Annotated in this window: 80 protein-coding genes and 1 pseudogene (2 of these 81 running past the window's edge); 25 read left to right on the top strand and 56 right to left on the bottom strand. The window is 53.1% G+C overall.

Going from position 1 to position 115,343, the window contains the following annotated elements; genetic code table 11:
* On the bottom strand, nt 1-199 hold the beginning of the coding sequence (locus tag BM155_RS11865; RefSeq protein ID WP_074903302.1) for an IclR family transcriptional regulator. Its footprint begins 554 nt before the window's first position; the window shows 199 of its 753 coding nt (coding positions 1-199); its start codon is at nt 197-199; the stop codon falls past the left edge of the window.
* A gap of 193 nt (nt 200-392) precedes the next feature.
* Here BM155_RS11865 and BM155_RS11860 point away from each other — a divergent pair, with 193 nt between their 5' ends.
* The 5 genes from BM155_RS11860 (at nt 393) to BM155_RS11840 (ending at nt 6,272) form a co-directional block, all read left to right on the top strand.
* Nucleotides 393-1,559, top strand: a complete 1,167-nt coding sequence (locus tag BM155_RS11860; protein WP_067154039.1) for an ABC transporter substrate-binding protein — start codon at nt 393-395, stop codon at nt 1,557-1,559.
* Nucleotides 1,560-1,562: 3 nt separating this feature from the next.
* Nucleotides 1,563-2,717, top strand: a complete 1,155-nt coding sequence (locus BM155_RS11855; protein WP_074903300.1) for a CaiB/BaiF CoA transferase family protein — start codon at nt 1,563-1,565, stop codon at nt 2,715-2,717.
* Complete coding sequence (locus BM155_RS11850; protein WP_074903298.1) at nt 2,714-3,901, top strand: CaiB/BaiF CoA transferase family protein; 1,188 nt, start codon at nt 2,714-2,716, stop codon at nt 3,899-3,901. Before BM155_RS11855 ends, BM155_RS11850 begins: the two co-directional genes overlap by 4 nt.
* The gene (locus BM155_RS11845; protein ID WP_074903295.1) at nt 3,879-4,673 is read left to right on the top strand and encodes an enoyl-CoA hydratase/isomerase family protein; all 795 of its coding nucleotides are present in this window, start codon (nt 3,879-3,881) and stop codon (nt 4,671-4,673) included. The genes BM155_RS11850 and BM155_RS11845 overlap by 23 nt, the downstream gene beginning before the upstream one ends.
* Before the next feature lie 153 nt (nt 4,674-4,826).
* On the top strand, nt 4,827-6,272 hold the full coding sequence (locus BM155_RS11840; RefSeq protein WP_074903293.1) for an aldehyde dehydrogenase family protein: 1,446 nt from the start codon (nt 4,827-4,829) through the stop codon (nt 6,270-6,272).
* A gap of 248 nt (nt 6,273-6,520) precedes the next feature.
* Here the strand turns inward: BM155_RS11840 and BM155_RS11835 are convergent, their stop codons facing one another.
* From BM155_RS11835 to BM155_RS11760, 16 genes are all read right to left on the bottom strand, one after another.
* A complete protein-coding gene (locus tag BM155_RS11835; RefSeq protein ID WP_074903369.1) occupies nt 6,521-7,960 on the bottom strand; it encodes a sulfatase in 1,440 nt (479 codons plus the stop codon).
* 39 nt (nt 7,961-7,999) lie between these two features.
* The gene (locus tag BM155_RS11830; RefSeq protein WP_083421173.1) at nt 8,000-9,577 is read right to left on the bottom strand and encodes a sulfatase-like hydrolase/transferase; all 1,578 of its coding nucleotides are present in this window, start codon (nt 9,575-9,577) and stop codon (nt 8,000-8,002) included.
* A gap of 12 nt (nt 9,578-9,589) precedes the next feature.
* Nucleotides 9,590-11,047 carry a family 16 glycosylhydrolase gene (locus BM155_RS11825; RefSeq protein WP_074903291.1) on the bottom strand — a complete coding sequence of 486 codons (1,458 nt, stop codon included), beginning with the start codon at nt 11,045-11,047 and terminating at the stop codon, nt 9,590-9,592.
* Nucleotides 11,048-11,342: 295 nt separating this feature from the next.
* A complete protein-coding gene (locus tag BM155_RS11820) occupies nt 11,343-12,083 on the bottom strand; it encodes a FadR/GntR family transcriptional regulator (protein WP_067157809.1) in 741 nt (246 codons plus the stop codon).
* Between the two features lie 143 nt (nt 12,084-12,226).
* Entirely contained in the window at nt 12,227-12,964 is a 738-nt protein-coding gene (locus BM155_RS11815) for a FadR/GntR family transcriptional regulator (RefSeq protein ID WP_067154058.1), read from the bottom strand.
* 60 nt (nt 12,965-13,024) lie between these two features.
* Nucleotides 13,025-14,005: a DUF4862 family protein gene (locus BM155_RS11810; protein ID WP_074903289.1), complete on the bottom strand. Its 981-nt coding sequence runs from the start codon at nt 14,003-14,005 to the stop codon at nt 13,025-13,027.
* 212 nt (nt 14,006-14,217) lie between these two features.
* Nucleotides 14,218-14,871, bottom strand: a complete 654-nt coding sequence (locus BM155_RS11805; protein ID WP_217641524.1) for a 2-dehydro-3-deoxy-6-phosphogalactonate aldolase — start codon at nt 14,869-14,871, stop codon at nt 14,218-14,220.
* On the bottom strand, nt 14,868-15,989 hold the full coding sequence (locus BM155_RS11800) for a 2-dehydro-3-deoxygalactonokinase (RefSeq protein ID WP_139223245.1): 1,122 nt from the start codon (nt 15,987-15,989) through the stop codon (nt 14,868-14,870). Before BM155_RS11800 ends, BM155_RS11805 begins: the two co-directional genes overlap by 4 nt.
* Before the next feature lie 145 nt (nt 15,990-16,134).
* Nucleotides 16,135-17,298, bottom strand: a complete 1,164-nt coding sequence (locus BM155_RS11795) for a mandelate racemase/muconate lactonizing enzyme family protein (RefSeq protein ID WP_067154067.1) — start codon at nt 17,296-17,298, stop codon at nt 16,135-16,137.
* 14 nt (nt 17,299-17,312) lie between these two features.
* A complete protein-coding gene (locus BM155_RS11790) occupies nt 17,313-18,746 on the bottom strand; it encodes an NAD-dependent succinate-semialdehyde dehydrogenase (RefSeq protein WP_067154070.1) in 1,434 nt (477 codons plus the stop codon).
* A gap of 334 nt (nt 18,747-19,080) precedes the next feature.
* Nucleotides 19,081-19,860, bottom strand: coding sequence for an SDR family oxidoreductase (locus BM155_RS11785; protein WP_074903285.1), 780 nt, complete (start codon nt 19,858-19,860; stop codon nt 19,081-19,083).
* Nucleotides 19,861-20,007: 147 nt separating this feature from the next.
* On the bottom strand, nt 20,008-21,699 hold the full coding sequence (locus BM155_RS11780) for an MFS transporter (RefSeq protein ID WP_254773182.1): 1,692 nt from the start codon (nt 21,697-21,699) through the stop codon (nt 20,008-20,010).
* Nucleotides 21,700-21,974: 275 nt separating this feature from the next.
* Nucleotides 21,975-22,877: an SMP-30/gluconolactonase/LRE family protein gene (locus tag BM155_RS11775; protein WP_217641521.1), complete on the bottom strand. Its 903-nt coding sequence runs from the start codon at nt 22,875-22,877 to the stop codon at nt 21,975-21,977.
* 139 nt (nt 22,878-23,016) lie between these two features.
* Complete coding sequence (locus tag BM155_RS11770; protein ID WP_254773181.1) at nt 23,017-24,180, bottom strand: mandelate racemase/muconate lactonizing enzyme family protein; 1,164 nt, start codon at nt 24,178-24,180, stop codon at nt 23,017-23,019.
* A 16-nt stretch (nt 24,181-24,196) separates the two neighbouring features.
* On the bottom strand, nt 24,197-25,540 hold the full coding sequence (locus BM155_RS11765; protein WP_254773180.1) for a sulfatase: 1,344 nt from the start codon (nt 25,538-25,540) through the stop codon (nt 24,197-24,199).
* 254 nt (nt 25,541-25,794) lie between these two features.
* Nucleotides 25,795-28,323, bottom strand: a complete 2,529-nt coding sequence (locus tag BM155_RS11760) for a TonB-dependent receptor (protein WP_139223244.1) — start codon at nt 28,321-28,323, stop codon at nt 25,795-25,797.
* A gap of 706 nt (nt 28,324-29,029) precedes the next feature.
* Here BM155_RS11760 and BM155_RS11755 point away from each other — a divergent pair.
* The 4 genes from BM155_RS11755 (at nt 29,030) to BM155_RS11740 (ending at nt 36,315) form a co-directional block, all read left to right on the top strand.
* A complete protein-coding gene (locus BM155_RS11755) occupies nt 29,030-31,132 on the top strand; it encodes a tetratricopeptide repeat protein (RefSeq protein ID WP_217641519.1) in 2,103 nt (700 codons plus the stop codon).
* 352 nt (nt 31,133-31,484) lie between these two features.
* Nucleotides 31,485-33,371: an Ig-like domain-containing protein gene (locus tag BM155_RS11750; RefSeq protein ID WP_074903274.1), complete on the top strand. Its 1,887-nt coding sequence runs from the start codon at nt 31,485-31,487 to the stop codon at nt 33,369-33,371.
* Between the two features lie 274 nt (nt 33,372-33,645).
* The gene (locus BM155_RS11745; protein WP_139223243.1) at nt 33,646-34,689 is read left to right on the top strand and encodes an aldose epimerase family protein; all 1,044 of its coding nucleotides are present in this window, start codon (nt 33,646-33,648) and stop codon (nt 34,687-34,689) included.
* A 213-nt stretch (nt 34,690-34,902) separates the two neighbouring features.
* Nucleotides 34,903-36,315: a sulfatase gene (locus tag BM155_RS11740; protein ID WP_074903270.1), complete on the top strand. Its 1,413-nt coding sequence runs from the start codon at nt 34,903-34,905 to the stop codon at nt 36,313-36,315.
* Nucleotides 36,316-36,533: 218 nt separating this feature from the next.
* Here the strand turns inward: BM155_RS11740 and BM155_RS11735 are convergent, their stop codons facing one another.
* Genes BM155_RS11735 through BM155_RS11710 form a run of 6 tightly spaced genes read right to left on the bottom strand, consistent with a single transcriptional unit; the run spans nt 36,534 to nt 45,544 of the window.
* The gene (locus BM155_RS11735; RefSeq protein WP_074903268.1) at nt 36,534-38,018 is read right to left on the bottom strand and encodes a sulfatase family protein; all 1,485 of its coding nucleotides are present in this window, start codon (nt 38,016-38,018) and stop codon (nt 36,534-36,536) included.
* Nucleotides 38,019-38,066: 48 nt separating this feature from the next.
* A complete protein-coding gene (locus tag BM155_RS11730) occupies nt 38,067-40,397 on the bottom strand; it encodes an agarase (protein ID WP_139223242.1) in 2,331 nt (776 codons plus the stop codon).
* 50 nt (nt 40,398-40,447) lie between these two features.
* Nucleotides 40,448-41,728: an MFS transporter gene (locus BM155_RS11725; protein WP_074903266.1), complete on the bottom strand. Its 1,281-nt coding sequence runs from the start codon at nt 41,726-41,728 to the stop codon at nt 40,448-40,450.
* A 47-nt stretch (nt 41,729-41,775) separates the two neighbouring features.
* Nucleotides 41,776-43,062 (bottom strand): phosphopyruvate hydratase, encoded by a 1,287-nt coding sequence (eno, locus tag BM155_RS11720; protein ID WP_074903264.1) that lies wholly within the window; start codon nt 43,060-43,062, stop codon nt 41,776-41,778.
* The gene (locus BM155_RS11715) at nt 43,059-44,057 is read right to left on the bottom strand and encodes a phosphotransferase family protein (protein WP_074903262.1); all 999 of its coding nucleotides are present in this window, start codon (nt 44,055-44,057) and stop codon (nt 43,059-43,061) included. The genes eno and BM155_RS11715 overlap by 4 nt, the downstream gene beginning before the upstream one ends.
* A 2-nt stretch (nt 44,058-44,059) precedes the next feature.
* A complete protein-coding gene (locus BM155_RS11710; RefSeq protein WP_074903261.1) occupies nt 44,060-45,544 on the bottom strand; it encodes an aldehyde dehydrogenase family protein in 1,485 nt (494 codons plus the stop codon).
* Between the two features lie 259 nt (nt 45,545-45,803).
* On the opposite strand from BM155_RS11710, the gene BM155_RS11705 reads away from it, so the two are divergent.
* Nucleotides 45,804-48,221: an agarase gene (locus BM155_RS11705; protein WP_074903259.1), complete on the top strand. Its 2,418-nt coding sequence runs from the start codon at nt 45,804-45,806 to the stop codon at nt 48,219-48,221.
* Between the two features lie 564 nt (nt 48,222-48,785).
* Nucleotides 48,786-52,313 (top strand): beta-agarase AgaO, encoded by a 3,528-nt coding sequence (agaO, locus tag BM155_RS11700; protein WP_083421171.1) that lies wholly within the window; start codon nt 48,786-48,788, stop codon nt 52,311-52,313.
* Between the two features lie 180 nt (nt 52,314-52,493).
* On the opposite strand, the gene BM155_RS11695 is transcribed toward agaO, so the two are convergent.
* Nucleotides 52,494-52,859, bottom strand: coding sequence for a hypothetical protein (locus BM155_RS11695; protein ID WP_139223241.1), 366 nt, complete (start codon nt 52,857-52,859; stop codon nt 52,494-52,496).
* Between the two features lie 467 nt (nt 52,860-53,326).
* On the opposite strand from BM155_RS11695, the gene BM155_RS11690 reads away from it, so the two are divergent.
* Entirely contained in the window at nt 53,327-55,036 is a 1,710-nt protein-coding gene (locus BM155_RS11690) for a hypothetical protein (RefSeq protein WP_074903257.1), read from the top strand.
* Between the two features lie 77 nt (nt 55,037-55,113).
* Here the strand turns inward: BM155_RS11690 and BM155_RS11685 are convergent, their stop codons facing one another.
* Complete coding sequence (locus BM155_RS11685) at nt 55,114-58,623, bottom strand: TonB-dependent receptor (RefSeq protein ID WP_067154097.1); 3,510 nt, start codon at nt 58,621-58,623, stop codon at nt 55,114-55,116.
* 437 nt (nt 58,624-59,060) lie between these two features.
* On the opposite strand from BM155_RS11685, the gene BM155_RS11680 reads away from it, so the two are divergent.
* A complete protein-coding gene (locus BM155_RS11680) occupies nt 59,061-60,032 on the top strand; it encodes a sugar kinase (protein WP_074903255.1) in 972 nt (323 codons plus the stop codon).
* Nucleotides 60,033-60,171: 139 nt separating this feature from the next.
* Here the strand turns inward: BM155_RS11680 and BM155_RS11675 are convergent, their stop codons facing one another.
* The 3 genes from BM155_RS11675 to BM155_RS11665 all read right to left on the bottom strand — a co-directional run bounded on the left by BM155_RS11675 (nt 60,172) and on the right by BM155_RS11665 (nt 65,338).
* The gene (locus BM155_RS11675; protein WP_067154101.1) at nt 60,172-60,891 is read right to left on the bottom strand and encodes a SapC family protein; all 720 of its coding nucleotides are present in this window, start codon (nt 60,889-60,891) and stop codon (nt 60,172-60,174) included.
* A 17-nt stretch (nt 60,892-60,908) separates the two neighbouring features.
* On the bottom strand, nt 60,909-62,462 hold the full coding sequence (locus BM155_RS11670; RefSeq protein ID WP_074903252.1) for a tryptophan halogenase family protein: 1,554 nt from the start codon (nt 62,460-62,462) through the stop codon (nt 60,909-60,911).
* Between the two features lie 89 nt (nt 62,463-62,551).
* Nucleotides 62,552-65,338 carry a TonB-dependent receptor gene (locus BM155_RS11665; protein WP_083421170.1) on the bottom strand — a complete coding sequence of 929 codons (2,787 nt, stop codon included), beginning with the start codon at nt 65,336-65,338 and terminating at the stop codon, nt 62,552-62,554.
* Between the two features lie 259 nt (nt 65,339-65,597).
* Here BM155_RS11665 and agaA point away from each other — a divergent pair, with 259 nt between their 5' ends.
* Complete coding sequence (agaA, locus tag BM155_RS11660) at nt 65,598-66,899, top strand: beta-agarase AgaA (protein WP_074903249.1); 1,302 nt, start codon at nt 65,598-65,600, stop codon at nt 66,897-66,899.
* 964 nt (nt 66,900-67,863) lie between these two features.
* On the opposite strand, the gene BM155_RS11655 is transcribed toward agaA, so the two are convergent.
* Together BM155_RS11655 and BM155_RS11650 are read right to left on the bottom strand one after the other, a co-directional pair.
* Nucleotides 67,864-68,328: a hypothetical protein gene (locus tag BM155_RS11655; protein ID WP_074903246.1), complete on the bottom strand. Its 465-nt coding sequence runs from the start codon at nt 68,326-68,328 to the stop codon at nt 67,864-67,866.
* 291 nt (nt 68,329-68,619) lie between these two features.
* Nucleotides 68,620-69,546, bottom strand: a complete 927-nt coding sequence (locus tag BM155_RS11650) for a LysR family transcriptional regulator (RefSeq protein WP_074903244.1) — start codon at nt 69,544-69,546, stop codon at nt 68,620-68,622.
* Nucleotides 69,547-69,668: 122 nt separating this feature from the next.
* Between BM155_RS11650 and BM155_RS11645 the strand changes: the two genes are divergently transcribed.
* Nucleotides 69,669-70,391, top strand: coding sequence for an SDR family oxidoreductase (locus BM155_RS11645; protein ID WP_067154116.1), 723 nt, complete (start codon nt 69,669-69,671; stop codon nt 70,389-70,391).
* A 183-nt stretch (nt 70,392-70,574) separates the two neighbouring features.
* On the opposite strand, the gene BM155_RS11640 is transcribed toward BM155_RS11645, so the two are convergent.
* From BM155_RS11640 to BM155_RS17110, 5 genes are all read right to left on the bottom strand, one after another.
* The gene (locus BM155_RS11640) at nt 70,575-71,207 is read right to left on the bottom strand and encodes a DUF1294 domain-containing protein (RefSeq protein ID WP_067154119.1); all 633 of its coding nucleotides are present in this window, start codon (nt 71,205-71,207) and stop codon (nt 70,575-70,577) included.
* Nucleotides 71,208-71,388: 181 nt separating this feature from the next.
* The gene (locus BM155_RS16805; protein ID WP_082817481.1) at nt 71,389-71,721 is read right to left on the bottom strand and encodes an excalibur calcium-binding domain-containing protein; all 333 of its coding nucleotides are present in this window, start codon (nt 71,719-71,721) and stop codon (nt 71,389-71,391) included.
* Between the two features lie 715 nt (nt 71,722-72,436).
* Nucleotides 72,437-73,045, bottom strand: a complete 609-nt coding sequence (locus BM155_RS11630) for a DUF2314 domain-containing protein (RefSeq protein ID WP_074903242.1) — start codon at nt 73,043-73,045, stop codon at nt 72,437-72,439.
* Between the two features lie 127 nt (nt 73,046-73,172).
* A complete protein-coding gene (gene ybiA / locus BM155_RS11625) occupies nt 73,173-73,724 on the bottom strand; it encodes a riboflavin biosynthesis intermediates N-glycosidase (RefSeq protein ID WP_074903240.1) in 552 nt (183 codons plus the stop codon).
* 135 nt (nt 73,725-73,859) lie between these two features.
* Complete coding sequence (locus BM155_RS17110) at nt 73,860-74,168, bottom strand: hypothetical protein (RefSeq protein WP_139223240.1); 309 nt, start codon at nt 74,166-74,168, stop codon at nt 73,860-73,862.
* 127 nt (nt 74,169-74,295) lie between these two features.
* On the opposite strand from BM155_RS17110, the pseudogene BM155_RS17820 reads away from it, so the two are divergent.
* Nucleotides 74,296-74,472: pseudogene (locus tag BM155_RS17820) on the top strand (transposase); the annotation flags it as partial.
* 166 nt (nt 74,473-74,638) lie between these two features.
* Here BM155_RS17820 and BM155_RS11615 read toward each other — a convergent pair.
* From BM155_RS11615 to alr, 7 genes are all read right to left on the bottom strand, one after another.
* Entirely contained in the window at nt 74,639-76,027 is a 1,389-nt protein-coding gene (locus BM155_RS11615; RefSeq protein ID WP_074903236.1) for a Na+/H+ antiporter NhaC family protein, read from the bottom strand.
* Between the two features lie 90 nt (nt 76,028-76,117).
* Nucleotides 76,118-77,173, bottom strand: a complete 1,056-nt coding sequence (locus BM155_RS11610) for a S66 peptidase family protein (RefSeq protein ID WP_074903233.1) — start codon at nt 77,171-77,173, stop codon at nt 76,118-76,120.
* Between the two features lie 22 nt (nt 77,174-77,195).
* Nucleotides 77,196-78,809 carry a serine hydrolase gene (locus BM155_RS11605; RefSeq protein WP_074903230.1) on the bottom strand — a complete coding sequence of 538 codons (1,614 nt, stop codon included), beginning with the start codon at nt 78,807-78,809 and terminating at the stop codon, nt 77,196-77,198.
* Nucleotides 78,810-79,283: 474 nt separating this feature from the next.
* Entirely contained in the window at nt 79,284-80,072 is a 789-nt protein-coding gene (locus BM155_RS11600) for a MurR/RpiR family transcriptional regulator (RefSeq protein WP_067154142.1), read from the bottom strand.
* Between the two features lie 34 nt (nt 80,073-80,106).
* The gene (locus tag BM155_RS11595; RefSeq protein ID WP_067154143.1) at nt 80,107-81,201 is read right to left on the bottom strand and encodes a dipeptide epimerase; all 1,095 of its coding nucleotides are present in this window, start codon (nt 81,199-81,201) and stop codon (nt 80,107-80,109) included.
* A gap of 12 nt (nt 81,202-81,213) precedes the next feature.
* Nucleotides 81,214-82,614, bottom strand: coding sequence for an NlpC/P60 family protein (locus BM155_RS11590; protein ID WP_074903228.1), 1,401 nt, complete (start codon nt 82,612-82,614; stop codon nt 81,214-81,216).
* Nucleotides 82,615-82,952: 338 nt separating this feature from the next.
* Nucleotides 82,953-84,113, bottom strand: a complete 1,161-nt coding sequence (alr, locus tag BM155_RS11580) for an alanine racemase (RefSeq protein ID WP_074903226.1) — start codon at nt 84,111-84,113, stop codon at nt 82,953-82,955.
* Nucleotides 84,114-84,750: 637 nt separating this feature from the next.
* Between alr and mutS the strand changes: the two genes are divergently transcribed.
* Nucleotides 84,751-87,381, top strand: coding sequence for a DNA mismatch repair protein MutS (gene mutS, locus BM155_RS11575; protein ID WP_083421169.1), 2,631 nt, complete (start codon nt 84,751-84,753; stop codon nt 87,379-87,381).
* 163 nt (nt 87,382-87,544) lie between these two features.
* The gene (gene fdxA, locus BM155_RS11570; RefSeq protein WP_067154147.1) at nt 87,545-87,868 is read left to right on the top strand and encodes a ferredoxin FdxA; all 324 of its coding nucleotides are present in this window, start codon (nt 87,545-87,547) and stop codon (nt 87,866-87,868) included.
* Nucleotides 87,869-87,934: 66 nt separating this feature from the next.
* On the opposite strand, the gene BM155_RS11565 is transcribed toward fdxA, so the two are convergent.
* On the bottom strand, nt 87,935-88,468 hold the full coding sequence (locus BM155_RS11565; RefSeq protein ID WP_067154149.1) for a carboxymuconolactone decarboxylase family protein: 534 nt from the start codon (nt 88,466-88,468) through the stop codon (nt 87,935-87,937).
* A 76-nt stretch (nt 88,469-88,544) separates the two neighbouring features.
* Between BM155_RS11565 and dinB the strand changes: the two genes are divergently transcribed.
* From dinB to BM155_RS11545, 4 genes are all read left to right on the top strand, one after another.
* A complete protein-coding gene (gene dinB, locus BM155_RS11560) occupies nt 88,545-89,627 on the top strand; it encodes a DNA polymerase IV (protein ID WP_067154151.1) in 1,083 nt (360 codons plus the stop codon).
* A gap of 124 nt (nt 89,628-89,751) precedes the next feature.
* On the top strand, nt 89,752-90,045 hold the full coding sequence (locus tag BM155_RS11555; protein ID WP_074903223.1) for a DUF6116 family protein: 294 nt from the start codon (nt 89,752-89,754) through the stop codon (nt 90,043-90,045).
* 58 nt (nt 90,046-90,103) lie between these two features.
* Entirely contained in the window at nt 90,104-90,640 is a 537-nt protein-coding gene (locus tag BM155_RS11550; RefSeq protein WP_074903220.1) for an RNA polymerase sigma factor, read from the top strand.
* On the top strand, nt 90,637-91,086 hold the full coding sequence (locus tag BM155_RS11545; protein WP_074903217.1) for a hypothetical protein: 450 nt from the start codon (nt 90,637-90,639) through the stop codon (nt 91,084-91,086). The genes BM155_RS11550 and BM155_RS11545 overlap by 4 nt, the downstream gene beginning before the upstream one ends.
* Here the strand turns inward: BM155_RS11545 and BM155_RS11540 are convergent.
* The 6 genes from BM155_RS11540 to BM155_RS11515 form a co-directional block, all read right to left on the bottom strand.
* Entirely contained in the window at nt 91,076-92,053 is a 978-nt protein-coding gene (locus BM155_RS11540) for an NADPH:quinone oxidoreductase family protein (RefSeq protein WP_067154158.1), read from the bottom strand. The genes BM155_RS11545 and BM155_RS11540 overlap by 11 nt on opposite strands.
* A 259-nt stretch (nt 92,054-92,312) precedes the next feature.
* Nucleotides 92,313-93,098 carry an SDR family NAD(P)-dependent oxidoreductase gene (locus BM155_RS11535; RefSeq protein WP_074903215.1) on the bottom strand — a complete coding sequence of 262 codons (786 nt, stop codon included), beginning with the start codon at nt 93,096-93,098 and terminating at the stop codon, nt 92,313-92,315.
* On the bottom strand, nt 93,098-93,874 hold the full coding sequence (locus BM155_RS11530) for an SDR family oxidoreductase (protein WP_067154163.1): 777 nt from the start codon (nt 93,872-93,874) through the stop codon (nt 93,098-93,100). Before BM155_RS11530 ends, BM155_RS11535 begins: the two co-directional genes overlap by 1 nt.
* Before the next feature lie 56 nt (nt 93,875-93,930).
* Complete coding sequence (locus tag BM155_RS11525) at nt 93,931-94,986, bottom strand: phosphotransferase (protein WP_074903212.1); 1,056 nt, start codon at nt 94,984-94,986, stop codon at nt 93,931-93,933.
* 14 nt (nt 94,987-95,000) lie between these two features.
* The gene (locus tag BM155_RS11520) at nt 95,001-96,212 is read right to left on the bottom strand and encodes an acyl-CoA dehydrogenase family protein (RefSeq protein WP_074903210.1); all 1,212 of its coding nucleotides are present in this window, start codon (nt 96,210-96,212) and stop codon (nt 95,001-95,003) included.
* A gap of 8 nt (nt 96,213-96,220) precedes the next feature.
* Nucleotides 96,221-96,892: a histidine phosphatase family protein gene (locus tag BM155_RS11515; RefSeq protein ID WP_074903208.1), complete on the bottom strand. Its 672-nt coding sequence runs from the start codon at nt 96,890-96,892 to the stop codon at nt 96,221-96,223.
* A gap of 105 nt (nt 96,893-96,997) precedes the next feature.
* Between BM155_RS11515 and BM155_RS11510 the strand changes: the two genes are divergently transcribed.
* The 3 genes from BM155_RS11510 (at nt 96,998) to BM155_RS11500 (ending at nt 105,495) form a co-directional block, all read left to right on the top strand.
* Nucleotides 96,998-97,891, top strand: coding sequence for a LysR family transcriptional regulator (locus BM155_RS11510; protein WP_074903355.1), 894 nt, complete (start codon nt 96,998-97,000; stop codon nt 97,889-97,891).
* 211 nt (nt 97,892-98,102) lie between these two features.
* Entirely contained in the window at nt 98,103-100,133 is a 2,031-nt protein-coding gene (locus tag BM155_RS11505) for an NADPH-dependent 2,4-dienoyl-CoA reductase (RefSeq protein ID WP_067154176.1), read from the top strand.
* A 592-nt stretch (nt 100,134-100,725) separates the two neighbouring features.
* Nucleotides 100,726-105,495: a CapA family protein gene (locus BM155_RS11500; RefSeq protein WP_074903206.1), complete on the top strand. Its 4,770-nt coding sequence runs from the start codon at nt 100,726-100,728 to the stop codon at nt 105,493-105,495.
* Nucleotides 105,496-105,628: 133 nt separating this feature from the next.
* On the opposite strand, the gene BM155_RS11495 is transcribed toward BM155_RS11500, so the two are convergent.
* From BM155_RS11495 to BM155_RS11465, 7 genes are all read right to left on the bottom strand, one after another.
* Nucleotides 105,629-106,294 carry a TIGR02466 family protein gene (locus BM155_RS11495; protein ID WP_254773178.1) on the bottom strand — a complete coding sequence of 222 codons (666 nt, stop codon included), beginning with the start codon at nt 106,292-106,294 and terminating at the stop codon, nt 105,629-105,631.
* Nucleotides 106,295-106,367: 73 nt separating this feature from the next.
* Entirely contained in the window at nt 106,368-108,347 is a 1,980-nt protein-coding gene (locus tag BM155_RS11490; RefSeq protein ID WP_074903204.1) for an acylphosphatase, read from the bottom strand.
* On the bottom strand, nt 108,337-109,269 hold the full coding sequence (locus BM155_RS11485) for a transglutaminase-like domain-containing protein (protein WP_074903202.1): 933 nt from the start codon (nt 109,267-109,269) through the stop codon (nt 108,337-108,339). The genes BM155_RS11490 and BM155_RS11485 overlap by 11 nt, the downstream gene beginning before the upstream one ends.
* 56 nt (nt 109,270-109,325) lie before the next feature.
* Nucleotides 109,326-110,579 (bottom strand): HlyD family type I secretion periplasmic adaptor subunit, encoded by a 1,254-nt coding sequence (locus BM155_RS11480; protein ID WP_082817486.1) that lies wholly within the window; start codon nt 110,577-110,579, stop codon nt 109,326-109,328.
* A complete protein-coding gene (locus tag BM155_RS11475; protein WP_074903200.1) occupies nt 110,579-112,780 on the bottom strand; it encodes a type I secretion system permease/ATPase in 2,202 nt (733 codons plus the stop codon). The genes BM155_RS11480 and BM155_RS11475 overlap by 1 nt, the downstream gene beginning before the upstream one ends.
* Nucleotides 112,777-114,186 (bottom strand): TolC family outer membrane protein, encoded by a 1,410-nt coding sequence (locus BM155_RS11470; RefSeq protein WP_254773177.1) that lies wholly within the window; start codon nt 114,184-114,186, stop codon nt 112,777-112,779. The genes BM155_RS11475 and BM155_RS11470 overlap by 4 nt, the downstream gene beginning before the upstream one ends.
* A 352-nt stretch (nt 114,187-114,538) precedes the next feature.
* Nucleotides 114,539-115,343: the 3' portion of a BapA/Bap/LapF family prefix-like domain-containing protein gene (locus BM155_RS11465; protein ID WP_139223238.1), read on the bottom strand. It continues 1,856 nt past the right edge of the window; the window shows 805 of its 2,661 coding nt (coding positions 1,857-2,661); its start codon lies off the right edge, out of view — the gene reads right to left on this strand; the stop codon is at nt 114,539-114,541.

Raw genomic sequence — 115,343 nt, 5'->3', positions numbered from 1 at the left:
TGCCGGAAACATCATCCCGCAGCAGATAACCCCGCGCCTCGAGTCCCACCAACACCCTGTATATCTCACTGCTCGTACGGCCAATGCCCTGTGCAATCTCCGACTGCGACAGTGGCAGCGACTCCGCCGCCAGAAACTCCAGGATTTCCAGTGCCTTGTCCAACGCAGGCACCGCATATTTTTTGATCTTGCTGGGCAAAGCTCCCCCCCAATTCCACGCCCTGCCGGCAAACCGGCGCTCAGCTCGCGCAAAAGCGCATTTAAGCACAGGTTGACAGCGCCGAAAAACGATTTTTATACTTGAATCAATAATTCATATATAAAAAATATCCTGATGAGCCGTCAAACTGCGGAGCAAACCAATGCCCGCCACTGCTTCCCAAGAGAGACTTATGAGCAGCTCCGATAGCAAGAAAATCACCCTGCACGGCATGACCTGGGACCACACGCGCGGCTATACCCCTTTGGTAGCGGCAGCGCAGCGATTTGAAGAACTGAATCCCAATATCAGCATTCGCTGGGACAAGCGCTCACTACAGGCGTTTGCCGATCATCCTATCGATGACCTGGCCGCCCGCTACGACCTGCTGGTGATCGACCACCCCTGGACGGGCTTTGCGGCCAAGGAAAAAGTCATCCTGCCGCTGGACGAACATCTGCCGCGGGAATTTCTCCAAGACCAGGCAGACAATGCGGTGGGTGAATCCCACAACTCTTACCACTACGACGGACAACAGTGGGCACTGGCATTGGATGCCGCCACTCCCGTTGCCTCTCTGCGTCCCGATCTGCTGCAAAAAGCCGGCGTCGACGAGCCGAAAACCTGGGAAGACCTGATGTCCCTGGCGGAGCGTGGGCTGGTCGCGGTACCCAGTATTCCCCAGGACACCCTCATGAATTTCTACATGCTGTGTTCCGCGATGGGCGAAGACCCGTGCACAAGAGAAGAAGAAGTGGTGAGCAATTCAGTAGGAGTCGAAGCGCTGGCCATGCTGAAAGCACTATCAGATCAGCTGGATAGGCGCTGTTTTGACTGGAATCCGATCAAAGTTTACGAGGCGATGACCTTAACTGACGACTTCGCCTACTGCCCCTTCGCCTACGGATACGCCAACTACGCCCAACCGGGCTACGCGCGCAAAACCCTGGAGTTTCGCGATACCGTGACCGCAGGGCCCAATGGTGAACATCTGAAAACCACCCTGGGTGGCACCGGACTCGCCATCTCCGCCCACACGCGTCACCCGGAAATAGCCGCACAATTTGTTGCGTTTACCGGAGATCCGGACTTCCAGGCCTCCTTTTATATCCAGTATGGAGGACAGCCGGGCCATCGTCGCGCCTGGATCAACGAAACCGCCAACCGAATGACCAACAACTATTTTGTCAATACGCTGCCGACGCTGGATCGCGCCTTCCTGCGCCCGCGCTATCATGGGCATATGTATTTCCAAGACAACGCCGGTGCCCCCATTCGCGACTACCTCATGCACGGCGGAGATGCACAGGCACTGCTTCAAGATCTCAATAAACTCTATATAAAGTCACGGCAAGGTTGATTAATGCTGTTACCACTTAAAGGAATCACTGTCCTTGAATTCAGCCAATACCTGGCAGGCCCCTATGCGGGCCTGCGTTTGGCGGATCTCGGCGCGCGGGTGATAAAAATAGAGCGTCCCGGCAGTGGCGACGCCTGCAGAAAACTGACCACTAAAGATCTGACCGTCGATGGCGACAGCCTGCTCTTTCATACCATAAACCGGAATAAAGAGTCTTTCTGCGCAAACCTGAAAGACAGTGAAGATCTCGCCACAGTACGCAAACTGATTCAAAAGGCAGATGTCCTGACACACAATTTCCGCCCCGGCGTGATGGAAAAAATCGGGTTGGACTACCAGGGTGTCCAATCCATAAACCCGCGCATTATATACGGCGAAGTCAGTGGCTACGGAGACAAAGGCCCCTGGGCGCATAAACCCGGTCAAGACCTCCTCGCACAAGCCGTCTCCGGAATTGGCTGGCTAAGTGGCAATAAAAATCAGGACCCGGTTCCCCTAGGACTGGCCATCGCGGACATGCTATGCGGCACCCATCTTGCCCAAGGCATTCTCTCGGCACTGATCCGGCGCAAGAAAAAAAATATCGGAGCCAAAGTGCAAGTCAGCCTGCTTGAAAGCATGATTGATCTGCAGTTTGAAGGCCTTACAACTTACCTCAACAATGGCCGCCAAATGCCCAGCCGCAGCGAAATTGCCAATGCACACGCACTGCTCGGAGCTCCTTACGGTATATATCAGACCCGGGATCACTGGATCGCTATTTCGATGGGCGAACCCGGGCAACTGTCCGAAGCCCTGGCACTGCCCGAGCTTAATGTATCCATAAGTGAAGCCTTTGTTAAACGCGACCAGATAAAAAAGAAACTGGCAGAGCACCTGAAAACAAACACCACCGCCCACTGGCTAGAGCGAATGAACAGCCATCACCTGTGGGCCTCAGAAGTTCTGAACTACGACCAGCTCCTGCAACACCCCGCGTTTAAAGCACTGTCAATCCCACTGACAGTGAGCCGCGAAAGTAACAACGGCACTGGAAATCCCGTCAACGTCACCACAACCCGGTGTCCGATTCGCATCAATGGAAGAACACTGTCAAGTCCCAGGGCGGCCCCGACACTGGGCGCCGATACAGCAAGCATTCTAGAGGAATTGCAATGAGTTTCCCGAGTAAACCCTTGGACGGCTGTCTGGTTCTGGACTTTTCCCAGTACCTCTCGGGCCCATCCGCCGCACTCAGACTGGCTGACTTGGGGGCGAGAGTCATAAAAATCGAACGACCGGACGGAGGCGATGACTGCCGCAAACTGTACCTGTCCGACTGCACTATTGAAGGCGAATCCACACTATTTCACGCCATTAATAGGGACAAAGAAAGTTTCTGTGCCGACCTGAAAGACGCCGCACAGCGGCAGAATATCCACGCACTCATACGCAAAGCGGACGTCATTATCAGCAACTTTCGCCCCGGCGTTATGGACCGGCTGGAATTGAACTACGACTCCGTTAAAGCCATCAATCCGCGTATCGTCTATGGGGAAATCACCGGCTACGGAAAAGAAGGGCCGTGGAAAAACCGACCGGGGCAAGACCTGCTTCTGCAAGCGCTATCCGGTATCACATGGCTTTCCGGCAGCGCAAACGATGGCCCCGTTGCCATGGGAGTACCCGTTGCGGATATCTTCACTGGCGCGCTCTTGGTACAGGGCATTCTCGCCGCGCTTTTTGCCCGCGAACTTTCCGGAGAAGGCGCTTATGTAGAAATCAGTATGCTGGAAGCCATGCTCGACTTCCAGTTTGAACCCCTGACCATACTGCTCCACGACCCAAGCCAGAAAATCGAGCGCGCAAAAGTAAATGGCGCCCATACGCTGGTTGCTGGTGCTTATGGTTTTTACCGAACCAGTGACGGCTACATTGCACTCTCCATGGGGCAGATAAAGGACCTGGCCAGGCTACTGGACTGTCCCGCATTACTGCCGTACACCAACCCCTCAATAGCCTACAGTGAACGCGACGCGATAAAGGCAATTCTCGCAGATCACCTGCCGACGCAACCAACCGCCTACTGGCTATCAAAGCTGGAACCCGAAGATATCTGGTGTGCCGAGGTTCTCAACTGGGACCAACTCTTGGATCACCAGGGATTTATTCAGCTCGATATGTTGCAGTCTCTACCAATGCAGAAGGGCACTGAAATCATCACAAGTCGTTGTCCAATTCGCATCGATGACGAACGGCTCTGGGGCAGCAAACCAGCGCCTAAACTCGGGCAAAACCAAGCAGCCATTCAAAACGAGATCAATAATAACGGGGCCTACAATGAGAGAGAACAGAACGCATAACGCTATATCGATACAGACATCACCCACTGGAGTGGCGCGTATCACCCTGAACCTTCCGCCCGCGAACGCATATTATGAAGCGTTTTTACGCGAAATTGGCGATGCTGTAGATACCCTGGAAAAAAATGACGCAATACGGGTTGTAATTATCGAAAGCGCCCTTGAAAAATTTTTCTGTGCGGGAGCCGACATCAAGGTATTTGCAAACAACACAGTGCAGGAAAATCTTGCCCTTGTCTCACAGGCAAGAACCAATGCGTTAGAGATCGAGAACAGCAGTAAAATTTATATCGCTCAGATCGCAGGCCACTGCTTGGGAGGCGGACTGGAAATCGCATTGGCGTGTGACTTTATATTCGCATCGGAGGGCGATTACCGCTTCGGTTTACCGGAAATCAAGCTAGGCCTGATCCCTGGAAACGGCGGTACACAAAGGCTTTTGCGCCGCATCGGATTCCGAGCCGCACTAGAAATACTGCTTACCGGTGATACTTTCGGTGTGGCGCAAGCAAACGAACTTGGCCTGCTGGACGGCCTCTACAGCCGTACGGGATTGCGCGAAGGCACACAGAACTTTGCCGAAGAGCTGGCACAAGGTCCTGGTCGCGCATCCACCGCAATTAAACGCGCATTGCGGGAAGGGTGCTCGCTGCCACTGGATCGGGCCTTGGCTCTGGAATCCGAACTGGCGGATTCACTCTATGAAACAGCGGACGCCAAGGAAGGGCTCAGTGCCTTTCTGGAGAAGCGCAAACCGGTGTTCAATCAGTAAGTGATTCTACCTTAAGGATCTCACTGCCGAAAGACACACGGATTATCCAACCCGTGTCCAGGCTAAGCCATTGGCAGTGACCAGAGCCCCCGATGGAAACACCATCCTACTTTAGCAAATACCACTAACAGAACGATAAAAAGTGAGGGAAAAATGACTACCGGAGAAATGAGCTATCAATGCTATATCGATGGAAAATGGATAGATAGCGAACAACATATCGCCGTGGAAAACCCGGCGACCGGAGAAATCTTCGCCAGGGTTCCCGATTGCACCACTGAACACGCGGATGAGGCCTTGGCCTCTTCACAGCAGGCCTTGCAAAGCTGGAAAATGCTCCCCGCAATCGAACGAGGCCGACACATCTTCCGCTTAATTGAAACTCTAAAGCCAAAACGAGACCATTTTGCCCGGCTCTTAGTGCTAGAACAGGGAAAAACCCTGAACGAAGCCTATGGTGAATTTGACGATACACTGACGTATCTCACCTACTCCGCAGAAGCGGCACGAAGACTGGAAGGAAAGATATTTCCGTCCGATAACGCCGGAGAGCAACTTTGGATACAAAAAGTGCCCTATGGCGTTACCATCGGCCTGTGTGCTTTCAACTATCCACTTGCCTTGATTGGACGCAAAGTCGGCCCCGCACTGGTTACCGGAAATACAATAATTGTGAAACCTCACGAAGCAACTCCGGTTACTGCAATGGAATTCGCCAAAGCCGTAGAGGAAGCCGGAATCCCGCAAGGCGTCATCAATGTCATTAGCGGCAGCGGAATTGCGGTCGGAGAGCACCTGGTCAAAAGCCCTATCACCCAGCTTGTCACTCTAACTGGCAGTATACGCGCGGGCCAGGCAATCTGCCGTGCGGTGGCGGAAAACATCACTGCTGTTTCCCTGGAGTTGGGGGGAAAAGCATCCTTTATCGTTCTCGAAGATGCAGATATCGACAAAGCCGCCGATGCTGTAGTTACCTCCCGTTATGCCAACTGCGGCCAGGTCTGTATTTGTGCAGAGCTTGTTCTGGTCCACGAAAAAGTCGCAGAAGAGTTTACCCGCAAAGTTGTAGAGAAAGTGAAGCAGCTCAAAGTCGGCGACCCAATGGACAACCCGGATATGGGGCCATCCGTCACCGCACAGAATCTTAACCGGGTAGAAACCATTGTGCGTGACACCATAGAATCCGGAGCCAAACTTGCGTGCGGCGGCGAGCGCCCCCAGGGTGCTCAATTTGAGAAAGGAAACTGGTATCTACCCACCGTACTCACTGAGGTCACACCGGATATGGCAGCCGCCCGGGAGGAGATATTTGGCCCGGTATTACCAATCGTCAAAATTAAATCCTACGATGATGCAGTGGCAATCAACAATCGCCGTGAAGACGGACTCAGCTGCTACTTATGGACGAACGACTACCGCACCATTATGGACGGAATTTCGCGCCTGGAAGTTGGCACTGTCTTTGTGAATAAACAGATTGTGGGCTATATCCAGGGCTACCACTCTGGGCATAAGCGCAGCGGTATCGGTGGCGAAGATGGGGTTTACGGTATCGAAGGATATCTTCAAAAACGCACGGTTTACCTTGACAGTAATTGAGCTGTCTCGACCTATGTGTCTATAGGGCGGCAGACAGATGCCGCCTTAGGAACAACGCCCCGCCTCCCATCGCAGAATCTATATCCCACCAAAGATATGTATATTTCAAAAACCGCCCCAATACATGTTCACCCTTCCATCCCTGATAGAAATATCCTGTATATTCATCAGAGGCTACTTACCAGATACAAAAAAGCCGCCTTTTATTTGGCGGCAAGTTTAACTCTTCAGGCGAAGCAGTGCCGGCACTAATCAATAGAAAATGTTTTGTCAAATCGAGGCATGCCTGCCTGACGCCAACCTGCCCCTTCTTCAGAGATATGAAACCAGCGTGGCTGTGCGTTATCCCAAGACCACTTTTCCATTTCTCTTACCATATCCCGAAGCAGGACAGGATAATTTTTAGACAGATCTTTTTTCTCACCCACATCCTCGGCAATATTAAACAGCTTCCATTTTTCCTGCCCGTATTTAACCGCCTTCCATTGATTACGTCGCACTGCGGCATTGCTATAGCCGGTATAGTGACGCAACGCAAATATCAATTCATCTTTATGTGGGTCAGATCCAGACTGAATTGATGGCCATATATTTTTTCCATCTAATTTCTTTTCCGATGGAATTTCCGCGCCCGCCAAAGCAGCAAAGGTTGGGTAGAAATCCAATGCCTTGACGGGATATTTGAAACGACTCCCCGGGGTTATCTTTCCAGGCCAGTACATCAACATCGGAGAACGAAATCCACCCTCATAGACGCTTCCCTTCCCTTCTCTCAGTGGGAAATTGCTCGCTCCTTGCGTTAACTTGCCGCCATTATCGCTCAGAAAAATAATAAGTGTATTGTCCAGTTGATCGGTTTTGCTCAATGCGTCGACCAGTCTCCCAACTCCGCGATCCAGTGCATAGACCATCCCAGCGTATGTTTTTCTCTTCTTGTCTTTAATATGAGAAAATTTCTCCATATCTTCCCGCTTCGCCTCCAGCGGCACATGGGGAGCATTGTACGCCAAGTAAAGGAAGAAAGGATTTTCTTTGCCCGCCGCCTTTTCCACAAATCTTACCGCCTCTCTGGAAAGCGCATCGGTTATATACTCGCTTTCGTCGACCGCTTTGCCATTGTACTCCAGAGGCAATAGATAGTGATCAATATTGGTCACCCCCTGCGCCAGCTGATCAGCATAGGCTTTCTTAAACTCCTCAGGAAAATATTTATGACCTCCCCCCAGGAACCCGTAGAACTCATCGAACCCGCGACGATTTGGATGATACTCCGGAGCTTCGCCTAGATGCCACTTCCCCACTGCACCCGTGTAGTACCCATTTTCATTAAGTAGCTTACTAATAAACTTTTCCTCTGTAGGCACGCCAACGAAGGAACCGCGTACCGGAAGATTAAACTGCGCGCCTATTTTGTGCGGGTAGCGCCCCGTCATAAGCCCTGCCCGGCTGGGCCCGCAAAACGGATGCGCTGTATATGCCGCGTCAAAAACCATGCCCTCACTGGCGAGCTTATCAAGATTCGGGGTGAAAATGTCTTTAGATCCATTAAAACCCACATCGGCATAGCCCAGATCATCCGCCAAAATAACAACAATATTTGGCCTGTCGCTATCTTCTGGGGAAAGCGCTGTGACACTTAGCGAGACAAGAAAAATTGATATAAATCCTATAAACTTTTTTATTGTCATTTTTAATACTATATAAAAAGAAAACAACTTGACTATTATTTAGTTCATCACAGAGTTTTCTCTGCCTTCCAATTCGGAATAGTGATTCATTTGCGCATTAAACTTCTCCAACATTGGGTCCTGACTGGCTTCCAGCTGTTCGCGCATGAGGGACACCATGTGCAGAAGTTTTTTGCGGTATTTTGGATTGTCTACCTGGTTGTTGATTTCAACCGGATCCTTGCTCAGATCATACAGCTCATCGCGGATATCTCCGGGATTCCAGACAAACTTCAGTTCCGGCGTGCGCAGGGCGCGTATTCCAAACCAGGCTCCGTTGTACCATTCATAGGCATATAGAGCGATATCTTTGCGGCCTTTCTCCGCATTATCTCCCTGCTCAATCAAAGGATTCAGGGATCGACCGTCTTGTACTCCGTCATCGGGCAGCGCCATAATTTCAGCCAGGGTCGGAGCAATATCGAGCATGGATACTTGACGAAGAACGGATTTCGGCTCTACTTCCGGATTCCGTATCATCAATGGCATTCGCATCAGCTCATCGTAGGCATAAGGCCCTTTGTCATATAAGCCATGCTCACCCAACATGCTCCCCTGATCACCGAGGAATACAATATGCAGGTCGTCGTAGACGCCCACCTCTTTAGCGGTGTCCAGCACCTCACCGACAGCCCGATCAATCATGGCCATGGCGCCATAATAATAGGTGCGCATTTTCAACCAATCTTTATCGGTCATATGGCCTACATCATGCCAGGGCCAGAACGCATCCTCCTGTGACATTGGCTTATTGACCCGTTTAGCGAGGTGATTCGCTGGCAATTCCAGTTTTTCCGGATCAAACATGCTCGCATATGGTTCCGGCACTCGATATGGAGGATGGGGCTGGTCAAAACTGATAACACCGAAAAACGGACGTTCTTCCTTCGCGGCTATGCGCAGCATTTCCCGAGCGGCACGGACTTTCGCGTAAGTGGGCGTATCTTCATAGGAACCTGGCAGCGTCTGATAGTACTCAACCTTCTCTTGAAAGTAGTCCACTTGCCCCCTATCTGTGTTTAGACGGTAAGCATTATAGCGATCGATATTTGCTGCGATGCCATAGGGTGTAAGTGGACGCATAGCGCGCGACCATTTTGACTCCTTCACTTCGGCAACATAATCCGCTCCGCGGAGCTTGACACCCTGTGGCCCCAGATGCCATTTGCCCACATAACCAACAAAGTACCCGGCCTTTTTAGCACGTCCAATTAGCCCCTGCTCCGACAGAGACAGTTCGGAAAGGCGCGAGTGATACAAGCCGACGTTGTCATCAAGTCCAGTCCTATGCCCCCACCGCCCGGTAAATAATGCCGCCCGGGACGGAGAACATAATCCTGTCGTGGTCATGGCATTGTCGAATCGGACACTCTGCTCCGCCAGTTGATCAATGTTGGGCGTGGCCACCGGACCTCCGCGGTAAGAAAAAGTATCAAAGCGCATATCGTCAAACATTAAAATAAGGACATTTTCACGCTTCACATTTTCTTTTTCTCTGGCTTCCTGCACTGCCAAAGCATTTTTTGATATGGCGATACAAGTAATCGCCATTATCAGAATTGCGCGTAACCTGATCATTTTATGCCTCTTTTATTCTTTTTCGATGGCAATATCATCGATATACAGAACTCCGCTCCCGTTTTCCTGATCAGTAATGGAAATTTTCATAAAGTCTCCGCTGAGACTTTGCGGGTAATCAAATTCCTTATAAACCTTGATCCACTCTCCGCGCGCTAAACTCTGCAGATCAAATTCAGCAATGGGCGTATCCGTGCTGTTAAGTGATATAGATACCTTATCGGCAGTAGAATAGGGCTCCACCCAAATTTTTGCCGATAGCCGGTAATTTCCTTTTAATAGGTTGACAGAGTTTTCCGGTGCGATTGCTGTAGCCTTTGTGTTTTTTCCGCCCGTGTACTTCAAGCTCCAGGTACCTTTGGCAAATCTTTCGTTGCGCACCCGTTGCAGGCTCTGTGCAGACTGCTCATCTATAAGCCAGAACTTTTGATACTTATTGTTTTCCGAATTCTCCGGAACTAGATTTAACGGGCGGTTTTCTTGCTCATACAGAATTGGGCCTTCGAAGCCAAAGAACGCCCGGTCCAACAAATTGGACTCAGGTTTTTGCCATACACGAACATAGTCTATTTCATAGGTCGCCGGTAACTGATCTTCGGTCGGTAAGCCTTGCCATACAAATATTTCTGAGTCCAGCCATATCTCCATTGGATTCGTTAGCACCCAGTGTTCACCGACTTCTTCCTGAGTCACCTCGTGCACCAACTTTCCATCCAAATAAAACTTTAAGTAGTCCTCTCCCCATTCCGCACCATATACGTGGAACTCCTCTGCCACATTAAAGGACAAATCCGTTTTATGGCCGAATTTTCGTGTCGGCCGTACTGCGGGCGGTTGCCAGTCATGCACAGAGGCTTTCAAGGTATTGCCTTTGATATCGACATCCCCTTTCAGGGTCGGCCGGCCCATTTGTTCGTATATATCGAGTTCCTGCTGATAACCAATGGCCCAGAAAGAGCTGGTCATCGCCGCATCGGCGGCTTTTGATCGCACTTCCATATAGCCGTTCAGAAAACGCTTTTTACTTACCACGGCACCGGTTGTCACGGGGACCTTCTGCCCTTCGTGAACACCGTAGAAATTTCCCTCGTGCCCTTCGCCAACGGCAAAGCTATAGTCCGGCTCCCAGCGGGAAGTAATCTTCAGCATTCCGCCTTCAACATAGACATTGTGAGGCGCAAACTGCGAAGGTGCGCGCCCTTTCCAGATGTAGTAATCGCCGTTCTCGCCTTGCACGAACCACTTACTGCGGTCGAGTGAATCACCGCTGAATTCGTCACTGATATCCTGATTGAGTACCCAGTTACCGGTATTGGTCGGGTCCGATGCTGGAAGAAGCAGTTGCTTTCGCTGTGGTTCCATTGTTGCGGATTCCGGTGCTGTTGGCCGGCTGGCACCGTCGCACCCTGTGGCCATCAGTACACCCGCAGCGAGTACACTAAGTGGCAGTAGTTTGATTTGCTTGCTCACTTGGTCTTTCCCTCAGCCTCATCACTATTGTCACGCGCTGGTGAAGCACAGCGCTGATTATTTTTTGATTGAACACGCTCATGCCGACAAACCGACAGCGCCACCTCACAAGATAGAAATAATATAAACATATGATGTTTAAAGGCAAGACATGATTTTGCCGCTTACAGAGATTTTTAGAGGATGGAGTTAGCGAGGAGGGGGGATAGGTGTGTCGAAAAGAGAAAAACAGTAAGAAAACGCCGTGTTGGAGTTACAGCAACACGGCGCTGTCCGGTACCCGGATTGGCAACTGCTATGTGCAGGACGCCATTTCTCTGTAAAGGCGCTCAGCAGCGTCTTCCAATAGCTTGCTGGTAAGCTGCTCCGCCAAATCGCCGTCGCGGGCGGCAATCGCTTCCAGCACTTCACGGTGAAAAGGCACAGACTGGAGATTGCTTTCCCTGGTCTGGTTAGTGATTTTGATGCTGACCAACAGCGCCGAGTAGATGACACCTTCTATGGCAGTGAGTATATCGTTGTGCGCGGCACTGAGTATGGCCTTGTGGAACAGCGCATCGGCGACCACAAAACCTTCCGACGAACCGACGGACGCTTCCATCTGATCGCAGGCGGCGCGTATCGTGGCGATGTCTTCCTCTGTACCGCGCTCCGCGGCCCAGCGGGCAGCCTTCGGTTCAAAGGCAATCCGAATTTCCAGCAGTTGCTTCAGGAATTCGTGATTGGGCGGCGCAGACAAGTGCCACGCGAGCACATCGTCATCCAACAGAATCCAATCCGTTCTGGGGCGTACCCGTGTCCCAATTCCGCGCCGCACATCCAGCATTCCCTTGCTGACCAGAATCTTGACCGCATCCCGTATAACCACCCGGCTGACTTTAAAACGCTCCGCCAGCGCATTTTCTTCATCGAGAAGCGTACCGGTTTCAATGGCACCGGCAACGATACGGCGTCCCAGTTCGCGGGCCACCTGTACGGAAAGGCTCGGCGACATAGACGCCGAACGTTTTAGATCGTAGTAGACAAGTTCGCTCATGACATGCATCTAAACATAGCATCTTCAACTTGCCAAGCGTTTATTCCACCCGGGTTCAAACGGCAATTTCCCCAGCGGTATCAACGACCACCACCTTTGGGCAATCCTCCGCGGAATCAAATAAAAAACGGACAACAGCGCAATCAAGTTTCAATTGTTTCCAGGCGGAGACGGCAACTCGCGTCATTCAAGAGCTTTTCAGTGAGCGTCTCCGCCATATCCCCGTCGCCAGCCGCTATCGCTTCATACACTTCCCGATGAAACGTAACCGAGGCGCCGTTTTCCCGCGGATCTTTGTTAGTGACCCGGATACTGACCAGGAGCGCGGAGTAGATCACCCCTTCCATGGCGGTAAGAATACTGTTCCGCGCAGCCTTGATAATGGCACGGTGAAACATGGAGTCGGCGATCACAAAATCCTCCGCGGCGCCCCCCTCCTCAGCCATACGCGTACAGGCTGCCTCAATTTCAGCCAAATCCTCCGCTGTCGCACGCTCAGCAGCCCAACGCGCGGCCTTGGGCTCGAACGCCAGGCGAATTTCCATCAACTGTTTCAGAAACGCAGGATTTGGCGGTGCGGAGAGATGCCAGGCGAGTACATCATCGTCGAGCAGTATCCACTGGCTGCGCGGACGGACCCTGGTACCAATGCCGCGGCGCACATCCAACAGACCTTTGCCCACCAGAATTTTTACCGCATCGCGGATCACCACACGGCTGACCCGGTAGCGCTCGGCCAGCGCGTTCTCGTCATCAAGCAGGCGCCCGGGCTCTATAGCACCGGACACAATCCTTCGCCCCAGCTCTCTGGCCACCTGCACAGAGAGGCTTGGGGACATGGTCGGGGCACGCTTCAGGTCGTAAAAAATTAGCTCACTCACGGCACCAATTTAAACATAATATGTTTAAACCCACAATTGAAAATGCCTTTCCCGGGACCGTCAGATCACACCGCTCAGCTCCCGCTCCGTGCACATATCCAGCGCGGCCAGAGCATCGCGATTGTATGCTACCCGCTCTTCCGCATTTAGCTCCCGCGGACGCACCCCTATCTTGATCCCCAGAAAGTCCAGTCGGCGCCAGTCCGCCACTTCCAGGCTCTTCGCTATCTGCTCGGCGGTAAGCAGAGACGTCTCTGCAAAATGCCCTTCTGCAAAAACAGGGGCCGGCGGCATATGTGTGTCGCACCACGCACCATAGGGCGTTTCCTCCGGAGAAACCCCGGAGAACATGAGGCCGCGCAGAAGTCCGGCTTCCCTTGCCTGGCGCAGATGCGACAGAGGGCCCTCCACACTGCGGGCTTCGAGAGCGGAACGCCCCCAATTGATAGACAGGCCGATATCACAACCGCAGCGTTGGTTGACGGACTGTACGGCTTGTATCTCCTCTTCCAAGGTCAGAAATCCCTTCTCAGCCGCTGCGCCTTCAATGTGAGCATCGCAGTGCTCAATGACCAACTGCGCACCGTCCCAGTCCCAGGACTGGATCTCCTCCAGGGACGCGATCAATGAGGCTGTGGAAGAGGCCGCACGAGCCCGGTTCGGACTGGTGTGCAATTGAATAAAATCCACCGCCTTGCGCCCCAGTGACTGATTCAGTTTCAGCACCGCCTCGCGCATCTGTCGATAAAAAGCGATACCTTCTGCCCGGCCGATCGCATCGTCGGAAGCGATGCCAAAAGCAGCGTGATCGCCAAGGCGCAGCATAATTCCGGGGACACCGGTGAACACGAAATCCCATCCGGGATCAATGTTCTCTAAAAACCACTGATCATCATGAGGATGAAGATGGCCGGTAAACGGGTGCTCGATCCCGCGAATATTACCCAGTTGCTTAATGCCGTTGAGATACCGGGCCTGCAGCTCCGGCTGCCAGGTTTCGGTGACCGGCGCCGTCGCATAGGCCGCAAGAATATATTTCATAAATCCAGAGCTCCTGAAGCAGGTTGCTGTCGGTAAAAGGCAGACCGCAATAAGACCTCTGATGAATTCGCTCCTGGAGTTTCCAGCAGGGCCACTTCCGGGCGGCGCGTTCCAATGGTGGATTGTCCCCGCCGTACTCAGCCAGTCGGACAACCTTCCCGTCTGGCATCAATGTATCTAAAGCACCAAAAAGCGACGTAATCAGAGGTGCCCTATTTTACGCTCCGCACATACTCCCGGTATATCCCCACATAGCGTTCAGCGTTCTCGCACACTTGAGCGCAATCCATTCCCGCCCGGTACAAACCCGAGCCCAACCCAAAACCGGAGATCCCCGCATCCAGGTACTCTGGCATTGCCGCTGGTGCTATGCCACCCACCGCAAGCACCGGCAGATCCGGCATTACTGCGGCAATCACTTTAAAGCCTTCAGGCCCCAAACTACTGGCCGGAAAAATCTTCAAAGCGTCTGCGCCGGCGTCGGCGGCAGCCAAGGCTTCCGTAGGAGTGCAGAATCCCGGTACCGACACCAGACCCAGACGCTTGGTTTCCCGTATTACCGCCACATTGGTATTCGGAGAGATAATCACCCTCCCGCCCACATCGGCAACGGCCCGCACTTCCTCCACTGTTAGTACGGTACCCGCACCTACCAACACTTCCTTACCAACAGTCTGCGCCAGCATCCGAATACTCGAGTAGGGATCTGGGGAGTTAAGCGGAACTTCGATCACCTGAAAGCCGGCACTCCGCACGGCTTCACCAATGCCGATGACTTCATCCGGCGTCACTCCCCGCAAAATCGCGACCATTGGCAAGTCCGCAATATAGGTGGCAAATTCAGAGGCTAATGTTTTCACACTCACGGTTGCACTCCTTTAGTGCAGGTATCAATCATTCCCGCCTGTGTCGCAATAGCAAACAAACCATTGCGCACTGTATCGCTACCATCCAAACATCGACAATGAATGCCGCGTCGCTCCAGGGCAAAACGGTAAAGCTCGGTTAAATTACCGCCCCCCACAAGGGTGACGCGGGCAGGCATTCCGATACTGTTTACCACGGTATGAATCTCAGTGCCGATTAACAAACCGGATAGGTAACTGCGCACTTCCTCCGGTGCGAGTGTCAGGCTGCTGTTCGTAACAGCGGAAATCACAGCGCTGCGCGCACTGAACAATGTATGCAATAAATCCGGGTACGCGCTTGCGGTATCAACGCCACGCTCAAACACATGACGGCTAAAAGTGTCGGTAGGTGACACTGGAGACTCCTGGGGGATAGCACGCCCGATGATACTTTTTTCAACCAAAAGGCTGAAAAGTTCACCCGTCATAAAAGTGGTGAAATCACTGATACCGGTTTCTGATTTGTCACGCCCCCCTTCAAGCTTTGAAAGACGCACCCATTTCGAGTGGGTACCCGGCAGGCAATAGATGGGAAATTCCGTGCAGGCGGGGTCCGTCTCTTCATCTTTCAACGACATACGCACGGCGCCGAGGAGCTGAACTTCTTCACCGCGCATCACATCGGGCAAGCCGTTAAAAGAGACACCTCTGATTCCCGGCACTATAGCCATTGGCAGTCCGACGCTATTGTCGACCTTACACAACTTTCTCCCCAGCTCAGACAAGGGCAAAGGGCAATCCACATACCCCGCATCCCTCCACCCCTGTGCGCTTCCTACCATACCGGCCATCAATACCGGCATAGGTCTCTCCTGCAGCCAGGCAGTGATCTGCCCCAGCAAAAAGGTTTCAAATTCAGACGGTGCTAGTGTCAGCATACCCTGGGGCTGCAAACGCTCGGCAAGCACCCGCCCCTCCCGATCCAGTAGAAAGGCGCGAAAGTTTGAGCTGCCCCAATCGACCGCAATAATCGCTGGAATGTCTGTATCTGTATTTGGCATTGAGAAATCTATAAGGGGGTCGCGCCCCGTATGGAATAAAACCGTGAATAACCAAGCACCGTCAAAGAAAAACACATGTAGCAGGTAGAGAGGGCATTACCGCTGAATGTGGAAATTGAAACGAAAGAGGCACATTCACACCCGTAAAAAATATTTTATCGTCTACCCTTCCCGCACATGAACCACAGCGCTATACAAATTTCCCGAGACACCCGGTTTTTCAGGCTGTTACTTCAAAATGCTTGATAAACGCCCGGTCCGGCTCAATTCCCAATCCAGGCCCCTGGGGCAGACCCACAGTTCCGCCACTGGACCGGACCTGTTCAAGAATATTCAGCGGCTCTGTCAGTAATTCTTCGCGGAAGCGGTTTGGAGTAGTGTCATACTCCAGCATCGGCTGAACCGGATGCGCGGCACCGGGAATATCGGGCAGCGCGGCCAGAAGGTGCAGATTTGTCCCTACGGCTACCGCCGAACCCCATACGTGATTAACCACAGGAATAAAATGCGCACTCGCCAGAGCCAGCACCTTTTGATATTCGGTAATTCCACCCAGCGCGCAGACTTCAGGTTGAAGAATGTCAACACAGCGATTACGAATCAGCTCTCGGTGCCCCCAACGGGTGAACTCGCATTCGCCCCCGGATATATTAATATCCAGTGCCTCGCAAAGCGTTCGATACCCTTGATAATCTTCTGGAGCCACCGGCTCTTCGAACCAGTCGACGCCCAACTGTTCAAACGCACGCCCCATAGGTATGGCTTCCCGTGTGGTATAGGCGTGATTTGCGTCGACCATAAGTCCCACATCCGAACCAATAGCGCTGCGCACGGCTTCCACTAGTTCGATATCCTTTTTCTGGCCTAAACCAACTTTCATTTTCATGGCTCTGAAGCCCATCTCGCGAATGGCCGCGGCTTCCATTTCGAACCGCTGCTTCAAATCCGGCACCCGTTGCAACATCATACCGTAGCCATAGGCCGGTATCCGTTCCCGAAAAGCGCCACCAAGCAATTGATACACCGGCAAACCCAGCGCTTTTCCGGCGATATCCCAAAGTGCAATATCCACACCGGACAACGACTGAATGGGCATCCCTTTCTGGCCGTGATCGCGCAGGAGGTTGTACACTTTGTGCCAGATCAATTCCCGATCCATGGGATTCATCCCCAATACCATGGGCTGAATCACTTTTTCCACAATAACCTTATTGGCGAAAGCGACATCCCCGCCACCAAAACATTCTCCCCATCCAGTGATGCCTTCGTCAGTCTGCACTTCCACCAGGTGCGTGGTGCGCTTTAGATAATATTGCTGTGAGTACCCCAACTCCTCCTCAAGGTCATACTGCAGAACGTGGCTGACGATCTTTGTGATTTCCATGGCGCTTCCTTCAATCAGTGTTCTATGGCCCGGGTTACACGTTTTATTGCCAAATAGTCGTCCAGTGCCAACGGTGAACAGTCCACACCAATCCCGGACTGTTTGACGCCGCAGTGCGGCAGGTCAATTGCGTACTTGATACCGTTTATCTGCACTTCGCCAAAGCGCAGTTTTTCCGCACACCAGTCCGCTTTTTTCCGGTCTTGAGTAAAAATAAATGAGGAGAGACCGGCTTCAGTGTCGTTGGCGGCGGCAATGACGGCTTCGTCGTCATCGAAGGTCAAAAGACTGATCACAGGTCCAAAAACCTCCTCCCGGTAAATACGCATCTTTTCACTGACTCCGTCGATCACTGTCGGCGCGTAAAAACTTCCGCGCTCCACACCCTCGGGCCGGCCGCCACCGGTCAACAGCCGCGCCCCATTTGCGACGGCATCCCGCACCAGCCCGTGGATCCGCTCCCAGGCGGCACCGTCGATCACTGGCCCCATATCGATATCGCCATGGCGGTCATAGCCCACTTTAACCGCGTGCGTGCGCGCCAAAACTTTTTCCCGAAAGCTGTCCACGACTTCGCTGTGCACAAAGACCCGGTTAGGGGTAACGCAGATTTGTCCCGCATTGGCAAACTTGACCCCGCACACAACATCCGCAGCCAGATCCAGATCGGCATCCGGGAAAATCAACACCGGGGCATTGCCACCCAGTTCCATGGAATAACGTTTGATCGAGGTGGCGCCATTGCGCATCACATGCATTCCGGTCTGCGTGGAGCCAATCAATGTGATCAGCGCCGGAATAGTGGATGAAGAAATTGCATCGCCAATTTCGTGGTCCACACCGGAGATGATATTCACCACACCCGCAGGAAGACCGATATGCGCGCAGAGCTCGCCTACGGCGTAGGCGGACAAAGGGGTTTTCGATGAAGGCTTGATAACTATCGGGCAGCCTGCGGCCATCGCCGGACCGAGCTTGTAGGCGAGATTCAACAGAGGAAAATTCCAGGCCAAAAACGCGGCCGCTACACCAACGGGTTGCCGGGACAACAGGTGTACATGGGTACCATCTCTGTCCACAAGGGATTCCGCATGTATACGAGATATTTCTTCTGCGTAATAGGCGAGACTGTGGGCTAGCATGCGGAAATCTTCCTCGGTGGACGCCCACGGCTTGCCCATTTCGAGATGAACGCATTCCCGTAAATGCTCTTCCGTGTCCAGCACCGCCTGGCGCAAGCGCTGCATCCACTCCACTCGCTCTGCAATACTGGTTCCGGACCAAAGCGGAAAAGCGCGCTCCGCCGCTTCCAGAGCTAAACAGGCATCCGCAACACCCGCCTCGGCAACCCGCCCTACCACCTGTTCGGTAGCGGGATTCACCACATCCATGGTGGCATTACCTTCACATAATTCGCCACCGATATACATACACTTGGAAAGCGTCATAAATCCCCCTATAGGCCCCTCACCAGCGTGTACAGCGGCAAAATCGTGCTATACCCGGTGTTCGTCTCGCGGCAATCTGGCATCTGTCAGGCGACAAGAACCGCTATTGCCGTTGCCGACAATTTAAACATATGATGTTTATACAAACAAGATGTTTTGCCTACACCTCAATACAGGCACACGGCAATGAATCCTATTCTCCGTGTAACAACCCGCAGCCCTGATACACCGAATGAGTCCGAGCTAAAGAAAAGAAAAAAAGAAAAAAGCTGATCCGCAAGAGAGATCAGCGCAAAAACTTTACACGCGAGGTACAAAGTAAAGAGATAAGTGATTAATCGTGGTAAACCACCGAGCGGCCGCCGTCTACAATCAGACTCTGTCCGGTCATAAAGCTGGATTCATGACTGGCCAAAAACACCGCCGGATAGGCAATTTCCTCCATACTGGCATTGCGCCTGAGCGGATGTATTGTCGCGATGGCGGCCCGCGCGGCATCCGGGTCACCCGTTGCCTCCCAGGCTTTGAAGGCATTTGGGGTTTCCACCATGCCCGGGCAGAGAGCGTTCACTCGAATATTGAAAGGGCCGTACTCCACCGCAAGATTGCGGGTCAATCCGATGATCGCATGCTTGGTTACTGCATAAGGAAAATACTGCGGAACGATTTGGAAGGCATGTACAGAACCGATATTGATAATGCTCCCGCCACCCGCTTCTTTCATCAGGGGCAAAACTGTGCGGCAACAATGCCAATAACCATCCAGATTTACCGCAAAATTGCGCCTCCAGGCATCATCCGATACAGACAACGCATCTTTCCCCACCTCAATCAGCGCTGCGTTGTTCACCAGAATTGAGGGATTCCCCAAGCGCCTGCAGGTCTCGGCTACCATAGCCTGTACAGCCTCCGGATCCGCGACATCCGTATGCACGAATGTCGCTCCCGGCCCTTCCCTGTTCAGGCGGTCGGCCGCTTCCTGACCCAAGTCCGCATTAATATCTGCGATACAAACTTTTGCCCCTTCGGCCAGGTACCGCTCGGCGATGGCGCGGCCAATGCCGTCTGCCGCACCGGTAATAATTGCGATCTGATTTTTCAGTCGCGCTGACATCTGCCACCTCACAAACTCAACTGGGGAACTTCTGCTTTGGGCGCGTAACTGTTGTTATTGGTTGCGGAGCACTCAGGCAATACGATGGACATAGCGAAAACGTACAAACAAATCCCTATATCCAATGATATCGAACTGCCCATCTCATTATTCGCTCTTCCCCTCTGACCCAGGATCCGCTCTATCGCAGGGAGCAATCTCATCAGAACTTCCCTGGGAAGCGCCAGAAACCCGAGAATACACTAGGTCTTTTTCGATCTGCTCAATCGATTTGTTTTTTGTCTCCGGCAGCAGAAACAGCATGATTATTAAACCCCCGAACGCGAGGGCACCATAGTTCAGGAAGGTATTGGCTGCCCCCAGGTTCTCCAGCTGCCAGGGAAAGAACTGCTGAATCAAATAACTGGAAATACTCTGTACCAAGGCGGCAAATGGCATCGCTACGCTGCGCACCCGGCTGGAGAAAACCTCCGAAAAAATCACCCACATGACCGGTCCGATGGACATATTGAATGCGGCGAGGAAGGCGAAGATACCAAACAGGACAAAAATCCCATTGATATCGATTGTCGCGTTAATAATCGCCCCGCTAACAAGCGGGAGATCTTTCTTGGAGTAAACCGCTGCAAGATCCTGCTTCAACGCCACGTCATCTTCATACACCTTGCCTACAAAAGACTGCAGCGGTGCAGTGTCCACCTGTTGCGCCTGTAGGGTTTCCAGTGCAGACGCACTCAGCGTATAGTGGGCCGAGTCAAAACCGTACCAGGTGGAAACATGGGCAACGGCGATCAACGCCAGCCCCACCAGTGTCAGGAAACGGCGACCCAGCTTTTCCACGCAGGTAATGGCCACCAGGGTAAAAATTACCGCAACCGCACCCAGCACAACCGTCTGCATAAAACTGTCTTCCACGCTCATGCCGACCTGCTCGAAAACCGTCGGCGCGTAAAAAAGAACCGCATTCATGCCCGTGGCGCCTTGTACCACGGCGTAGCATACAGCCAATGCCAGTACCAGACGCATCGGTTTACCGAAGAGACATTTCAGCTGTGCAACTGTGGTATTTCGGCTATCCCTATCGATACTTTCGCGTACGCTTGCAACCAGACGGTCGGCGTGGGAGGCCGGACCCACTCTGGAAAACACATCGCGAGCCTCTTCAATGCGCCCTTGGGTCACCAACCAGCGGGGAGATTCTGGAATCGTCAGCAGCAGGGAAAACCAGATAATGTTTGGCAGTAGTTCGAATCCCAGCATAAAGCGCCAGACATTATCGTTATTCAGCCAACTGCTTTCCGCCAGAGCCTTAACCAGAAAAAAATTAACGATAAACGCCAACAAGCTGCCGATGGTGATCAGCAACTGATTGATCGCGACAAACTTACCGCGCTTATCCGGCGGAGCCACTTCGCCGATATACATGGCGGAGACGGTGATTGAGGCAAAGGCTACACCGCCGATAAAGCGACCGATCACCAGCATGGTATAGCCGGTGGCGAAAGCGGAAATTAATGTGGAGAGTGAGTAGGTTGCGGCAATGGCCAGCAGGATTTTTTTGCGCCCGAACCGTTCACAAAAGCCGCCGGTAAAAAACAAGGCGAGAATCACCCCGACAATGGCACATCCCACCAAAGTGCCCACCTGCATGGCCGAGAGCTCAAATTGTGAGCTGACAAACCGCACGGCACCAGAAATATTTGCAGCATCGAGGCCAAATACAAAACTGCCAAATGCGGCGATCAATGCGAATCGGGTGACGCTGCTGCCGGCATTACCCGCCACCTGGGAGACGCCGGCCACACCCATGGTGCCGACATCGGCTGTGTTGTTATTCATTTTACACCCGGTGAAAAACCGTTATTAATTATGCGATATATTTAAACATATGATGTTTAGATCAGCAATACCCAAGTCTACATCTCAGGCAATTCGACCTCGGCCACCTGGGGCTGTTTTTTTAAGAAAAGGCACTGCACAGGGGTGTGGAGCACCAATCCGCGCGATTGTGTAATGCGGGTCCGGCGTAGCGGCCCGCGGCAGAAAGCCGGCGGGCACCCTCCGCCGCCATAATTTCCTGCGCGCGGAAAAAATCTTGTGCGGAACCAGGCTTCTCAGGCCCCCTCCAGCACAACCGCAGGCTCAGGGCGCCCTTTCACTGCATTTTTAAAAACCAAGGTAACACCCGCGGGCGTCGGGGTATCCGCCGCATTCTCTACCCCGACGGCCGCCGTAGTAACATACAGGTCTGTATAGTCCGGCCCACCAAACGCCGGACACGTCGTGCGGGGTGTGGCCGCGAACAATGCGCCGCGCTCTTTACCGTCAGGTCCATAACAAACCGTACGCGCCCCGTCCCACAGGGATGTCCACAGGCCTCCATCCACGTCCAGCACTGCGCCGTCGGGAATCATTCCCTGTTCGCGAAAATCCAGAAATATTTCCGGTGCCCCCGAAGGCCATCCCGTATCGGGATCCAGAGCCAGGCGATAAATAAGGTTTTCCGCTGAGTCCGCGTAATAGCCCAAGTTGCGCCTGCGATCGAAACAGAGCCCATTGGGTACAGAGAGCCCCTCAACCAGTTTACGCAAAGTTCCCCGGTACCAACGATAGAGATTCCCGCAACCGGCCTCCCCGTTTTTACTCATGGTTCCTATCCAGAATCCGCCCCAGGGGTCGGCGCGGCCGTCGTTGCTGCGGTTGGAAGGAATATCCGGTTCCAGTGTACACAAAAGCTGTTTCTGCCCGGATTCCAAGTCAAACAGATTGAGTCCACTCTCGCAGGCGACCAAAAGACGCTCTCGATCTACCCAACCAATGGCGGTAGGCATTTCCCCCAATTCCCATGCCTGAGCCCCGTCAGGCCCTTTGCCCAGCAGCCGTCGACTAAGGATATCCACCCAGTACAGAGTCTCCCTTTGTGGATGCCACAATGGACCCTCACCCAGGCTGCACTCCCGCTCATCAAATATTTCAGGCCGAATAGCCGCGGCCTCACCGGACACTTGATTGGTCACGATTGGATTCTCCTTTGATGCGGCGATACCTTGCCGAGATAAGCCCAGGCCACAGGCCAGCAAACTCAGCAACAACTGTCTGCGACAAATAGGAAGTCGTTGGTTTATATTTTTCATCAATCACTCTGCGGTATGTGAATCACCAATTGGTGACAGAACCATCGGATTTCCGCAGATGTGGCGCTTCTGCGGCAACTGGTGGCGATGCGCGAAATGCCGCTTCATTGACTTCCACACCGAGCCCGGGCAAATCCGGCAGTACAAATGCGGTTTTATCCAATGTGTGCTGAACAGGAAACAGAGCCCGGTCGTGAAAGCCGAAAGTACAGAAAGGCCCCTGGTGGGTCTCCATCAGGCTGAAGTTGGCTACCGCTGCCGCAAAGTGGTTTGAAGCGGCGGTACAAACCGGACCCAGCGGATTATGCGGCATTACGTCCACATAATACATCTCCGCCAAAGCGGCGGCTTTCATTGCCTCGGTGAAGCCACCAATATTGCACACATCCACCCTCAGGTATTGGGTGAGGCCACGTTGTACAAAGGGCACCGCAGCCCATTTGGAGCTGAATTCTTCGCCGATCGCAAAGGGCACGTCTGTCATGCTGCGCAAAGCAGCATAGGCATCCGGCGACTCATTGCGGATCGGCTCTTCCAGGAAGTCCAGGGTTCCCGGAGCCAAACGCTGACAAAACGATGCCGCCTCGGCGACACTGAGACGGTGGTGATAGTCTATTCCGAGGGTGATGTCGGGGCCGATTATTTCCCGCAACATACCGAGACACTGGGCGGTTCGGGCGATGGATTCAGCGGGCTGGAAAAATTCTGGATTATTAAAGCCGGCGGGAATAACACGGATACAGGTCCACCCCAGGTCGATCAGAGCTTTGACTTCTTCGGCCAGCGCATCCAGGTGATCGGGGTCGGCTTCGGTATAGCAGCAGGCAAAACAGGGGATGCGTTCCCGCTGTTTTCCACCAAGCAGTTGATAGACGGGAACCTGCAGAGCCTTGCCGACAATATCGTACAGGGCAATATCGATGGCGGACATAGCCGCAGTCAGCACTCTACCTCCCTCAAAGTACTGACTGCGATAGATCTCCTGCCACAGACGGCCGATTTGCCGCGGGTCCTTCCCGCGCAGAAACGCCGCGAAGTGTTTCACCGCACCGATGACCGCGTGCTCGCGGCCGGAGAGTCCAGACTCGCCCCAGCCCACCAGACCGCTCTCGGTAACCACCTTGACCAGCAGCTGGTTTCTGCTGCCCACTGCGCCAAATAAGCTTTCTATGGATTCAATTTTCAAAGCATTATCCTCAGGCTCAGGCATCCGGCTTTTTTGGTACACGGTATTGATCCATGCGGTCGATATCGTATTTTTCATACTTGCGCTTTAGCAGCCAAAGCGGGCGCTGCAGGGTCAGCTCCCAGGCAAAGAGCTTCTTGAACATGCTCCGCACTCTCTGCGGATGCACCGCCGCAAGGTCATTCTGCTCGCCGATGTCCTCTGCCAGGTTATAGAGTTCCGCCGGGCGGTCTGGATAACGGATCAGCTTCCAGTCGCCGTCACGAATTACAGCCCGGGTCTCCTTTTTCCAGAACAATGTCTGGTGTGGACGTCCGCGCTTTTCCCCTGTCAGATAGGGAATCAGATTGACACCATCTAGAACCGACGCATACTTTTCTCCACCCGCGGCTTCGTAAAAGGTCGGCAACAGATCCAAGGTGGATACGGGAAAATCGTAATCAACGCCGCCAGCCAACTTCTCCGGCCAGCGCATCAGGAAGGGAACCCGCAGTCCGCCCTCCAAGTGATTGGATTTGGTTCCAGCCAGAGGATAGTTGCTGGACCCGTTTTTATCCGACGGGCCGCCATTGTCATTGGAGAAAACGACGATCGTATTTTCCGTCAATCGCAATTGTTCCAGCTGGTCCATAACGCGCCCGATTCCCCGGTCCATGGCCAAGGTCATCGCCGCCAGCTCACGGCGCTTACCGGAAAGCTGTGGGAAGCGACGCATATCTTCCTCCAGCGCCTCCATTGGCGTATGTACTGCGTTAAAGGCCAGGTAGACGAAAAAAGGCTTATCGCGGTTTTTGCCGATGAAATCTACCGCTTCATCGGCCAGCACATCGGTCAGGTAACCTTCATGCTCTTCATAATGGCCAAATCCACGTTCTAACTTTTTATCAAAGGCAGCCTCGACATTGCCCAGCGGATTCGCCTCATCATATTTAAAATAACTGCGGTCGCCGCCGCGAAATCCATAAAACTCATCAAACCCCCGCTTTAACGGGTGGTAGCGGTCCGCGTCTCCCAGGTGCCACTTTCCGATCATAGCGGTTCTGTATCCACGATCTTTCAGGTATTCCGCCATGGTTTTCTGTTCCAGAGGAAGACCCATCTCCGCCCCCTTGAGCGCTGAATTTTCACTCATGAACCCCGGTACATTAATCTCTTCGTAACCGAACCTCTGCTGGTATTTTCCAGTCATCAGACCGGCTCGCGAAGGACCACAAGTGGCGTCCGATACATAACCCTGGGTAAAACGGATCCCCTCAGACGCCAGCTTGTCCAAATTGGGGGTCTGCATCACCTCGCTACCCTGGAAACCAAAATCGTTATAACCCGCATCATCGGCTAGTATTAGAACGATGTTGGGCAATCGGTTTTTATCCTTGCCATCGGCACAAGCTAATTGAACAAAAATGAATGACAATAAAATGAGTAGTAATTTTTTCATTGCACTAACCATACAGGTATTTTCCCGTTATACCGGTTATTTCCCAGCCGGATTTCAGGCACCTATAACCCGAATATCAAACGGCCATAAATTCCGCAGAAAAAAGCCCCTGAGCATCCGGACAAACAACCAGAAAGGCATCAGGGGCTAATTACAACATCGATCCTAAAATGGCATCAGAACATATAAGTCACACTGGCACCATAGTAGCGCTCATAGTCTCTCGGGTAGAACAATGCCTGATTGCCATACTGGTCGAGGTACTTGAAGGTAGTGTAGCTCTCATCCAGCAGGTTTTTAACAAACAGATTTCCGCGCAGTTTGTCGTTGCCGATACCAATATAGAGGTCCAGGACATCGTAATCTGCGTTCGGCTCAATACCCTGCGCAATCATGTTGGCAGATGGAGAAAAATCACCCTCATAGCGCCATACCATATTGACATTGGTATCCCAGCCGGTTTCGCCAATCTCGCGATTGTAATTGATTGTGACCAATGCCTGCTCTTCCGCATTGTTCGGGAATGGCAATCCAGTCTGATCGAAGACAATTTTTCCTCCGAGTGAACTGCACCGGTCCGCGAGGCTACCCCCGGGGCAGTCCACCGGAGTATCGGCAAAATCCTCGTAGGTTGCTTCATAATTGGCATAGCTTGCAATCAACTTCAAATCAGAGCTGAGCTTGTACACCATGTCGGCTTCAATGCCGGTAGAGCGAACCTCGTCCGCGTTTACATATCCGGAAAAAATGGTATTTGACGCTTCATCAATCAAACGCGACGCGCGCACCTGGTAGTCTTCCACGGTCATGTCAAAGTACGTCAGATTGAAGTGCAACCTGTCGTCGAGCAACCGTGTGCGCAATCCGAACTCAATATTAGTCGACTGTTCAGGGCGGGTCGGAAAATACTCCGCCTCATCCGGATTGGTATTACTGGTCACAAAGTAAGACGGGCCCTTGTAACCGGTGGAGTAATTCACATATGCCCGGATATTCTCACTGAAGTCGTATCCCAGCACCGCCTTGTAAATAAAGTCTGAATTGGAATCAGAGAATTTTGATCCCGGGAGATCATTGCGCACCAGAGACGGATCTGTTTTGGACATCGCCAACACTTCAGCATAGGTTTCCATACCTGTGCCATCGACCGGCGGACGTAGCCAGAGAGCATCAAAGGAAGCGGAACTTTTCTCGTGCAGAGCACGGAATCCGAGTGTAGCATCTAAGTTGTCGGTAATCTGATATTCCAGCTGTCCGAAGATCGCGGTATTCGTGAAGTCTGCGGTAAAGTCACCCGAGGATAGGTTGCGGTCGGCCTGGAGCAAAGACCTGTCCTGCATACCAGTCGATTCGTAATGATCGATAAAGGCCAAGGCGGACGCATTGCTGACACAACCGATCATGACACCGTCCTCGATGACGCCTCTGGAACTAGCGCCGCCACCACCGACGCAACCGTCGGTAATTTCACTGCGCTGACCGGAGGTATCGTGGAAGAAAGCTCCTAAAACCCAATTTAAGGTGTCGTTATCAAAGTCACTGATCCGCAGCTCCTGTTGAATAACTTCAACCGACTCGTTACCGCCAAAATGCTCACGGTGTACAGGAAACTTGAAGGTGAAGAAACCGGAGCTGTTATTCAATTCGAAGTCCCGGTAACTGGCCAGATAAGTCAGTGATATGCCGTTGTCGAAGTCATAATTCACTTCGGTTGAGAGGCCGGAATTTTCGATAGTGCCATAGTTGGAAATCGGGTTACGCGCCGTTGCCGGTTCCCCATAATCATTAAACCCTGGTTCGGAATCTATTTCGTTATAAGCGGAGGCAGTGACAACACCGCCCTCAATACGCACCACAGGTTTGGGCCCGTAATACGGATCGGCCTCGGCTTTTACCATGGAGCAGCAATTGGTATCCCGCTCGGAGTAGTCCAGACGCACCAGTACATTGAGATTACTGCCGTCATCATAAGCCAGCTGTCCGCGCAGACCCTTGCTTTCTTCCATCCCCACATCTTCGCCGCCGGGATACTCGTTGCGAATCCAGCCATCCTGTTCTTTGTGCTGAATATTGACACGGGTCGCCCAGTGATCATTGATTGGCATATTGATCGCGCCACTTACCGAGCGGCCGTTAAAATCGGTCACTTCCGCCTTGACACTACCGTAAAAACTGTCGAAATCCGGACGTTTTGTCACATAGTGGATAACACCTGTAGAGGTATTCTGGCCAAACAGCGTTCCCTGGGGGCCACGCAATGCCTCAACCCGCTCCACATCGGCGATAGCAAGGTTCATCATGGACTGGCGCGGCAGCACCTCGCCATCCACAACCACCAGGTTGGATGACTGCAGCCCAATGGAATTGGTGAAAGTGCCTATACCGCGGGTTTTCAGTGTAGTAGTACGAATTTCGTTGCTGTCATCAATACCGAAGCCTGGAAGATACTTAACAATATCGAATCCAGTATCCACACCCAATTCTTCAACCACGTCGCCCGACAGCACCTGCATGGAAACCGGTACATCCTGCACGGATTGCTCGCGCTTCTGCGCGGTTACCACCACTTCCTCCAGGGCGTCAGACGGCCTGGTTTTCGTCTTGGCTGCAATCTCTTCCGCAATGGCAACATTGAATAGTGTGGCTACCGAGCAACATCCGAGCAACACCGCACTGCGCATGGGGCTTTGACTTTTATTTTTCACGCCTTCCCTCTCATCTTTTTATATTGAATTATTTTGGCGGGCGCTCACCTTCCCGAGGGAACCTGTGAACAATTCGCATGCGCCCCGTAATACGTTTCGGAGCCTGGGGCAGTGGAGCGAACACCATAAGGCATAAGTGCTTCCCTGTATCGCCGCCGGTCACCTTTCTGTAACTAGCTGTTGCGCAGTGCCCACCCCATCACTTTAAAGTCCCATTAACCTGAAATATATCCTTACCTTCAGGTGCGAATTCATCAGAGCTCCCCAGCCAGCACTACCGGCCTCGGCAAAGCTGATCGCCCAATAGCTCGCTCGCGCACAAAGAACGAGCGAATGGTTAGACATCCTGCCCCTTACAGGGGCTGCGTACGGAGCAAGACATCATGGATTCATAATATACATGTAAACATATGATGTTTGTCAATAGATTACATTCCAGTATGATGAGAGGGCTAGTGACACGGCCCGCCTGTATGGCCGACAAGACATAAGAAAAGCGAATATGTACAAAAAGCCCCTCCTGCCTGTAATGCTGGCAGTTGCGCTGATGTTGCTCACTTTCGCGGGATATTTAGCGCTTTTTCCCCAGCCCGCCCGGCAAACCGGACTCCCCGCGAATGAAAAACACCCCCGATCAGCCGCCCAAAGCCAGTACATAGGTTCCGCAGTCTGCTCAGACTGCCATCAACGGGAAACGATGCTTTGGTTGGGGTCACATCATGATGAATCGATGCAGCGGGCCACCAAGGTTTCCGTCAAGGGAGATTTCTCGGGTGCCCGCCTCAGCGCACTCGGTTTTGAGCATCGCTTCTATTCAAAAGGCGACACTTTCTGGGTTGAAACCCAGGGGGAGGAAGGCGTGGCCAAGTCCTATCAGGTGCTCTATACGTTTGGCACCGAACCACTCCAACAGTACCTTGTGGCAACAGAAAAAGGGCGTTTGCAGGCACTTCCTTTGGCGTGGGATACGGAGCGCTCCCTCTGGTTTCACCTGCAGGAGGACCTGAAGCCCAAAACCGGGGAATGGATACATTGGACCGGCGGCGGCATGAACTGGAACAGTATGTGTGCCGACTGTCACAGCACCGGCCTGAAAAAAAACTACGTCCCCGCGGACGACCGCTACGAGACAAGCTGGCAGGCGCTGGACGTGGGGTGTGAAGCCTGCCACGGCCCCGGCGCGGCACATGTGAAACAAGCGCAGGCCGGGACCACCATCAACCGGGCACTACTGGACATGATTCGCGGGGAAACGTCGCAAAAAACCGTGGAGAAATGCGGCCGCTGCCACGCGCGCCGGGAACAGCTGACCCCAGCGTTTGAACACGGTGGGCATTCCATGCTGAATCACTACCTACCCGATCCACTATCTCAGGGGCTTTACCACAGTGACGGGCAGATAGACCAAGAGGTATTTGTATACGGGTCCTTTACACAGAGCCGCATGTATCAATTGGGCGTCACCTGTACCCACTGTCACGATCCGCACAGCGCAAAAGTCAAACGCGAAGGCAACGCGCTCTGCCTCGGGTGCCACGCCGCCCAATACGCGACGCCGGCGCACCATCATCACAGCCCGGACGGAGCGAGCCGCGAGAACACAGCCTATGACAGGGGTACAGGGGATCAATGCGTGGATTGCCATATGCCGGGCAAGGTATACATGACCAATGACTTCCGACGGGACCACAGCCTGAGAGTTCCCAGGCCCGATCTGAGTGCCAAGTTCGGAACCCCCAACGCCTGCAACAACTGTCACGGGGACCGCTCTCCCGAATGGGCGGCGGAACAGGTGCGCCTCTGGTTTGGAGACACCCGGGCGCCACACTACTCGGACACCCTCACCCGGGCAGCGGTGGACCCATTGGGTACCCGACAAGCCTTGATTACCCTGCTGCAAGACCCAGCTCAACCCCATATTGCCCGCGCGGCGACGGTACAATATCTAGCCCAGTTGATGCCAACAGATCCGGCAGTGCGCCAAGCGCTGCTGCACGGCCTGGACGACAGCAACGCGCTGATCCGGGCAACCATCGCACGTGCCATGTACGACCTGCCCCTGGAGCAAAAGTTGCCGGATCTATTGCAACTTCTTGACGACCCGGTGACCGCAGTGCGCATCGCCGCGGCGCGCAGTTTAGTGGAACTTAAGCCCAACAGCCCGGCCTGGCATACCCTGAACCGAGATACACACAATTTACTCGCCAAAGCGGCAGAGGAATACCAAACGCAACTAACGGTAAACAGCGATTTTGCCGCATCGCATATTCAACAGGGTACCGACGCCCTGAAATCCGGACGCGAAGAAGATGCTGCCCGGCACTTTGTCCGCGCGCTGGAAATCGACGACCACCAAAATGCCGCCCGAATGTCCCTCGCCCAGTTGCGCTACCGCCAGGGTGACATCACAGCGGCGGAATCGCTCTATCGGAAAGTCATCAGCCAGGAGCCGGATGCCGCAGCCCCGCACTACGCACTTGGGCTTCTGTTGGCGGAGTTGGGGCAATTGACAGCAGCGGAAACAGAACTTGAAGCAGCGGCCCGTCTTGGTGCCAATCCGCGCGCTTGGTATAACCTCGCGGTGCTGCGGCATCAACAAGGGCGCGCGGATGCGGAGAAAGCCTATTTGCAGGCACTGGAATTATCGCCGGGTAACCCCGAGTTTACTCAAGGACTGGCGAGCTTTTATGTGCAAAATAAACAATGGCGGAAAGCCCGGACACTGATAAAACAGTCGCTGTCGGTCAACCCAAACCACCCACTTTTGTTACGGCTGCGGCAATTTTTGGCGCAAGCCCCCCAAACATAGGCCACAAACACATTCGCGACAGCACTAAGGTTGCTTCCGGGGCGCCCAGCGATGGGCGCAGCGGCGTTGTTACCGCGCGCTGGCGTCCCTTGCGCGAAAATTCACGCCTTTTCTTTTTTGAATCCACATCTCCACATAAAGCGCCTTTGTCACTGGGGTAAACGTAGGTTTATTTCGCATATCAACCCCGTCACCTCAATTCTGCAATAAAGCTCTCGTTTTCACTCCGACAAACAGATGACATATTGCAAATGCATTCGTATGATGTTTGGATTTGTACGCTCACTCGTTGAGCGATCATCTCAGCGTAGCGAGATAAAACAATAAATTTTTCTAGCGAAGAGAGTCCGACATGAAAACGACGCATACACTGGCGGTCCTGCTGCTCGCCAGCTGCACCGCCGTACAAGCCCAAGACATACGGCCACTGGGTGCCGTTGAAGGTGAAATGCGCTGGAAGGAGCTCGGTAACCGTACCGATGACTTCGAAGGCAATAGCCTTAACACCGCAAAATGGATCAATGCCCCAAGTGACTTAGTGATCGGCGCCTGGACATTCGACGAAAACAACGCCTATGTGCGGGATGGAAAACTCAATATCATCGCAACCCAGGAAACCCATACCCGGCCATTTCGCGACAGCTGCCAGGGCGGCGCGACGGTACAACGCGAGCTCTACTATAAATCTGGGGCAGTAAAGTCGGCGGCCGACGGTGTTTACGGCTATTACGAAGCGCGAATCAAAGGCGTAAAAATCTTTCCCGGCCTGAGCCCCGCTTTCTGGTTATACAGCGACGGCCACCCCTATCCCGATCGCAATGTTCCCGGCAGCGTGGATTACAGCGAAATTGATGTGGTCGAGCTGCAGCAGGCCGACTGGTATGGCCCCGGCCCAGACGATGCGGACCCTGTCAATGTTATGGATCACAACCTACACGCCCGTATTGTCGGCGAGGACGGCAAAACCTACTGGCGGCGCCCGAAGCCCTACCCGGAAGCCCAGCTGCTCAAATTCGAGGCACCTTTTGATCCGTCGAAGGACTTCCACACCTACGCGGTAGAAAACCGCAAGGATGTCATTCGCTGGTATGTAGACGGCGAACTCATTGGAGAAAAACCCAATCTGTTCTGGCACCGTCCCATGCACGTCATCTTTTCGATGGGCCTTCGCCGCCAACTCATCAAATACAACGATGCGTGCAATCGCGCAGACCCCAATCCGGACACAGTAACTGCGGAGGGCTTCCCAGAAGACGCCACCATGCAGGTGGAATACGTGAAGACCTGGGAAGTATTGCCCTCTATCTGGGTCGATAACAAAAACAAATACCTGACCACTGACTATGAAACCGGTGGCAAACTCGAAGTCGTGGTCAACTACCACGGCGGCAGTAATCACCATGTAGTTGGCGATAAATACAACGGCATCACCGTCAATCTTGTGGAAAAAAATACAGATGGCTTCGTAAGAATTGTTGCCAGCGCCAACGATGCATCGGTAACCAGTGAAGAAAAGCGGTACGGTGGACAAACGACACTTCGCCTGGATCTCAGTGGCGTTACCCCCGCTGACCAATTGCCCCAGGGGCATTACTACGCCCTTGCACCGGTATTCCGCTCTTCCAACGGCAGCGACATTTTTCAAATGGGGGAACTTCAGCCCATCAAGGTGGTTGACCGCCAAAGCCCCGGGCCCGTGGCAGTCACCGGGGTATCGGTCTCAGCCGATACCACTGAGCTGCAAGTTGGTGAAACAACCCGCCTGGAAGCCACGGTTTTCCCGGCAAATGCGGACAACCCCGATGTCAGCTGGCACTCGAATAACATGCAGGTTGCCACTGTTGACCAGCAGGGACAGGTGCAGGGCAAATCTGTCGGCAATGTAAAAATCACGGTTACAACAGAAGATGGTGGACACAAAGCCTCGACCAAACTATCAGTGGTATCCTCCAGCGGCGATGGGGAAAGCTGCACAGGGGGCTGGGTGCCCGTCAGCGGTGTGCATGTCACACCGGACAGCGGCGAGCTTTCTGTGGGGCAAAGCATAAGGATCACACCCACAGTCACACCGGCATGCGCCAGTAACAAGCGCGTCGTGTTTAGCAGCAGCAATCCATCCGTAGCTATCGTGAATGCCGACGGCGTTGTCAGCGCAAAACGCGCAGGATCGGCAGAGATTACCGTGAAGACAAAAAATAAAGGAAAAACAGCGACTTATTCACTTACCGTAACCCCGTAACCATAGAAGCTCCCTTGGGTGTCCGGCACCTGCCGGGCACCAACCCAATGCCTCAGTTTCCCTCTTTCATACCAGTAAATTCTGTGATGAAAAAAACTGTGAACCCAGTTATTCATTACGTGAGACTGGCCGTTGATCTCGGGGCAAGAGGCAATGTCCATTCCACCACCAGGGCTTATTAGCTGGGCGAGAAGACGCTTTGTAGTCAAGAAAAAAGCATCAACGACTCGCTTATTATTTTATAATTCCATAAATTTTTCTTCGAACTTCAGACATGGCCACACCCGACACCGCAACGATCACACCCTGCCATATCCGCGGCCTGTCCGCCTATAAGATGCAGAACCGCAGCTTATCCCTGATCGTGGTACCCCAACTGGGAGGGAAAATTGTCAGTTTATGTTCGGGCGTTGAAAAACAGACAGAGTGGCTTTGGCACAATGGGAGGATCAGCTACAAAGAGGCCGCGATCCAACACAGTTACACCGAACAACACGATACCGGTGGAATTGACGAGTGCTTCCCCAGCGTGGATGCCTGCACCCTGCCATCCCATGCCGGCCCACTTGCGGGCCTCCACTTACCGGATCACGGGGAACTCTACGGGCGCCCCTGGCGGGAAACGTCGGTGGGCGTGGATAGCAATGGTGCGGCTTTTATCACCCTAAAACAATCCTGCTCCACCCTGTCCTGCGAATTTCAGAGAACGTTAAAACTGAGTCCCGCTCAAAGTACTGTTTCGCTGGAATACCAACTGAACAATCCCGGCGACCTATCTTTTCCCTTCAGCTGGTGCCTACACCCCGCACTCCAACTGCGTCCAGGTATGCGCCTCATATTGCCGAAACACCACAGGCTACACTGCTCATTTGCCACGCCAAATGCACCTGTAACAACGGATGAAGTGGTCACTTGGCCAAAGACTGCCAATGCCTACGACCTTTCCTTAATACCAGATCCTGAAGCAGAAAAGCCGTTCGCAGCCAAGCTGCTTTCTGCCACAGACCTCAGCGACTGCGGCAATGGGGGAGCCCTTAAGATGGCCGGGCTACACAACCCCTACACTAATGAACAACTTCTGTTTGAGCTACCGATCACACAGATCCCCCATATCGCCCTTTGGTTGAACTATCGCAGCTGGGCGGGCGATGGTGGAAGACCTCATTTCAACCTGGTATTGGAGCCAGCTATCGGTAACGCCGACAGCCTCAAAACACTGATCGAACGTGGAACCGCCCCAACAGTACCACCACAGTCCTCTCGCAGCTGGTCATTCCAAATCCATATAAAGAAAACGCAAAATACCAGTGCGCAATGATTCCCTGTTTGCGGATAATGATTTAATACAGGCTAGAGAGCCCATGATTAATGCACTTCCTGGCCATAAAGAGACTTCGCGACCAATTGCTTGAGCGCCCGCCGCAGCAATCACATGGGTTAATCAGAGCTCCTTGGCTCGCCATCATCAAGCTTTGTTAACAATATACAATATGATATAAAGCAAGCCCGTGTTCCTCACTGGGCTAAAGCCATGTTTATAAGAATCATTTTGTTACTGCTTGGACTCATTTCCGCAGTCAGCGCAGCCGTAGAGTCACCTAAAAAACCAAACATCATTTTAATCTTGGCTGACGATGCGGGATATGCCGATTTCAGCTTTCAAGGTAGCCAAGTATTCCAAACACCCAATATCGACCGTATTGCCGAAACCGGTGTGCGCTTCCAGCAGGCATACGTAAGTGCCGCTGTATGCGGCCCCTCTAGAGCTGGCTTGATCACCGGGAAATACCAGCAGAAATTCGGTTTTGAAGAAAATAATGTTCCCGGCTACATGAGTAAAAGTGGTACAACCGGAGACGACATGGGCCTCCCTGTCGATGAAAAAACCATCGCCGACTATCTGAAGCCCCTGGGCTATAGAACTGCCATCCTAGGCAAATGGCACCTGGGTAATGCGGACCGGTTTCACCCATTAAACCGCGGATTTGATGAATTCTATGGTTTTCGCGGCGGCGCACGTTCATATTTTCCATTCTCTGAAAACAACCCCAATCATCATCTAACAGAGAACTTTCTCGAACGAAATTTCGGCAGTTACGCAGAAACAAGCCGCTATCTGACCGATGCTCTAGCAGATGAAGCGGTCGCATTCGTTAAACGCAACCGATCAAATCCTTTCTTTCTGTATTTATCCTTTAACGCAGTGCATGCACCTATGGACGCCCTGCCGGAAGATATCCAGGCCTTCCCCACCCTCAGTGGAAATAGGCAAAAAGTCGCGGCCATGACCAGAGCTCTCGACCGCGGAGTGGGAAAATTACTATCCACTCTGGATGAATTACAGCTAACTGAAAACACACTGCTTGTATTCACTAACGATAATGGAGGTCCAACTGACCACAATGCCTCCAACAACTACCCGCTCAGCGGAACTAAAGCAACGCATCTGGAAGGAGGCATTCGCGTCCCATTTCTGATGAGTTGGCCGAAAAAACTACCGAAAAACATATCCTACAATCACCCGATCATTACCCTGGATCTACTTCCAACATTTTATTATGCCGCTGGTGGTAAGGAGAGCCTTCCGGAGGATATTGACGGCGTCAATCTGCTGCCATTTATTCAGGGAATCGCCAAAACCAAGCCGCACGAGACACTCTACTGGAAGAAAGAAAACCGTGGTGCCATACGGGATGGCGACTGGAAACTATTACGTTTTCCAGATCGTCCTGCGGAGCTTTACAACCTTTCGGTGGACGTAGGAGAAAGCAATAACTTGGCACTGAAGCATCCCGATAAGTTAGCCGCTCTCTACAAAAAGCTATTCCAGTGGGAGCTCAATCTGGAACGGCCAAGATGGCAGTTAAAGCGGGAGTATGAAGGAAAAGCGATGCAACGAATGGATGAATACCGTACACCGAAAACACCAGAGGCAGTACACTAAGACCTTTATGAAGATTTGCTCCATGGATTCAGAGTTATTTCGCATTCTTAAAAAGAAACTAAGGAATATAATGTAATTTGGAAACCAGCGGATACAGGGATGTATCCCGCAGATAAACGTTACGCAAACGCTTTTGAGGTGTATTCCGACAGATTGAACGCCCCCGATCTATTAGGGCAGACAGCAAATAGACCAGAGGCGCTTCAAGCCAACTAAAATCAGTTCACTACAATAGGTTTACGTTCATTAGAATGTCGAACACGCTCTTGATATAGCGCCTTATAGAAATCCTGACGCCGCTTCTGATAATCATTCGCCTGCAATAAAATATTTTGCTTATTTTCCGAATTCCATCGGTTCCAAAGTTCCGCCAATTGGGACTGACGCTCCGGAAACTGATCCACCAGGTTATTCTCTTCATAAGGATCACTGCGCATATCAAAGAAACTGCGACCTACACCTGGGAGATTTTGATACATATACTTTGCATCTTCCGTGCGCACAGCCCAGGTATTCCCATCACCCTCTTCCAGGTGCCAAAAGAGAGCTTGATGTGGTGATCCATTTTTCTCGCCAGTTAGATACGGCATGAGATCCACCCCATCCAATTTTCCCTCAGGAACTTCTGCACCACCCAACGCAACCGCTGTGGCAGCAATATCTAATGAGGAAACCAAGCCATCAAATTTTCCGGGAGACAATTTATCACGCCAGTGAGCAACAAATGGAACGTGAATCCCCCCTTCAGTCAAACTGACTTTTCCACGCCGAAACGGGCGGTTATCGGCCCAATCGCTATTTGGCATCCAATATTCTGGATATACTCCACCGTTATCAGACAGGAAAAATATCAAGGTATTATCAAATCTTCCCGATTTTTTCAAAGATTCGATAACCATGCCCACTCCTGAATCCATCTCATCAATCATCGCCGCATAAACACGTCTCTCAGGGTCTTGTATATGATTGTATTTCTTAATGGTCTCTTCTGGGGCTTCAAGAGGCGCATGGGGCGCATTATAGGAGAGAAATAGAAAAAATGGCTCACTTCCCTCACGCACGAATTGCGCTGCATCCCGGCTCAGAGCACGAGTCAGATATTCATTGAACTCACCAGCTCCCGCATTTCGAACAAGTGGCAAGTAGCCACCTTCATTAGCCATATAATCTGCCCGGCCATCCTCCAATTCCAAAGGCACCCGATTAGATACGCTATCAGGAAAATAAGAGTGCCCCCCTGAAAGGAAGCCATAGAAATGATCGAAACCCCGGTTGTTCGGATGAAATGGCGGCGCGGCTCCCAAATGCCACTTACCGACAATACCAGTACGGTATCCAACTTCTTGCAGCCGCTTGGCAAAGGTTTTTTCCGAGACCGGCAGTCCCATATAGTTATCAAATGGTGAATAAGTACTATTGTTTTCCATCCCGAACCTGGCCTGATAGCGCCCGGTCATCAATCCGGCCCGCGAAGGGCCGCAATAGGGATGAGTAACATATCCGTTAGTAAACGTGATTCCTCCGCTGGCTAACATATCCAGATTAGGTGTCTCAATATCCTTGGCGCCAGTAAATCCGGTATCGGCATATCCGAGATCGTCTGCAAGAATTAACAGAATATTTGGCCTTTCTGCAGGTCCAGCAATAGCCTCAGATATAGCAGCAATAGATACTAGCACCGCAATCAGATGAGTCACTCTCATTTTAACACCCCCTATAAATCCAGCTGACCTTTCTCATGGCCCATCAAATTACAGTGCACCGAACCTTCTTTGATATAGATTTTTATTAACGGCCTTCACTGACTCAATAAGTGGCGAATAGGGTATATCAGCCACGCTCACAAAACCGACATTATAGTTTTCACCATCGTAAGCGCGACCGGTTAACGGAGAATCAATATATTGAAACCAGTGCGCTCCGACAAAGTAAGGGTTATCAATTACGCTATTCATATACTCAGCGTATTTCTTGCCACGATCCGCCTGAGAACTGGCATGTATCAGACCGGGGTTCAGCAAACCAGAATCCAAGGAACCATTATGGAACTCACCGATTATGCTCGGACGGTCGATTTCCTTGAGGAAGTGCCAGAACTTATCGCTTACACCTTCCTTGTAGTAGTTATAGCTGACCACATCGGCATAACGGGCTGCGGCTCCGCGCACTTCCGGCGTCATACCCCAGTCCGCAAAACGAGCGCCCATGTACAAGTGATTTGGCATATAGTGCTTGACCGCTTCGCGTACAACTTTGAAATACTGATCAGCATAATGCTGCAGCATGGCAGAAAGGTCGCTGACAACAGTATCATTAAACTCCGCCAGGGATACACCCTTGGAAAACTCATCCCAGGAGTCTAGTTTGACATTCCACGCGTCGTTGAGCTTGCTTACGTCCTTGTACTTATCGCGCATCAAATGGAGGAACTGTGTTTTCGTAGGGCTGTTCCGGGCATCCAGAGAGAGTGTATTGATCACAATTCCATATTGCGATTTGATAGACCCTTCCTGTCCCCAACTCTTCTCATTGTCTATAAATACGCCGACGCACCAGGGATTGTCCTGAACCTCCCGGGAAATCTGCTCAGCGGTAATATAGGCCCGCTCCTTAAATAGTGGATCAAACGGATCTGGCAGGGGGCTCCAGTAGTCATTGCCACTGCTTACCGTCTTAAAGTCACCGATGATCCAGCCGTTAGCGAAATAGGGAAAGCGATTCAATTGGTAATAATCGGGATCAATCCAGTTACCAAAGGAGGTAAATCCCCAGCTAAGCATACGGTCAACTGTTACCTCCCGCCATTTTTCCATCAGCTTCTTATCATCATTGATGCCATACTTCCTTTGCAGGTTTGCCCGGTAAAAACTAAAGGTTTCTCCACGCTCCAGAATTCCCGTATGAACCTCACGTCGATAACCATAATTCATACCGAGGGGTTCATCATATTTTGGGAGCCAGGTAAACATATCAGCTCTAAGCCTGGAGCTTACGTGACGAGTTGGAATCGCTTTATCTGGCACTCGATTCAGGCCCAGAGAGTCTTCCGGTGTTAGGTCGCCCGGTTTCCTCTGCGGAATAAGTGAATGGTCAAAATCGTATCCAGTGATAGTCGAGGTGTTGGCCAGGCGGACATTAGCGATTCCTGTGGAGAAGAAAAGATAGCCATCGGGATCAACCAGAGCCCATTTTCCGTTCACTTTTTCTGTCCGGAAATAACCGGTTGCTTTTAAACGCGGCCCTTCCGCCCAACCACCAAAACGGGAACGACCTTCCCAGGGAGTCTTACGCAGTTGAGCCAGCTCCTCTTCTGCCAACCGCTTTAGCTCCTCCTCTGAGTGAACTTTATTCGCGAATTCCAGCTTGTTGTTCTGTCCGAACTTATCCACCAATTCCACCAGATATAGCTCATCCAGAGAATCAGGCTGAATCAAGCGAACATTATCGATAACCAGTGTTTTATCCTCCAGGACACCGGTTACCGAAAACTCAACGCTTTCTATAGCACTTAGGTTAAGTTTTTTATTTCCCCAGCGATAGATCATTTCCTGAAACTGGGTGTTCCAGCTCGGCGGATTGGATCGTATCCCCGTATCCACTGAGAGATCCGGTCCTTTCAATTCCAAAAAGTATGTCCCACTGGAGTTCTCAGGAACCACGAAACTTCGGCTATGTACCTTGCCATCCCGGTCAGTTGCCTTTACATAAAGATGAACTGACGTTGGCTCCCTATTGGCAATATCCAGTGCAAAAGCAAAATTTCCCAAAGCGCTCCAATCCCACGCTGTTTCTGCGTCAAAGGTAAAAGATGATATGTAGTTATCCCTAGACAATAGGCGGATTTTGAGCGCTTTTCCCGACCGACCAGACACCAATTCAGCTTCGGCATTTTCTAATTTTATTTCCTGAGGTGTATTTCCTTGATCGAAGTTCCATAGAACAAATTCAGACCTTTCATTTATGTTTCCAAAGGATCTTCCTTCCCCTCCAGAACTGTATACAGAGGAGGAGGCGTCGGCGCTGTTCTCACCACACCCAGATACAATGAAAGATGAAAGCAACACTGCTGACAGGAACTTCATTGAATGTTCCATATTAACTCCATAACCATTTATCGTTTTTGAAATGCTAATCATGCGATAACTTTTTCTGATTCACTTTCTGAAAATGATATTTCTTCTACACGCCCAACCAGAAACAGGTAGGAACACACCCCCGTTAAAGCCAAACCGCCAATCAAAATTAAAGCGGGACGAAAATCGCCATCCTGCACGAGAAATCCAATCGCCACAGGAATAATCACTGCAGACAGCCCACCAATAAAATTGAAGCACCCACCCACTAGCCCAACCATATGTCGAGGCGCAATAAGAGACACAAAAACCCAATTGATAGAAGCCAACCCATTGCCAAAAAATGCCAACGAGAGAAAGAAAGTAACCGCAGCCATAGAGTCGACATAATTCGCAGCGACCACACTGCCAGACAGAAACAGCCCCAGGATCACTGGTGTCTTACGAGCAAACTCGTTAGTATATCCGCGCCTTACCAGCCAGTCGGAAGAAAACCCAGAGCACAACACTCCGAAAAATGCAGCGATGAACGGAATAGAAGCGAGAAAGCCCGTTTTCAAATCTCCAAGCCCACGATACTCTGCCAAGTATGTCGGAAACCAGGTCAGGAAGAATATCAACGTACTTCCAAGGCAGAACTGACCGATATATATTCCCCAGAGTTTTCGGTTTGAGAATGCCAAACGTATATTGGCCCAGCTTATGGATTCCGTCTCCGGGCACGAATTCAGATTTTCCGTGCTGTCTTCGGAAGACGGTATGGCACGTACTCTACCCTCTGTATTATCACGATACAAAAAATACCATACCGCTGCCCATGCAATACCAATCACACCCGATAAAAAAAAGAGCCCCCTCCACCCAAACCAATCCTGAATAAGAGCTAGTAATGGCATCAAGAAGGCGAGACCAATAAATTGACCGGAAGTGTAAACGGCGATGGCACTAGCGCGCTCGCGCTCGTGGAACCACTGTGTCACGATTTTGTTATTTGCCGGATAAGAGGGAGCTTCGAAAGCCCCTACTATCATACGGCAACCAACCATAGCTGCCAGAGAAGACACCAGTCCCTGTACGATGGTAGCTATAGACCAAGCTATAAGAATAAATGGATACAAAATACGCACACGGACCGTATCCACGATCATCCCACCCGGTATTTGCATCACAGAATAGGTCCAGGCAAAGGCAGAAAATACGATTCCCATATCTACAGGTGTCAGTGCCAAGTCTTCGGATATCGATGTAGCGGCTACTGATATATTGGTGCGATCCATGTAGTTTATAACTACACTAATAAAGATTAGCGTTAGAACATGGAATTTATTATATTTGTTCATACATAATCGTTTTTACGTGAAAATTTTTTCAAAATATCTGAAATCAACTAATCCGTTAATATTCTCCTGTACAACTCACCTCCTATAAAGTTAGCCCTATTTCCCAGGATTCTCTCAATCCGCAACACCTCGTTCCATTTCACCATTCTCTCACTTCTTGAAAATGATCCCACCTTAAGCTGACCAGCATTGGTAGCAACTGCAAGATGTGCGATAAATGCGTCTTCTGTTTCTCCAGAACGGGCCGAAACAACCGGCAGCCAGCCAGCACTTTGAGTCATCTCGATAGCAGATATAGTCTCTGAAACTGTTCCTATTTGATTAAGCTTAATCAATACCGCGTTTGCCAGTCGGTTTTCTATACCATTTTTTATTCGATCAATATTGGTGGTAAAAAGGTCATCTCCTATTACCTGAACCCTTCCACCCACTTGCTCGGTAAACGCACGCCAGCTTTCATAATCTGTATCAGCGAAGGGATCTTCTATCGATATGATTGGGTACTTATTGCACCAACTGATCATTAATTCACAGAATTCTTTAGGGGTATACGAGACCCCATCTTTTTTCAGGTGATAAACCCTTCCATCAAATAGGTCACTGGCAGCAATATCCAGAGAAATAGCGATATCTTTACCGGCTTCGTAACCGGCCATTCGTATCGCTTCCAGTAGCACTTCGAATGGTTCCTCGTTACTGGAGAAATCCGGCCACCATCCACCTTCGTCTGCAAGTCCAACACTCTTCCCCCTTGACCGCATTATCTCACCGGCTGCATGGTAGATATTGAAAGTCATTTCCAGAGTTTCCTGGTAACTTTTCGCTCCCACGGCGATTATCAGGAAATCCTGAATATCAATAGCCCAATTTGCATGCGCGCCACCGCCAAGAATCTGAATTTCATTAAGAGGAAGCAGGTGCCCCTGCCCTTTTCCCAGGTATTCAAAGAGAGAGACTCCGCGAAAATTTGCCGCTGCACGAGCGCAGGCCATTGATACACCAAGAGTCGCATTAGCCCCTAAACGCGATTTATTATTGGTTCCATCCAATTCAATCAACTTCATATCGATCGATTTCATATCTGTAACGGGAAACCCGATTAATGAAGGCGCTATCTCTTTACGGATATTATCGATTGCTTTGAAAACCGATTTTCCTCTAAATCGATTTTTATCTCCGTCGCGCAACTCCAACGCTTCGAACTGCCCAGTTGATGCGCCAGATGGCACAAGCCCATATCCGGTGACGCCATTATCCAGAGTCACCTCAACTTCTACAGTAGGAAACCCACGGGAATCGTAAATCTGAAAAGCGTCAATTTTCTTTATATTCATGCTTTCTCCACCGACATAAAATCAGCCCATTGGTGGCAAAATTCATCTAGTTTTTTCTGGGGAAAAGGTATTGCGGTGTAACTGAATTCTCGCACAGACTGCTGGCTTTCATCGGACAAATATTCCGCAGGGGACTTCCCGTCTATCCGCGCCAACATCAGCATGGGAATAAGATGACAGAGCCGTGCCTCAAAACCCTGATCTACTACGGCTCCAGCCGCCTTTTGGTAGCTTTTCCATACATCGCCAACCAGTACAAATAATTTCTGTGCATCTTTTTTTTGATGGATTGATTTCAGGAACAGATGATTCAGTAGAAAAGCCAGATCAAATACAGGATCACCAAAACATGCCACTTCGCAGTCGAGAATCACCAGACGCCCTTCACCTACCATAAGGTTTTTTGGACTGTAGTCTCCGTGAATAAGACACCGGGCGGTATCGGATATACGGTCAGCCTCTTCAATAAAGTACTTTTTCAATCTAGGATGGCGATCACCTGTTTTTAAGAGATAAGGATCAATACGCAGCTCATAAAAGTCTTTTGCCGTGTCAAATTTCTCATGCACAGCTTGTTCATCGATAGATGATCGATGAACAACTCCCAGGTATTTACCCGCAAGTTGGGCATAGCTGCTGTTGTAATCCCTTTCCAGAAGACGTGACTTCCATGTTGTCATGCCGCCCTCGATCATTTCCATACAGAAGAAATATCTTTCGTTATCCGCATAGATAATTTGAGGAACTGCCGCAGGAAGAATACCTCCTACATAGCGAAGATACTCCTGCTCGGTGATATTTCTTCTGACATCTGCAAACCAGTCATCCTTGACTTTGAGCTTTTTCAGTGCACGCTTTACAACGAAGCGCGCGCTGCCATCGTCTACTAAGAGGATTTCACAGGAAACACCACCGGAAAGTGCAGTAAAAGTTACTTCCTTTGACTGCAGCAAACCTTTTTCAAGCAGATTACTGGCCAGCTCTTCACGGTCCACTTTTATCCCTCTTCCGGCTCAGCAATGGAGAGTCCACGGGTATAGTCCAGCATAGTTTCCCGGCTGTTTACTCCGCCGCCCATACCACTGGCATTTACTGCCCCATATGGGAGGCCGTAAGCAAAGACGTTGTGCGCATTGATCCAGCTATTTCCGGAAACCATTTTCTTCGCAATCGCCATAGCCCGGCAGCTATCGGAACTCCAGACACTGTTCGCCAAGCCGTAATCGAGGCTGTTTACTTGGCGCACCGCATCCGCATCATCTTTAAAAGTGGTGATATAAGCCACGGGACCGAATATTTCTTCACGGAAACAGATATTGTCCTCACAACCCATTATCAGCGTTGGAGTTACATAATATCCGGACCGCTCCGCATCGCTTAACGGCTGACCGCCGTAAACGATTTCTGCCCCCTGTTCACGACCTTTGTGAATATAGCCGACCACTGTTTTCAACTGACGCTCACTCACCAGCGGCCCCATTTGACTGTCTTCATTCATGCCGGCCTTAATAACAACTTTATCCAGCTCGACTTTAACTTTCTCAATAAATTCCGAGGCTATGCTTTCGTGTACAATCCAGCGCGTGGCAGTGCAGCACACCTGTCCGGTGTTCAAGGTGATAGCACCGGCCAAACCAGAAGCAGCGGCATTGATATCCGCATCGTCACAGATAACTGAGGCACCCTTGCCACCCAATTCCAGCTTTACCGGCTTCAAATTTGCACCACAGGTTTCTGCTATCTGTCGGCCCACCCGGGAAGATCCGGTAAAGGAAACAAAGCGTACTTTGGGGTGGCGGGTAAATACGGCACCGACTTCCGGCCCCTCGCCCGGTAGTACGTTGATTACACCAGCGGGGAAACCCGCTTCGTCAGCAAGTTTTGCAAGATAAAGAGTCGATAATGGCGTTACTTCTGAGGGTTTGATTACCACACTATTGCCCGCCGCAAGTGCAGGAGCTATGCCCCACTGGCACAACGTAAGAGGAAAGTTCCAGGGAAAAATAAAGCCGACCACACCGTAGGGGAGGCGAACTGAAGCTGCCTGCTTCATACCCGCCAGATCCAGCGGTTTTTCAAACGGCTCTTTCTCACACAAATCGGCATAGTAGCGCAGACACTCAATACCGAAAGGCACATCAAAACCCCGGGCATTTTCTACGGGCTTTCCAACATCCAGGGCTTCCAATTGAGCCAGCTCTTCCGCATCGCGTTGGCACAAGTCTGCCAGTGCACGCAACAACCGGGCCCGCTCGGCGTTTGTAGTGTCCTGCCAGGACAGGAAGGCGACATGCGCGGCCTCAATGGCATGCTCTGCATCCGCCCTCCTGGCCTCGGACACTTGCGCCAGTTCCGATTTGTCGGCTGGATTCTCCACGAGCATGGACTGTCTGCTGATTCCAGCCTGCCAAGCGCCATCAGAGTAGAAGGGAACGGGCGTTTGCCCGAGAAAATCCTTCACTTTCGCGGTCATTTCGATCATCACTCGCCTCTCATTATTGTTGTAGAAAAACGGCTATGTCATATGTGTGAATTTATCAAAGTGCCATTTTGTTAACAATTTACAACCTGAAGAAGACAGCTGCAACAACTTTCACTTCACATAAAAAACAACAATTGTCATGAATGACAGGTTTTAACCACTCAGCCCACATTGTATACAATAAACTATTTACAATATAGCCAGCCGTGGCTAGCATTGGCTGGCCAAATAACTAATAAAAATAACTGGAGATAAAACGATGATCAGTCCTTTCCGGCCTGGCCGAATTGCGCTCATACTCTTAACTCTGCTCCTGGCTGCCTGTAGTGACGACAGTGACCAAACTGATCGCAAGGAGCCACAACCCCCAGAAGACAACGTACAGCAAGACACACAGCCAGATGCCTTTACCTTTGGCGCCGTTTCAGACGCCGAGCCTGGCAGTCAACAAGTCTCAAATGCCATCACGATTACCGGCATCAACACCAGTACGGACATCAGCGTGAATGGAGGTGAGTTCTCCATTAATGATGGCCCCTTCCAAAACTCGACAGGAACCGTCAATAGCGGAGACAGTGTCGTTCTGCGCCTGATCGCGAGCACTGACTACGGCGCTACGGTCACCGCGACTCTGACGGTCGGCGGCGTCAGTGCCGAATTCCGTGTTACCACCAAAGCCGAATCCACCAATAACGAAGACACAGTAAAAGTCGATGTCAACCTGAATATGCGACACACCGTAGGCGGTGAGTCGGTATTTGATCGCCGAAAGTTCATTAACATCCACGCCTCCAATACCGAACAAGACTGGGTCGGTAACAATAGTCAGAGTGCCGGTGCTCCCAATGAAGATCCGGATCTGATGACAAACTTCCTGGAGGGGTACGATGTTTACCTGGGAAGGGATACCGGAGGCATGAAATGGCAATTGAGCCTACTGCCGGAAGACCCATCCCGACCCGGGTTTATCGATGAGACGGCAGCAAAAAGCAATGGTGGTGGTGCGCGCTGGAACTACACCACAGGAACCAGTACTGGAGCCCAACTCGCCCGGTATCACGAGCATCGCGCAACCGATATGGTAGTTGGCGGCCAACAGCATCCCTACTGGCCAAATGGTGACGATACCGGTATGGGATGGTCCTTTTCCACCGCAGATAGTGAGGAAGAGCCTTTCGGCACCGCCGTTGGTCACTATATGGCGAACTTCCTCTACGAGTACTTTAACCGCGGAGCGGGTGACACATACGGCCAGCCCAAACCCGTTTTTCTGGAAGTTATGAATGAGCCCCTGTACGACCTAGTGGATTTTCCGTCGGACAAAGATAAAGGCACAACGCCGGAGGAGGTGTTCAAATTCCACAATGCCGTAGCAGATGCAGTCCGCGCATTTCGCGACCCCTGGGATCAAGCCGTTCACGACAACGTACTAATCGGGGGCTATACCGTTGCTTTCCCGGATTTCGAAAAGAACGACTTTAATCGCTGGGAGGAACGCGACAAGCTGTTCATCGATATCGCCGGAGAAAAAATGGACTTTCTGTCCCTACACTTCTATGACTTCCCGGATATCGAGGGCAAGCGAAAGCTCCGCCGCGGCAGCAATCTCGAAGCTACCTTCGATATGCTGGAGCAATACACTCTGATGGCCACCGGCGAACGCATGCCATTTTTGATTTCAGAATTCGGGGCAACGGTTCACAGCATGATGAACCAGCCCTGGTCGCCGGAAAGGGATGGCTACAAACTGCGTGCGTTTAACGGGTTAATGATGAACATTCTCGAGCGCCCGGATCAAATTTTGAAGTCCATTCCATTCATTACCGTAAAGGCGGAATGGGGGCGACAATCTGAAACCGTACCCTATACCAATCGCCTGATGCGCCAGAAAAAGGAAGCCGACACTGAGAGTGGAGATTCCTGGGTATACACTGAGCTGGTTAAATTCTACCAGCTGTGGGCAGAAGTGAAGGGAACAAGAGTAGATAGCTGGGCCAGCGATCTGGATGTTCAAGTCAATGCCTATGTAGACGGCGCAACCGCTTATATCGTGTTAAACAACCTGGAAGAAGAAACCAGCATATTGGACCTCGCGACACTGGGAACAGGGGCCAATCCGTTACAGGAGGTGACCGTCAAGGAGCTCTCCTACAATGACGATGGCATCCCGGTACTTTCAGAAACCACCCTCGAGCAGCTTCCCGAAAAAATCACACTGAAGCCTGAGGCCACTCTTGTTCTGCAACTAAACTACAAAGAGAACATCACACTAGATGAGGAAAACTCGGAGACAAAATATTACGCAGACAAATACAAGCAACCCATTGAGGCAAAAAGCAAATTACAGTTTGCGATCAGCAACGTAGAAGTGTCTGACGAAGGGGAGGCGATACTACGCCTTGGCATCGGTCGCGACCACGGCAAATCCCTCACGCCTTCCGTAACGGTCAATGGTCACAAAGTATCAGTACCGGAAGATTATCAAGGGTACGATCAATATTACGATGGTAAGGGCCGGGATCAGTTTTTCGGAGTTATCGAAATACCGGTGGCCATCGAATATTTAACCAAAGATAATGCCGTGGAAATTGAATTCCCCGACGATGGTGGTTACGTTAGCACAACCACCCTACAGGTATTCTCCACAAGCAGTGCAATAAATCGTGGAGTACGCTAGAGGGTAATCTATTAACAATAGCATGAGCGCCGCAGATAACTAGAAAGCGCTCATGCTATGAAATAGACTATTCGAAATCCCATAAGCAACTTTTTTGTGTCTGACTGTTTCGAAATGTCGATTTCACCGGTTGAATATCCTCTATGCTTACGGAACCTCATTAAAATTTGATGGCAAATTAATAAGAGGTTTTCTGCTTTTCTCCCAACCTTCGCTTCTTGCTACCCTGGCGTAACTCGCCAGGGCTTTTTTCTAAAAGCCGTATCATTTCTCTCTCCCGGGAAGCAAAACAACATTCTCGCGCCAACTAACGCGACCCCCATTGTTTATTGTTTACAATATATTATTTAATACCGTCGACAGCAGATATAACTATATAAAAAGCCGCTAACTCAACATCGTGCAAAACGAGCATCCATATCGCGTTAACTGTTACCTGCTGTCAATTTCCATTGGGCCACTTCTAGGTTTTCCCGCAGATTACGGTGGTTGCGGCGTAGTTGTAAGCGGCCGAACAAAAAATAAACACACCAGTTAAAAGGTGTTCAAATCCTGGAGCAAGCGATGAGACTTTCCAAATCTCAAGGCATTCTGCCTTTAGCACATGCTGTGCTAGCGGCAGCAATCGCCTACAGTACCGCAGCCACCGCTGCCGATTACCGTCTAGAGGCCGAAGACTTTACCAATGTAGGAGGTACCTACAACGATGGTCAGCCACAAAAAATCAGTGTCTACACAGTAAATGGCATTACTGCCATCAACTATGTCAACAAGGGCGATTACGCTGAATATACTCTTTCCGTCCCACAAGCGGGACAATACGATCTGACCTATTTCGCCGGCACAGCCATTGATGGAGCGCGGATTGATTTTCAGGTCAACAACAATGGCAGCTGGCAAACACTGGCTAGAACCGATGTACCCAATGCTGGCTGGGACAATTTTCAACCGTTGCCCGCAGGTAGTATTCATCTCTCCTCTGGATCACAGCAGATCCGGTTATTCGGAGGCGGAGATCACGACTGGCAATGGAATCTGGACAAAATGGAACTTGCCTACATTGATGACAGCTCTTCCAGTTCCGGTGGAGGATCAACTTCCAGCTCTTCATCCGGGGGATCTTCCTCGAGTTCTGGCTCAGGAAGCAGTAGCTCAGGAGGATCTCCAGAGGAAGGTGGTCATGTTTCGGGGACTTTTAAGCTGGAAGCCGAAAGTGCACACCATGTGGGGGGAGAAATCGACACCTATGCAATCAACGGCGGCGTTGCCGTCAACTATTTCAATAGCGGCGACTATCTGGAGTACAACCTGCACCTGGATCAGTCAGGCCTTTATCGACCGAAGTATTATGTGAGTACCGCACATAGCTCCGGTGTGGCGGTTGGTCTAATGGCAACAGATCATGAAGGTGCCCTGGTAACTAAGAACACTAGTGAAGTTCAAAGTCAGGGGGGTTGGGACAGCTTCTACCTGCTCAACGCCGCCTCTGATATCAACCTATTTTCCGGCGACCTGACTATTCGTATATACGGCGCAGGTACTCAAGACTTCCAGTTTAATATTGACTACGTCATTTTTGAGCGTATCAGTGACGTCGACCTCGATCTGGACGGAGACAGCGACGGCATTGCGGATGTAAACGACAGCTGTCCGGGAACCGATCCATCAGAAACCGCCAACAGCGAAGGGTGTGCGCCTTCTCAGCTGGATACAGATAAAGATGGCATTGCCGATAACCGGGATCAATGTCCAACCACAGCACCTGGGGATTTTGTCGATTCTGAAGGCTGTGCCAGTACCGGCGCTGATGACGACGACCTCGACGGGATAGCCAATCAAGAGGACCAATGCCCCGACACCCCCTTTGGGGAAAACGTAGCCCCATCAGGATGCACAGGGTTTGAGGACAGCGATAGCGATGGCATTGCCAACGGCACGGATCAATGTCCATCCACTCCGGCCAAGGAGTTTACCAATGAGTCTGGCTGCTCACCCTCTCAGGTAGCCAATCCACACAGTGTAAAGGTTACGGTCAACGCGAATATTAAACACAGCGTTAAGGGCATTTCTGACTTTGGGCGCAACCGGCATATCACTGCACATACCACCATCTATGAGAAAGACTGGGAAGGACATGCCGACAAGCTCAATTATCTGGTCAACACTCTGGATGTAACACTGGGCCGCGACAATGGTACTGCCACCTGGAAATTTCAAGACACTAAGGAGGACCCCAACCGAGAAAACTGGCCAGACCTGGATTACATGGTGACCCGGGGAAAGGAACTGCGTGAAAACTATGAAGCCAATCCCTTCTACAAGCGCTTCAGTGCCGACAGAACGGAACTGATCGCAGGTACCAATCCACACCCCACCTACCCCACCCTCAGCTGGAATGCCAATGGCTCCACCTGGCACGACTGGCAACCGATGCACATCGAAACCTCTGCCGCCTGGATGGGACAATACCTTAAGCACTACTACGCCAACTCCAGCAACGGCTATATCGGCGATCCAATGCCAAAATTCTGGGAAGTCATCAACGAACCAGATATGGAAATGAAAACCGGAAAATTTATGGTTACCAACCAGGAAGCTATTTGGGAATACCATAATCTGGTTGCCCAGGAAATACGCTCAAAACTGGGCAACGAGGCTCCGCTGATTGGCGGTATGACCTGGGGTCAACATGACTTCTACCGTCGCGATGGCATTTCCCGCTACGCAGACAACGCATACGACCAATGGATAGTCGCCGATGATCCAGCCGAAGAGGCTGCAGCGGAAGAGTTTTTCCGTCAGGCAATGGCCACGACCGTCGACGATACACGCGATCAGAATTGGTATCAGTGGGACGTAATGTGGAAAGGGTTTATGGATGCAGCCGGACACAACATGGACTTTTACTCCGTCCATGTTTACGACTGGCCCGGCGTTAACAGTGATGCCAAGTCCACCCTGCGTCGGAACGGTCACCTCCCCGCCATGCTTGATATGATTGAGTGGTATGACGTGTATCAAAATGGCCAGGCCAACCGAAAACCCATCGTAATTTCCGAGTATGGTGCGGTACAGGGAGGCTGGAACACTCTGGCACATCAACCCCGCTTCGAGTCGGAAGTACTTAAGTCCTTTAACGCTATGTTAATGCAGATTCTCGAGCGCCCGGATTACGTGATCAAATCCATGCCCTTTACTCCCGCCAAGCCATTGTGGGGCTACTACCCGGGTGGCTGCGGGTACGAGGAAGTACGTAACTGTACAGCGCCCTATCACTACAGCCTACTCATAGAGCCTGTATTAAACAGTGATAATTGGCAGTGGTCTGACTACATTAAATTCTATGAACTTTGGGCAGATATCGACGGAACCCGTGTGGACAGTGTATCCAGCGACCCGGATGTACAAGTTCAGTCCTATGTGAATAACAATGAACTTTTTATCATCATCAATAACCTGGAAACCGTAGATACAACCATCGACCTGACGGTGGCAGGACTGAATAACGCCCAGCTGCAAAATGTGGAATTGCGCAATATGCATTTCGACAACAACTTTGATACACAGCTGGAGCGACACCATATGAAGCAAATGCCGACCAAGGTCACTCTTGCGGCTGACGCTACTCTGGTACTGCGCTATACCTTGAACAGTACTATTGCTATTAACCAATCCGTAGACGAGAAAAAGTACTTTGGTAACAGCGTGAGTGGCGGCAGTGTACCCCATCGTATATCTGTAGCCGGAGGTGCAAAAAATTTACAAGTGAACAATGTATCCGTACCTTCCGGTTATGCGGAGTCACAACTGCGTCTCACCGTGGCACTCTATCCCAGCCAGGACGACACCCCTGACAGCCTCCTGCAGATTGACACTCTGACCATTAATGGGCACACCATCGAGACACCCATAGACTGGCGAGGTCGTAAAGAAAATTCTGTGGAGCGCTACTTCAACACACTGGAGATACCGGTGCCCGTTGATGTACTACAGAAAAATAACACGATCAGCGTGGACTTCCGGCATAATGGAGAGTTAACTGTTGCAAATCTTGTAATCAAGGAGTACACAACCACTCCTGTACGACATTGATCACAACTGCCCTAGGCCTCTAGAGCAACCCACATCGGTCAAAGGACCGGTGTGGGTATCTCTACAAATTGCTTTCAACTTTTTCAGAATTTTTGTCAAGTACTGCTTCTTGTTCTGCTACTAGTAGTACAGTTAAGAAAGTCAAATACTTTCTGCTCCCATTATTTTCCTTGTACGAACCTATGACGCGTCATTATTTACTGCAGAAGCCAATAGTGGCAGCACAAATAATGCAGCTACCGCCCAATGCCAATGCCAAACTTGCACTGCCCCTATAAACGCTCCAACAGGCAATAGCAAGCTAAGTAATATGTTGTTTGACGATTCAAAAGGCGGCATAAATTTAAGAAATAGACCATCTAAAATCGACAATGTGACACCGACTAGCAGAATTACCGCTAAAATTACCCCTCCACCTAGCGCGCCAAAATAGTGCTCAAAACCTAACCATAAAGCCCACCCCATAATCACCCAATAGGCAAGAACACCGACAATAAGCACAATGGCTTCAACAGCGGAGAAATAACGCATCGTTCCAAACACCAAAACTTAAATTTCCGGGAGGTCTCTGAATAAATTTTCAATCACTCGAAACCTGAATATGAATCTTCTATTCCACTCTTCCAAGGGTTTAATGTCAAATGAGGTGTACACCACCAGCGGCCGACCTACCCAATTGACTGATTAGTACTTCCCCATACCGGAACTCTACCTTGTTGATCAACAGCGCTGAAAGAGTACAACGCTTGTGTATCCGCAGCGCATCCAGCCAGTAGCATTTGATCAAATAACACACAGATCGATGCATTGCAGTTCCAATCAATCATCCGCCAGCGACCTAAATATGTGACACAGTTTTCTAAGTTCGCCTCACAAACATATTATGTTTAATTCAGTCATATCAATAGCCTATCGCGTTGTTTGCAGTCCAAATATGGCTGTCGATGGCTGGAAGGCGCCTCACGCGACGCCAATATGACAAAAATAATCAATAAAATCAGAGGATTAGAGCGATGAAAATAAAAGAAGCACTACTCGCCACGTCAGTTTTGGCGATTTTTTGTACACCTCTATTCGCCGGTCAAGATGAGGTTGCGAGCCAATACGACCTAAGCGGGACGGGATACGGTCAAGATATCAACACCTTTGCACACAAGTATATACAAGGGGCTTCTCCATACTTCGAAAACCGTGTTTTTGACCAGCAGCCAGAAGAGCTGTACCCGGCTAGAAACTACACATCACAGACTAATGACACCCAGCGCTTACTGGCCGCCCTACGGCGAGCGAGCCAAGAAGACAGTGATGGAGGGGTAGTTATACTCCGTGCAGCAAAAAACGGCGGCAACAACCGTTACCGGTTAGACCGCGTGGACATGCCCTCCAATGTACGCTTAGAGGTAGACCCGGATGTCACTATAGAAATGATTGGCAATCTGAAGACCTCTGGATCAAACCAGTTCCTTTTCAGTATCGGCCGCAGCCCTAACGTCAACAATCTAATCAGAGAGCGTATTCGCAACGTGGAAATTACCTCCACGCACCCTACCCGCCGATTCACCATCGATGCAAAAACCAATATGCCTATCTCCTACGGTGTTCACGGAGATAAAACCAAGGATACAGCCATCAACTACACCCGTGCTATACCAATCGGTATCTATTACGCGGAAAACTTTGCTATTTCAGGAATACGAATAATCGACAATCACACCGAGCATGTCGGCATTTCCCTTTACCCAGACTGTGACTATAAAGATGGCGCTCTGGCTGATCGCAATGGAACCAATGGAAATCCACAAGACGATGTTTGGCTTGGTCGGGATGGTCAACCACTCCCCATGGACTCCGAAGGAAACTATGTCGATGATAAGGGCCGAATAATACCCGACGAGGAGGCTATAATCCGCAATCTCACTTACGGACGCACCCCCGTAAAAGGAACTATTGAAAATATTGTCCTGCAAAATTCGCACACAGGTTATGGGGCCGTTCAGATATTTGGTGGTGATTGGATATATATCAATAATATCAAAGCGGTAAAAGGCGTCGGCGTCAGAATTGAAGCAGGAAACGGCTCGGCGACAGACAATATCAACCGGGCAGGCCCCTATTTATCGTCTATCAACAATGTAGAAGTACACAACGTGACTGTCACCAAGGGGTTCACCGGTGTTTGGCTGAAGGCGCACGGGAAAATTAACAGAAATATTACCGTCAGCAATGTCACTGCGATCGATAGTGGCACAGCGGTTATCACCGACAAAAGTCGCATGAATCCCCACAGCCGAGACTTTATCAATGGCCGCTTCGAAAACCTTACCATCAAAGGAAACATAAAACTGATCAGGACAAATAAAAACGCAGGCAAGGCCGTAGCGGAAGTTGGCAATATGCTCACATATTTCATGTCACCGGCGGAGCGTGACAATTTGACTGACCGGAACGGCGACGGGCGCATCACGCAGGCGGATCTTCCGCACAATCGCTCTGGACGTCGCTGGTATCTGATGCAACCCACTTCTCCGATGATTATCGCCTCACAGAGAAATGCCAATGAAATTGGTGATACCTCGTCAGATATTAAAGCCGAGGAAGCAGGTTATTATCCTGTGGACTTCTCATCTGCCGTTGTGACGAGCGAAAATCCGCTGCGTCCCGAGTTAATATTATTCAACGAGGATTCGCGCAACTTAAATGGAGGCAATTCCAACCGGCTCTGATAAACAGCAAAACTCATAAAAAAGCCGCACTTCATCCGAAGTGCGGCAAATCAGATCACTAACGTATCTGAGAGGACTTAAAAGCGCGCCTGGATACCGAAGCGGTAACTGCGCCCTGTGCGATAATCAACAACCGTGCGGGATTTGGTCGCATCGCCATCCAGGGGGCTACCTTCGTCGTACAGAACCGGGTTTCCGTCTGCATCTACATCGCCCAGATCCATAAAGCGACTGGTGAAATAAGTCCGCACACCTTCGTCGGTCAGGTTCGTGGCCTGGAAGGACAATGAAATATTATCAGTAAGCGCATAAGTGGCAGACAGATCTAGGGTACGGCGGCCCTCTTGCCACAAAACGCCGTTGTTCCAGCTACGCTGAGCCAGTTGATCAGATGTTCCCTGGTACGCAAGTCGGATCTGGTGACCATCCTTTTCCCAGAAAACTGTCGCGTTATAGCTATGCTCTGGAGTATAAGCCACCGGCAATTCCGGAAGAACCAGACTCGGGTCCAGAGATGAAACCTCCTGGTCATAGGCACTATCTTGGTAGGTGTAGTTGAACATAGTTCCCAGCCCGGAGAAGATCCCCGGCAGCATATCGTAGGTTTGCGTATACTGAAGTTCTATCCCTTTGATTTCCGCACCCTTACCATTTTTGATCTGAGTCGTGCGGAATTGTGCACACATTTGCTCGGGATCGCCGGACAGCGCCCAGTCAGAGTTCAACTGCTCATTGCCCTGTATGCGTTTGGGCATGCAACCTTCCAGATCATCAGCAGTCTTGATGAGGTTAGCGGGATCGTACGGCTCCTCATTTTCATCAAGCCCCAGATCCCTCAAGTCGTCCATATAAGTAACAATGGTCTGGGACTCCTCGAAATTGGTCATGTCCTTATAGAAAAGACCTGCAGCTAACAATCCATTATCCGCGAAGTACCATTCCAATGAGAGGTCGAGGTTATTGGATTCCAGCGGGTCTAGCTTGGTGTTATACAAAGTAATCGCGTTTGCAGTCCGATCGCCCCAAACGGTTTCAACCACCCGGAAGCCTGGCCGAAGTGAGTCTATCTGAGGACGGGACATTGTTTTAGAGATCGCAAAACGACCAATCAGTTCCTCAGAAATCAGATAATTGATATTGAGACTTGGCAATACAACATCGTAGTCATGTTCATCAGTTACCGCGAAAGATCGGCGGCTCAAATCTTCGCCAGGAATAATGTTGCCGTCCTCGTCAAACTGACGTTCACCGTAAATGTTGAAATTTTCAGTAGACAGGTCGGAATGCCTCCATACCCACCATTCGTGAATGGTACCGACCCAATTGTCGGCTCCTGTTGTTAACAAGGGGTCATAGCATAGGCCAACATCCGGCAAGGGCACATCGTCTACACGAGTTTCTGTTCCCATAGTATCGTAACCTTGGCCATCTACACGAGACCAACGGGCTTCTTCTGTATAGTTATCACCGCCATAGAAGAGAATTCCTGGACAAGCTGGCAGCGAAGGATCACGGTATTGCTCCAGGACAAATGGGTCAAACACACGTCCGTTATTGGTTGGATCAGAGTGAAACACAACACCGGAGTAGCCTTCGGTTTCCACCGTAGTATTTACGTAACGTACGCCTACGTCACCAGTAAGCCTGTCATCCAGAAATGCAAAGTTTCCCTTTAGGTAGAACGCCTGGGTATCGAGTTCTGCGCTCCTGGTTTCCGTATTATCAGGAACTATAGCTACATCGGAATTTCCGAGCGCAGCCTCGAATGCCTTTTCCGCGGAAACAACAGTCCAGCCATCAGTAATATTATTTGCCGAGTACCCCAGAGATTCCATAAAGTCATCAACCGGGAAATCTCCGCCGACGATATTGGTTCCACTGATATCCGTCATACCTCTGATAGTGGTAAATATCTCTCCGGTAACCGGGTCTACTGTCGTAATGCCTTCAGTTACGTTAGTGAATATGCCTGTTTGATTATCAACAAATTTTTCACGATTTGAAAACTTGGCACCGAACTCCACCTTATTAATACCGGCAAAGTTCACATCCCAATCCACGTCAAAAAATGCAGAACTCTGAGTATCCTCTACCGCACGCTCTGTTTTTGTCAGATAGCTTAGATGCTGTGCAGCCAAGTCATCAGGGTTAAAGCCTGTCGTTGAAAAGTTATCGCGGGTATGCAGTTCATCTGGAGGAAGAACCTCTCCATGATCAACATAACCTGTACCTGCGACAAGGACACAACGGCCTGAGGTACAGTCGTAGCCAACCGGCTCAAGATCTTCCGGATTGGTATACATCAATTGACGAGCATTGATTCGGTCATAATTCTGCATATTTACATACAGAGATTTTCCGGGAATCTGCTCAGCCTTGGAATAGTTTACGCCACCACTTACGATAAACGAATTTCCTAGCTGGTGAGTGATATCCAAAGATACAATACTGTTTTCATTAGAAAACTCATTGGTCCCCTGGGATATATCACCCAATGCAGTCCGGTTCAGCATCTTTGTGAAAGTGCGTGTTTCGGTGTCATAGGTATGCCAGTCTTCCTGAGGGTCAGTCCACTCGGAAGGGCCTTCCATAATAACCCCATCGACGTATTCACCTTCAAACATGTTTCCGTATTCGCCAATTCGCACTCTCACATCGTGCATCTCGGACACTATGTCCTGCTTATTCCAGCTGATATTGGCGTTTACTTCAGTATTTTCCGTTGCGTCCCACTGCAATCCCAGATTGACACCCTGACGATCACGTTCGTTCTGGAATAGCTTCATATGTGAGAATGGAATAGCAATACCCGTTACATTTTCAACAACTTCGCCATTCTCATCGCGAGCAATTCTGGATGTTTTTGCGACAAAGTCCTCCGCTTCATACTGATCTTTTCGAACCGAGTTTGTCTCATCAAAAGCGGTAACAATGATACCCAGTGTGTCATCAAAAAATTTTCCGGTGTAAGTACCGGATATCTTGTAATCCTCCCCTTCGGCAAGGTCGTTATAGCGGCCCTGACCGCTAATATTAAAGCCTTCATTGATCTCCAATGGCTTTGCAGTGATCAGATTAATATTTGCTCCGAGGGACCCCTCGTCGTGGTCTGCACTTGGCGTCTTAACAACTTCAATCTTGGAAAGGATATCCGCCGAGTATGCGGAGAGATCCACTGCCTGGCTAAATCCGGTAGAACCAAGCTGTACACCATTTAAACTGATATTGTTCTGCTGCGCATTTGCTCCGCGCACAGTAATAGTGGTACCTTCCCCGTCGTCCGTTTGCATAGAAACACCTGTCACACGGGAGAGGGCTTCAGCAATATTCTGGTCCGTGGTTTTCCCTATGTCCTCGGCATTGATAGTGTCTTTGATGTTGTTACCATATCGCTTGTCATCAATAGACTTTTCAATACTGGCGCGAATACCAGTTACCTCTATCTCTTCAAGATAAAGATATGCGCTCTTTTCATCGGGGTCCTTTACTTCATCATCCTGTGCGAACGCTTGTCCAGTGCATATTGAAAGCACTGCAACAGATAATGCCGACATACGGAAGTGATTACGTACAGAAGACGTAGACATAGGTATCTCTCTCCATCGGGTTGTGTTTTTTATTATCAAGTCGGTGTTCACGATACCGCTTGCGGTTCCCTAGACTCGAAAAAAGCCCGTTTTTATTTTTTTGAGCTTCTCCAGCACCCGCAATCATCCGCCACACCACCGCCATAAGTCAACTATTTATTGTTAACAATATACATTTTTTGACCGTACGATGATAAAATGCCCGCCTAACAACGATCGCCAAAATCGACCAAAAATAGCTTAAGTTATTGTTTTTTATAATATTTTTTTATAATCAAGGCTCCATACAAACATTGTTAACAATGGACAATAGAAAGCAAGGTAAACAAAGGGCAGAATATCCACCCTGCTGTGCGCTGATGCGCCGCATATTGACTTAACTGTCAATACTACTTTCAAGGCGATCCACAACAGGATAAAGATTAAAGGACACTGAAATGACAGACCTCGTAATCCTTGGTGAAAGCATGCTCGAACTCAGCCAGGTTGAGCCCGGGCTTTACCGGCAATCTTTCGCCGGAGATGTGCACAGTGTCGCGGTGTATTTCAAACGCCTGGCAGACGCTGAAGATAGGGTGCGGTTGTTGACGGCAGTTGGGAATGACTCTGCCAGTGATCAAATGATCGCCGCTCTTCTAGAGGAAGATATCGATACCTCTTTAGTATTTCGACACCCCAACCGTCAGTTGGGTCTGTATATAGTAAGCAACGACGCCTGCGGAGAACGCAATTTCAGCTACTGGCGCTCAAACTCTGCCGCCAGGGAGATAATGTCTTTGCTCAGGGATGCAACCCTGCTAGCTGGCGATAGCGGCCTCCTTCCCAGCAAACTAGTACCTTGCCCAGATCTATTCTTTTTTAGTGGTATATCGTTAGCCGTGCTGACTCCCGATACGCGGCCAGCCTTTTGGGATTTACTACTGCAATTGCGCGATGCAGGCGCCCGCATCGTATTCGATCCCAATTACCGTCCCAAACTATGGGCCTCACGTAAAGACACCCGAACAGAATACGCCCTTGCGTTTGAATACTCCCACTTGGTTCTCCCCGGTATAGAAGACCTGGAAGCGCTTTACGGAGTACAAGACTTTTGTGGTGCCTGCGAGTTTCTGGAGCAGTTTGATATCGAGGAGCTGGTAATCAAGGATGGCCCCAACGGCGTTTACTATCGGGGGCCAGAGGAATCCTTTCTCGAGCCAATTACACCAGTTGAACAGGTAGTAGACACCACCGCAGCTGGCGACTCTTTTAATGGAAGCTATCTCGCCTTCCGTAGTCAGGGAGCCTCACCAAGAGAAGCCATTGCCCGGGCTGCCACAATTTCCGCTTTGGTAATTCAGCACAAGGGCGCTTTGGTGGATAAATCCATTTTTAAAAATTTAATCGAAAGCCAAGATATTTCTAAATGAAAAAAAACCGCTGCAAGCCTCTAAAGAAGCTCTGATTAATTCATGTAAGTGCAGTAGCTGGTTCCGGAGCGTACCGAAACCAGCTGTGGTAGTAACACGCATTAGTTAGATATACGTGTGTAAGCCTTTAAACAGGCTATTATTTAATCAAATCATTCTTTAACGCAATCAGTTTTCGCACCTGTCCCATGGATGCGGAAAGCCAATAGGCCGCCTGTAGATAGCCACGTTGATGCATAGACACCAACCGTGCTGCGTCCAATTTCTGAAGCTTTTCATCGTTAACTGTATATAGACCTTCGTAACGCTTCTGCTCACCATTGGAAAAACGTACACTTAACTGAACTGGCTCTATCAAATCTTCTTCAGCCAAATACTTCAGAAACGCACTGGTAGATGTCATGCCTGAAATCAGCTGAGAGAGAATAACTGTCACTTCTTCCAGATAGCTGGACTTACTGCCATCATCATTGAACAACCGCTCTCCCTCTTTCTCCTGTACCCGTTCACTATCAGTATCAATAATAATCAGTGCCTCAGTATCTCCCTCCGCCGACGTTTTTTTATGACCGACCATGAATGGCTGGCGTCGAATATGCAAAGGAAGGTACTCAGCTTTCCATTCATCGCCATAGAGAAACAAGTTCTCATCGGGCTCAAATCCCAACAAAGCGCACAGGGAAAACTGCCCATTATTCGGATTTTTTGTAATACATACGGGATATTCCAGTACCAGATTACGCAACTCATCAGCGATTACCGGAACCAAATTAGTGTTTTCCCCATATTCTGCTCCACGCTTAGTAATCACTCGCAGATTTCTGTGGCGTTCATTATTCAGGGCTACGGCTTTAGCCATGACTTTCTCCCGTTTTTTTATATTTTTTGCAATCCGAATTTACGGATTTTATTAATAAGATCCCGGTGGGGCTGAAGCAATCTTAACATTTTCTCAAGCCCGCGGTTTTTCTGCTCAAACAGTTGCGCGGCCATTTCAAGATTGGGTGCAGAAATTCCACCCGGTCGCGGCTTTGTTTCATATCCCATACCGTACAATACGTATTGATAACTCGCCGCGGGAAACACCTCTACAGCCCGGTCAAAATCGTCGTGCCAAGGGGGCTGGTACCTCCAGAGGGTCAATAGTTCTTTCAGACTGTCCGGCACACTTACCGGATCGCAGTTATCGAGCCAGAATTCGCTATCTTTACGCTTGGTGAGCACATAGTGCAACTTTAGAAAATCTATGATCCGATCCCAGCGATAAAGAAAGGATTCATTAAAGCGGCGAGCGACCACATCCATTGCGGCCCGGCTTGCAGGAAACTGTTCCGCGATCATGTTTGCGGAGATTTCCACCAATACCAAAGCGGAAGATTCCAACGGCTCAAGAAATCCGGCAGAGAGACCGACAGCAACACAGTTGCGATGCCAGAACTTTTCCCGGTGGCCGGGCACAATGGGGATTTTACGCACACCCAGCTCATCGAGCTGCGGTTCGGACATATTGAGATAAGACGCCAACTCGCGGTAAGCCGAGCTCTCATCAGAGTGCGCACTGGAATACACATGACCGACACCACGGCGATTCTGCAAGCCGATATCCCATATCCAACCGGCACTTTGGGCCGTAGAAATGGTATGAGTGGCCATAGGAGAATTTTCGTGTTCGTAAGGTACCTGAACCGCCAGGGCTGTATCGATAAACAGCACACTTTTGCAGGAATGGAATGGTATACCGAAGTGTTCACCCAGCAACTTCGAGCGGAAGCCACTGCAGTCAATAAACAGGTCGCCGGAGACCTCCCCTGCCGTATCGGTCTGCAGGGCAGCAATATCACCGGTTTCACTTTCCCGCACGCCACTCACATCAGCCAGAATGTGGCGCACGCCAAGATTTTCTGTGCAATGTTCCTGTAGGAACCTGGAAAACTTACCCGCATCCAGGTGATAGGCGTAATTAGCGATTGCAGCGTATTCAGGCGTGTCAATCGTCTTGGGGGCCAGATTGCGCTGGCAGAGAGCTTCCTGAGGACAAACAGTATTGGAAAAAGACACGGAGCGATCACCCGCCAACCAATGGGGAGCCAGGTTGTGGCTATTAAAACCTTCTGGCAACACTAAAGGATGGTAGTAGAAATCCTCTTTGGCTCCTGTACTCCAGCGTGCAAACTTCGCCCCTTGCTTGAAGCCCACATTGCATTCGCGAATAAAGTCCGTTTCGCGAACACCCATTCTCTTCAGGGTATTGCGCATAGTGGGCCAAGTCCCCTCGCCTACCCCAATCGTGGGAACATTTGGGGATTCTATCAAAGTAACACTGACTGGCTCCGCCTGGTCTCTTTTAAAGCGCGCCGCAAGCGTGCCGGCAGTGATCCAGCCCGCCGTACCACCCCCCAGTATCACCACAGATTTTACCGGTTGAGACATAGTGATCTCACTTTATTCGCTAAAAAAAAAGAGGGCCACCACATCCCTGGCAGCCCTCCTCCATACTACAAAAACAATCTCTAAATCGGTTAGAACTTGGCGCGAACACCAAAGTTGTAACGCGCACCATACTGCTCTGCACTAACCAGCTGGTTGGCGAAGCGACCGTGACGACGGATAGTTTCTTCGGTGATATTCAAACCTTCGAAGAAAACAGAGACATTCTCAGTCACGTCATAGCTGGCATTCAGGTCCCACTGTCCGTAGGCCTCGGTGAATACCGGCTCCCCGCCAATTTGCGATTGACGGGTATCCAGCAGAAAGTCGTCGCGCCAGTTATAGGCCAAACGTACCTGGAGAGGCCCCTGCTCGTAGAACCCAATCAGGTTAGCAGAGTCGGAAAGGCCCGTCAGGGCAAAGACATTGTCAGTGCTGTAAACATCGTAGTCCACATCGCCATCCACCAGTGTGGCGTTGAAGATAGTTCCGAAGCCGCTATCTCCGAACATATGCTGAACGGCGAATTCCCAGCCGTAAACCTCTGCATCTTCCAAGTTGTCGGAAGTAGTCACGTTCCAGGTAATGACCGGATCATCGGCAGTGCCCATACAGGCCGGGTTAGTACCACTAGAGTCAGGACAGCCAGAGCGAGGGTTGACACTGGGGTCAGTCAGCGGGTTGCCGTTAACATCGTAAATTACGCGTTCTTCCGTAGTTGAGCCGATAAAGTTCTCCACGTACTTCTTAAAGTAGCCCAGAGACACATAACTGCCTTCATCGTAGTAGTACTCTACGGACAGATCGAAGTTGTCCGAGGTAATAGGCAACAGACCCGGGTTACCCTGAGACGCATTGAAAGGGCCTCCTGGGCGGGAAACATTGAGCGAAGTGGACGGGAACATCGCAGAAATATCCGCGCGGCTCAGAGTGCGGCTGTAGGAAGCGCGCGCAACCAGTTCGTCGGTCAGCTCAATACTGGCATCCAGGTTCGGCAGGAAGCGGGTGTACTCACCCTCGAGGGTATCTGCACTGGGCGTATCATCAGTTACTTCACGCAATTCCTCGGAGTGCCAATAGCTCAGGCCGAGGAAACCGTTCTGAATGGATGTGCCCGTAACCTCAGTATCTTCAAACCTAAGACCGGCATTTACACGAATGGGATAGCCGTTAAATTCGGTTTCAAAATCCATGGAGACAAAGGCCGCAAATGTTTCTTCGCTCACTTTGTCAAAAGTAGGCGTAGCCTCATAGTATTGCCCAGAAGCCTTTACCGCGTCGATAAAATCGGAAGCTTCATAGTCCGCCAGAAGCGGGAAAAGCCCACTGTTGTTACCGATTTCACTGCCAAAATCGCCCAACGACTCAAAATCGATGCCCATTTCCGACAGATCACCTAGATCGACAAAAGCGAAAGATTGGCTTTCGTATACATCTATCTGGTAATCGGTGTTGGCAATACCGAACTTGATTGTTCTAAGAGCACCATCATCCAAGTTGTCCCAGGTGCCAGTCAGCTGAACTTGCTGAATATTGTTTTCAATCTGATAACCCCGCTCCTGGAAGAGATCGGAAACGATGTTATCCGGGTCATAGGCGCCGCCATCGAGCGCGGAATCATCAAAGCTGATTCCCGGCAGGCCGCTGCCGCTGGAGAAGTCTGCCACTGCATCTACCAGCTTTCCGGGGTTCTTGGTATTGGCAATGGTTTCCGCCGGTTCACCATTCGGCTGAGACTGGGATGTAGAATCGTGTACGTCCAGAGCGAAGCGCAGAGAATCCGTCGCCTCCCACTCCACATTGAAACCGATGGAGTCATTCTCGGTTACGAAATGATAATCCCAGGCCCAGAAGTTCAGTTCATCGTTCTGAACACTCGGGTTAATTACCGTACCGTTTGCATCAGTCACACCATCGGAAGAATCAAACCACACGCTGGTGCGGTTCATGGAAATTTCTTCGTCGTAACGGGATGCGGTGTAGTCCAGAGTCGCTGTTACACTGTCAATAGGCGCAAATTGTAATACCAGCTGACCGTTTTGGCGCTCGCGCTGGTGATCCGCCACATCTACGTCGAAGGTCCAGGGCGCCCAGTAGGTGCCTTCCGGGTTTTTGGTGCGATCAATCGCAGAGGTATCCGCTGTACCGTAGTTCGGCACCCATCCCTGAGTTTTGACTGCCTCACTACGGCTGTCGCGCTCAGCGTGGGAAAAGGCCAACAGCACACCAAACTTATCGTCAAAGAACTTACTACTCACCATGCTGGCAATTTCCGGTGTGACGGAATCGCCATTTTCGACACTGGTATCCATCACGCCTTTTACACTCGCGCTGGCCACAAGGCCATCGTAATCGAATGGGCGCGCTGTCTTAATATTGATGGTGGAACCGATACCGCCGGAGTACACATCCGCCTTACCGGTTTTGTAGACCTCCACACCAGATACGCTCTCAGCAGAGATCTCCGCGAAACGGAAGCTACGTGTGATACCCTCGGACTGCAACGCGGAAGAGTTTGGCATTTGGCGACCATTCAAAGTCACCAAGTTAAAGTTGGGCCCAAAGCCGCGCACGGTAACCTTGTTACCCTCGTTATTGCTGCGGTCGATGGATACGCCCGTCATACGCTGCAGGGACTCAGCCAAATTGGTATCCGGGAATTTGCCGATGTCCTCGGCGGAAATTGCCTCCACAACACCGGAAGAGTCTCTCTTAATATCCATGGCATTGGTCAAGGACTGGCGGATACCGGTTACGGTAATCTCTTCCAGAGCCGCGTCACCATAGTTAGAAGTCTCTTGCGCTTGCAGATTGACACTGGCGGCAACTACAGCAGCGGACAAGGCGCTCAAGTGGAAGCGCTTATTATTGATAGGCATGGGTGCTTCTCTCTTCATCCGGGCGCTCGATGCCTAGGTCCAAGTCCTTTTGACCAAGGGATAGAGTGCCTCATTGTTATTGGATAGAACCTCTCGGTACAGCCGCCGGGAGTGGTGGATTATTGGTTATCCACTCACGTGGCTGACGCGAATATCCTGGGCGCATGCTCACCCAATGTCAATAGTTAATTGTAGATTGTCAACAAAACTGCTATGGTCGCGGCTCCAATAATGATAATGACCCAAAGGAGAAACCGCGATGAGAAAAATAACCTCAATACTACTCACGTGTGTAATGGGCTGTACCGCGACATACGCCGCAGATTGGGATGGAGTTCCCGTACCCGCCAACCCCGGGAGCGGCAAAACCTGGGAGCTACATCCCCTCTCAGACGACTTCAACTACGAGGCACCGGCCGCCGGTAAAAGCACCCGCTTCTACGAGCGTTGGAAAGAGGGCTTTATTAACCCCTGGACCGGGCCAGGCCTGACCGAGTGGCACCCGCACTACTCCTACGTCAGCGGCGGCAAACTGGCTATCACCTCCGGGCGCAAACCGGGCACAAACCAGGTATATCTCGGCAGCATTACATCAAAAGCGCCCCTTACCTACCCCGTCTATATGGAAGCCCGAGCCAAACTGAGCAATATGGTTCTGGCCTCCGATTTCTGGTTCCTGAGTGCAGACTCAACAGAAGAGATCGATGTTATCGAAGCCTACGGCAGTGACCGCCCAGGGCAGGAATGGTATGCAGAACGGCTGCACCTCAGCCACCATGTATTCATTCGCGACCCCTTTCAGGACTATCAGCCCACGGATGCGGGTTCCTGGTATGCGGACGGCAAAGGAACCAAGTGGCGGGATGCTTTCCACCGTGTCGGCGTTTACTGGCGTGACCCCTGGCACCTGGAGTACTACGTGGATGGAAAGCTGGTTCGCACTGTTTCGGGCCAGGACATCATAGACCCCAACGGGTTCACTGGCGGCACCGGTCTCAGTAAACCTATGTACGCCATTATCAATATGGAAGATCAAAACTGGCGCTCGGATAACGGCATTACCCCTACCGATGCCGAGCTAGCCGATCCCAACCGCAATACCTACTACGTAGACTGGGTACGGTTCTACAAGCCCGTTCCCATCAACGGCAATGCAACCACCGTTGAGCTTGGAAACTTCCACAACACGGGTAAAGACGGCGCTAATGTGACCGGTGATACAGTGTTGGGCTTCAACAAAAACGGCAACAACATCAACTACAACACCAAGGGCGACTGGGCTGACTACACTGTCAACCTGCCCGCTGCCGGCGAGTACCGCGTCGATCTGGTTATCGCGTCTCCCATGAGCAGCGGTCTGGGCGCAGAACTCACCTTTGCCGGCAATGCAGCCAAAACCGTGACACTCTCAAATACCGGCGGCTGGGAGTCCTATCAAACATTCACTCTCCCACAAACCATTAGCGTCTCATCCCCCGGCAACTACAACTTCCGATTGAAAAGCACTGGCAGCAGTAACTGGCAGTGGAATGGCGATGAAATCCGCTTTGTGAAGCTGTAATGCCACCCTACCCCGCAGTGCCTGCCACGGGCGCTGCGGCAACCATTGCACCACCGCGCCGGCTCTCCGGCGCGGTGGTCCCGACACCAGAGATGCCATAGCACAACAGCCCCAATCTAACGCCAACTGGCACACTCGTACAGTTTAAAAATTGACCATCTCTTGCCGAACAGACACCTTCTGGCTGAGCCCCGTCTAATCAGCGAAACGCAGACAAATGCTATCTATGATCGCAAATTAATAAATTATTGCTATGACTTCTATTCCACCACTCTACCGCTTCGAATTAAGGGACCGCTGATTAATTCTCGGGGTTTTCCCAGATACTTCACTCCCGGCTCTTAAAGAAGGCGGGCGCCAGGGGAAAGAAGCTCAACTGATGGGGTGGGCATTTAAGGAACCTCTGATTAAGTCACTTTCTGGTGGCAGAGGCGCTTCGGGGGCGGATGTGAAGCTCAGGTGATAGGACGGACATTTCGAAACCGTCGGAGCTACAGGGAAGTACTCGTGCGTTTTCGAAATGCCCGTCCTATTTCCTGAGCGCCCCGGAAGCTACCATAGTGTCCACGCGAATTAATCAGAGGTTCCTTAAAGCCCATCGAATACGGGATGAGAGCTACAGCGAAGTACTTGTGCGCTTCCGAAATATTCACCCATTGCCTGAGCATCTTGGAAGTTGTACAGCACTTAGCTAAATAAATCACAAGCCCGTCTGTTAATCAGTTAGCAGGTACAATTTGGAAGCCCTCTAATCTTCCTATTGCATTTTGCTACGTTGCTTTACTTTTTCCGTAAATCTCGCACTAAGTATGATTTTCGAGGGCTCTAGTGGCCAGCTCTTTTTGGCCATCACAACATTACAGGACGGATGGAAACACAATACAAAATCTTCAGAACAGCTACTTAAACACCGAAGCCCGCACATTAAAAAGCACCAGGTCTACAAGTCTCTCTTAAAAACTTATTACGTGTCAGAACCAGGGCATTTACGCTCTACTTTTGGTAGAACCACTCCATCTAAACCAGCATGTGCACCACAAGAGAAGATGTATCTTGCACAGTGCGCATTTGTGTCACTTATTGTTAATTTTCCGCCCTCAAAAGAAAATACCAACTTGCAGTTAATATCGTATTCTGGATCGTCCTCACTATAGACAAGCGTGTTATCAACATATGCCATTTTCAGCGGACCTTCATCTCCCTCAAGCGGAGAACCTATATGGCAAACATGAAAGTTCCCCCCCTGAATGACGCCATCCACAAAGAAGTCATCGGCAACCTTTGAGACTTCTATATATGTTAGTTTTCCCTCTGACTCATTGGACACAAGGCTGGTGATTTCATCACTTTTCAAATAGCAGCCTTCCATTGCAACAGCCTGCGTCGAGCCCACAAAAAGCAATCCAGTCAACGGTATAAACTTTATCATCTCATCCTCATAACACAGAACACCCGGCTAATGGCGCCAACGCTGTGAACAGCCTACTTTAAGCTGTTTATTATACTTACGGCTCTTCGCACAGTATGAGCTCTGGTTCTGATTAAAGTATTTTGGCCAACTTATCATTCAGCTTCCCCAGAGGAGACGTTAAGGAACCTCTGATTAATTCGCGTAAGCGCTCCGGAATCAACTACAGCGCTCATTCGAATTAATCCGAGTCTCCCTAAATAAAGTGAGTGAAGAATGGAGGCACGGCTGACGGGTGTAACTGGTTATTGCTCAAACCATCCGCCGCAGTGGCTGCCCTTCCCTCAGAGCCTTTTCGTAGACTTCTGCAAAATGCTCCTTCAGCCAATCCATTAGCCCACGTACTCTTTTCAGTTGATGCCGGTGCGGTGGGCAGACCAGTGACAGCTGAGTTGTTTCGGACCACTCTGGAAGCACTTCCACCAGATCACCCCGCGCGATATCTGCCTGCACATGGGTGTCGGTCAGCCGTGTGACTCCAAGACCGGAAAGAGCCGCCTGACGCATGGCACGTCCGCTTACAATTCTAAAACCATTTTTTGCTCGAATCAGTTGCTGCTCGTCTCCCCGCTCCAGTAGCCAATGGTCAACACTACCGTAGATAAGCGGCAGCTCCCGTAGGTCTGCAGGCGCATGGATAGGCCCGTGGCGGGCCAGAAACTCCGGGCTGGCCACGTAACGGGTGGTGATCCTGTGCAGGCTGCGAGCCACCAGTGTGGAATCAGCCAGTTCCCCCATTCGCACTACCAGGTCATAAGGACTGTTCAGCAGATCCACGCGTGTGCTGGAGAAGTCCAGTTCAACATCAACCTCCGGATTTGCCTGTTGGAAGCGGAATACCAAGGGCGCTATCAGCTCCTCCCCTATCAGACCGCCGACAGAGTTCATACGGATCACACCTTTTAGCTCCTGGGTGGATTGCATCGCCCATTCAGCAGCGGAGTCCAACTGGCGAAAAGCCAGCTGGCTGCGCTCAAAATAGCCCTTGCCAACGCTGGTCAGGCGCAGGTTGCGTGTGGTGCGGTGCAGCAGCTGCACCCCAAGCGCCTGCTCAAGCGCCGTCACCTGCTGACTGATGTTGGCCTTGGAGTGACCAGAGGCATTGGAAGCGGCGGTAAAACTGCCATACTCGGCCACCAGTAAGAAGGCACGCACCCACCGCCAAGAGATATTGTTCATAAAAACCGAACAGTCTTTTTCAAGTGTGTCTGTTTTTCATAATACTCTGCGAACAGAGAATGCGCTCGTACTTTCAATTTCCAGCCTACCATTTCGACAATGTTGCCCAAGGGAGAAAATCCATGGCAAAACCACTTGTAGTTATTACCGGCGCATCCTCAGGTATCGGCGCTGCCATCGCCCGGCAGTTTTCTGGCGCTGGCCACCCTCTGCTATTGCTCGCCCGCCGGGTGGATAGAATCGAGGCGCTCGACCTGCCGGACACTTTGTGCCGTCCAGTGGACGTGACCGATGCACAGGCATTTCGTGAGGCGCTCCGTGAAACTGAAGCCGTTTATGGCCCCGCAGACCTTCTGGTCAACAATGCCGGCGTAATGTTGCTGGGACAACTGGACACCCAGGCCCCGGAAGAATGGAAACAGATGTTCGATGTGAATGTGCTGGGTTTACTGAATGGCATTCAGGCGGTACTCGCAAATATGGTGGCCCGCGGCCGAGGTACCATCCTCAACATCAGCTCCATTGCGGGCAAAAAGAGCTTTCCCAACCACGCCGCCTATGTAGGTACCAAGTTCGCGGTCAGTGCCATAACCGAGAACCTGCGCGAGGAGGTGGCAGATAGCAGCGTGCGGGTGATGGCGATCCACCCCGGCGCAGTGGAAACAGAACTGCTCAGCCACACCACCAGCCAGGAGATCATCGCAGGATATGAGGAATGGAAAACCACCATGGGTGGAGTACTGGCGGCCGATGATATTGCCCGGGCTGCGTTCTTTATGTATCAGCAACCTCAGAACGTGAATATCCGCGATATCACCATCGCAGCTACTCGGCAGCAGGCCTGAAAAGACCCCTTTGCTAAGTACGGACTAGCCGGGCGACATGCCCATACAAAAAACCGCCCCTACCGGGCGGTTTTCAGCCACTGCCTCCAAATGTATCAAGGCCTGAGAGCAGCTAGCGATTAGCAAAGTCATCGCAATAAAAATTCCAAGAGTCAAAGATTATATTGCGCAGGCATTTTACTATTAAATCCTGATAAGCATAACCGCATTAATCCCCAGCTGCTGGCGTGCAAAATCCGCATCCGGCCATGCCAACAACCAGCCAAGTACCGTGAGATTCAGTAGCACATAAAACCAAAAGGTCGCCTGGAATGATAACTTGCGGGTCTTGTGGCGAAAAAACTGCTGCCCCACCAAAGCACCAGGCCAGCCACATAGAAGCTCAAAAAAATGTAACCGCCCCTCTGGTACACGCCAACTGCCACGCTCCGCCGCACGTTTATCTACTGCATACATCAAAAAGGTGATCAAACTCATAACCCCATAGGTCGCGGGCAAAAACAACGGCACATAGCCCAGCTTGAACAATAGCGAAAGCGAGGCCAAAACAGCCGTCGCAATCAGCAGCGCTATCCAGACCCCGGGTACCAACGCCGCTCCCAATCGGCTTACACCGGAATACTGAAATTGGGCTGCTTGTAAACGCCCCTGGGCATCTTTGCTTTGCTCGTAAACCACCTTACGGCTAGCCGATGGCCTTCCACGCCCCTGAAAAGCACTGATGTGCGCAAATACCCGTTCACCGTCCTCGTCTGGTGTAATAAAGCCAAAACCTTTGTTGTCATCCCAAGAAGTGAGAGAGCCTTTTTGCTTCACTATAAATTTCCTTATAGTATCTCTGAATAATTTTATGAATGCTGTAGATAGACATGAAGCGCTCAACTAGTAGGATGAGCACCTCGAAAAAGTACGAGCACCTCTATCCACAGCATCACATAAGTCTTATCTAAATAACTACGTCTCACTATCACCAAGGAGAGAACTTATCAGTTATCCTCTAGAATCTAGAATCATTCTCACAGGGAATACCATCCCCATCTCCATCCATTTTTGTATTGGGACAATTTCTTGTAAAGAAAACAGCCTCTTCTCTGGATGTCATTTGGCTACAATACTGTCGTCCATCACACTTAAAAGCTTGATAAGAGTCGTGCCTACTCTTTGCAGTACCTTTTGTCGGAGATAGCTTAATCGTTTCCATACCATCTGCGGACACACCAATTTTCTCAACCTTATAATCCCCCCATCGCGCCCCATGTGACATAACTTTTTCCTGGTATATCTTCCACCCTAAAAACGCCAACACACCCAAAATCAATATTTGTTTCATTGTATATACAAAAACTCCAACAATTTTAATATCAACTCAAAAGAGCATCTCATATGATCACAAAAGCGCAACATTCCTATAAAACATCCTTGTTACGCACATCGGATAAGCACCCGCAATTACCCACTTAATTTTTTGAAAACTAAACGATCTCTCTTATATATTTTTTAATTTTATTGGATTGGCTAGCTATTTATTATACCCAACATTAACTAACCTCCAATTGCGGCAATAACCTTTATCGTCATCGCACGCCTCAATAACACCAGCCACAGCAAAAAAAGATAAAAACATGGTAATGGCCACACGCATGCACAGATTAAAACGCCCAGAATTTCTTATGCGATACCTCTCAAAGGACAAAGCCACGCCCGAACCAAAAGACACCAAAGACAAATAAAAAATAATCGATTTAACTATAGACTCAAAAAAACCATCAGGACCATCCGACCGGATGGTAATTGAAAAGTGAAGACAAAAAAACAACAAGATTAAATTTACAAAATTATAAGAAAAAGCATAAATAATACGGACCATTTTTGCAAACTCTTGTATACAGCTATTTCTGCCCACACCCTGCACTATTATTTTACCTCACAGTTTGAAGTGGGCCTGGAGACAGCAGAATCGATAAACCAATAACATCTATGTTGCCATAAGATAATTTAAGGATTACCCTGTATCAAGCCGAAACAACCTCTTATCACTTCAGGATTTATGTAATTTCCGGCCAGTCAAAATCTACAAATCTTTTCAAATACCTTTCATAATCCCTTGGCAAACTTCCATATTCTCGCGTGTATATTTTGGCATGAGCGAGAATGCTATACCCACCGAATGTTGTTCCATCTGTATCTACTAGCATCCAATCTTCAATTTCCTCCAGCTTTATTTTCAGCCTTCCATATACCTCCTCCGGAAGATCTCCCACGGGCGACGAATCCAAGGATACAATTACATAACCATCCTTTATATAATGTGCTGTGCCCCACACATGCTCAATTTCGCCGCCAAATCTATAAGGAAATTTCACATATGCCTCTTTTTTCTCTTCCTCCAACCCTTCAATCAACCTATCAATTTGCTTCCTGGATTTCTCCACGAATTCTTTCATAACAGGATCGTTTACATTAACCGGAATAACTTCCGGGCTGGGCTTTTCTTTCCACAACTTTAAAAGTACCGCAGGCACGGCGATAATAGCCAAAGCAATAGCCACCACAGCGCCAAAATCATCATTTAATCCACATACTTCTGTGACAAACATATAGATTGGGAAGAAAGATAAAAACGAAATCACAGAAACCGTAAAAATTCTTAACATAGCTTCGTATTAGATCTTTAAATCCGTGCAAAAATAAAATCCGGTAAAGCCCCAATCTCAGGAGCGATTGAATTTATTAGATTTCATTAAAATTGGAACCTCTAATAGACTCATCCCTGTTTACCTTTTAAACACAGGGGCGTAATCTATCTCGAACCTCCATCAGCGCAAACCCGAGTAAATTAAGACCTCGCCATCTATTTGGATTTTCTGCAGCTTCATCATCAGCGGACAATCCGATACCCCAAATTCTGTCTACAGGACTAGCTTCTACCAAGACGCGATTACCTGTTGCCAACAAAAAAGACTTCAAGTCTTCATTCTGCGAAAATTTAGCGAAGTTTGCCTGAACAACTATCTCAAATCTCTGATCAATCCATACAGACTCATCAAAGCCTTTTACCTCTCTGCCGAGCCTTTTAGCTTCTCCAGGATTTTTTGAAGAGATGATTTTATTGTATGACTTAATATCATCGAAAAGCTCAGCCTTTTTAGCCATCATGAAATGCTCTGCCGTCAGAAATCTAACTCCGTCAATCTCAAAGCTAGACTCATACCACTGGCTAAAACACGCTTTGGTTACTTTAGAGTCTTCCTTATGGCCCCAGAAAAATATATACTTAACTCTATTTCCATAATTTACGAATTCAACAAGCTCTTCTTTTGTTCTAATTTTCATATTTCTATAACACTACAATCCATTAGCGTCTAACGATTAAAAATTAACAGTTCATGCATCGCAATGATTTTTCGATATCAAGCAATATCAGATATTGATTCTACTCTAAATACTGAAAACCTCTCTTATTTGTTCCTACTCTGATTTTATTTTTCTTGAAAGCCATAAATTGTATCGCTCTTTCGCGCTTTCTTTAATTATAACCTTTGCATCCACTGCCCAGCTGGGAGTGTAATGCCTATTCAGAGGGAATATTTTACATTTATTGCCGTGAGGATCTGTGCAGTTTCCAGCCCCCATAACAAGCGGAGATCTATTCCAGACTATACCCTTATAGTGAAAAGACGTACTTCTTCTGGAGATTTCGACAATATCAATAAAAACCTCTTCTGACCCCTCTGGTTTTATGTAGGCCAACAATTTTCTATCTACTTCCTTCGCCATAGAAAGACCCCTTATCGTTCTTAATAAGGAAATAACCATAACCCGCGACAATGAGAATACAGCAATATCCGCTATGGCCGAAATCCTTTCTGAACAAGGATTGAATGATCTGGCTTCGGCTTTCTAGGTGCTACTCAACACGCTGATATTGGTAGAGCGTAAGCAGTACCTTGGGGCGGCCTACTACGAGCGTTCAGAGAATCGCAGGCGCTATGCCAACGGAATCAAGAAGAAGCCTATACCTACCCGTGTGGGAGAGTTTGAGTTGCAGGTGCCTCAAATTCGCGACAGTCAGTTTTACCTGTCCGCGCTGGAGAAGGAATACGCTGCAAGCGAGCCTTGCGGCTGGCGCTGGCAGAATCCTACGTACAGGGCGCATCGATGCGCAAGATGGCCAAAGTGGCCGAGGAATTGCGCTATCGTTTCACTACTCAAAGCGAGCTTTCACCTTAACGCGTGCGTTCAAATAGTTACAGTAACAAAAAGCCCAATACAACAAATCCAACCGCGGCAATGGCACCGGCACGGAGGGCGTAAGGCAATTGGGTGCGCACGTGTTCAATATGTTCGGACCCGGCTGCCAGGGAGGAGACAATGGTGGTATCGGATATTGGTGAGGAGTGGTCGCCGAAGATGCCACCGGATAGCACAGCGGCGACAAGCAATGTCGGGTCGGCGCCCATGGCTGTGGCAACGGGAACGGCGATGGGCAGCATGATGGAAAAGGTTCCCCAGCTGGAGCCCACGGAAAATGCGATCAGCGCGGAAACCAGGAATATGACCAAAGGCATCAGGGCCAGCGGCAAGGTGTCGCCGACCAGGCTCACCACGTAGTCACCGGTTCCCAGTGCTTTGGAGACACTTCCCAGAGCCAAAGCCAGTACCAGAATAATGGCCATGGGCAGCATGCGGCCTGCGCCATTCATCCAGGATTCGCTCAGTTCGTCGAGAGTCATAATCCGCTGAACGGCGATCATCACCGACAAGATGGCAAGAGCGGCCAGGGAGGCCCAGAGCACAGAAGTTGAACCTGAGCCTGCAAAAATTTTGCCGTCGCCGGTGATCCAAAGTCCCACTGGCATGGCCACCACCAATGTCACTACGGGAATCAGCATGGTGCTCACATGGGGCGAGCGCCGCTTTTTAATTTCCGGGGCCACTACGGCATCTTCGATACGGGAATGGGCCGCCCGCTCTTCCGCCCTCGCCATTGGACCTGGATTGTAGTCCCGGGCGATGGCATAGGCAGAGATAGCGACCGCTGTAATTGCGTAAAGGTTGAGCGGGATACTGGCAAGCAGAACCTTGAGCGGGTCCTCTACTCCAAGTCCATTTAGCAGGCCCAGGTTAAAGGCGCCCCAGGCGTTTAGTGGGATCAGCATGCAAATGGGCGCAGAGGTGGAATCGATGATGTAGGCGAGCTTTTCGCGGGCAATACGGAAGTGGTCGAACAGCGGCTTGGCAACGGTACCCGCCACCAGTACCGTAATATTGGATTCGATAAAAATCACTATGCCGATCAGCCATGCCATCCACTGAGCGCGTTTGCCATTGGTGACCCATTGGCTGCGTTTGAGCAGTTGCACAAAGGCGCGCACTGCGCCGCTGCGTTCCAGGGTGTATATAAAGGCCCCGATTACCAGAGTGAACATCACCACCCGGGCATCGCCGGGGCTGGCGAGAACAGCTAACAGCCCGTCGAGTGAGTCCGCCAGCGATGGAAAAAAGCCAGAACCGTTGAGGAGGAAGTAGCCAATCCAGATACCGGCGAACAGCGCCAGGTAAACCTGCCGTGTGAACAGTGCCAGGGCGATAGCCAAAAATGACGGCAGCAATGTGGTCCAGGATAACTCGTTCATAAGTACGTTATTGTCGTTATTGTGTGGTTACCGCCGGCAGTGCCGGCGGCGTGGAGGCAATCCTTGCTTTTCGGGCTTCAGCCTGCGCGCTCAGCGCAACGGGGCTTCCAGCAGGCGCAGGGTGCCGCTGTCGCCGTCGAGTTCCGCCATGGCGCCCACTGGCACCACTGTCTGATCTTCCACGTGGCCGATCATCAATCCGCGCACCACCGGCACGCTCAGGGCGGCGCAGCGTTCGCGCAGCACATGTTCCATGCTGAAGCTGTTGCCGCTGGTTTCCGCTTCGGTAAATTTCCCGAACACAATTCCGGCCACCTGATCCAGTTTGCCTGCGAGCCACAGCTGGGTCAGCATGCGGTCTACCCGGTAGGGAGCCTCACCCACATCTTCGAGGAAGAGAATTTTATCGCGGAAATCCGGCTCAAAGGGGGTGCCGAGCAAACTGCAAATCAGTGACAGGTTGCCGCCGACCAGGCGCCCGCGGGCACGACCACCCCGGAAACGGGTGATCCGGTTTTCTTTTTCCACGCGCCCAGGTGCGGTTTCGAAAGGCGGCGGCGCACCGAGAAGTGTGGGATTTTCCACATCGACCAAAACCTTGGTGAATTCCCGCAGCGTATAGTCGGTAAAATTCTGCGCGGCGATGGGCCCGTGAAATGTAATCAGGCCAGTGCGCAGGAAAATGGCATTGAGCAAGGCGGTGATATCGCTGTAACCCAGCAGCACTTTCGGATTGCGACGAATGGTGTCGAAGTCCAGCATCGGCAGAATGCGCGGTGTGCCGTAACCGCCGCGCAGGCAAAAAACTGCGTCCACGCCGGAATCGGCGAACATATCGTTGATATCCGCCGCCCGTGCGGCATCGGGGCCAGCCAGATACTGGGTGCGCTGGTAAAGATGTTTGCCCTCTTTGACGCGGAACCCAAGCGATTTCACCACGTCGATGGCGAAGCGGATATCCTCATCTTCCCAGACGTTGCTGGCCGGTGTCACCAGCCCGACCATCATTCCTTTGACAAGCCGTTTCGGGCGCAGCAACCGATCGGATTCAGCTACTGCGGTTTTGCCGCTGTTGGCGACCGCTGCGCCGCTGGCGGCAACCAACGGTGCCGCCACCATGGATTTGAGCAAAGACCTTCTCAGCATGGGGTCTCTCCTATCTGTTTTTTTATAAATCGCTTTGATCCCCAGTTGGCACGCGCTCAAAACGCAGATCCGGAAAATCGTAACTGAAGTCAACGCCACGGGATTTTGCTTGCATGGTGAGAATCAGGGTGCCGGACGCGTTGCGATCAGCCACCAGCCAGGCATCGGCATTCAGGCTTCTGTCATCCCACTCCAGTGCCCAGACACCGGTGCCCGCCGCGGTGAGGGTGCCGACCAGGCGCGGAGATTTTTCCGAGCGCCAGCGCAGCTGACCGTTGTTTTTTTCTATCACTATGTCGCCAAACCAGGGGTCGCGATAGCGACCGCTGAGCGCCGCATCGCTCACCGCTACCAGTCCGTCCGGAGGCGGTAGCAGGTCCGGTTCCGGAACCGCTGCCTTGCCGCCGCCATAAAGTGCCTGGAAATAACTCAGCCAATCCCTATCCGGGGCGCCCAGATAGGGTTTCAGCAGGCTGTAGATCAGTGCCTGGCGCGCCGCCCCGGCGCTGCGGTTCATCAACACCACCATGGCCAGGTCTTTATCCGGCACCACGGCAGCCCAGGCATACATGCCCGACAGGGAACCGGTGTGGTGAATCACCCGCACTCCGTGCATGTCCTGCACGCGCCAGCCCAGGGCATAGGCGTAAAAGCTGCCCCCATCCCGCTCGGCGCGCTCGGCCGACATTGGCATGAGTGTCACCGGCTTCCAGAGGCGATCGCGGGTCTCCGCTGAGAACAGGGTTTTACCGCTGGGGGTTGTGCCCCCCGCCAACAAAGTGCGCAACCAAGTAATCATATCGGCGGCACTGCAATGCATACCGCCGGCGGCGGCCAGGACTATGGGCTCATCGCCTGCCAGATTCGGGGTATCCACCACTAGGCCTCCCGCTTCTAACCGGTGCGGGTCGGCCAGATTCGCTCGCGCCGCGGCGGGCACCGGACCGGCATAACAGTTCTGCAGGCCCATGGCATCTAGCAAACGCGTCTGCACGAAGTCTTCGTAACTCATACCCGATATTTCCGCGATCAGTTCACCGGCGACGATATACAGCAGGTTGTCGTAGGCGTAATCGGCGCGGAATTGCAAGGTGAGAGGTAGATATTGCAGCCCAGCCAACACATCGGCGCGGGTAAAGTGGTTCGGCTGCGGCCACAGCATCAGATCGCCAGCGCCTGGCCCGAGGCCCGAACGGTGAGTCAGCAAATCAACGATGCGGAATTCCCGTGTAATCCAGGGATCGGCGAGGCGGAACTGGGGCAAATGATCGACGACGCGGTCATTCCAGTCCAGGCGCCCTTCCTCCACCAACAGTCCCAGGGCCGCAGTGGTAAATGCCTTAGTGGTGGACGCAAGTTTAAAAAGGGTATTTTCATCCACCGGGTGCGGATAATCGACGTTAGTGACACCGAAGCCGCGCTGCAATACGGGCTTGCCCTGATACCAGATGGCCACCGCCGCGCCGGGAACACGTTCCTCTTCGAGCACACGCTCAACCAGTGCCTCGGCTTCGCGGCCTTCGAGCGGCGCTTTGGTACCGCAGCTGCTGAGCAGCAGCACCGCTGCGAGTGCCACCCCCAGCGCTGCGGCAAGGCGCTTGCGGCTGCCATCCGCTCCCTGTAGAAATTCCAACATGGTTTACCATTACCTCCCGCACTTCGGTGAGTGGCACAGCGGTTGCATACAGTCCGCTGGACACGATGTCGGCACCAAAATAATTTATCAATCAGTTTTCAGCGAGTAAATAATATTTTATTCAGCAATGCAAACCCTTGATCCGCCGAGAGCACCGGGCCCGCCGCAACAGCTCAAATACTTTCCGCTGCAACGGGGAGGATGTCAGAGAGAAAAGATAAAATAGCGAGGCAAGAAAAGCTCGGAGAAGAGAATTGTAGTGCGGGCAGTTGTCGGGAAATCGCTTAAAAATTCGCACCAGCATCCCGTTGGTCACAGGGCTCTCAGGCGCTGGGGTGGCTATTTTGAAAATGCGCCAGAAGGTCCCTGTAGCTCCACTGGATAGCCCCCTGTGTCCCACGATTTCGAAATAGCACCTCATCACCTGAGCAGGCAGAATCTTGACCGCCCGATAGCGAATCGGACGGAAATTCCCTACCCTTCCTGATTGATCAGGCCACCGATCAGGCCTTCGATCAAATGCATCTGTGCGGCGCGGAATAAAATCCGCTGCCACCCTTCGTCCCCTTCGGCGGGCGCAACATACAGACGGATATCGGAGTGGATGCTGGCGGCGTTGTAGTTGTAGCGGGTAATACTCAACACCCTGGCGCCCTGCTCTCTGGCCCGGTTGACCACGTCCACCAGGGATTCCTCGCCGCCCAAATCGCAGACAATAAACAAAAGATCATCATCTTCCAGAGTCCTGGCAATAGGACTCTGCAGCTTGCCACCTTCGTCGAATATCGCCCAGCGACCGCACTCCAGTAGCTGGTGTGTCAGGTAACGCGCAACGGCTACAGAGCCGGGACAGGCCGACACCTGGATACAGCGCGCCGCGCGAATCGCAGCAATGGCCGCAGTGATCTGGTCGGCCTCGTTGATGCTGGTGGTGTTTTCCAGAATTTCGAATTTTTTCTGCCCTAACTGGCTCAGAGGACTGTCCCCACCGGAGAAGTGCCGGGCGGAATCATCGCCCGCCTGCGCCATCATGGACCCGGCATAGGATTCATAGACGGCGAGCTTGAGGCTGGGATAGCCGCGGTAACCGAGTTTCTGTGAAAACTTAACCACGCTGGACTGGCTGACACCCACCGCATCCGCCAGCTGCTGCGACGAGTAGTCGCGCAGCAACTCGATGTTGTCGAGGATAAAGTCCGCCAGTTTGCGTTCATTCACCGACATCTGATCGCGCTGTGCGCGCATTTTCAGGAGGCAGTTCATGGAGTTGGCTCTGTTCCCTTGGTAGCGGGCGATATTACGCTAACAACTCCAGCCCCTCAATTTTCTCGATGCCGAGACCGGGAGTTTCATTGAGGATAACATCCGCATCTTTGTAGGTGGGCCCTCCCACAATCGGGTCGTATTTGCACAGGGAGGGCACATCCAGATCCAGCTTGGAGACAACCGGCGCCTTGGCTGCGGCTACGTGCGCGGCGGCGGAAACACCGATGCTGGTCTCCAGCATGCAGCCCACCATGCACTCCACATCGAATAGCCCCGCCAAGTCCGCGACCTTCAAGGCATTGGAAATGCCGCCGGTTTTCATCAGCTTGATATTGATGATGTCGGCAGCTCTGCGCTCGATGATATCGATAGCTTCGCGCGGGCCAAATATGCTTTCGTCGGCCATTATCGGCGTTTTCACTCTTTCGGAGATATAGCGCATTCCCTCGAGATTGCCGGCATTCACCGGCTGCTCCACCAGTTCCAGCACCACGCCCGCCTCTTCTAGCCCGCGGATCGCCATGACCGCCTGCTTGGGACTCCACCCCTGGTTGGCATCCAGACGCAGCAGGGCGCGCCCTTTCACAGCTGCGTATACCGCCTTGATACGTTCGATATCGAGATTGATATCCTTACCCACTTTCAGCTTCAAAATTTCGAAGCCGCGCTCCACTGCGCGCTCCGCATCCGCCACCATTTTGTCGATGTAGTCCACGCTGATAGTGATATCGGTGGTGAGGCCGCTCTCGCCACCGCCGAGAATCCGGTAAAGGGGCGTGTTGTAGCTCTGTGCGAACAGATCGTAGAGCGCAATTTCCACCGCCGCCTTGGCGCTGGTGTTGTGAATCATGGCGCCCTGTATCTGACGGCAAAGACGGTTGAGATCCGCCACTTCGCGTCCGATCAGCAAAGGTGCATATATTTGGCGCACCGCCTCGATCACCGATCCGTGTGTATCGCCGGTAATCACCGCCGTGGCCGGCGCATTGCCATAACCGGTATGCCCGGTATCCGTTTCCAGCATGACGACCACATCTTCTACATTTTCCACGGTGCGCAGGGCCGTCTTGAATGGTGTCACCAGGGGAACCCGCAGCATACCCAGTTTTACATCAACAATTTTCATGGCCGAATCCTGTCAAAAAATCGATTTAATTGCATAAATGCTGTCGACATAACGCTTGCCGGAAGCCAGCCGCAGCGGCATCAGCGGCGTCACCGAGACACCGGAGAGGGTGCCCTTGTACAAGCTTTCATCACTGCTGTAGTAGCTGAGCCCGGTCACATCGTGAATCACATAAGGCTCTCCATTGACACGGCCTATATACATCATCACGTGCCCGGGAATATAAATCAGGTCTCCCACAGAGAGATCCTCAAGTGCCTCGCGGCGCTCGCTGTCATCGCCCTCGGCAAAACGGCGCGTGGGCGCAAAATCACTTTTACCCTGGTCACCGGAATTCCTCGGCATCAGGATACCGAAAGTTTGATAAACCTCGCCGACGAAACCGGTGCAGTCCCGACCATTGTAGTCATGTCCCCAGCCATAGCGCTCCCCTAAAAATTTAAAGGCCTGACGCAGCACCAGCGAGGGACGGTAATCGAGGTGGCCGACGGTCACGTCGCGGCTGCGCGCGATCAGTGTCGGCTCGAACGCGAGGCTGCCATCTTCCTCACGCACCGGCAGTGAAACGATATAGCTCGCATGAGGGTTTTGCCCGTGCACATTGTGCCCCACTTCCCGTGCGGACAGCAGCGGCAAAGACACCCCCATATCCAATAAAATTTCCGAGGTCCTGGGCTCTTCGGGGTTAAAGTTCGTTCGCACCTGCGCGCCGGTGACCGTCAGTCTCGGTGCGCGCTGTTCCCACGCGGTGATCTGTTCCCGCGAACCCTCCGCCACCGCAGATTTCGGCAGCCAGGCAGCGTAGTGATAGTTCACCGCAAACCACCACTTTCCGTCCGCACTCTCGTGCAACAGTGCCAAGCGATGACCGGGAAACACACCGGTTTCCTGGAAACGGTCCAAATCCCTGTCGTCGGGATTCTTGAGTACCCGCTCAGTTGTGGGATAGCTGCGCATGCTCGCGCGCCGCACCGCCAACCCCCAGCGCAACGGCACCTGTTCCGGCAGTGCCGAACGCTGTACCGCGGCTTCGAGACGCGCGTAGGTTTCCTCTGTGACAGGGCGCCCATCGGTAAAAAAACGCGGGCTCGCAGCGGGACGACTGACGCCGTCGATCAAGGCCAGCACTTGCTCGCGCGGCATAATGTCGGGAAATTGATCCAGGTCGTAGAGGTTGGGGTCGCGCTCGAAACTGGCGGCGTTCATTGCCGCGATCTCCTCACCGGTGAGCCGCACGTCGTCGCGGGCCAGCCGCCGGATCCAAAAATCGGCAGACAGCATCCGCTCTTCGAGCAGGGGAACATCGGTGACAAAGTCCGGGGAGGCCTCACTGGCGAACTGCGACTCCTGCTTCGCGCAGGCGGCACTCATCAGCAAAAAAACAATAGCAATCCACAAATTGATTCTGGTCATGGGCAACCTCTTATGAAGCATGGGCAACCTCTTATTCCACTGCAGCTAATACCATCATTTTCCATCGCAAGATGAAAAAAAGGGCACTTAAATGTGCCCTGTTCAAGCGGACAAGCAACGTCAGTTTTGATCCTGCCAAACGCTGATGCCTGCGCGCCCCCGGGAGTTCAGCCGCCAACCCCGCCGCGCAGCACGCCTTTGCGAATAATTTATTCACCACCATTATGCATAAAAAATTCACTCCGGCGAAGAAAAACGATAAAAATAGACTAAAGACCCGGTGATTCAGTCACCCCAACATCACCAATTCGCTCAGGCCCAGCCATTTGACGTAACCGTCAAGGCGCGGGTGAGTCCGGGCCGGCCGCACGGTCAGCGCCCCCGCCGCTTTCCAGCCGTGTGCCATTGCCGTAGACGCGCGGCACCCGCTGGGTGACACCGGTGAGCAGCTCGTAGGCGATGCTTCCCGCACTAGCCGCAATTTCCGCAACCGGCAGTGCCCCGCCCCACAATTCCACCTCAGTGCCCACTCTCGCCTCCGGAATCGCAGAGAGATCCACCGCCAGCATATCCATGGAAACACGCCCGATCAGTTGCGCGCGCCGCCCGCACACCAGCACCGGCGTGCCAGAGGGAGCGTGGCGCGGATAGCCGTCCCCGTAACCGCAGGCGACAATGCCGAAGCGGCCATCGTGGTAAAAGCGGTAATCGCAGCCGTAGCCAACCGACTCGCCCGCCCGCGCTGAACGCACGGCAATCAACCGCGAGCGCAGTGTCATAGCGCTTTTGAGATTGTGATCCTGAGCGGTGCCCATATGCGGATTGATCCCATACAGCATGACGCCGGCACGGTCCCACTCGCGGCGCGCATCCGGCAAACCGATCAGCGCCGCGGAATTGGCAATGCTCTGTGCAAACGGCAATGGACGCACAGTGCTCTGCGTCTCAATGGCTCGAGCGGTGGCGTCAAAGCGCTGCAACTGCAGATGGTTGTGCGGGCTGTCTGCCTCGTCGGCACAGGCCAGATGCGTAATCAGGACACACTCCCGCACCGCAGACAGTGCGGCCAGGTCCGCGTAGATACCGGGTGCGTCGGCGCCGTCGAATCCGAGCCGCCCCATGCCGGTATCGACCTTGAGCCAGATACTCAGCGGACGAGTTTCAGGCAGAGCTTTCAGCAGCTCGAGTTGATAACCACTGTGCACCACCAGGTCCAGCCGCCGCCAGGCCGCCTCACACATCCCCTCGCGGTCAAATACGCCTTCCAGCACCAATATGCGGTTGCGCAAACCCGCCTCGCGCAGGGCCACCGCCTCCTCGATAGTCGCCACCGCAAAGCCGTCGCCACCGCAAAGACACTGGGCCACGCGCAGGAGGCCATGGCCGTAGGCATCCGCCTTGATCACTGCCAGAGTGCGCCCGTGGCTGAGGGACTTGGCGTAGCGGTAATTGTGCGCCAACGCCTCCAGATCGATCTCCGCGCGCAAAGGCCTGCTCATAGCGCCTCCCTCCCCTGGCTGATTACACGCACATCCGGGTCCGCATACGCGGGCGCGGGCGCGGGCAGGAGGGCGAAACGCAGTAACGGGCGTCTTGCCGCGGCGGGACTCGGGTGCGCCTGCATTAGAACATGGCGAAGACGGTTCATAGGGCAATAATAAATTAGAAAAATAAACACGACACGAATAATTTATTCTTACCCATTTGGTGTGCTGAGGCAAGCGATTCCCCAGCCCCACATGACATCCGACATCTGTCGCGCACTTACTCTTAGAGCACCTCTTTCATATACCTCCTGACGGTAGAGACCCGTCGAAGTTGGATGAGAAGCTCAGGTGATGGGATGGATGTTTCGAAGCTGTCGGATACAGGGATGTATCCGTCAGAGCTACAGGGAAGTATTCGTGGCTTTGGAAATATCTATCCCATTGCCTGAGCGCCACGGAACTAGCGACAGTGTTCACACGTATTCATCAGAAGCCAGAAGCGCCTCAGGCACCGGCGCACAGACGCGAGCCTGAGCCCGCGCGCCTGTCATCGCGATAGTGGTTTCCCCCCCGCTTTGCTATTCTGCCGCGCCGGCAAGCATTGCCCGCCGGGAGAAACCAACGACCGATCACAATTCAACCGACAAACATGCCCAAAATCGCCGACAAGAAAGAAAAGACCGCCAAGACAGAACACACGCCAATGATGCAGCAATACCTGCGCATCAAAGCACAGCACCCCCAGGAGCTGGTTTTCTACCGCATGGGGGACTTCTACGAACTGTTCTACGACGACGCCAAAAAGGCCGCGGAGTTGCTGGATGTGACCCTGACCGCCCGCGGCAAATCCGGCGGGCAGCCGATTCCGATGGCGGGTATCCCCTACCACGCGGTGGAAGGCTACCTGGCGCGATTGATCAAACTGGGCGAGTCGGTGGCCATCTGCGAGCAGATCGGCGACCCGGCGGCGAGCAAGGGTCCGGTGGAACGCAAAGTAGTGCGCATCGTCACCCCCGGCACCGTCACCGACGAAGCGCTGCTGAACGAACGCCGCGACAACCTGCTGGCAGCCGCCGCCGAAACCGGCGGCACCTACGGCCTGGCGCTGCTGGACTTGGCCACCGGCCGCTTTGTGGTGCAGGAAGTGGACACCCTGGAGGCACTGGCGGAACAGGTGCACCGACACGGCCCCGCGGAGCTGCTGGTAGCGGAAGATCTGCCGCTGCCCGCGGACATTGAACGCCGCCCCGGCCTGCGCCGCCGCGCGCCCTGGGAATTCGAGCTGGAAACGGCGTTACAACTGCTGAACCGGCAATTTGGCACTCTCAACCTGGAGGCCTTTGGCTGCAGCCACATGCACGCTGCAATCGGCGCCGCCGGCTGCCTGCTACAGTACGCCCGCGACACCCAGCGCACCGAACTGCCCCATATACGCAGTCTGCAAACCGAGAGCGGCGACGAAACCGTGGCGTTGGATTCCGCTTCCCGCCGCAACTTGGAAATCGACCAAAACCTGTCCGGCGGCGATGACAATACCCTGCTGTCGGTGTTCGACAGCTGTAAAACCGCAATGGGCAGCCGTCTGCTGCGCCGCTGGCTGAACAACCCCCTGCGGCAACTGACCACGCTGCACAACCGCCAGACCGCCGTGGCGGCACTACTGCAAGACTACCGCTTCGAACCCCTGCGGGACGCCTTGAAACCGGTTGGGGATATGGAGCGCATCCTCGGCCGCCTGGCACTGCGCTCCGCGCGCCCGCGGGACCTGGCGCGCCTGGGGCAATCCCTGGCCCAGTTCCCGGAAATACAAAGGCAGCTGGCGGAGACAGATGCCCCCCTGCTCGCGGAGCTGGCGCGGGATATCGGCGAATGGCCGGAAACCGTGGAACTCCTGCAGCGGGCCCTGGTGGAAAACCCGCCGGTGGTGATCCGCGACGGTGGCGTCATCGCCCCCGGTTACGACGCGGAGCTGGACGAATTGCGTGGAATCAGTGAAAACGCCGGCGACTATCTCATCCAGCTGGAAGCGCGGGAGAAGGAACGCACCGGCATCCCGACGCTAAAGGTGGGCTACAACCGGGTACACGGCTACTTTATTGAAATCAGCCGCGGCCAGAGCGACAAGGCCCCGGCGGAATACATCCGCCGCCAGACGTTAAAAAACGCCGAGCGCTTTATCACTCCAGAGCTGAAAGAATTTGAGGACAAGGCGCTGTCCGCCAAGAGCCGCGCCCTGGCGCGAGAGAAAGCCCTCTACGAAGCGCTAATCGACAAGTTAAACCTGTCTCTGGCGGAACTGCAGCTGGCCGCTGCCGGCGTATCGCAACTGGATGTCCTCGCCTGTCTGGCCGAGCGCGCCGACAACCTGCGCCTGTGCCGTCCCGAACTCGGCACCGAACCCGGCTTGCATATCCGCGCCGGCCGCCACCCGGTGGTCGAGCAGGTGCTGGACGAACCCTTCGTGGCCAACGATATCGAACTGCGTGACGACCGCCGCATGCTGGTGATCACCGGCCCCAACATGGGCGGTAAATCCACCTATATGCGCCAGACGGCACTGATCGCCCTGCTGGCCCATGTGGGCAGCTATGTGCCGGCGGACGCGGCCAAAATCGGCCTGCTGGACCGCATCTTCACCCGCATCGGCAGCGCCGATGACCTGGCGGGTGGCCGCTCCACATTTATGGTGGAAATGACCGAGACCGCCAATATCCTGCGCAACGCCACCGAGCACAGCCTGGTGCTCATGGACGAAATCGGGCGCGGCACCAGCACCTACGATGGCCTCTCCCTGGCCTGGGCCTGCGCTCACTATCTGTCAGATCAGGTGCGCGCCTTCACCCTGTTTGCGACCCATTACTTCGAACTGACTGATTTGCCGCAACAGTGCCCCCTGGCCGCCAATATCCACCTGGACGCCACCGAGCACGGCGACGACATCGTCTTCCTGCACCGCATCCAGGAAGGCCCCGCGTCCAAAAGTTACGGTCTGCAGGTGGCCAAGCTGGCGGGGATGCCCGGCGAAGTGCTGAAAGAAGCCAAACAGCGCCTGGCGGCGCTGGAATCCGGCGCCGCGACGGCCGCGGAGGCAGTGCGGCCGGAAGTGTCCCCGACCCCACCGGCCCCGCAGCCCCGCCCCGAGCCCGCGTCACCACAGCAGGTGGACCTCTTCGGCGCCCCCAGCCACCCGGCGGTGGAAGCCCTGGAAGAACTGGACCCGGACAATCTGACGCCGCGCCAGGCGCTGGAAAAACTCTACGAGTTGCAGAAACTGCTGTAACCGCCGCTAAGCGGGCGGCTTTGGTGGCCGCCGCCCGCCCTTCGGTTATAAACACCCAACCAATTCGACTGAAAAGCCACTACAATTCGCGCCAGCAGCTGATAAAATCCGCAGCTTCACAGAATCATGGCCCCGTCAGTAAAGGGCGTAGCGAGGGACAAAGATGACATTCGTAATTGGGGAAAACTGCATCAAGTGTAAATACACCGACTGTGTGGAAGTCTGCCCGGTGGACTGTTTTTACGAAGGCCCCAACTTCCTGGTAATCCACCCCGACGAGTGTATCGATTGTGCCCTGTGTGAACCCGAATGCCCCGCCAACGCGATCTACTCAGAGGATGAGGTACCCGAAGATCAGCTGGAATTTATTGAACTGAACGCGGAGCTGGCGGAGATCTGGCCCAATATCACTGAGAAAAAAGACCCACTGCCGGACGCCGAAGAGTGGGACGGCAAAAAAGGCAAACTGGAGCATCTAGAGCGCTGAACCAATCAACGAAAAGCCGTCACCGACGGCTTTTCTTTTATTTGTCGCGCGAAGCGGCCACTGTCTTTACCTGTCTCTCTGCGGCTCAAGGCCCAGCACATCCGCCACCCGGTTAAACCCCACCACCAGCTCCATCACCGCCAGGGCCTCGATGATTTCATCGTCCCGGGCACCCAGCTTCTGCGCCTTGGAAATCAGATGCTCACCGTGATCGTTGGGCGACAGATTAGCCTTGCGGGCCAAATCGAATAGCACATGCTCTTTCTCGGAATAGTGCACATGCTTGGGATCAACGCGAATGCGCATCACTTCCGCCGGATCCACCCCCAAATCTTCCAGATTGCTGCTGTGGTGGTAAATGCCGTAATTGCAGTGGTTGTCCGCGGAAATCACCAGCCCCATCCCCTCCTTGAGCTGCGGCGACAGGACACCGTGCACCATCACCGCCTTAAACCGGTGCCAGCTGGCCTCTAACAGATCCGGCTGGTGTGCAAACGCGCGGAAGATACTGGGAATCGCGCCCAGCTCATCCTCAATCTCGGCAAAGACCGCCTCCACCCTGTCTTCCGTCGGGAATTCCACCAGAGGAATCCGGCTCATAATCCACCTTTCCACTATTGGCTCCATTGACCGCAACCGCTTTCTACCCAAGCCGCACACTGTATATAATCCCAGCATGCGAAAAATCATCCACTGCGATTGCGACTGTTTCTACGCGTCGGTCGAAATGCGGGACGACCCGAATCTGCGCGGTCGCCCACTCGCCGTGGGCGGTGCCAGCGACAGGCGCGGGGTGATCTCCACTTGCAATTACGAGGCGCGCAGCTACGGCGTGCGTTCCGCCATGCCCACGGCGCAGGCAAAAAAGCTCTGCCCTGAATTGATTGTAGTACCCGGCAACATGAACAAATATCGCGAGGTCAGCCGCCAGATCCGGGATATTTTTCTGCGTTACAGCGAAACCATTGAACCCCTGTCGCTGGACGAGGCATATCTGGATGTCAGCCACAGCGACCACTGCCAGGGCAGCGCCACCCTGATGGCGGAAGCCATACGCCGGCAAGTGCGCGAGGAATTGGGCATCACCATCTCCGCCGGGGTGGCGCCGAACAAATTTCTCGCCAAGGTCGCCAGCGACTGGCGCAAACCCGATGGACTCACGGTGATCACACCGGACGCGGTGGACCAGTTTGTACTGCGCCTGCCGGTGGCGAAGATCCACGGCGTAGGAAGAGTGACAGCGGAAAAAATGCGCCGACGGGGCATCCACACCTGCGCGGACCTGCGCACCATTTCCCTGATCGAGCTGACTCAGGATTACGGAAAGTTCGGCCGCCGCCTGTATGAACTGTGCCGGGGTATCGACGAGCGTCCCGTCAACGGCGACGGCTCACGCAAAAGCCTTAGTATCGAACACACCTTCAGCGAGGACCTCAAGAGCCTGGAGGAGTGGTTGGAACAGCTGACCGGGCTCTATATGCGCCTGCTGCAACGTATGGAAAAACTGGGCGACCGCTACACAATCAGCGGTGCCACAGTGAAAGTGAAATACAATGATTTTTCCATTATGACCCAAGAGCGGGCCAGCCATACCTGCCGTATTTCCGAGTTCAGACAGCTGCTGTGCCAGTGCTGGCACAGACGGCCAGCCCCTATCCGCCTGCTGGGGATGGGAGTAAAACTCAAAGACTTGCGCGCAGAAATGGGACCGGAACAACTGCCGTTGCCATTGCCGGAGCCGAACGCGTTTCCGGCTTAAACAAATCACGCAAAAACCACCGGGCACCCACCGGTCAAAAAATCTGGCGTAGCCCCCACCCCCCGACGCCGGGCCACAATGAAGCGATAACTATACTTCCCACACAGGCGATACGAGCAGGTCAATGAAAAAAGCGCTGCCCAGTGCCCTAGTCGGCTGGTTTCTGAGTTATGCCCGCAAACTGGAGCACCCGCAGCTGTTCAGGTGGGTGGCCGCTATTTTTCTGGTGGACCTGTTGATTCCCGACCTACTGCCCTTTGCCGACGAAGTACTTCTGGGCCTGGCCACACTCTACCTGGGAACCCGGAAAAACAGGCGCGCACAGACACCAGCGAAAGAAAAATATGACGGCACAGGGAAAGATGAGCGGTCAACGGAAGAGTCGCCGGCCGACCGCCGCGACACGCACCGCCACTGATCTGCCCAACGTATTGCAACTCGAGAACAGTCTTACCAGCGCACGGAGGCGCGGCAATTTGTCACGGAAAGACTACCGGCAGCTGAGCGATGAATCCCTGCTGGACTATTATCACTCCACGCGAAATATCAAAGCCTTTCGCGAGCTCTACGCACGCCACAAGGACTGCCTCTACCGCTACTGTGTACAAATGGACCCCGCGGTGGCAAACGAGGTACTGGAAATTCTTTGGAACGGCTTGCTCGAACACCCGCCGCAGTTGAGCGGCCGCCTTTTGCGCAGCTGGCTGTTCATCCAGGTCAATAAACTGCTGCGCAACCATGCCTGCCAAAATGCGCAGGCGCCCAGGCGAGTGCCTCCTGCTCAAAGCCGCGCTCTGCAAGGCATACAGCAGTTGCCGAGAATCGAACGCAACATACTGCTGCTGCACATAGAGTGCGCCCTGCCCCTGGCGACGGTGGCAGATATAGAACGCATTTCCCTTAAGCGCTGCAAAGAGCACTATCGCCGCGGCAAAGAAAAACTGGAAGAATTTCTCTACGGGCCGCAAAGACAACCCTGGCAACTCAAAGCGGTTGAAGGAGTGGCGCAATGAATGACTGGGAACACCAATACCGGAATGCCGTTGCCGATATCACCTCCCCCGCAGCACTCGACGAAAAAATCCTGCAGCGTGCCAAGCAATTCCGGCCGCCCCAAACAGAGAACCGCTGGCTATCCAGGGCCGCGGGCGGATGCACGGCTCTGGCAGTGATGATTCTCCTGGTGCACCCGGCCCAATATCTGGGTGCGCTGACCCCCGAGTTGCGCGCGGCAAAGAACACGCAGGCATCTCCCCTACACAACTGGCAACCCGAAAGCGCGCCGCAGGCGGCGCCGGACCCCTGGTTCGATCTACGCAGCCAGGTACGGGCGGGCAGCTATATGGAACTCTGCCGCCTGTGGCGGCGGCAGCAGCAGGGAACGCTTGCCGAGAGGCTGCCCCGCGACCTGGAAAACAAAGCAAAAACCCATTGCCGGCTGCTGCCTGTCAACCGATAACCAATATCACTTTGCCCCGCGCGCGGCGTTCGGTAATCGAGGCAAAGGCCCGCGCATATTCCTCAAAGGGGTAAACCTCGGTGGTGAGTGGATTCAAACTGCCATCCTCCACCATCTGCAGCAGCTCGGCAAAATTGCGCAGATTCGCCTGGGGGTCGCGCTGCGCCCAGCTGCCCCAGAAAATGCCCATGATATCCCCCGCCTTGAGCAGCGGCAGGTTGAGCGGCAACCTGGGAATATCACCGGAGGCAAAGCCAATCACTAAGTAGCGGCCGCTCCAAGCAATGGAGCGGTAAGCCTGCTCCGTGTAATCACCGCCCACCGGGTCCAGAATCACATCGGCACCCTGGCCGTCAGTGAGCGCTTTGATCCGCTCTTTCAGGTTTTCCCGCGAGTAATTGATTACATCATCCGCGCCCACTTCGCGGCAAAATGCCAGCCTATCGTCGCTGGACGCACAGGCGATGACCCGCGCTCCCAGAGCCTTGCCCAATTGGATTGCTGTGACGCCTACGCCTCCGGCGGCACCCAGCACCACCAGGGTTTCCCCTTTCTCCAGTGCGGCGCGCTGCTTCAGCGCATAGTAAGAAGTGGCATAAGTGATACAGAATCCGGCGGCCTGTTCGAAGGAAAGCTTGTCCGGCATGGGCACCAGCAAATGCGACTTCACTTGCACCTGCTCGGCAAAAGCGGACAGGCCCGGCATGGCAATCACCCGGTCGCCCACCTTGAAACTTGTCACCGCATCACCGACAGCACTCACCACACCGGCACACTCGCCACCAGGAATAAACGGCAGTGGCGGCTTGATTTGATATTTGCCGGCAATAATCAGTGTGTCGGGGAAGTTGATCCCCGCGGCCCGAACATCGATCCGCACTTCGTCATTTTTCAGCGGCGGCAGCGCTTGGTCCCCAATCACCAACTGTTCCGCGGTGCCGTATTCCCGACAAATCAGTGCGCGCATGCTTGTCTCCCATCTAGCTTTGCAGTCTCTTCACAGCCGGAGCATGAATAAATGAGCAGCTTCTTAAGTAACCTCTGATTAATTCGCGTGGACACTATGGTAGCTTCCGGGGCGCTCAGGCAATAGGACGTACATTTCGAAAACGCACGAGTACTTCCCTGTAGCTCCGACGGTTTCGCAATGTACGTCCTACCACCTGAGCTTCACATCCGCTCCCGAAGCGCCTCTGCCACCAGAAAGTGACTTAATCAGAGGTTCCTTAAAAGGCTGAAACGCCGCCATCCACCGCCAGCGCCTGCCCGGTAATATAGGTGAGTGCGGGGGAGCAGAAGAAGAGCATGGCGTTAACTACCTCTCGCGGTTCCGCCAGCCGTTTCATCGGACAACCACTGGCCAAATATGCCTGCATCTGGTCGCCGCTAACGCCTTCCGGTGGCTGCAAGTCTGTCACCATTCTGGTCAGGGTGAAAAAGGGGCAGACCGCATTGACGCGAATATTGTATTTAGCGTTTTCCACCGCCGCCGTGCGGGTCAGGCCAATCACCGCGTGCTTGGCCGCCGAATAGGTGGCCGCTTTGGGCGCGGCGCCGAGTCCGGCCATGGAACTGACATTGAGGATAATGCCCGAGCGCCTCGGCTTCATCGCTTTCAGCTGGTGTTTAAGGCAGAAATAAACGCCCTTCACGTTGACGTTGTGCTGTTTTTCCAGCACCCCCGCATCCACCGTCTCAAGGGCCTGCATGGGCGGAGCTATACCCGCGTTGTTGACCGCGATATCCAGTGAACCAAACTGGGACAGAGCAAGTTCCACCAGCGCGGCGCAATCGCTTTCGACAGAGACATCGCAACGCTGCGCGCGCACAGCAATACCTTCTGCTTCCAGTTCCCGCGCCACTTCCTGCACGCCGCGCTCGTCGATATCACCCAATATTAATTGCGCGCCGCGAATGCCCAGTTCCCGCGCCAAACCTGCGCCAAGGCCTCCGGCGGCACCGGTGATCAGCGCCACCCTGCCTTTGAAGTCCAGAAGAGGATCGCGTTCCATTAAACACCTCCGCAACAAACCAGGCCTCCGTCGACAACGACACATTCGCCGGTGGTATAGCTGGAAGCGTCGGACACCAAATAGAGAACCGTTCCCGCCATTTCCTCCGGCTCCGCATGGCGGTGCATGGGGATATGCTCAATGGCGGTCTTGTAGATTTCTTCGTGAGTGAACAACGCACCGGCAAATTTCGTGCGCGTGAGCCCCGGAAGCAGCGCGTTGACGCGGATATTGAACTGGGCACATTCTTTGGCAAAAGCCTTGGTCATATTGACGACCGCGGCCTTGGTAATGGAATAAATTCCCTGGCCCACACCCGGCTGCAAAGCATTGACGGAAGCGGTATTCACAATACAGCCGCCCCCCTGCGCACGCATCAGTTTGCCGGCCTCGACCGACATAAAGAAATAACCGCGAATATTGACATCCACGGTCTTCTGAAAAGCCCCCAGGTCTGTGTCGAGGATATGACCGAAATAGGGATTGGTGGCCGCATTGTTCACCAGAATATCCAGGCGGCCATGCTTCTGGCGGATGCCGTCGAACAGCGCGGCTATGTCGTCCATATTACCGATATGGCAGGGCACGGCCTCCGCCGAACCGCCGACGTCGACAATTGCCTCCGCAACCGCGCGGCAGCCTTCGATTTTGCGGCTGGAAACCAGCACATGGGCGCCCTGCTCCGCCAGCAGTTTGGCAACGGCTTCACCGATGCCGCGGCTGGCCCCCGTTACCAGGGCGATTTTTCCTCTGAGGTCAAACAAATTGGTAGCCATTCGCCTATCTCCGTTGATGTCCTGCGCCGCGGGACGGGAGCGCCCGCTGCGAAAAGTCAGCCGTCGGTCTCGATAACGTCCAACGCCATAAGAGCCACCGGTTCCACCAGCCTGCCCAGTGTTGCCGCATTTTTATTGGAGGCATTGCCATCCTGCGCGCGCTTGGCCACGCCCTGGATAATGGCGGCCAGGCGGAAGAAGCTGAACGCCAGATAGAAGGCCCAATTATCGATTCCGCCAATCCCCATGCGTTCGCAATAGCGCGCCACATATTCCCGCTCCGAAGGAATCCCCAGCGCCGCCCTGTCCAGGCCCATCAGGCCGGATATCTTGCCGCCGTCGGCGGGCATACGCATTTGCATACACTGGTAGGCGAGATCGGCGAAGGGGTGGCCCAGGGTGGAGAGTTCCCAGTCGAGCAAGGCGACCGCCCGCGCCTCGCGGTGGTGAAACATAATGTTATCCAGGCGGTAGTCGCCGTGTACCAGCGCCACACGGCCATCGTCTTCCGGAAGGTTTTTCGCCAACCATGCCATCAGGGATTCCATGGCACCGATGCGGGAAAGTTCCGATGCCCGATACTGACCGCGCCAGCGCTCAAACTGGCGCTCAAAATAATTGCCCGGGCGGCCGTAATCGGAAAGTCCCACAGATTCGATATCCACACTGTGCAGCGCCGCCAGCACCCGGTTCATCTCGTCGTAGATCGCCATGCGCTGGCGCTCGTCCACTTCCGGCAGGTCGGCGTGCCAAAAAATACGTCCTTCACAATATTCCATGACAAAAAAGAGTGACCCGATCAACGTCGGGTCCTCGCACAGATGCATCACCCGCGGCACGGGCACATCTGTATCCGCCAGTGCGCGCATGACCCGGAATTCCCGGTCCACCGCGTGGGCGGATTTCAGCAACTTGCCCGGCGGCTGGCGGCGCAACACATAAAGACCGGATGCCGCTTCAAGCTTGAAGGTGGGATTCGACTGGCCGCCGGAAAATTTGCGCACGGAAAGCGGGCCGCGAAATCCGTCGATATGCGCGGCCAGATATTTTTCCAGGCTTTCCAGCGGCAGCTGTGCCACCGCGTCGCGCTGTTGTGCAGTTTTTTGTTCCATGCGCCGCTCCCGTGTCAGTCTTGCGCGCCGTAGCGGGCCGCCAGGTTGCGCCCCAGTTGCATCATATGCACCTGATCCGGGCCATCCGCCAGACGCACAGTGCGCGCATAAGCGTAGTGCTGCGCCAGGTTGTAGTCCTGACTCAATCCGGCGGCACCATGAATTTGTATCGCGCGGTCGATCACCCTGCAGGCCATTTGCGGCGCCACGATTTTGATCATGGCGATCAAATCCCTGGCCGCCTTGTTGCCGTATCTATCCATCTGATCCGCGGCCTTCAGTGTCAGCAGACGCGCCTGTTCTATTTCGCAGGCACTTTTGGCAATGTCCTCCCGCACCGAGCCCTGCGCACTCATCCGGCGGCCGAAAACAACGCGCTGCTCCGCGCGCCTGGCCATCATTTCCAAAGCCCTTTGAGCCTGGCCAATCAGGCGCATACAGTGGTGGATACGCCCAGGTCCCAAGCGCCCCTGTGCGATTTCAAAGCCCCGCCCCTCGCCCAGAATCAAGTTGGCCGCAGGCACACGCACATTGTCAAAGATCACTTCCGCGTGTCCCTCGGGGGCATCGTCGTAACCGAACACAGTCATCGGGCGAATGATTTCGACGCCCGGTGTATCGGTGGGCACCAAAATCTGCGACTGCTGCCGGTGGCGATCGGGATTGGTTGGATCTGTTTTTCCCATTACGATCAGAATCCTGCAGCGCCGGTTCATCAGCCCGCTGATGTAAAACTTGTGACCGTTGATGACATAGTCATCGCCGTCGCGCACTATGGATGTCTCGATATTGGTTGCGTCGGAAGACGCCACCTTGGGCTCTGTCATCGCAAAAGCGGAGCGGATTTCCCCGGCCAGTAACGGCGCCAACCACTGTTTCTGCTGCTGCGGACTGCCGTACCGGGCGAGCACCTCCATGTTGCCGGTGTCCGGCGCACTGCAGTTGAATACTTCCGAAGACCAGACCACCTTGCCCATTTCCTCCGCCAGGGGCGCGTATTCGAGATTCGACAACCCCGCGCCGAATTGCGGGTCCGGCATAAAAAGATTCCACAGCCCTTGTTCGCGGGCCCGCGCTTTTAATTCCGACAGCAGCGGCGGTTCGCCCCAGGGATCGGCTCGCAACTGTTCATGAAAGGCCTCTTCAGCGGGATAGATGTGTTCGCCCATAAATTTTTTCAGGCGATTTAGCAGTTGTTGCACCTTGGGGGAATATTCAAAATCCATCGCGCGCTCTAGCTGTAGGTGATAAATTTCCGCCGCCCATCCCTTTCGAGATGCGGCACGTGGTTGAAACTGTGCAGGGCGATACCGTCGGCACCGATAAAAAAGCGGCTTACCGCCGTATTTTTTATTTGCAGATTGAGCCTGGTCACCGTCTCCGCGGGGCCGCCCAACACCCGGCACACCAGCATCGCAATAGCGCCGCCGGAACTGACCACCAGGGTTTTACTGCCTTTCGGCGCGTCTGCGATCAACTCCAGAGCGTCTTCGATACGCCGCTCAAAATCACACCAGCGCTCCAGCGGATGGATCTCCCCCGCTGCCCAGGCCAACATGGCCTTTTTCAGGAAACGGTAAAACTCAGAGCGGCCGGTACCGGGTGGCGGCACCGATTGCGGATCGCGCTCACCGTAGCACTGCAGCACACTGTGAAAATCAAATTCATTGAGCTGCGGCGCCAGCCGTACCCGGGAGCCGTCCATTTCCAGCCCCTCACAGATGCCCTGTGCCGTTTCCCGGTGCCGCAACAGGTCGCCACAGAGAATCCGGTCGAATGCCACACCCACCTCGCGCCAGTGTTCCCCCAGCCAGCGCGCCTGACGCCAGCCCAGTGGGGATAACTTGTCGTAATCATCGGCGCCGAATGAGGCCTGCCCGTGGCGCACCGTGTAAAACTCAGCCAATGCTTTCTCCCCGGTTTGATCTCCACCTTAGCCTCGGCCATTGGATCATTGAAGTTTATTATGCGAATATTCAATCATTCACAATGTTTATGATGGGTGCCGCCTGTGCAGCTGCAGCAAATGGATATGAATCTCTTCCTGGTGCTGGAAGCGATCTACAGCGAGCGCAATCTGACCCGCGCGGCACAGCGGCTGCACATTACCCAACCGGCGGTCAGCAATGCGCTGGCCCGCCTGCGGCGCACGCTGGACGACCCCCTGTTCACCCGCACCCCCTCGGGCATGCAGCCCACGCCCTTGACCGAGCGCATCATGCCCAAAGTTCAGCAAGGGCTGGCGCTGCTCGGCGGCAGCCTGAATGAACAGCGCCAGTTCGACCCAGCCGCTGCGCGCAAGACCCTGCGCCTGTCGATGAATGACATGGCCGAAACGCTGTTACTGCCGCGGCTTCTGGAGCGGCTGCAGCAGCTGGCGCCCGGAATCCGTGTGGAGTCCTACTATGTACCCCGGGACCAGTTGGCAAAGGAGCTGGCCGCCAATACGCTGGATTTCGGTCTCGATATACCCCTGCCTACAGCCACGCAGCTTAAGCAGCAGCGCCTTATCCGCGACCGCTATCTGTGCATGCTGCGCGCCGACCACCCACTGGCGAAGCAAGACAGCCTGACCCTGGAGCAATACCTGCAACTGGAGCATATCCACGTATCCAGCCGCCGCAGTGGCCCCGGCCTGGTGGATATCGCCTTGAACAAACTGGGCCGCCAGCGGGAGATCAAGCTGCGCGTGCAACACTATCGGGTAGCGCCACTGGTGGTACTGCGCAGTGACCTGGCACTGACGGTGCCCGCGAGCCTCGCCGATCAGTTTCCGGCACGGCGGTTCGAATTACCCTTTCAGATTCCCCAGATAGACTGGCATCTGTTGTGGCACAAAAGCCAGCACGATGATCCAGCCAACCGATGGCTGCGGGCTCAGCTAATGGATCTGGTACACCTCTGACACTTTCGCACCGGCCAGCGGTGAGGCGGGGGGCGCTCAAGCAATAGGGTAGAGGCAGCGAATAAGCGCGGCTCATGGATACACAACCCCGAACAGGCCAAAGAATTCGACCGGATTGGTCACTGCCGCAACATTTCCGGCTTGTTATTCTCCACCGCAGCTATATGCAACTTCTTGCATATCTTGTCCGTCACAAGAAGAGAGAATCGCCATGTCCCAAGCTTACCCCCACCTGCTGGCCCCGCTGGACCTGGGCTTTACCACACTGAAAAACCGGGTGCTGATGGGCTCGATGCACACCAACCTGGAAGAGCACGCTGGCGGATTTACACGGCTGGCGGCCTTTTATGCCGAGCGCGCCCGCGGCGGTGTGGGCCTGATTGTGACCGGCGGTATAGCGCCCAACGAGGAGGGCGGAGTCTTCGCGGGTTCCGCCAAAATGACCACGCCGGAAGAAGCCCAGCACCACCGCGAAATCACCGAAGCTGTACACGCCGAAGGCGGCAAAATCTGTATGCAGATACTGCATACCGGCCGCTATGCCTACAACCAAAACCTGGTTGCTCCCTCGCCCATCCAGGCCCCGATCAACCCCTTTACCCCACGCGAGCTGACGAGTGAGGAAATCGAAGGCCAGATCGACGACTATGTGCGCTGTGCCACCCTGGCCCGCGAAGCCGGTTACGACGGCGTTGAAATCATGGGTTCGGAAGGCTATTTCATCAATCAATTCATCGTCTCCCGCACCAACAAACGCACTGACGAATGGGGCGGCAGCTTCGAAAATCGCATCCGCCTGCCAATTGAAATTGTGCGCCGTGTGCGCGAAGCAGTAGGCGATGATTTTATTATTATCTATCGGCTGTCCATGCTCGATCTGGTCGAGGACGGCAGCACCTTTGAAGAAGTGGTCGCCCTCGGCAAAGCGATCGAAAAAGCGGGCGCGACCATCATCAACACCGGCATCGGCTGGCATGAGGCCCGCGTTCCCACCATTGCCACCGCTGTGCCCCGCGCCGCATTTACGGAAATTACCGCCAAAGTGAAGCAGCACTTAAGCGTGCCGGTGATCACCAGCAACCGAATCAATATGCCGCAAGTGGCCGAAGAGGTGCTGGCCGCAGGTCACGCGGATATGGTCTCCATGGCACGGCCCTTCCTTGCCGATCCCGAGTTCGTCAACAAAGCGGCACAAAATCGCGCCGACGAAATCAACACCTGTATCGGCTGCAACCAGGCTTGCCTGGACCACACTTTTGAACTAAAGCTGACTTCCTGTCTCGTAAACCCCCGCGCCTGTCACGAAACAGAGCTGCAATATCTCCCTACAGACAACCCCAAAACTATTGCCGTAGTCGGCGCCGGTCCCGCCGGCCTGGCGGCGGCAACAGTGGCGGCGGAGCGCGGTCACAAAGTAACCCTCTTTGAAGCCGAGGAAAAAATTGGCGGTCAGTTCAATATCGCCAAACGCATTCCCGGCAAAGCCGAATTTGAGGAAACCCTGCGCTATTTCAACCGCCGCCTCGAAACCACTGGTGTCGATGTGAGACTCAACACCCGCGCCAGCGCAAGTGACCTGCAGAAATTCGACGAAGTCATTATCGCTACCGGCATACACCCGCGCACACCGCCAATTCCCGGTATCGAACACGAAAAAGTACTGAGCTACCTGGACGTACTGAAATACGGCAAACCGGTGGGACAGAAGGTGGCGATTATCGGTGCCGGCGGTATCGGCTTCGATGTGGCCGAATACCTTACCCACGACGGCGACAGCCACGGAGAGCTGACGCCCATTGGCAAACAGGAATTCTTCGACGAATGGGGTGTGGATATCCAACTGGAACACCGCGCCGGCCTCAAGCAGCCCGCACCGGTCTCGGCTCCGCGCCAGGTGACACTGTTGCAGCGTAAAACTACCAAGGTGGGCGCAGGACTCGGCAAAACCACCGGCTGGATTCACCGCACCAGCCTCAAACATCGCCATGTGCAAATGATCGCCGGTGCCAGCTATGAAAAAATCGACGACCGCGGCTTACATATCCGCGTCGGCGATCAGGAGCAGTTGCTGGAAGTGGACAATGTCGTCATCTGCGCCGGCCAGGAACCCGCGCGGGATCTGTACGATGCATTACAGGGTAGTGGCGTCAGTGTTCATCTGATCGGCGGCGCCGATGAAGCCGCTGAGCTGGACGCCAAGCGGGCGATCAATCAGGGCTCGCGATTGGCGGCGGAACTTTAAAATACCTCAGAGCCATTCGCTCAAGACCTGTGAAGTGCCCGCCCGGACTTAGGAACCTCTGATTAATTCGCGTGAACACTATGGTGGCTTCCGGGGCGCTCAGGCAATAGGACGGACATTTCGAAAACGCACGAGTACTTCCCTGTATCCGACGGTTTCGAAATAGCCATCCTATCACCTGAGCTTCTCATCTAGCTCCAAAGAATTTTTACCGTCAGGAAGCGAATTAATCAGAGGTTCCTTAATCATTTCGCCAAAAACTTCCCCCTTTCGCTCAGCGCGATTTCACGTCAATTTCACCGCAATAATCCCCAACAGGCAGTATCCGGCACCGGGTCTATACTTTTTTTCGCCGTAGCGAAATAAACGGGCTTCACTCTATCCCAGGGAAAAATGATGCCCGCTCTGGCGAATCCATCGGTCGGCCTTTCTGCGCGCGGGCCGGGCATTACATTGCCCCGCAAAGACATCACCGCTGAATACAACGCTTTCGTTGGACCGCCAACAATATTTCAGAGGTTAAATATTCATCCAGTAGGCGCTTCTGCGAATACACAGGCGCGCCAAAATCCACAGCCAACACGTTAAAAACATGTCCCTCTCCAAACTGTTGATGCAAACCCGCCCCGCCGTTGAAAAAGCGCTGCGCGAACTCACACCGCCATATACTTTGTTTTTTTCCGTGAGTGACGGCAAACAGCGGGCCAAGGTTCAACACGCCAGCGCAAAGGATTTCGCCACCGCCTGGCAGACGGCCGCCGCGATGGCGCGGCGCGCCGCCAACGCGTCCAAGATGGATGTCTGCTGGCTTAGGGTGGACTGGATTTTCGAAGCGGAGTCCATGACCTGGGGCGATTTAAAGCGGCGTTTCGAAGCGACCAAACGCGCCTATTTCCGCTACGGCATCGCCCTGGACCCGGAATATCAATACGCCTTCCTGGAACAGGAACTAAACGGCAACGCCATGATTTATGGTGGCAATAAAATCAGCCACGCCGTCATCAACGAAAAAAATTTCCGCTCCTATGTCCGCAGACGCTACGGCAACCATTTGGAAGTCGATTTTTCCGATGAAAAAACGGTCTTCGTACTATCCACCAAAGGGATTTTTTGCGATGCGTGCGGAAGCCCGGTACCACTCTACGGACCGGGACGCAATGCCGGTCGACGCATTATTGAAACACTCGATGAAGACAGTGTCACCCGACTCATTGAAACCAGCAGCCAATACCTGGCCAGCCAGGTAAAACCCAGCGGCCGCTTTTACTACGGCTGGCACGCCTGTTACGACAAATATATCGATACCTACAATACCCTGCGGCACACCAGCAGCACCTACGCCATGCTGGAAGCTTGGGAAGTGACCGGGGATCAAAAGTTAAAAGACGCCATCGACCGGTCGATCACCTACCTGACGGAAAAACTCATCCAGCGGGTCACCCTGCCATCCGGTGCAGACGCCGCCTTCCTGGTGGAGAGCAACGGCGAAATAAAACTCGGCGGCAATGCCGTGTGCCTGCTCGCCCTTGTGAAGTTCACCGAGCTCACCAAATCGGAACAATACCTGCCGCTGATGGATGAATTGGCACTCGGCATTCAATACATGCAAGACCCGCATAGCGGTAAATTCGTGCATGTGCTGCAATTCCCGGATCTCACAGTCAAGGAGGCGTTCCGCATTGTCTACTACGACGGTGAAGCGGCTTTCGGGTTGATGCGTCTCTACGGGCTCACTCGCAACCCCCGCTGGCTGGCCATGGTGGAAAAAGCCTTTGCCTACTTTATTGCCGCCAGACACTGGAGAGCCCACGATCACTGGCTGAGCTACTGTGTCAATGAGTTGACGCTCTACCGCCCGGAAGAGAAGTACTATCAGTTCGGTATCCGCAACGTCGCCGACTATCTGGACTTTGTGGAAAACCGCATCACCACCTTCCCCACCCTGCTCGAACTGATGATGGCGGCGCAAAAGATGATTGCCCGCCTGCAGCGGGAGGAGCGCTTTGCGCACCTGCTGACGCAAATAAACCTGGACTGGTTTTACCGCGCACTGCACAAGCGGGCCCACTACCTGCTCAACGGCTACTTCTGGCCGGAATTCGCCATGTTCTTCCGCAACCCTCAGCGAATCACCGGCAGCTTTTTTATCCGCCACCACGCCTTCCGCGTGCGTATCGACGATGTGGAGCACTATCTGTCCGGATTTGTGGCTTACCGGAACTATTTGCGCAACGGCGGACAGGCGGCAGCGCCCACGCCCCTTGTGGACGAAACCCTGCACCCGGTTGCGCCGCAAAGCGACGCGCCAGTGGCAGCCTGGGGAGGCGATGTCAACCTGGCGCGGCGCCAGCACTACCGCACTGCAGAGTTGGGAGAAGAAGCGGTACTGGGAAAAATCCCCGCGCTCAACGACGCCGACCTCAGTATCGTCAACCTGGAATGCGTGGTGGCAACCAGCGGCGAACAGGGCGTCGACAAAGGGGAATCCGCCCCCTACTACTACCGCGCCAGACCGGAAATGCTGCGGCAACTGGCAGCTGCGAAAATCGACGTGGTCACCACCGCCAACAACCACAGCGGGGATTACGGCCCCGAAGCGCTGCTGGAGCAGTGCCGCTGGCTGGATGCGGTCGGTATCGGCCACACCGGCGCCGGGCCCAATCTGAACGCCGCTTTGACACCGGTAATCCGCCCCGCCGGCCCGCTCAACGTGGCTATTTTTTCCGTGGACGCAACCCAGCGGCGTTTCGCCGCCGGCGAGGACTCGCCCGGCTGTGCCTACCTGCCTCTGTCAAACCCACAATTGTGGATAGCGCAACTGGCGCCGCGGATACAGGCGGCGCGGCAGCGGGCACAGGTGGTACTGGTCGCGGTTCACTGGGGTCCCAACCTGGAAACCCACCCAGGGCTGGAGGAAATCGCTGTGGGCCAGGCAATCATCGATGCCGGCGCCGACGCTGTGCTCGGGGCCAGTGCCCACCTGCTACAGGGCATTGAGATTTATCGCGAACGCCCGATCATCCACGACGCCGGCGACCTGCTCTTCGATGCCGTGCGCCACACCCTTGCCGACAGCGGCGTCTTCCGCCTGGAGCTCAGCCACCGGGGGGTGGAAAAAGTCCACTTCGTGCCCGTAGGCGCAGGTTTCGGTTTCAGCCGTCAGTTGACTGGGGACAAAGCCTTAGCCGCAAGCCGCCGTTACGCAGAGTTGTGCGCAAAACTCGGCACCAGTATGCAACTGCTCGAAGACGGCAGTGCCACCATTACCCTGGCCCCGCCGGACAGACCCCGAGCCGAGCGGGAACCGGTGGCCCCCACCCGCTACAACCTGGACGCGCTCATCCATACCCCCCGCCCGACAAATCCCGCCTGGCAGGTGGACTCAGTGCCCGAAGATGCGAGGATTTCCCCGCGCCGTTTCGGCCCGCTCACACTGGTGGGATTGCGTTTCCATCCGCGCGAGATCAAGTCGCGGCAGCTGCTGTGGGTGGAATCCTTCTGGACCGCGGATGAAATACCGAGCAAAGACTACCGCATTGATTTCCGCGCTGTCCCCACGGAGAAAACGTCCATGCCCTACTGGGGAAAAGCCATGGACCACGATCCCTGCGACTGGCAGATGCCCACCAGCCGCTGGCAGCCTGGCGTCATTTACCGGGATTTCTACGGCCTCAGGCCACCGGCCCCCAAAACTCTGACAAAAGCCAAGCTGCAACTGCACCTGGGACTGATCGCCGCGGGGGAAACCATCGATCCCGTCCCGCTGGAAGGCATGGTCACCCATATCGATATCGAGGCGAAAAACAGCGCTGCCAAACAGAAAAAACCGCCCCACTACCGAACAGATTTTCCCCCGCTGGTACACGAGCACCACCCCGGCCAGACATGGAACGCCGAACAGCTGTTAGCGGTCACCGGCGGCCGCTGGCTGGTGGAACCGCCGCAGGGGTGGCTTGTGCGCAGCGTGGTCTCCGGCAAAGGGTTTATCCCGCAGTCCCTGGCCCCGGTCCTGTTCGTGGCCCACACCAACCTGGACCGCGCCTTCCACGAACAGAGCACCACGCCCTGGCCCAAGGGCTGGGACCTGCACAAAAAACTGCCCAGCTTCGCCGACACTATCGCCGGTGCTATCGTCGCCAGACCAGTGCCCGGACTGCCGCCCCAGCTACCGGTATTGCAAGTGGACGACCCCATCAAGGCGATTATCGAACTCGGCTTTGCCGCGCGCAGCCGCTTCCACGGCGACGTTATTGCAATTACCGGTACCGCAGGCAAATCCACCACCCTGAAAATGCTGGGGCAAATGCTCGGCAGCCGGGAAAAAGCGCTCACCAGCCTCGGCAATTACAATTCCCGTGTCGGCGCCCCCTCCATGCTCGCCAGCCTGAATGGCGACCACGAAGCCGCAGTGATCGAAGTGGCGCAGAGCGCGCTGTGGATGAAGCGCGGCCCCATTACACGGCAGATCAAACCTACCATTGCGCTGATTACCGAGATCGGCCTGTCCCAGACCACCAAGCGGGTAAAAACCGTGCAGGACACCGCAAAGTGGAAATCCCGTATTTTCGACGGCCTCACAGGCCGTGCAGTCGCTGTTGTCGGGGAACATTTGCAATGCTTTGATTACGTGATGCAACAGGCGCGTAAACACGCACAGCGCGTTGTGATTTTCGGCAGCAGCGACGCCGCGGAAATACAGATAGTGGATATACGCGGCGACGAAGAAGGCAGCTGGGTAACTCTGCGCACGCCAGATCAACAGCTCCAATTTCGCGTGGCTGCGCCCAGCACCGGCATGGTCTACAACGCCGTGGCAGCCCTCTCCGCCGTCTACGCCATGGAACGGGACCTGGAGGCGGCGGCGCAAACCCTGCAACATCTGCAGTTGGACGAAGGACACCTGCAGCGCCTCCAACTGGACCTGGGCGGCCGCCTGCTGAGTGTGATCGACGACAGCTGGAATGCCACTATCAGCTCCATGCTGAACGCTTTTTCCGTATTTGAACAGACTCCGGTAAACGACGGCGGGCGCAAAATCGCCGTACTCGGGCGCATCGTACATCTCGGCGAACAAGCCAGGGCGCTGCACCACAAGCTGGCGGAACCTCTGCTCGCCAGCGGCGCGGACTGGGTAATCACGCACGGTGATGAGATGCGCTACTTGCGCGAACAGCTTCCGGAAACAATACTCGGTCCGCATTTCTCCACAGCGGCGCCACTGGTCCGCTATCTGGCGGAATTCGCACGCAGCGCGGACCTGATATTAATCAAAGGCTCCCGGAGGGATTCCGATTTTGGCGATGTACCCCGTCTTTTGATGGAGGAAGCACAGAAGAGCAGCAGTTATACGGAGGTTCCTTAAGGAACCTACGGGCAACTTTCTGCACGGAGAAAGAGACGCTTTCCGACAGATAGAAAGCCAGGATCATGGCGTGAACAGTTTCTCTGCGCGCCCAAACTCATGACAGTGCCCCTAAAGATACATCGTCACTGTCTCAGGAAACCCCACCCAAGGCACACATGGTATTCATGCGCCGCTTTACAGAGCTGGTTTCCAGCTTCACATTGAAAGCGATACAAATCCGCAGCGATTTATCCTCCACCGGATTGACATAGTGATGCAGCCAATTCGGAAAGAGCACCATTCTGCCAGCCCGCGGCAGCAATTTGACCCGGCCACCGAAATTGCTGTCGGGCAGTTCCGTGGCAATACAGAGCATTCTGGGGTCGAGAAACTCAATATTCCCACTGCTCTTGCATTTTTCCTTCACAAGACGCGACTTGACATAGTAAACACCGGACCAGGTACAAGACTCGTGATTGTGGATTTTCCGGTAACTATCTGCCCGGGATACATTGGCCCAGGCATGGGCAAACATATCCTCCGGTTTCGGATTGTACTTGCCCTTGGTGGCTTTGAACGTAATTTCTCTGACCGCCTCTACGATAAAAGCCTTAAACTGCTGAATCTCTGTATAGGGCCACTCCAGGAAATCCTTGTTGGAATCCCAGCTGCCAATATTCGAACGCTGGACTGCCGGTGCTTTTGCCTCCTTTTCCAGAATAATTTTGCTCAGCCGTTGGTTTAAATCAGCGGAATCCCCCCAGTCCCGCACCAATATCGGCGTGCAGAAAACAGACTTGACGACATGCATCGGCATGCTCCCTACCTCAAAAACCGCTGTTTCACGCGCTCCGGATATTCAACTCAGTACTTTCGAAAAGTAATCACCCCTAGCGGAGAACAATAAATGTCCGAAGACCGACAAACGGATACTCTTTCACGGAGATCCCGGATACCGAGGCGGCAGGCGGCCCGGCCTCACATAGAGTCAGCAGGGCATCCACTGCCTTCTCTCTTCCCTCCATAAACACTTCCACCTTCCCATCTGGCGTATTGCGCGCCCAACCGTGGACAGCGTGTAATACGGCTTGCCTTTCCAGCCAGTTGCGGAAGCCGACACCCTGCACCCGCCCTTCTATGGTTGCGAATACACAACGGTTGGGCAGAGATTGATTAGCCAGCTCGGGGAAAAGCGCTCGAATCAGTTTCCCGGCCAGGTCGCGGCCCAGACCGCAGTTGGGGAAGTGATGCAGGGACAGGTTGGGATGACAAAGCACGTCATTCACTTTCCAGGTCTGCCGGTCCGGAGAGCGACGGATATCCGTGGCAATAAGATCAATACCGGCAATGAATGGATTGAAAATTGCATTGACCGCCTCTATAGCGATGCGCGCAAACCCGGGATGAATTTCATCACTGACATCCCGGTTACCGCGATCAAAACGGCACTTCTCTCCCTTCTTGCCGGAGTGACTGCCGCCGCTGATACCTGCCACCAGCGTATTGTTAACGACAACCAGGCGATACTGCATATAAGGTGCTCTATCCGAAGGATGGACAGACGCAAATACGCCCCGCTGCTGCAAAAGCTCCAATAACCAGCGACGGTTTCGGCTTGCCTTGCGGGAAATCACATTGGTTCTATCCGGCAGGCCCTTGTAAAAGGTGACGGAATTGTGTTGCGAAGAAAGAACATACAAATTGTCCGCCAGATCCTCCACCGTGAGATTACAGGCGTAGGCAGCTTGTTTGATTAACTCTACCTGGCGATCTGAATTTTTTGATAATAAAGGCTCACAGGTGGCGTAGGTGTAGGGTTCTGCCAATACCAGCGGGTACTCATCGGTTGTACCGGTGTTTTGCGGCTGTTTCTTGAAGACAAAATCGAGCAAGGCATCCGGCACATCGACCGGCCTGCCGTAACCGGGAAAAACGGCATCGGAAATACCGGGATTGGAATTCACCTCTATAACCCAAATACGCTCACGTTCTCCGGAGTCATCGAGCATTAAATCCACACCGACCTGTGGCAATCCCGGAAAAGCCCTGGCCGCCTCCTCTGCTACCCGCAACACCGAGGGATTGATATGGTCAATACACTGTACCACCTCACCACCGACGGATATATTGGCCACACTGGCCAGCCAGACCCTTTCGTTCTCAGCGGGAACATCGCTCAAAGAACGCCCTTGACGCTCCAGAAGATCGAAACGCTTGAGCATATCGATCCTTAGACTCGGGTTCAGCTTGCGGCGCTCATTCTTACGCTCCACCAACTCCGCTATGGTACTGACACCATCTCCAACCACATTGGCGGGGATTCGGATATAAGCTGCCACAGCACTGCCCCCGATCACAATGACACGGAGGTCATACCCTTTAATCGACTGCTCGACAATGACCTCGCTCGCGGACGCGCTGGCATTCTCCCAAGCAATCTGAAACTCCTCTACGGTGGATACGCCCGCGCTGACTCCGGTTCCATGTGCACCGTCCACGGGCTTTAACGCCACAGGAAAATGACACTGTTCAAAATACTGCAAAGCGTCATCATAACGGGTAAACACTTCTCCCGCCGGGACCTGTACCCCCCTGCGCGCCAGCAAAATCTTTGCCAAGTGTTTTTTACGTGCGCAATAGCTGAAGACCGTCGAGTTCTCCGGCGAGTTTTGCAGAAAAAGCACCCGCCGGTTCTCATCCGAAATCTCGTAAACCAATCCCCGGTGCATATTGACATTCAGCCCACGCTTTTCAGCCGCGGCACTGATGAGGGAAATACCCACGGACCGGCTGTGCAAATGCGGGGACTCTTCGTAATTATTTTCCCGCTCCGTGATTTCCTCCAAACCTTCCGGAAGACTAATATCCATCCTTCCCATCCCGGTGTATTTTCCAGTGCACCTTTACATCCGTATAGCGAGAATAGCCTCGAAAACTTTTCGGCCAAAGATTGGACCACACCCAGGAAAAATCCCGGTTGAGAACAATTTTTTTCGCTTTTCCGACACCGAAGCCGTAACCGAATTTTGGATCCAGGGCAAGATTCGGGTCCACTGGAATCCACTTCCCATGCAAATAGACTTCCGCCGAGTGATGGTTTGGCTGCCGGAATTCCGTTCTGGAGGTAAACAAAAAATCTGTTGTCATCCGTGCCGGAAATCCCATCGCCCTCGCTAGAGCGACAAACAGGGCCGCAAATTCGGTACAGTCACCCTTGCCGTGCTTTATCGCGTAGAGCGCCCCTTCCGTGGGCTGCACCCGGTACTCAATCATCTGCTGCGGCAATAAAAACGCCGCCCTTAACCTTTCCTCATCCGTTTCGTATGTTCGCTCTATCTGCGCCGCGAGGCGTTGGATGGCACTGGAATTCGATTCGATATATTTCCTCGGCTGCAAATAATACACAGCGGGATTCGGATCTACGGAGTCCGGCACCTTTCGATAATTGTAGGAGGATAACTCCAGGTCAAAGTGCACTCTTCTGACAGATGTGGTCCTGGCGGGAATATTCCATCGCAACTCCACGTAATCGCTGTCGCCACGCCGGTGCGCCTTGCGTTCAAAGCCTTCCGGATAATCGTAGCGGATAGCGACCAGTTTTTGCTGCATATGGTCGCTGACAGGGACGGAAAATCTGTGGACATACCCGTCGATATTCCGGTCTGAATTGTTGACTACTGTAACTTCCGCTGTCAGTGTGACCGACTGTGCTGAGGCGGCGAACCCCAGGCTGGCTCCGAGCCAGTCAAACAACAGCAAGAGCGTTGAAAACAGCTTTTTCCTGCCCGTCATATTACCGCCAACCGCTCACAAACCGTTTACAACGGAGATGTGTTAGCCGGCCCTCCCTAGCGCTCCCTCAGCGCCTCACGCGCCATATTCATTGGTTTCACCAGATAATCAAAAATGGTTTTCGAACCGGTTTTCACGTCCACGGTCGCAATCATTCCCGGGACTATGGGAAATTTTTCACCTTCCTTGTTCAACAGGGCATCGGATTCTGTGAGGATAAAGACACGGTAATAAAACTGATCTGGATTGATTTCATCCTGGATGGTGTCAGGTGAAATCGTCGTCACTTTACCGTCCAGGCCGCCATAAATGGCATAGTCGTAGGCGGTGATCTTCACTTTGGCCGGCTGCCCGGGATGAATAAAGGCAATATCCCGCGGGGATATACGCGCCTCAATCAACAGCTGATCATCCAGAGGCACGATTTCCATCAAGCGGCCGTTGGGAGGAATGACACCGCCAATAGTGGTGACTTCGATATCCTTGACAATACCCCGCACCGGGGATCGATGGGTCAGCCGCGTCAGTGAATCCGAGCGTCCCGCCAGCACAGACGACAGCGCTTCCACTTCGGCACTGACCGTTGCGAGTTCTTCCCGCGCCTTCACCATATACTCGGAGCGCACTTCGCGGATTTTCAATTCCAGTTCCGATTTCTGCCGGCTCAAGCGCAGCACTTCCACATTGCTCGCGGCGCCGGAGCTGACAAGCGATTGGGTGATGGACAATTCCCTCTGCACCAGTTGCAAAGATTCCCGCAATCCCTTGAGGGACTCCTCCAACCCTTGCTTCCGGGTGACATAAAGCTTCGTCTCCTTGGCTTTCAGGTCTTCGTGCCCCTCAAGTTCCTTTGGAAATGCCAAAGCGGTTCCGTTAACTTCCGCCGTCAATCGCGCCGCGCGGGCCAGGGCCGCGCGGTATCTCGCCGCGCTCTCTTCCACATTGGAACGCACTTTGGTCGGGTCCAGTTGTGCCAATATCTGCCCGCGCTCAACAATATCTCCTTCGCTGACCAGCAGTTCCGCGAGTATTCCCCCTTCCAAAGACTGAATCACCTGTGCGCGCGAAGTGGGAATAACCTTGCCAGCCCCGGATGACACTTCGTCGACCTGCGCGAAATAAGACCAACCCACCAGAGCCGCAATCAACAAAAACACCACCCACACAACACGGGTGGAACGCACCATTGTGGCCTCGTCCGCCTCATCACTGCTGTACTGCCCCGTTCCGTGATAATCGGATTCCAATAGCGGTATAGATTTAAAACCCGAGAATTTTCTGTCACACGGGGCTGTTTTGTTACTCGCCATCAGGACATCCCTTCTCTTTCCCGCCGCTCGCGGCTGACGGACTGGGCGAGTTGTTCCAGTACGCACGCCTTGGTGTCGTCCATGACAATACGTCCGCCCTCCACTACCAGAATCCGATTCACCAGGCTGAGCACACTGGTACGGTGTGTCGCTACAATCAGCGTACGCTTTTGACACCAGTCATCCAGGCGCTGGATAAAGCGCCGCTCCGTGGACTCATCCAGCGATGCCGTGGGTTCGTCCAATAACAGAATATGAGGCTGGCGAATCATCAGGCGCGACAACAGCAGTGACTGACGCTGTCCGCCGGAAAGCCCCTGACCGCCTTCAAGAATGACGTGGTCCAAGCCGCGCGGCAATTTCTGCACCAGCTCCAGGGCCCCGCTCATTTCCAGTGCCCACAGTATTTCCGCATCTGTCGCATGGGGCGCGCCCAGTGTCAGATTCTCCCGCAAAGTGCCGTGAAAAAGTCCGGCGTTTTGGCTGAGCAACCCCACATCCCGGCGGATATCCGCCGGGTCTATATGGGCCATGCAGACGCCATCCAGATCGGCGCGTCCGCTGACGGGCTCCAGTATGCCGGACAGAGCCTGCAACAACGTCGATTTACCGGCGCCGTTGCGCCCCAATACCGCGATGCGTTCGCCGGGTTTAATGGAAAGCTCCGAAACCATCAGCGCGGCTTCGCCGGTCTCGTCCCCGTATTGAAAAACGGCCCTTTTAAAGTGATAGGCGCCGAGAATCACCGGCTTGTGCACCCGCTTACTGCCCTCCGGATGATCCACTGGGCGCTGCATAATTTCGTCCAGTCCTTTGAGTGCGAATTTCGCCTGCTGCCAGCGGCTCAGCACCTGGGTGATATGCGCCATAGGCGACATCATACGAGAGCCGAGAATCGATGCCGCCACTAGGGAGCCCGTGGTCATATCACCGGCCATCACCATGGGAGCGCCGAACAAAATAATGACCGCAAATACTGAAGACTGCACATTGTGCGTCCAGGTCATCAGCATATTGACCAAGTATCGGAGCTTTAAATTAGAATCCGCCGTCACGGCGTTGTAGTGGTTCCACTGGCGCTGAAAACGCTGCTCCGCCTGCAGCGCTTTGATATCCTCCATGCCCTGCACGCTTTCCACCAACATGGCATTGCGCAGCGATGACTCGCGCATGGTTTCCGAAGCCAGCTTTGCCAGCTTTCTCTGTGCCAGCAGGCCCGGCACAATCAGTAATATCACCGCGCCCAGGGGCACCAGTACCAGGGGGCCGCCGATCACCCACATCACCAGCAAAAAAAGCAGAAAAAAGGGCATATCCGCCAGTGCCAGTATGGTGGTGGACGTCACCATTTCCCGCACGCGCTCCAGCTCGCGGATCTGTGAAATAAAAGTACCGGTGGACTTGGGTTTGGCGGAATTGCGCAGGCGTACCGCGTGGCCGAATACGAGATCCGATACGCGGATATCCGCGCGTTTACCCAGCAGATCGGTAATTCGTACCCGCATCATGCGCATGATGAAATCGAATACAACCGCCAACATCACACCACTGAACAGCACATAAAGTGTCGGCATGGATTCCGCCGGTATCACGCGGTCGTACACCTGCCTGGCGAAGAGTATTCCCGACAGCGCCAGTGTATTGGCCACGGTTGTCGCCAACATCACGTGCCCGTAAGGTTTCAGATCGCGCAAAATAATCTTACGGAACCAGTGTTTGTTGTCCGGCTTGATGTATTCATCGACGCGGGCGTCAGAGACATTGCGCGCAGGGCGCAAGATCAAGGTCTGGGAAATCCGGCTTGCGATCTCATCCACACCAATCCGGCTCTCAAGCCCCTGGTCACCGCTGTAGCTAATACCGAGACTGCCGTCCGCGGCGATGGTTTCGATAACGCCGACCTGCCCATCAGTGAGCTGTACCACCAGAGGCAGACGCCAGGGTGTCAAAAGAGTTTTTTTGAAATCCGCAAATCGCACCGTCAGGCCGGCTTGGCGGGCCATATGCCGGATCACAGTTTCCACTGGCTCGTCGCCGCTCCAGTTCCCCGCAATACGCACATTTTCCGCCGAATATTCCAGCCGGTAGTGCCGCGCAACAACCAGAATCGCATCCAGCCAGGGGGAATAATCCAACCGTTCCTCGGCGCCCTCCACTGGCCGGGCGGCGGCTTCCGCCGCCAAAACTTCGCTATCGCTCAAGGGAGTACCTCCACACCCTGTATCTCCCGCCCCTCCAGTTCAAAGGCTCTTCTGAGTGCACCCAGGTTATACAGGCAGTCAATTTGCAGCCGGCTTAAATCGTAGCGGGCATTATTCTTTTCTTGCCGCGCCTGGTGTAATTCCTGTTCCGCATTCAATAGATCGAGCAGAGTTCGGGTACCCAGGGAAGAGTACTGCTTCCTGTAGAGATCGCGCGTTTCGGCAATCGCGCGCTCGCGGGAATTGAGAATGGACAAACTACGGCTTAAACCGCTGGCTTCTTCCTGTGCCGCCAGCAGTGCCTGCATCACCGATACACGCGCCGCGTCTTTTGCCGCGTCTGCTGCCCGCAGTGCATGCACTCCCGATGCCTTGTTCGCAGAAATTCGTCCACCTTGATAAATTGGCATGGACAAATTTAAAAACACCGCACTTTCATTTTGGTCCAAGGCCCTGGCATCCACATATTGCTGATCCAGGTAGTTGTTGACGCTGGCATCGAGTGACAATGTAGGCCAGGCACCCGCCCTGGCCTCTTCCAGACGCGCCATCGCCTCTGCCCGCGCCGCTTCTGCTATCAGCACTTCCGGCACAGCGGAGATTTCCGGCGATACCACTTCGCACGCATGGCGGATTGCATCCGGTATTTCCATAGACATACTGAACCGGTCGCGGCTGCCCATCAGATACTGCAATGTACTTCGCCAGCGGTTTAATTCCGCTTCCACTCGCTGTTTCGATGCCCTTGCCGCCTCCATGCGCGAGCGGGCCTGGAGCACATCGGAGCGCGAACTCGCGCCTCTGTCGCTGCGCATCTGTACCAGAGCGGTAATTGCAGAAACGCCTTCAATCTGTTCCTCGGCGGATTGCAACAGTGCCTGGTAACGCTGTACTTCAATTGCGGCCTGTGCTGTATCGCGGGCAACGGTATCGATCGCCTGAAGTACCACCGCCCGGGAGCGCTGCATATCCGCCATCGCCAGATCGACTTCGCTCGAGACTTCGCCAAAGTCATAGAGCATCTGCGATGCGTAGATCTGCACCACGTGCCCGTCGCCGCCGCGGTCGTCTTCCGTGTCTCGCCCGGCGACAAAATTCACACCTATTTGCGGAAAGTAACCGGCTCTGGCAGCACGCACATTTTCGCGTTCCCGTTGCAGAGCAACGACCGATTCTGAGATAACGGGATGCCACTCCACCGCCCGATGTACCGCACTGATAAGATCCAATGTCCCAGGGGCAATGGAATCTGTGACAGAAAAATAGGGCTCTTCCGGAGAGCGAATCGCTTCAGCCTGCATCTCCGTTGGGCTGACGACATCCACAATTTGCGCCCAAGCCGGATGCAACCACAGCGTCATCACAAGCGTAAGCAGGGCCATCCATAGCCGGTTTATTCGATCCACTATTTTTACACGCCTTTGACAACAGGTTATTGCGGGATGTCTTTTGCAGGAAACCTCTGTTGAACTCGCCTACTGGAGGTAAAGACTCTTCAGACCCAGATGCGGTACATAGGAGATGGGATGAGTATTTCGAAAGTGCCGGGTATTGGTAGGTATCCGACAGTGCTATAGAGACCTGCCCGTGCGTTTTCGAAATATCGACGCCATTGCCTGATCACCCCTGAACCACCTGCAGTACCCGCGCGAATGAAACAGAGGTCCCTTAATACATAAATGCGGTTATCAGTTTAGCCCAACAAAAACACCGGGCCCGAGGGCCCGGTGTTTTTCGGCATGGATCTCTTCCAGCCAGCTACAGGTCGTGGTGCCCGTATTGCTGCCACAGATCCTGGAGTTGGTCGTCCAGCGGGGCCTGCAACAGGATATCCGCGCTCTCTCCAGAGATGTCCGACAGTGCGGGCAGACCTTCGGCCTCTAGCTGTGCCAACAGCTGGTTGCCATCCGCGCCGGCCTCTTCCAACAGCTCGTGCAGTTGGGGAAGCGACTCGTGACCATCCACTGTGGGCAGGCCTTCGCCATCTATCGGCATTTCTGACTCAGACCAGAAGTGCGGGTCCGCTACATCGCCACCATCCACAAAGTCAAACTCTGTATCTTTGAGGGGGATGACATCGTCCGCTTCCGGTTCAGTATCCGCAGAGGCTTCCGCGTCGGGCTCCCCGACACTATCGGGGTCGGTGTCGCCACCGCAGCCACAATCATCTTCCTCAGCTTCGGATTCATCGTCAGCGGCCGCATTCTCGTCATTGCACAAGTCATCGATGTCGACTTCCGTGACTCCAGGCCCGCCCACGTTACCGGTAGGATTCGTCGGCCATCCTTCGGTGGTTGTTACCTCGCAGTCCTCGTCATAGTGAAGCGGTCCGGCTTTGATGATGTATTCAACCACCGGGGAACCGTAAGTTTCCTCGATGCAGTCGAACAGCGTCTCCGGATACTTGCCGTTCGTGATTTCCTCCTCGAAGCCTTCAACCTTGATCACTTGGCCATCTTCCAGCCGGAAAGCGATGTAGGAGATTGCATTCGGGAGTTCACAGTCTGCATCCGAGTCTGAGTCGGCATCCGCGTCAGCATCTGCATCCGCGTCAGCATCTGCA

The organism is Microbulbifer thermotolerans, from assembly GCF_900112305.1.
In the GTDB taxonomy this organism is placed as follows: domain Bacteria; phylum Pseudomonadota; class Gammaproteobacteria; order Pseudomonadales; family Cellvibrionaceae; genus Microbulbifer; species Microbulbifer thermotolerans.
The sequence above is the reverse complement of the archived record's forward strand: the minus strand, read 5'-3'. Positions and strand labels throughout refer to the sequence as shown.

What these genes read in the sequence shown, in the direction of transcription:
- BM155_RS11565 (WP_067154149.1), bottom strand. Translation starts at nt 88,468, where the DNA reads ATGAGCCGGATTCCTCTGGTGGAATTCCCGACGGAAGACAGGGTGGAG.
- BM155_RS11485 (WP_074903202.1), bottom strand. Translation starts at nt 109,269, where the DNA reads ATGACGGGCAGGAAAAAGCTGTTTTCAACGCTCTTGCTGTTGTTTGAC.
- BM155_RS11790 (WP_067154070.1), bottom strand. Translation starts at nt 18,746, where the DNA reads ATGACGCTTTCCAAGTGTATGTATATCGGTGGCGAATTATGTGAAGGT.
- BM155_RS11750 (WP_074903274.1), top strand. Translation starts at nt 31,485, where the DNA reads ATGAAAACGACGCATACACTGGCGGTCCTGCTGCTCGCCAGCTGCACC.
- dinB (WP_067154151.1), top strand. Translation starts at nt 88,545, where the DNA reads ATGCGAAAAATCATCCACTGCGATTGCGACTGTTTCTACGCGTCGGTC.
- BM155_RS11525 (WP_074903212.1), bottom strand. Translation starts at nt 94,986, where the DNA reads ATGGAACAAAAAACTGCACAACAGCGCGACGCGGTGGCACAGCTGCCG.
- BM155_RS11590 (WP_074903228.1), bottom strand. Translation starts at nt 82,614, where the DNA reads ATGACCAGAATCAATTTGTGGATTGCTATTGTTTTTTTGCTGATGAGT.
- BM155_RS11830 (WP_083421173.1), bottom strand. Translation starts at nt 9,577, where the DNA reads ATGATCAGGTTACGCGCAATTCTGATAATGGCGATTACTTGTATCGCC.
- agaO (WP_083421171.1), top strand. Translation starts at nt 48,786, where the DNA reads ATGAGACTTTCCAAATCTCAAGGCATTCTGCCTTTAGCACATGCTGTG.
- BM155_RS11535 (WP_074903215.1), bottom strand. Translation starts at nt 93,098, where the DNA reads ATGGAACGCGATCCTCTTCTGGACTTCAAAGGCAGGGTGGCGCTGATC.
- BM155_RS11685 (WP_067154097.1), bottom strand. Translation starts at nt 58,623, where the DNA reads ATGTCTACGTCTTCTGTACGTAATCACTTCCGTATGTCGGCATTATCT.
- ybiA (WP_074903240.1), bottom strand. Translation starts at nt 73,724, where the DNA reads ATGAAAATTAGAACAAAAGAAGAGCTTGTTGAATTCGTAAATTATGGA.
- BM155_RS11785 (WP_074903285.1), bottom strand. Translation starts at nt 19,860, where the DNA reads ATGTCAGCGCGACTGAAAAATCAGATCGCAATTATTACCGGTGCGGCA.
- BM155_RS11860 (WP_067154039.1), top strand. Translation starts at nt 393, where the DNA reads ATGAGCAGCTCCGATAGCAAGAAAATCACCCTGCACGGCATGACCTGG.
- BM155_RS11555 (WP_074903223.1), top strand. Translation starts at nt 89,752, where the DNA reads ATGAAAAAAGCGCTGCCCAGTGCCCTAGTCGGCTGGTTTCTGAGTTAT.
- agaA (WP_074903249.1), top strand. Translation starts at nt 65,598, where the DNA reads ATGAGAAAAATAACCTCAATACTACTCACGTGTGTAATGGGCTGTACC.
- BM155_RS11610 (WP_074903233.1), bottom strand. Translation starts at nt 77,173, where the DNA reads ATGCTGAGAAGGTCTTTGCTCAAATCCATGGTGGCGGCACCGTTGGTT.
- BM155_RS11735 (WP_074903268.1), bottom strand. Translation starts at nt 38,018, where the DNA reads ATGAGAGTGACTCATCTGATTGCGGTGCTAGTATCTATTGCTGCTATA.
- BM155_RS11540 (WP_067154158.1), bottom strand. Translation starts at nt 92,053, where the DNA reads ATGCGCGCACTGATTTGTCGGGAATACGGCACCGCGGAACAGTTGGTG.
- BM155_RS11725 (WP_074903266.1), bottom strand. Translation starts at nt 41,728, where the DNA reads ATGAACAAATATAATAAATTCCATGTTCTAACGCTAATCTTTATTAGT.
- BM155_RS11780 (WP_254773182.1), bottom strand. Translation starts at nt 21,699, where the DNA reads ATGAATAACAACACAGCCGATGTCGGCACCATGGGTGTGGCCGGCGTC.
- BM155_RS11810 (WP_074903289.1), bottom strand. Translation starts at nt 14,005, where the DNA reads ATGAAATATATTCTTGCGGCCTATGCGACGGCGCCGGTCACCGAAACC.
- BM155_RS11530 (WP_067154163.1), bottom strand. Translation starts at nt 93,874, where the DNA reads ATGGCTACCAATTTGTTTGACCTCAGAGGAAAAATCGCCCTGGTAACG.
- BM155_RS11665 (WP_083421170.1), bottom strand. Translation starts at nt 65,338, where the DNA reads ATGCCTATCAATAATAAGCGCTTCCACTTGAGCGCCTTGTCCGCTGCT.
- BM155_RS11675 (WP_067154101.1), bottom strand. Translation starts at nt 60,891, where the DNA reads ATGGCTAAAGCCGTAGCCCTGAATAATGAACGCCACAGAAATCTGCGA.
- BM155_RS11520 (WP_074903210.1), bottom strand. Translation starts at nt 96,212, where the DNA reads ATGGATTTTGAATATTCCCCCAAGGTGCAACAACTGCTAAATCGCCTG.
- BM155_RS11850 (WP_074903298.1), top strand. Translation starts at nt 2,714, where the DNA reads ATGAGTTTCCCGAGTAAACCCTTGGACGGCTGTCTGGTTCTGGACTTT.
- BM155_RS11655 (WP_074903246.1), bottom strand. Translation starts at nt 68,328, where the DNA reads ATGATAAAGTTTATACCGTTGACTGGATTGCTTTTTGTGGGCTCGACG.
- mutS (WP_083421169.1), top strand. Translation starts at nt 84,751, where the DNA reads ATGCCCAAAATCGCCGACAAGAAAGAAAAGACCGCCAAGACAGAACAC.
- BM155_RS11855 (WP_074903300.1), top strand. Translation starts at nt 1,563, where the DNA reads ATGCTGTTACCACTTAAAGGAATCACTGTCCTTGAATTCAGCCAATAC.
- BM155_RS11840 (WP_074903293.1), top strand. Translation starts at nt 4,827, where the DNA reads ATGACTACCGGAGAAATGAGCTATCAATGCTATATCGATGGAAAATGG.
- BM155_RS11490 (WP_074903204.1), bottom strand. Translation starts at nt 108,347, where the DNA reads ATGGATATTAGTCTTCCGGAAGGTTTGGAGGAAATCACGGAGCGGGAA.
- BM155_RS11690 (WP_074903257.1), top strand. Translation starts at nt 53,327, where the DNA reads ATGAAAATAAAAGAAGCACTACTCGCCACGTCAGTTTTGGCGATTTTT.
- BM155_RS11710 (WP_074903261.1), bottom strand. Translation starts at nt 45,544, where the DNA reads ATGATCGAAATGACCGCGAAAGTGAAGGATTTTCTCGGGCAAACGCCC.
- BM155_RS16805 (WP_082817481.1), bottom strand. Translation starts at nt 71,721, where the DNA reads ATGAAACAAATATTGATTTTGGGTGTGTTGGCGTTTTTAGGGTGGAAG.
- BM155_RS11495 (WP_254773178.1), bottom strand. Translation starts at nt 106,294, where the DNA reads ATGCCGATGCATGTCGTCAAGTCTGTTTTCTGCACGCCGATATTGGTG.
- BM155_RS11745 (WP_139223243.1), top strand. Translation starts at nt 33,646, where the DNA reads ATGGCCACACCCGACACCGCAACGATCACACCCTGCCATATCCGCGGC.
- BM155_RS11600 (WP_067154142.1), bottom strand. Translation starts at nt 80,072, where the DNA reads ATGAACTGCCTCCTGAAAATGCGCGCACAGCGCGATCAGATGTCGGTG.
- BM155_RS11630 (WP_074903242.1), bottom strand. Translation starts at nt 73,045, where the DNA reads ATGTTAAGAATTTTTACGGTTTCTGTGATTTCGTTTTTATCTTTCTTC.
- alr (WP_074903226.1), bottom strand. Translation starts at nt 84,113, where the DNA reads ATGAGCAGGCCTTTGCGCGCGGAGATCGATCTGGAGGCGTTGGCGCAC.
- BM155_RS11835 (WP_074903369.1), bottom strand. Translation starts at nt 7,960, where the DNA reads ATGACAATAAAAAAGTTTATAGGATTTATATCAATTTTTCTTGTCTCG.
- BM155_RS17110 (WP_139223240.1), bottom strand. Translation starts at nt 74,168, where the DNA reads ATGGCGAAGGAAGTAGATAGAAAATTGTTGGCCTACATAAAACCAGAG.
- BM155_RS11545 (WP_074903217.1), top strand. Translation starts at nt 90,637, where the DNA reads ATGAATGACTGGGAACACCAATACCGGAATGCCGTTGCCGATATCACC.
- BM155_RS11645 (WP_067154116.1), top strand. Translation starts at nt 69,669, where the DNA reads ATGGCAAAACCACTTGTAGTTATTACCGGCGCATCCTCAGGTATCGGC.
- BM155_RS11500 (WP_074903206.1), top strand. Translation starts at nt 100,726, where the DNA reads ATGTCCCTCTCCAAACTGTTGATGCAAACCCGCCCCGCCGTTGAAAAA.
- fdxA (WP_067154147.1), top strand. Translation starts at nt 87,545, where the DNA reads ATGACATTCGTAATTGGGGAAAACTGCATCAAGTGTAAATACACCGAC.
- BM155_RS11615 (WP_074903236.1), bottom strand. Translation starts at nt 76,027, where the DNA reads ATGAACGAGTTATCCTGGACCACATTGCTGCCGTCATTTTTGGCTATC.
- BM155_RS11705 (WP_074903259.1), top strand. Translation starts at nt 45,804, where the DNA reads ATGATCAGTCCTTTCCGGCCTGGCCGAATTGCGCTCATACTCTTAACT.
- BM155_RS11795 (WP_067154067.1), bottom strand. Translation starts at nt 17,298, where the DNA reads ATGGAAATCACAAAGATCGTCAGCCACGTTCTGCAGTATGACCTTGAG.
- BM155_RS11605 (WP_074903230.1), bottom strand. Translation starts at nt 78,809, where the DNA reads ATGTTGGAATTTCTACAGGGAGCGGATGGCAGCCGCAAGCGCCTTGCC.
- eno (WP_074903264.1), bottom strand. Translation starts at nt 43,062, where the DNA reads ATGAATATAAAGAAAATTGACGCTTTTCAGATTTACGATTCCCGTGGG.
- BM155_RS11505 (WP_067154176.1), top strand. Translation starts at nt 98,103, where the DNA reads ATGTCCCAAGCTTACCCCCACCTGCTGGCCCCGCTGGACCTGGGCTTT.
- BM155_RS11845 (WP_074903295.1), top strand. Translation starts at nt 3,879, where the DNA reads ATGAGAGAGAACAGAACGCATAACGCTATATCGATACAGACATCACCC.
- BM155_RS11480 (WP_082817486.1), bottom strand. Translation starts at nt 110,579, where the DNA reads ATGGCGAGTAACAAAACAGCCCCGTGTGACAGAAAATTCTCGGGTTTT.
- BM155_RS11650 (WP_074903244.1), bottom strand. Translation starts at nt 69,546, where the DNA reads ATGAACAATATCTCTTGGCGGTGGGTGCGTGCCTTCTTACTGGTGGCC.
- BM155_RS11740 (WP_074903270.1), top strand. Translation starts at nt 34,903, where the DNA reads ATGTTTATAAGAATCATTTTGTTACTGCTTGGACTCATTTCCGCAGTC.
- BM155_RS11670 (WP_074903252.1), bottom strand. Translation starts at nt 62,462, where the DNA reads ATGTCTCAACCGGTAAAATCTGTGGTGATACTGGGGGGTGGTACGGCG.
- BM155_RS11820 (WP_067157809.1), bottom strand. Translation starts at nt 12,083, where the DNA reads ATGAGCGAACTTGTCTACTACGATCTAAAACGTTCGGCGTCTATGTCG.
- BM155_RS11595 (WP_067154143.1), bottom strand. Translation starts at nt 81,201, where the DNA reads ATGAAAATTGTTGATGTAAAACTGGGTATGCTGCGGGTTCCCCTGGTG.
- BM155_RS11730 (WP_139223242.1), bottom strand. Translation starts at nt 40,397, where the DNA reads ATGAAGTTCCTGTCAGCAGTGTTGCTTTCATCTTTCATTGTATCTGGG.
- BM155_RS11680 (WP_074903255.1), top strand. Translation starts at nt 59,061, where the DNA reads ATGACAGACCTCGTAATCCTTGGTGAAAGCATGCTCGAACTCAGCCAG.